We start from the raw sequence: 115,343 nt of genomic DNA, 5'->3' as shown, positions 1-115,343 counted from the left end.
CGCATCGCTCGCAGCGCACCTCTTTCAAAGGGGCGAGTGTCCCATCCGAGAGCGCGCCGCCCACGCACAACGGGCATGGCGACGGTGTCCATTGAGTGATCGCCGTCGGGTGAACGTCGTCGAGGCCGACGGCCGAGGTCGGCCAGGTCGTCGAGGCCGGCCTCGCGGGAGAGCCGGATCAGGTTTCCCTTCTCGTCGCACAGCGCGAGGCTGAGCAGGCCAGACGCGGGGCCCGGGCAGCGAGCAGGGCGAGGAGTTCCAAGACCCAGCAGCAGACGGTTGCGGCCGAGACGGCGTTGGCGCCGGCCATGAGTTGTTCTTCCACGAGGCCATCGGCACGTCCTTGGACGCTTACGGTGCGAGTGCCCCAAAAAGCGGGAGGGTGCGGCGGCGACTCCAGATCAGGGCGCGGGATCGTGACGATCGAGGTCGGCGAGACGCGCTTGCACGACTCCGAGCGTCTCGGCGTAGCGGGCCGGATCAGCGGCGTTCAGGCGTAGATAGAGCGTGAGGGATTCCCCGAGGGTTTGGCGCGCCTCCCTGGGGCGGCCAAGATGCTGAAGCTCCGCGGCGACGCCGTTGAGGACGGAGGCGAGCATCGGCTCGTGAGCCTCGGGATCTACCTCGCTCAGTTCTTCCAGAATCTGGGCGGCGCGCTCACGGGCCTCCAACGACTGTGCGTGATCCCCGAGATTGCTGTGCCGCTTGCCCAGGTTGATCAGGGCTCGGGCGAGGGACACGGCGAAGGCGTTCGGGTTGGCCGCGCTCAACCGCTCGAAGATCTGCACGGCCTCTTTGGTGACCGCGAGGGCTTCCTTGGGGCGACTCTCGTTGGAGAGCCTGTTGCCCAGGCTTCTGAGGGCCTCCGCCAGGTCGGGATCATGAGCGGCAGGCTTGGCCGAGGCGAGGCGACGGTAGACCGTCACGGCCTCCGTCGCGGCCTCAAGAGCGCCCGTGTGGCGTCGGAGCCCACTCAGGATCACCGCGGCGTTCCGCCAGCACGTGCCCAGTTCCACCTCGTACTTGCCCGGCCTGGCTGCACTCAGCCGCTGATAGACCTCGGTAGCCTGCCGGGCCGGCGGCAACGCCTCTTCGTACCGTCTCAGCCCCAGCAGGGTCCCGGCCAGATTGCTCAGTTGGGCGGCGTGGTCGTCCTCCCACGCGGCGGGATCCGCGGCGGCCAGGCCTTGGAAGATCTTCACGGACTCACGCACCGCCACGCAGGCTTCCTCGTGCCTGCCCAGGTTCCACAGATCGATGCCGGCGTTGCCCAGCGAGTAGCCGAGCGAGGGTTGATGCGTTCCGGGACTGTCGGCCGCCAGCAGGCGGCGGGTCTTGATGGCGTCGACGCTGGCGGCCAGCGCTTCCTCGAACAGGCCGGCGTTGCTCATCCTCTCCGCCAGGGTGTCCTGGAGGTCCGCGCGTGCGGCGGCGTCCGGTTCCGAGGCCAGGGCGAAGTCGGTGAGGCGGCGGGTGAAGGCCGCGATCCCGCCGTCGAGGTCGACGTTCCTGCCGTCCGGAAGAGCTGCCGACAGGGCCTGCAGGACCTCGACGTCCGCATATCCGGCCAACGTGACCAGGGTGGCTCCGTCCGTCTCGAGAGCGAGACGGGGACTGCGCCGCAGCAGCGGAAAGACGTGGTCACGCCGTACGTGCTCCGATCGCCGTCCCGTCTCCACCAGGACGGTCAGCACAGCGGAGGCATGCGACGCCGGTTCCGGATCGTCGCCGGCGGGTGCGAGCAGCTTTCCGGGGAGATCGGCGGCCCACGCGTCGCCGTGACGTTCGGCGGCCTCGTGCAGGTCTGGCAGCAGATCGGCCAGGAAGTCCTCCCCCAGTCGGTCGGGGAGGAGTGGCTCGAGTACTGTGCCTGCCGCAGTGGGCGGATAGCAGACCGCGTGATCGTCCAGCAGGTGCTGAGCCTCGACCGGGTTCGCGGCGAGCCCGACCGAGATGAGCGTCTGGACGGCCGAGGCGGTGGGCAGCGCCCGCGTCAGCGTGGCGACCGCGGTGAGCCGCCCCATCGTGGCCGTCGACACGGAGATCCGGCCGATGTCCTTCAAAGTCTGCCAGTGGTCGTATTCACGTTCGAGCAGATAGCCGGAGAGTCCGCCCGGATCGCTGGGCGGCGCTGTTCCGCGCACATGCGCGTCGACGGCGACCAGGGCGGCCATGTGCAGGGTAAGGACCAGATCGTAGGCGTCGTCGGCCAGAGATCCTGGCGGGCGCAGCCCTGAGAAGGCTGTGGCTTCGAGCAGTTCGGCGAAGCGGTCCCGGGCTCCATCGAAGACCACCTTGCGCTGCGCCGGAGTCTCGGCCAGGGCGCCCAACGGCATCCTCTCGGCGACGGCGCCGAGTTTCCGCAGCGGGTTGGCCAGCGTCTTCCACCAGTAGCCCGCTGGTCTGGCCAGAAGCAACAGGCGTGTCGGTACGTCCTGTTGCATCAGACGGTCCTGCAGGAGCCGCTCCAGATCGAGGCGCGGCCAGCGTTCGGCGTAGTCGACCACCACGAGCAGTCCGCGCGGTCGGCCGACGGCCGACCGCGCGGAAGTGGAGGAGGAGGACGGGCGGGGGTCCGTGAAATGCCGGGCCTGGGCGACGGCCCAGCCCGCCGAGGCGCTCTCTTCGGCGAACCGCGCTGCCAGCCGTGTCTTGCCCGCTCCACCGGCGGCGTGCACCAGCATGACGGCCAATCGGCCTGGCCGATCCCGCCACTGCGAGAGTGCCGAGAGTTCCGTGACGCGTCCGACGAACGGAACCACCCGGCTCCCCGCCGCCAGGAGTTCGCTGGGCCCCTGTCCCAGCAGGGTTCTCACATCGGGGGTCCGCAGCGGAAAGGCTTCGGTCAGGAAGCGTGGTGTCTTCGTGACCAGGTCGATGCCCTTCTCGGGCGCTGGCGCCGGAGGGAGGGATGTTACGGCGGAGTCCGCCGCCGAACCGTCCGACGGGACCGGGGGCGGGGGAGCCGCACGCGCCGTCCGGCGCTGATACCTGCGGAGTTCAGCCAGCTTCTCCGCATGCACACGAGCCGTGCCGAGTGTGTCGGCCGATGCGCGCAGAGCCGAGGCGATGCGCTCCGCGGCGTCCGGGCTCGGAGCCTTGAGACCGCGTAACACCTCACTGACGTAACCGGCGGACAGGCCGGCCGCCTTCGCGATGGCGGCATTGCTCATCCGGGAGCGCGCGGGCAGAGCGCGGTACAGGTCGACGAGATCACGCGCCGGGCCGGGCGGCAGTTCCGGCTCACCGCGCTGGCTACCCACGGTGCCTCCAACCGCCTGCGGCGCACCTCGCCGGCCGTCCGAAGAGCGTTTCGTTCTTCGCCGTAATTCGCCCGGAACAGCTCCAGCACAGGGCATTCGAGCACTTCAGGGGCGCTGCAGAAAAATCCGTTCGCTGCGCTTCGCTGAGCGAGAGCGACCGCGGAATCCGGCATTTGGATAGATCTCGTGGCCGACGAGAAGACGGCCTACTGCCCGAACGGCGCCCCCACGTGACATCAGTGCACAGGCGCCGTGGGCAGGGAGAGGAGGTGGTACGCCCAGTATGGAGCCTCATGGGTGTTCGCTCGGTTCGCTGATCCCGCGGCGCATCGCATTCGCTCTGTGAGTCATGCTGGTGAACGACTTCCTGGTGACAACGGGAGCATGTCCAGTCGCTCGGCCGGTGAGCTCCCGTCGCACCAGTACCGCACCAGTGAAGCGGTGCCGGAACCAGCTTAGCGAGTCCTGACCGACTCGGTAGGTGATGCGTTCCGGCTACCGCCATGTCCTCGGCGCGAAGTGACGAGGGCCGCTCATCGCCGGGCTGTCGTCCGGTATCGCCGTCACGGCTGCCACTGGATGCCGTGCCCCAGATAGCGCGCCGGTCGGCGAAACCGCAGATGTACCTCGCCGGCCTCGTCGAGGTCGAGGGTGTCGACGGGGGACCGTACGGCGTCGAATGTGCGCACCGTCTCGTCGCGCACGGAACGCACCCACCGGGGTGGGCGGTCGGTGTCGAAACGCACCCTCAGGTCGAAGGCGTCGCACCGGCACTCCGGGGTGAAGATGTAGTGCGGCCGGAACGGCTGGTCCGCCGGCACTCGTAACACCATTGCGTACTCGTGAGCCTCTCCCGCGGCGAGGGCGGCGGGCAGTCGGACCATGAACTGGAATCGCCCGGGTGACGGTTGCTCTCGCCGGACCAGACGGCCGCCATAGAGAACTTCACCCGACAGGGCCGCTCGGCCCCCTGGCACCGCGCTGGGGACGTCGAGCCAGGCCATGACTTCTCTGAGGCCGTCCCGGACCGCGACGATGCGCCGGTGCTCGAGGGCCTCCATGCCCGGGACGTCAACCCGGACTACGGTGCGCAGTTCTTCCAGGTACCAGTCGCCGGCCTCCGCGGTCGCCCGACCGCGCCGCCGTGCGAGCTCTCGGGCGATCTCCTCGGCCAGCAGGCGTTCAGCGGTGTCCACGCGGCGCAACGCGGTTCGGTACTCCCTGTTCAACCACGTCGCCAGCCAGGCGATCCGGTCGCCGAAGTAGGGCATCTGCTTGGTCTCGGCGGACAGCCCTAGACTCGCCGCGACCGCGATGCGGAGGTCCGCCGTCAGGCCGGTGGCGCAACTGCCGAGCTGTGCCACCAGGGCATGCCGGTCGACTGTGTCCGTCGCGGGTGAGGTCACCGCCAGTTCCCGCAGGTGCGGCCCCAGTCGGTGCGCGAGGTCGGCGGCGTTGACGCCACGTCCCTTGCGCAAGGAACGGATCTCACCAGCAATAGCCTCGGCGTCTGCTGCCATTCCAGCCCCCATCACCGTCATCTGGCTGGCATGTCCGGCAGAACATGCCATCTCCCTGCCAAGAGTGTCCCGACAGTGGGGCTCCGTGGCCCGAGGAACGCCCAGACCATGGACGAAGCCGCAGCCCCGAGTGACCTGGTGTGTTCGGGCGCGCTTCGGTGAACCGGCCCTTCAGCCCCGTGACCTGGGCGTCCTCGGGCCGCTTCGGAGTGCTTCGGAATCCGGTCACCGTCGTGACCGGCGTCGTGAAGCTGAGATCGCCTACTGGTCCTGGAGGACGTCATGGGTAACATTGTCAGTTTGCGGAGCGCGGTCGTCATGGGCGCCGCCGTCGTGGGCGGTTCAGCGGCGGGAACCGTCGCCGAGGCGCTGGGCAACCTCGCCGTGGAGCCGGTGCCCGGGCTGGGAACGGTGGTCACCAGCGCCGTCTCACTTTGGTTCGCCGAGAAACTGGACCGGCTCATCGCCGACGACAGCGACGCGGGCTGAGAACTGAACCGAGAGCGGCCCGGTGGAGCGGCGCACACGGATGGTTCCGCGACATTGACCAGCCCCAGGCGGCAGCGACAGATCCGACGTTCACCTCGCACCTCACGAAGGGGGACCGGTCGGGCGGCAGGCGTGGTCCGAGCCCAGGCTCGGCGCACCGTGTCTGTGGGCGGCTTCATGCGCGGCCAGCGCCCCGCACGATCTCGTCGCAGCCGTCGCAGCCGTCGCAGCCGTCGCAGCCGTCGCAGCCGTCCTCAGCCCGACCGCGCCGCTTGGCATCGCATCGCAGTCCGGCACCCTCCCACTCGGAGGGTGCCGGACATTCCTGCTTCTCCGGCGAAGTGGTCGTTCAGTCGTATCGGTGGCTGGCATGGGTTGCCACGCTGTGACGCAACAACGCAGGATCTGGCAAGGCACCCCAGCAGCACCGACGTTCCGGACAGGGGCAGCTCCTTCAGGTCACGCGGGTCTACGGGCACGGACGCCGTTGCCGGGTCACTCGTGCGAAGGCGGCCATCCGCCTCGCGTATCCGTCCGGGGGGCCGAAGTGCACCGCGAGGTGCTCGGCTCCAGCGGCCTGGAAGGCCTCGGCGGTGCGGGCGGCGTCTCCGACGGTGCGGTCCGGGCCGTGCCAGTCCATTCGGGTGCCGGGGGACACGGTACGGCCGTCGGTACGGGCTCGCAGGAACGCCAGCCGTTCGCCGAACGCCGTCGGGTCCAGACCCACGCCCTGCCAGACGTCGGCGTACCGGGCTGCCCGGCGCAGGGCGGCATCGGTGACACCACCGGTCATCAGCGGCACCTCTCTGTCGGGGCGCGGTTCGAAGACGCCCGTTTCGAAGCCGTACCAGTGGCCCTCGAAGGGGCCCCGGCCGACCCGGAACAGGTGTCGGAGCAGTGCGATCGCCTCATCCGTGCGGGCTGCTCGGTTCTTGAATTCGGCGCCGACGGCGGCGAATTCGCGTTGTTCCCAGCCGATCCCCACGCCCAGGGTGATCCGTCCGCCGGACAGTTCGTGGAGGGACGCGACTTGTTTGGCCACCACGAACGGACTTCGCAAAGGCAGGACGAGCACGGAGGTGCCGAATCGGATCCGGCTGGTCGTGGCCGCCAGCCAGCCCATGGTCACCAGCGGTTCGAGGACTCCTCCGTAGACCGGGCCGTACTCGTCGGGCGGCAGGATGTGGTCGGGGAGCCATGCCGTGTCGTAGCCGAGGGCCTCGGCTTGCACTGCCAGGTCGGCGAGTCGTCGCGGGTCGGAGCCGGCGACCTCGTTCGGGAGGACGACCTGCAGCTTCACTCCTCTGCACCGTCCTTCTCATCCGAAAGCGGAAGGGAGTGAAGAAAGTCGAGGACAGGCGTCAGCCACTCCTTCGGCCTTTCGACCATGACCACGTGGTCGCTGTCGATCTCCGTGTAGCTCGCGCCCGGTATCCCGGCTGCCAGGACACGGGAGCCCTCGGGCGGGACCACGCTGTCAGTGGTTGTCGCGACGACCAGCGTGGGGACGGTGACCTCGGACAGATCGCCGGTGGTGTCGACGGAGGGGATCAGGTCGATGTGAGGGCGGAGTGCGGGAGGCGCCTCGGCCCGCCAGCCGGGGAGGAGTCCGAGTATGTGGTCGTCGGGCCGGGCGAACCCGGCAGTCAGTACGAGCGCGGTCACCCGCTCGGGATGGCGTACGGCAGCGCGCACCGCCACCAGCGTGCCGAGCGAGAAACCGAGCACCGCGAACCGTCCCACGCCGCGCCGTACGGCGGAGTCGACGACCGAGTCCGCGAGCGTGTCGAGGTCCAGTGGCGCGCCGGCGACCGGGGTCCGACCCGAGCCGGGGTAGTCCGGGGCGATGACCGTGTGGGTAGCGGCAAGAGCGGGCAGGACCGGCGCGAAGTTGCCTTCGATGCTGCCGGTGGCGCCATGGGCGAGCAGCAACGCCGGGCCGGTTCCGGTGACGGTGGTGGCAAGGGGCGGGAATGAATCGTGCATGCCCCGTACGTTGACCCATCACATCGGTGTGAAGGTCAAGTCGGTAACGTGGTGAGGAGTGTCGGTGCTGATAGGGGAGCTGTCACGGCGGACCGGAGTCGCGGCTCGGCTGCTGCGGTACTACGAAGAGCAGGGCCTGTTGTGCCCCGACCGCGACAGCAGCGGATACCGCGTGTACGCACCTGATGCCCCGTTCGTCGTGGCACGCATCCGGGGCATGCTGGCCGCCGGGCTGACCACCGACGCCATCCGCGAGATGCTGCCGTGCGCCACCGACGCCGGGCCGGGGATCGATCCGTGCCCAGAGGTTCTGCGAACGATGGCCACGCACCTGGAACGGATGGACACGGACATCGCGGATCTGCGCCGCCGCCGGGCCGCGCTGGCGGCGTTCCGCGACGCGACCGACGCCCGGCAGGAGCGGAGACGCGCTCACTGAAGAACGTTGGCTTGCTTTCCTCTGCTCCAGAGAACGTTCTGGTCTCCCCAGGGCCCTTGTCCTCCGTGACTGTCCTCCGCGACGGGCTGAGGAGGTCGCGCTCGTGTAGCCGCTCGTGAAAGCAGACCACGCCTCCGACGGAAAGGGCGGCCGACCGGCTGAACAGGCTGACAGATCGTTGGCATGCCCGTCCGGTCATGTCAGCGACCTGCTCTTCTGGCCGCCTGGAGCGGTATCTTTCGGTTCTCGTTCTGCCGGACAGAGCATCGAGGTCCCCGTCCGCTACTACGCCCCCGGAGGGCGCCTGGCTGGTGTTTCACCAGCTCAGGCGCCCTTTTTCGGTGCCTAGAAGAAGCCCAGCTTCTTCGGCGAATACGACACCAACAGGTTCTTGGTCTGCTGGTAGTGGTCCAGCATCATCTTGTGGGTCTCGCGGCCGATGCCGGAACCCTTGTAGCCGCCGAACGCGGCGTGTGCCGGGTAGGCGTGGTAGCAGTTCGTCCAGACGCGGCCCGCCTGGATGGAACGGCCCGCGCGATACGCGGTGTTGGTGTCGCGCGTCCAGAGGCCCGCGCCCAGACCGTACAACGTGTCGTTGGCGATCTTGATCGCGTCGTCGAAGTCGTTGAACGAGGTCACGGAGACGACCGGACCGAAGATCTCCTCCTGGAAGATCCGCATGCGGTTGTCACCCTCGAAGATCGTCGGCTGGACGTAGTAACCGCCCTTCAGCTCGCCGTCGTGCTCGATGCGTTCCCCACCGGTCAGGACCTTCGCGCCCTCCTGCCGACCGATGTCCAGATAGGAGAGGATCTTCTCCAACTGGTCGTTGGATGCCTGGGCGCCGATCATGGTGTCGGTGTCCAGCGGATGCCCGGTCTTGATCTGCTCGGTGCGGGCGACGGCCGCCTCCATGAACTCGGCGTAGTTGCCGCGCTGCACCAGCGCCCGCGACGGACACGTGCACACCTCACCCTGGTTGAGCGCGAACATCGTGAAACCTTCGAGGGCCTTGTCACGGAAGTCGTCGTTCGCCGACCAGACGTCGTCGAAGAAGATGTTCGGCGACTTCCCACCGAGTTCGAGAGTCACCGGCGTGATGTTCTCGGAGGCGTACTGCATGATCAGACGTCCCGTCGTCGTCTCGCCCGTGAACGCCACCTTCGCCACTCGCGGACTCGACGCCAGCGGTTTGCCCGCCTCCACCCCGAACCCGTTCACGATGTTCACCACGCCGGGCGGCAGCAGATCCGCCACGAGGCTCATCCAGACATGGATGGACGCCGGGGTCTGCTCGGCCGGCTTGAGCACGACCGCGTTGCCCGCCGCCAGCGCCGGCGCCAGCTTCCAGGTCGCCATGAGGATCGGGAAGTTCCACGGGATGATCTGGGCGACCACACCCAGCGGCTCGTGGAAGTGGTACGCCACCGTGTCCTTGTCGAGTTCCGCCAGCGAACCCTCCTGCGCGCGGATCGCCCCCGCGAAGTACCGGAAGTGGTCGATGGCGAGCGGGATGTCCGCGGCCAGCGTCTCCCTCACCGGCTTGCCGTTCTCCCAGCTCTCCGCCACCGCCAACTGCTCCAGATTCGCCTCCATCCGGTCGGCGATCCTCCGCAGCACGTCCGAACGCTCGGTGACGGACGTGCGCCCCCACCCGGGCGCGGCGGCGTGCGCCGCGTCCAACGCCCGCTCCACGTCCTCGCTCGTCCCGCGCGCGATCTCCGTGAACGGCAGCCCGTTCACCGGACTCGGGTTCTCGAAGTACTGCCCGCGCGCCGGCGCCACGTACTCACCGCCGATGAAATGGTCGTAACGCGCCTCGAAGGAGACGACCGCGCCTTCCGTACCGGGCGCTGCGAAACGGGTCATGAATACCTGCCTCCCGAGAAGCGCCACCCGCCGTTGGGCGGCTCTCGCGAAGAGGCTAGGAATCGCGATGTTGCAACGACGTTGCGTTCGAGGAGCGACGCCGCATTGGAACGACCGTCCGCCGCCCTCGAACGAGCGAATCACCCCCACCGAACCGCCTTCCTCGAACGACCGAACCGCCGCCCTCGAACGACCGAATCACACCCACCGAACCGCCACCCTGGAACGACCGAACCGCCCCTGCACCGCAGTCCTACGTTCGCCGAGCTTGACGGTCTCCCCAGCCCGGTGGTGCCGACAGTTCCGACTCCAGCTCGCGCAGCCGGGACCGTACGGTCGGAGCGGGTCGTACGGCCGCCAGTGCCCGCCACACCTCCAGATCGTCCTCGCCCCAGGGGGCGTGCGCCCAGTCCGCCAGCAGGTCGGGGTCGTGCCCGGCTATCAGCGCCGTGCGCAGACCGTCGGCGAGTCTGCGCCTCAGCCGTACCACGGCCGGCGCCTGCGAGCCCGGCAGCAGCGGCCCCGTGTACGCCGACGCCGCCGCCGTCACCGCGCCCGTCTCCAACCGCCGTTCCACCACCGACACATCGGACTCGACGGGCGCCGTCAGCCGATACGGCCGTGACCCCAGCACCTCCGGCCCCAGGAGACGGCGCAGCCGCGCCAGTTCGGCCCGCAGCGTCACCGGCGTCACCGACTCGTCCTCGTACAGCGCGCAGAGCAGCTCGTCGCCGGACAGCCCCTCCGGGTGGCGGGCGAGCAGCACCAGGATCTCGCTGTGGCGACGGCTGAGCCTGATCTTCCGTCCCCGGACGAGGAGTTGGGCGTCGTCACGGCCCAGAGCAGTCAGTTCGAGCGTGTCCGCCGCAGCGCCGGGTGGCGCGAGCAGGGCGAGCTGGGACTCGGCGGCCCGGGCGACCGCCTGGACGAAGCCGAGGCTGTGCGGATGCGCCAGACCGTCGCCGCCGGTGATGTCGACCGCGCCGAGTACCCGCCCGGTGCGTGGATCGTGTACCGGAGCCGCCGCGCACGTCCACGGCTGCACCTGCCATATGAAGTGCTCGGCTGCGAAAACCTGCACGGGCCGGTCCACGGCGACCGCGGTGCCCGGAGCGTTCGTCCCGACCGCGGACTCCGCCCATCGCGCACCCGGTACGAAGTTCATCCGGTCGGCCCGCCGTCTGGTCGCCGCGTCTCCCTCCACCCACAGCAGCCTGCCCTGCGCGTCGCACACGGCCAGCAGATGCTCGCCGTCGGACGCGAACGTGCCCAGCAACTCGCGGACCAACGGCATCACCCTGGCCAGCGGATGTTCCGCGCGGTAGGAACCGAGGTCGCCGTCCGTCAGCTCCACCGGAGCGGTGCCCTCCGGTCCGACCCCCGCCTTCGCCGACCGCCGCCACGAGTCCGCGACGACGGAACGCACCGGTCGTGCCACCGTGCCCCGCTGTGTGAACACCTCGTGCGCGTGTCGCAGCACTCGCACCCGCTCGACGGGGTCGGCTCCCGGCTCCAGAGCCACCCATGGATCGGTCAACTCGGCCTCCCGGACATGCGCTCGTGGCTGGAACCCATCGTCACCGCCGGACCCGCACCCCGACAAGCCGCGCGCCACGGCGACGTCAGGCGGAGCCGACCAGACGTATGTAGCGGTCCCAGTCCCAGTACGGCCCCGGATCGGTGTGGTCGGTGCCCGGCACCTCGTGGTGGCCGATGATGTGGGCACGGTCCTTCGGAATGCCGTGCCTGTCGCAGATCTCCGCGGTGAGCGCCGCGGACTGCTCGTACATGGCGGCGGTGAAGTACTCGGGCCGGTCGATCCAGCCCTCGTGCTCGATGCCTATGCTCCGCGCGTTGTATTCCCAGTTGCCTGCGTGCCAGGCGATGTCGCGTTCTCTGACGCACTGGGCGACCAGTCCGTCGGCCGACCGGAGCAGATAGTGCGCGGAGACCTGCTTCGCCGGGTTCCAGAAGACTGGCAGGGTGTTCTTGTAGGTGGTCTGCGTGACGTGGATGATCACCAGGTCGATGGGTTGTCCGGCCGGCCGGTCGGCGGCGGTGTAGTTGGCCGTGCTCGCGGGCTCCCACCGGGCGGGGGTGTGGTCGAGGGGCGGAGACTCGGCGTCGGCCCGGGGGCTCGGGAGCAACGCGTAGGGGATCGCGGCGAGGGCGGTGCCCTGCAGCAGCAGCCGCCTGCTCGGCAGCGGCCTGGCTCGCTCCATGTGACTCTGCCTTTCCTGCCGAAGGGTGGGTGGATGGTCCTGTGCTGGTCGGCGCATCCGTGAGCGAAGACGCCTCAGTACTCGAAGACGCATCAGTACTCGAAGGCGCATCAGTACTCGAAGACGCAGCCGCAGGTCGAATGGCTGCGCCTCACGTGGATCACGGTACGGCGATCGAGGACGGGCCGCCCGAGCGTGTGGATAACGGTGGAAAACCGGCGAGTTGTGGAAAACTTCGTCACCCGGCAGAGGGAACGGGCACCCACGGAGGCCGGTCGAGGACTGTGCCGACGCCCAGGCCGGGCACAGCCCTCGCCCGCTTCTCCCCAGCGCTACTGCCGCACCCCGGCCGTCGCCGGATCGTCCAGCACCCCACGCACCACCGAGTGCGCCGCGCCCAGCAGGGGCCCGTCGGAACCCAGCCGCGACACGGTCACGGAGCACGCCGGACCGGCCGTCCGCCGCGCCAACTCCCGCTCCAGCGAGGGCAACAGCCAGGGCGCGAGGGCGGCCAGAGCGCCGCCCAGCACCACGGTCCGCGGGTCCAGCAGATTCACCGCGCCGGTCAGCGCCACCCCGAGCGCGGTGCCGGCGCCCCGCAGGGCCCGGTGCACATGCTTGTCGCCGGCGGCGGCCCGCTCGGCGAGGAACTCGACCCGGTGTTCGCCCGGTTCCAGTCCGGCCGCCCGGAGCACGGCCTCCTCACCGGCGTACTGCTCCAGGCAGCCGCGGCCACCGCACGCGCAGTCGGGGCCTTCGGGCCGCACCGGAACATGCCCCAACTCGCCCGCGAAGCCGCGTGTCCCACGGAGCAGCCGACCGTCCACGACGACCGCGCCACCGATGCCGATCTCCGCGGAGACGTGCAGGAAGTCGGACGGTGTGCCGTCCCCGAGCCAGAGTTCCGCGAGCCCGCCGAAGTTGGCCTCGTTGTCCACGGTCACCGGCAGATCGTCGGGCAACAGGGCGCCCACGTCCGTGTCGTGCCAGTCGAGGTTCGGGGCGCGGACCACCGTACGGGTGTCGCTCGCCACCAGCCCGGGCACGGCGACCGCGAGCCCTGCCGGCCACAGTCCCTCGCCCTCCGCCTCGGCGACCACCTCTCGCACGAGCTCGGTCAGTTCCTCGATGACCGGCTCCGGTGCCCGGCCGCGGTTGGTGCCGTGCCGCTCCGCCCGAGCCCGCACCTCGCCCCGCAGGTCCACGGCGCAGACCGCGAGATGATCGACGCCGATCTCCGCGCCGATACCGGCGGGGCCGCGCCCGCTGAGAGCGAGCGCCGAGCCGGGCCGTCCGACCCGGCCGGGACGCTCGGGGCCCAGCTCCTCCAGGAGCCCGGAACGGATCAGCTCGTCCACCAGGGTCGACACGGCGGCCCGGGTCAGGCCGATGTGCGAGGCGACGCCGGCCCGGGACAGCGGCCCCTCGGCGTTGACGGTGTGCATGACCCGGGAGAGGTTGCGGCGCCGCATGCCCTGCTGGTTGTCGGGCAGACGGCGGCCGGAGCCGCCGGCGCGGGTCTCGTGCAGTGGTGCGCTCATGCCTCCCTCGGCTCCCGTCGATGCGTCCCGGTGGGTGTCCCCGCCGAGGTTTCCGTGGGTGTCCCTGTGCGTTTTCCTGTCCGTGCCCTGTAGATCATGCCGGAATCGGATTTTCCCACTCGGGAGACCCCCTCGCCGCTTCGGGACGGCCCTCGCTGTATCGGGACAGCCCCTCGCCGGTCAGTCCCTGACCGGCCAGTCCCTGTCCGGTCAGTCCCTGTCCGGTCGGTCTCTGATCGATCGGTGGCAGTCCGGTCGACCGTTGCCCGGTCGGAGGCAGTCCGGTCAGTCGCTGTCCGGTCCGCGTTCCAGCAGCGGTGCCGCGTCGGACAGCACCCGGGAGATCCTGGCGAGCGTCTCCTCGTCCCGCTCCACGGCCTCCAGCACCGGCCCCTTTGTGGTGTCCCAGCGGCGGGCCACCGCGGCAGGGTCCTCGCCGGTGAGCAGCCCGGCGGCCTGCGCGGCGGCGCCCAGCGCGACCAGTTCCTTGGCCTCGGGGACCTGCACGGCCCGTCCCGAAAGGCGGCGCACGGTCTGCTGCCAGGCGGTGCCCCGCGCGCCCCCGCCGATGAGCAGCAGCGGTGCGGAGGTGTCCGCGTCGGAGTCGAGCACCAGGTCCAGGGCGCCGAGCAGCGAGTGCACGGCGCCGTCGTACGCTGCCTGCAGCAGCTGTCCGCCCGTCGTGTCGTGGCGCAGCCCGTGCAGCAGGCCCGAGGCGTGCGGCAGGGCCGGGGTGCGCTCGCCGTCCAGGTAGGGGAGGAGGGTGACGTCCGTGCCGGGCTCCACGGACTCGCGGTCGAGGCCCAGCAGGGCGGCGACCCGGTCGACGGCCTGGGTGCAGTTCAGGGTGCAGGCCAGCGGCAGCCAGTCGCCGTGCGCGTCGGCGAAGCCCGCCACCGTCCCCGTCGGATCCGCCGGGCGGTGCCTGGAGACGGCGTACACCGTGCCGGAGGTGCCCAGGCTCAGCACCGGGGTGCCGGGGCGCAGCCCGAGCCCCAGCGCCGCGGCCGCGTTGTCACCCGTGCCGGCGGCCACCAGGGTCCCCTTGGCGAACGGCAGTTCGTGGGCGTCCCGTACGGTCCCGGCGACCTCGCCCGGCCGGACCACCCGGGGCAGCAGCGCCGGGTCCAGCCCCACATGGGCGAGCACCTCGGCGTCGTACGCCTCCGTCGCCGACGCCCACCAGCCCGTGCCGGAGGCGTCGCCGCGATCGGTCGTGCCCTGGCCGGTGAGGCGCTCGGTGAGGTAGTCGTGCGGCAGACGCACGGCGGCGGTCGCCCGCACCGCGTCGGGCTCGTGCTCCGCCAGCCAGGCCCACTTCGTCACGGTGAAGGACGGCCCCGGCACGCTGCCGGCGCGCTCCGCCCAGGCTTTCGCGCCGCCCAGTTCCTCGACCAGGCGGGCCGCCTGCGGCGCCGAGCGCACGTCGTTCCACAGCAGCGCCGGCCGCACCGGCTCGCCCCGGGAGTCGAGGGTGACGAGGCCGTGCTGCTGGCCGCCGATCGACACCGCAGCGGCCTCGCGTGCCGCCTCCCCGCACTGGTGCAGCGCCTCGCACAGCGCGTCCCACCACTGCCGGGGGTCACTCTCCCGGCCGGCCCCGGAGGACACGGTGTGCGGTGCCTGCCCGCTCGCCACGACCCGGCCGGTCGACGCGTCGACGACCAGGGCCTTGGTGGACTGTGTGGACGAGTCCACACCGACGACGAGCGGACCCTCGGCAGCTGACATCGGGCTCTCCTTCTCACGCGGCTCGCGACGGCCGCTGACGCGGCTGACGTCTCCGTCCGGCGACATCTTGTCTTCCCAGAGACGCGTCCGCATACTAATTTGTAAATCGCCATGACGAAATAGTCGGAGCGCAAGGAGCCGCGGCATGAACTACCAACCCACCCCCGACGACAGGTTCACCTTCGGCCTGTGGACCGTCGGCTGGCAGGGAAGGGACCCGTTCGGCGACGCCACCCGGCGCGCCCTCGACCCGGTCGAGACGGTGCAGCGTCTGGCGGAGCTCGGCGCCTACGGTGTGACCTTCCACGACGACGACCTGATCCCCTTCGGGTCCTCGGACAGCGAGCGCGAGGAGCACATCAAGCGCTTCCGCGCCGCCCTGGACACGACCGGCATGACCGTGCCCATGGCCACCACCAACCTCTTCACGCACCCCGTCTTCAAGGACGGCGCGTTCACCGCCAACGACCGCGACGTCCGCCGCTACGCGCTGCGCAAGACGATCCGCAACATCGACCTGGCGGTCGAGCTCGGCGCCAAGATCTACGTCGCCTGGGGAGGCCGTGAGGGCGCCGAGTCCGGCGCCGCCAAGGACGTCCGGGACGCGCTCGACCGCATGAAGGAGGCCTTCGACCTCCTCGGCGAGTACGTCACCTCCCAGGGCTACGACCTGAAGTTCGCGATCGAGCCCAAGCCGAACGAGCCGCGTGGCGACATCCTGCTCCCCACCGTCGGTCACGCCCTGGCCTTCATCGAGCGCCTGGAGCGCCCGGAGCTCTACGGCGTGAACCCCGAGGTCGGTCACGAGCAGATGGCCGGGCTGAACTTCCCGCACGGCATCGCGCAGGCCCTCTGGGCGGGCAAGCTCTTCCACATCGACCTCAACGGCCAGTCCGGCATCAAGTACGACCAGGACCTCCGCTTCGGCGCGGGCGACCTGCGCTCCGCCTTCTGGCTGGTCGACCTGCTGGAGAGCGCCGGTTACGCGGGGCCGAAGCACTTCGACTTCAAGCCGCCGCGCACCGAGGACCTCGACGGTGTGTGGGCGTCGGCCGCGGGCTGCATGCGCAACTACCTCATCCTCAAGGAGCGCGCGGCCGCCTTCCGCGCGGACCCGGCGGTCCAGGAGGCGCTGCGCGCCGCGCGGCTCGACCAGCTGGCCCAGCCCACGGCCGTCGACGGACTGCAGGCGCTGCTCGCGGACCGGACGGCGTTCGAGGAGTTCGACGCCGAGGCCGCCGCCGCTCGCGGCATGGCCTTCGAGCAGCTCGACCAGCTGGCGATGGACCACCTGCTGGGTGCGCGCGGCTGATCACGCGCGCGTGGGGCCCCTTTCGGTCGTTCTCTGCGCGGGAATTCTCCGGAATCATGCGATCCACGGCATGAGTCCTGTCAACTCCCGCGCAGGGCTCGCGTCCTGGCCTTTCCGCGGCGACTCTGGACGGTATGGGCATGCCGCCGCCACCGTCCCAGCCGCCCCGACCGCCGGACGGCACACCGCCGTCGCCCGGCGGCGGTTTCGGGCCCCCTTCAGGGAGCTTCGGTCCGCCGCCGGGCGATCCGACCGGGGGAGGTGGTGGTCGGCAGCCCCCGGGTCAGGGCGGGGGCCGGCAGCCACCCGATCCGCCCGGTGGGCCCCCTCCCTACGGGCGTCGCAGGCTGGTGCTCATCGCGCTGGCCGTGGTCCTCACCCTCGGTGCCGTCCTCGCCGTGGTGCTGGTGGCCTCCGGGGGTGAAGGATCGCCGGACGACAGGCCGTCGGGCGGGCCCGGTGGGGGCGCGAGTTCTTCGCCGACCCCGTCGCTGAGCCTCCCGTCCGGGCTGCCCAGCGACCTTCCGACGCTGCCCTCGGGTTTTCCCAGTGATCTGCCCAGTGGGTTCCCGAGCGATCTGCCCACCGGATTCCCGACCGTGTTGCCCAGCGACCTGGACTCACTCTTCCCGGACCCGGTCGGCCGCACCGGTGACGGGCGCGCTCTCGGGTGACGTCAGCTGTCAGGCTCAGCGGCGACCGAGGCCAGCGCCGTCGCCGGATCATGGGCCGCCGGGCCCGCCGGCACCCAGCGGCCCCGCTCCTTGCGGTACGGCCACCAGCGGCCGTCCCGTCCGAGGCGCAGCTGCGCCGACCCACCCACGACGGTCCAACGATTGTGCGCGGCCCTCAGCGAAGGCCGCTCGGCCTCGTCCCACGCAGCCTCCAGAGCGACACGCGCGCGTGCGAGCGACTCCGCCGGTACATGCCACTCCTCGTCCAGTACGGCGAGACCGGCCGCCCCGCCGTACCGCCAGGCACGGACGGCGAGCGCCAGCCCCTCCCGGCCGCGTCCCGACCCCTCTGCCAGTCGCGCCTCGATGCCCGTCCCCGGGGCACCGGAGGCCAGCCGCACCACGTCCTGGTGGAACGGCGCCTCGTCGTCGAGCGGCAGCTGCTCGTGACCGGGGCGGAGAGCCTCGGCCAGCAGCCGGTGTGCCTCCCGGGCCGTCTGCGCCGCCAGGAACTCGAGCGCCGCCGGGTCGAGCCCCTGCGCCGGCCCGGTCTCGGTGTCCAGGGAGGGCGGCAGGCCGGGCTCCGTGGGCAGCGCGGGCGGCTCGGGGAGCGGCGGCAGGAGATCTTCCGCCGCGAACGCCTCCGCGGCGTCCACACCGCCGCGGTGGTCGTCCCCGAGGCTCGTCCCGAGACCGCTGGGCGCATCCTCGGCACCCGCCGCGGACGCGGTTCCCCGCACGTGGAGGTCGTCCAGCAGAGCGCGCTCGGCACGGCCGCGCATCAGCATCAGGACGAACGGGTCCTGATCCAGCAGACGGGCCACCTGGTAGCAGAGCGCCGCAGTGTGTCCGCAGTGGTCCCAGGCACCGCAGTCGCACTCCGCCTCCAGATCACCGAGACCGGGCAGCAGTTCGACCCCGGCCGTCGCGGCGTCCTCGACCAGATGCGGCGGCATCTCACGGTCGAGCAGGGCGGCGACGTGCCCGGCCCGCTCGACCGCCATGTCCAGAAAACGGTCCCACTGATCCCCGGACAGCTCCTGGAGCAGGACGTCGGCACGGTGGCCGGTGCCGTCGAGGTCCTGGACGACCGCGGTGACACGCCCGGGGCGCACCGACACCGCGCCCACGGCTCCCGCACGCGCCAGCCTGCGCCCCGCCTTCACCTGCTGCCCGTCCAGCGCCGCGTCCTCGAGCGCCTGCAACCAGGCCCGGCCCCACCACGTCCGTGCGAAGGCCCCGCCGTGCACGGGGGCCAGTGCGGCGAACGTGCGCTCCTCGTCATGTCCCGTGCGTTCCGTCATCCCGCGCCCCCTCGCAGCTCCACCAGATCGGCCAGCTCGGCGTCGGACAGCTCGGTCAGTGCCGTGTCGCCCGCGCCGAGCACCGCGTCGGCCAACTCCCGCTTGCGCAGCAGCATGTCCGCGATGCGGTCCTCGATCGTGCCCTCCGTGATCAACCGGTGCACCTGCACCGGCCGTGTCTGTCCGATGCGGTACGCCCGGTCCGTGGCCTGCGCCTCGACGGCCGGGTTCCACCAGCGGTCGTAGTGCACGACATGCTCGGCCCGTGTCAGATTCAGACCCGTGCCGGCCGCCTTCAGCGACAGCAGGAAGACGGGCACCTCGCCCGCCTGGAAGCCGTCCACCATCGCCTCGCGCTCGGGCACCGGTGTCCCCCCGTGCAGGAAGCGCGTGGTCACCCCGCGCGCCGCCAGATGACGTTCCAACAGCCGAGCCATCCGGACGTACTGCGTGAAGACCAGCACGCTCGCGCCCTCGGACAGGATGGTGTCCAACAGTTCGTCCAGCAGCTCCAACTTCCCCGATCTGCCCGGGATCCGCGGCTTGTCCTCCTTGAGGAACTGAGCGGGGTGGTTGCAGATCTGTTTGAGCCCGGTCAGCAGCTTCACGATCAGTCCCCGCCGCTCCATGCCGTCGGCCGCGGCGATCTCCGCCATGGTCTCGCGCACCAACGCCTCGTACAGCCCCACCTGTTCCCTGGTGAGCGACACTGCGCGGTCGGTCTCGGTCTTCGGCGGGAGCTCCGGCGCGATCCCCGGGTCCGACTTGCGGCGGCGCAGCAGGAACGGCCGTACGAGCCGGGAGAGCCGCTCCGCAGCGGCGGGATCCCGGCCGCTCTCCACGGCCTGCGCGTACCGGGTGCGGAAGGTGCCGAGGCGGCCGAGGAGACCCGGGGTGGTCCAGTCGAGGATCGCCCACAGTTCCGACAGGTTGTTCTCCACCGGGGTGCCGGTGAGCGCCACGCGCGCGCGTGCGCCGATGGTGCGCAGTTCCCGCGCCGTGGCCGAGTAGGGGTTCTTCACGTGCTGCGCCTCGTCCGCCACGACCAGGCCCCAGGGCACGTGGGCGAGCCGGGGTGCGTCGAGCCGCATCGTGCCGTACGTGGTGAGGACGAACTCCGCGTCGGCGAGCCCGTCCAGACCGCGTCCGGATCCGTGGAAGCGGCGCACCGGCACGCCCGGTGCGAATTTCTCGATCTCCCGCTGCCAGTTGCCCATCAGGGAGGCCGGACAGACGACGAGGGTGGGGCCCGCGGTCGGGGTGTCCGACTGCCGGTGCAGATGCAGGGCGATGAGGGTGATCGTCTTGCCGAGCCCCATGTCGTCGGCGAGGCAGCCGCCGAGTCCCAGGGAGGTCATCCGGGCCAGCCAGTCGAGTCCGCGCAGCTGGTAGTCGCGCAGCGTCGCGGCGAGCGCGGGAGGCTGCCCGACGGGTTCCTGCCCTTCGGGGTCCGACAGCCGTTCCCGCAGCGTCGCCAGCCATCCGGTGGGCAGCACGTCGACCACCCTGCCGTCCACCTCCGTCGTACCCGTCAGAGCGGCGCTGAGCGCGTCGACGGGCGACACCTTGCGGTCCTGCTGCGCACGGGCGTGGCGGATCTCCTCCGGATCCACCAGGACCCACTTGTCGCGCAGTCGCACCAGGGGGCGGTTCGCCTCCGCGAGCAGGTCGAGCTCCTGCCGGGTGAGCCGCTGATCGCCCAACGCGAACCGCCAGTCGAAGGCGAGCAGCGCGTCGGCCGACAGGTACGACGGGGTGCCCGACGTGTTTCCGTCAGGGCCCTGCTCGTCGTCGTCCGGGGGACCGACGACCGCGCGGGCGGTCAGCCCACGGGCCGGCTCCTTGGGCCAGTGCACGTCTACACCGGCTGTCGCGAGCAGCCGGGCACCCTCGCCCAGCAGTTCGGTGACCTCCTCGTCGGCGAGTTCCACGGCGTCCGGCACGGCTGCCGACAGCAGCGGGCCGAGCGGGGCCCAGACGCGTGCGGCGCGGCGCAGCGCCAGCAGGGCGTCCGTCCGCGCGCGCGGGCCGAAGGCGGCCGCGTCGGCCCACACCGCGGAGGCGTCCGCGACGAGCGCGGGGTCGCTCACACTGTGCAACTGGGGAACTACACGGAACATGGGCTTCGTCCCGGCCGGGTCGTCGGCGGGCAGCGAGGCGAGCCCGGGAATCTCGACGCGCAGGGAGACGCGGACCCCGGCGTCGTGTCCGGCGGCCACGTCCGCGGCCCAGGAGCGCTGTTCCGGAACGGCCTGCGGATCGCGGGCGGCGAAGGCCGGGCCGCCCGCCGCGACGCTCGCGGCGGGGGAGCGGGGCAGTGAGTCCACGACGGCGTCGAGGAACGCGCGCAGCAGCCGCTCCGGTTCGGGCAGCCGCGGCGGCTCACCGTCGTCCACGGGCAGCGCGTGCGCCTCGGGCGGCATCGCTGCGGCCAGCTCCCTGACCCGGTCCAGGTCCTCCGCCCGCAGCGGTCCCGCCCGCCAGGCGTCCTGTCCGCCCGCGGTGACGCCGGGCAGCAGAAGACCGCGCGCGGCGAACCGAAGGGCCAGCAGGGCCGCGGCGCCCCAGAAAGCCGTCGAGCGGTGGGCGCCGGTGCCGGCACGCGCGCGCGTGAGCACCGGAAGCGCGGCGTGGACCGGGAGCGACACGACGGGGACCGTGGACCGTCGGACGCCGCCGTCGCCGGACCCGACGAGTGTCAGCTCCCCGTCGCAGCCGTGGGCGACCGGGGGCGGTGCCGAGCCGTCCGGTCGCCAGAAAGCGACGTGTCCGGTGCGCGCGGGGTCCGCGGCCACGAAGACGGCGTGGCAGCGGGCCAGTTCGAGGACTTCGGGGAAGGTGGCCACGGGATTCGTCGGCACAGGGATACCGGACTCCTCAAATTTGACTACTTCAGTCGGAATCGCCGAGGCTACCTCACCTCAAATCTCCACCCGGTGTGTTGTCGAGTGACGTGGGTCACTTTTCCCGCCCGGCGGTGAGGGCATCTCAGGGTTGTACGGGGGTTCGACTCAGGGGCGCGTCAGGGTCGTGGTCCGGAACCGTGGGGAGTCCGATCCCGTTTTCAGGACAGAGAGCGGCAGTGGCCGCGAAGGAGGCGACGGAGATGTCGAAGAGTACGAAGATCGTCGCAGGGGGTGCGGCAATCGGGATCGTCCTGCTGATCCTGCTGCCCTTCCCCTTCTGGGCCAATCTCCTGATAGTCCTGGGGATCCCCACGGCCGCGTACCTGGCGCTGGACCCCTCGCAGCGGCGCCGGCTGCGCCGCACGGGGCGCAAGGAGCTCGGCCGCTGAGGTGGTACCGGCCCGCGTCGGCGGGCCGGTGCGGCACACAGGATCAGTTCGGGCGTACGGCGATCTTGTCGAGGGACTCCAGGAGACCGGGCAGTTCCGGGCCCCTGCCCACCGGCAGCACCTCGCCGGGTTCCTCGTCGAGAAGGACGAAGGCGATGTCGTCGGTTCTGGCCACCATCGACCAGCCGGGACCGTCGGCACGGAGCGTCCGGGCGTCACCCGGCGCGAACGAGGAGCGGACCCGCCCGAGAGGGGGAGGGGACTCCACGTAGGCCCGCGCCTCCGCGAGCACACGGCGGATGCCCGTGCGGGGAGTGCCGTCGTCCTGGCCCGCACCCGGCCCGGCTTCCGCCGTGTCGCCGGTCGCCGGCCAGCCCGAGCCGTCCTGCCCGGCGAACGCGGAGTCGTCGATCTGCTCCCGCCACATGGCCCACTGCAGAGCGATCTCGTCGGCGCCCAGACGCCGCTGGGCGGGACCCCAGACGCCGGTGTCCGGCGGACTCAGCGGAGGCCGGTCCGACACCTCGGGATCGGGGTCGTGCGGAGCGGGCACCCCCGGGGCAGCCACGGCGACCGCCAGGGGCCAGCCCGGCAGGGCCGCCACGACGGAGTCCTCGTCGGGCGACAGGTCGTACTCCATGCCGCAGTCCCACGACGCGATGGCCACGGCGACCAGCGACACGTCGTCGACCGCCACCGTCCACCTCGCCCCCTCGCCGTCCTGGCCCAGGACGATCCCGTAGCCGTCCGCGAGCGGCGCGAGGCCCAGGGCCGCGCAGGCCTCCGGGTAGTCGTCCCCCAGCACACTGGGGAAGTTCGCGGGCGTGAGCAGTACCGCCGTCAGCACATACAGCGCGTCGTCGTCCCCGGCGGTGACGGCGTCCTCGTCCGTCCCGGCCATGCCGGCCTCCCATCGCTCTCGCTCGTCCGTCGGCGCACCCTAATGCGCCCGGCGGGCCCTTGTCACGAGCGGGAACCCCGTGCGGAGCTGCGGAAATCCGGGGCGAGCTGCAGGTATCCGGGTGGACAGGGGCGAAACGACCGGAGACCCTCACTCGTTCAGGCGGCCGGCAGCCCCAGAAGTGACCTCGCGACCGTCTGCGGCGACTCGTCGCGCTCCCGCGCGAGGGCGATCACCGCCCGGCACGCCAGCTCGCTCACCCCGAACGACAGGGCCTCGGGCGACACCCAGGTCGCGGCCTCGTCGATCTGGTCCTGGTCGTCCTCGGCGCACGCCGCGATGTAGACGGCCGCCGCCTCGAACAGGTTGTGCGTGCGCTTCGTCTCCTGCGCGGTGGTCTCCGCGCGCAGCGAGTCGAGGAATCTGCCGAAGGACTTGCGCATGCTGCCGAACATATGGGCTACCTACCCCCCGCGTCGGTATCACAGCTCGTCCTACTCAACGTAGAGACGGACCCGCGACCACAGAAGGGGGAAGGCGGGGTGAAGCGCGGCGAACGGCGCATTCGGGACCCTGCGCGGCGCGATACCCCGGGCGAGGGCGGGGCTCAGCCCACACGCGCGGCCAGCGCCAGGAATCGGTCGTCCTCGTCGGCGTAGGACGTCATGCGCCAGCCCGAACCCGCCAGCAGCGGCCTCAGGTTCGCCTCGGCACGCAGGTCCTCCGGGGTGAGGTGCCGCCCCTGGCGCGCGGCGAGCGCCGCCCGGCCGATGGGGTGGAAGAGCGCCAGAGTGCCGCCCGGTCTGACCACCCGGGCCAACTCCCACAGAGCCTCCGCCGGGCTCGGAAGGTGTGCGACGAGCCCTGCGGCGAACACCGCGTCCAGCGACGCCGTACGCAGCGGCAGGCGGCCGGCGTCGGCGAGCACCAACCACCCGTCACGGTCCCGCCCGGCCCGTACGGCGGCCGCCAGCATGGCGGGCGTCAGATCGGCCCCGAGCACCACTCCCGAGGTCCCCACGGCGGCGCGCAGCGGCGGCAGCGCCCGTCCCGTGCCGCACCCCGCGTCGAGCACCCGGTCGCCCTCGCGCAGACGGAGTTCGGCGACCGCTGCGGCATAGGCGGGCCCGTCGTCGGGGAAGCGGGCGTCCCAGTGGGCCGCCCGTGCCGTGAAGAACTCCTGGACGTGTGTGTGGTCGTCGCTCATGTTCCGCATGATCCCTCACCGGAACGGCGGACGAGATGACGCGCATGTTCGGACGGGACGCGATCGCTCCCGTGCATATATGCGCCACATTCCAGCAGCTTTCGAAATGCGCCCCCTCCGTGCTCCCGTGCCCCCACTAGCGTCCCGGGGCCATGGGACACCTGGACCACGCCACCTTCGGCTGGCTGACCCCCGCGCTGTCGTACGCCATGGCCTGCATCGGCGCCGCCCTCGGACTGCGCTGCACGGTCCGCGCGCTCGCCACCACCGGCAGGTCCCGCCGCAACTGGCTCGTCACCGCGGCGTCGGCCATCGGCACCGGCATCTGGACCATGCACTTCGTGGCGATGCTCGGCTTCGGCGTCGGCGGCACCGAGATCCGCTACGACGTGCCACTGACCGTCCTGAGCCTCCTGGTCGCCATGCTCGTGGTCTGCGCCGGTGTCTTCGCCGTCGGCTACGGCCGCGATCGAACCCGGGCGCTCCTGCTCGGCGGGCTCACCACCGGCCTCGGCGTCGCGAGCATGCACTACCTGGGCATGGCGGCCGTACGGCTGCACGGCGACGTCACCTACGATCCGGCGCTCGTCGCCCTCTCCGTCGTGATCGCCGTGGTCGCGGCGACCGCCGCCCTCTGGGCGGCACTCCACATCAGGTCGCCCGTCGCGGTCACCGTCGCCTCCCTCGTCATGGGCGGAGCGGTGAGCAGCATGCACTACACCGCGATGTGGGCGGTGAGCGTGGAGGTCACCCCGTCCGCGGCGGTCCTGCCCGGGGCCACGGCGATGCAGTTCATCTTCCCCCTCGCCGTCGGCCTCGGGTCCTACCTCTTCCTCACCTCGGCGTTCGTCGCACTGTCGCCGACGGCCGGGGAGCGCGAGGCATCGGCGTCGGCCCAGCGGCCGGTCGAGAACGCCACCGCCCACTAGCCGCGCCACGGCCTTCGAAGCCCGCCGCCGAACCCTGATCGAGGAGGCCATGCGTACACCCCGCAGAACCCCGACAGCCGCTGCCGAGGCGCCGGCCCAGCCCGCGATACGCGGACGTCGCGCCCACGCCGGGCCACCGGCCGACGAGCCGCTCGCACCCGACGGGACCGGCGCCCCGGTGACCGGCCCACCCACCTCAGCGGGACGCCGGAACCTGCGCCCCCGCACCGTCCGGGCCAAGATCGTCTGTCTGCTGATGGTGCCTGTCGTCTCCCTGCTCGCACTGTGGGCGTACGCCACCGTCACCACCGCCCAGGACGTCGCCCGCTACCGCCAGCTGCAACGCGTCGACGCCTCCGTACGCGGCCCCGTCGCCGACGCCGTCGCCGCGCTCCAGGCCGAACGCGCGGCCGCCGTCCGGTACGCCACCGGACCCTCCACGGAGCGCGAGAACACGCTGCGCGGACTCACGCGGCGCACCGACCGGGCGGTGGAAGCCCTGCGCCTGGGGGACCGCCACACCGTCGCCGACGGCACCGACCTGCCCGCAGGGGTGGCCGAACGCCTCGCCGGCTTCGTGACCGGCGCCGAGGATCTGCGCACTCTGCGGACCTCGGTCCTCGACCGCCGCAGCGGCTGGGCCGAGTCCTATGAGCGGTACACCGCGACCATCGCCACGGCCTTCGGCGTGGGCGGCGCGCTCACCGGCATCCAGGACGCCGACCTCGGCTCCGACGCGCGCGTGCTGCTCGAGTTCTCCCGCGCGGGCGAGGCGCTGGCGCGGGAGGACGCGCTCCTGTCCGGCGCCCACATCGCCAAGACCCTCGACCGTGAGCGGTTGCGGCTGTTCACCGGCGCCGTCGACACACGCCGCACCCTGACCGAAGCCGCCGGCGTGGACCTGCGCGGCACGGAACGCGCCGCCTGGCAGGAGCTCGCCGGAGGACACGCCTACGCCGACCTGCGCGCCCTCGAGGACGAAGTGCTCGCGAGCCACGCCGGGTCCCAGGTGCTCCAGGCCGTCCCCGAAGCGGCCTGGACGTCCGCCCACGCGCGCGTACAGAAGGACATGCGCGCCATCGAAGTGGACGCCGGCCACGAAGTCGCCGACCGGGCCGACCCGTTCACCCGCGCACTGCTCACCCCGGCCGGGGCCGCCGTGCTCCTCGGCCTCGCCGCGGTCGCCGCCTCCCTCGTCATCTCCGTACGCATCGGACGCGGTCTGGTCGTGGAGCTGGTGAGCCTGCGCAACGGCGCCTTGGAGATCGCCCGCCGCAAACTGCCCCACGCCATGCGCAGACTGCGCGCCGGCGAGGAGATCGACGTCGACACCGAGGCCCCGCCCGGGCCACCCGCGGAGGACGAGACCGGTCAGGTCGCCGAGGCCCTCGGCACCGTGCATCGAGCGGCCCTCCGCGCGGCGGTCGAGCGCGCCGAACTCGCCAGCGGCATCTCCGGAGTCTTCGTGAACCTCGCCCGCCGCAGCCAGATCCTCGTGCACCGCCAACTCGGTCTGCTCGACAGCATGGAACGCCGCTCCGACGATCCCGACGAACTCAGCGACCTCTTCCGTCTCGACCACCTCACCACCCGCATGCGACGCCACGCGGAGAGCTTGATCATCCTCTCCGGGGCCGCGCCGGGGCGCGCCTGGCGCATGCCCGTCTCCCTGACGAACGTGGTCCGGGCGGCGGTCTCCGAGATCGAGGACTACGCGCGCGTGGAGCTGCGGCAACTCCCCGAAGCGAAGATCGCCGGTGCCGGGGTCGCCGACCTCACCCACCTCCTCGCGGAACTCGTGGAGAACGCCGCCCAGTTCTCCCCGCCCCACACGCGCGTGCGGGTCACCGGCGAACCGGTCGGCAACGGTTACGCCCTGGAGGTCGAGGACCGGGGCCTCGGCATGGGCAAGGAGACGCTCGCCGAGGCCAACCGCCGCATCGCACAGTCCGAGGCCCTCGACCTGTTCGACAGCGACCGGCTCGGCCTGTTCGTCGTCAGCCGCCTCGCCGCCCGCCACGGCATCAAGGTCCATCTGAGGCCCTCCCCGTACGGCGGCACCACGGCCGTGGTCCTCCTCCCCACCAGCCTGCTCCACAGCGGCGTGCCGGAACGTTCTCCCGAAGCCCGCGCCGAAGCACCTGCGCAGCCCGAGGAACGCGAGTACGCGCGCGTGACCGCGGCCCCGCACCAGGACCCCGTCGAACAGTCCGCGGACCGGCGCGCCCTGACGGCACCCGTCGCCTCCGTCGGCCGCGGAACCGGGGACGATCCGCCCGAACCGCCGCCCGGCGTCACCACCCTGCGGCCGCACCGCCGCCCGCAGGAACCGGAGGACACGGGCGAACTGCCACGCCGTGTACGCCAATCGCATCTCGCGCCCCAACTGCGCGAACGGCCCGCCGTTCAGCCCGCGTACGCCGCGCCGCCCGGAGCGGACGACGAGCGCACCCCGGAACTCGTCAGGGACCGCATGGCGGCCTACCGCGACGGCTGGACACGAGGTGGTGGCACGGCACCCGGCCGAGCAGCAGGCCACGGCCCCACCACGGGCAGCGACAGCAGCGAAGGAGACCCCGCATGATCCAGGACCCGAGCACCAGGGCCACCGAGCGCTCCGGTGAACTCGACTGGCTGCTGGACGACTTGGTACTGCGCGTGCACGAGGTGCGGCACGCCGTCGTCCTGTCCAACGACGGCCTCGCGGTCGGCGCCTCCAGCGACCTCAGGCGCGAGGACGCCGAGCACCTCGCCGCGGTCGCCTCCGGCTTCCACAGTCTCGCCAAAGGCGCGGGCCGCCACTTCGGCGCCGGGGGCGTACGCCAGACGATGGTGGAGATGGACGACGGTTTCCTCTTCGTGGCAGCCGCCGGGGACGGTTCCTGTCTCGCCCTCCTCACCGCCGTCACCGCCGACATCGGACTGGTGGCGTACGAGATGGCGCGGCTGGTGAAACGCGTCGGAGAGCACCTCCGCACACCCACCCGCGCCGGCGCACGCCCGCCCACGGCCGGATGAGCCAGGGACGGGCCGTGCTCATGACCGAAGGCAGTGACACCGGCGTCCCGCACGAACCGCCGGGCGGCCGTTGGTACGACAACGAGGCCGGGCCGCTCGTCCGCCCCTACGCCATGACGGGCGGCCGCACCAGGCCCGGCCCCGGCGGGACCGGCTTCGACCTGATCGCCCTGGTCTCGCTCGACACCGGCGCACCCACGGGCGACGACACCCTGCTCGGTCCGGAACACCGGGCGCTCCTGGAACTGTGCCGGACCGAGACCCAGTCGGTCGCCGAACTCGCCGCGGGTGCCGACCTGCCCGTCGGAGTCGTACGCGTGCTCCTCGGGGACCTCCTGGAGTCCGGCCGAGTCATCGTCAGCCGCCCCGTGCCGCCCGCGCAACTGCCGGACGAACGGATCCTGCGCGAGGTGATCGAGGGACTGAGGGCGCTGTAGATGAACACGCACCTGGTTCCGGCCCGTACCGACTTGCGCATCCAACCCGGCACCGAACGGGCACAAGCGGTCGGTGACATGAAATACCGGTCCAACGCCCCACGGACGAGTGGCACTTGCCAAGATGCTGACTCCTCACAGCCGTAACGATGTCGACCACGGCCGACACTCCCGAGAGAAGTGATCGATGGTCTCCGAGCACTCCGATGAGACAGACGGCGACACGGGCGCCCTGGCCTTGAAGATCCTCGTCGCCGGCGGCTTCGGCGTCGGCAAGACCACGCTGGTCGGCGCGGTCAGCGAGATCAAGCCGCTGCGCACCGAGGAACTCCTGAGCGAGGTGGGCCAGTCGGTGGACGACACCGACGGAGTGGACCAGAAGGTCACCACCACCGTCGCCATGGACTTCGGCCGCATCACCATCCGGTCGGGGCTCTCGCTCTACCTGTTCGGCACACCCGGGCAGGACCGGTTCTGGTTCCTGTGGGACGAGTTGGCGCAAGGGGCGTTGGGCGCCGTCGTCCTCGCGGACACACGGCGACTGCAGGACTGCTTCCCGGCGGTGGACTACTTCGAGCATCGGCACATCCCCTTCGTGGTGGCCGTCAACTGCTTCTCGGAGGCCCGCGCCCACGGCGCCCAGGACGTCTCACGCGCCCTCGACCTCGACCAGGGCACCCCCGTGGTCCTCTGCGACGCCAGGGACCGCGACTCCGGCAAGGAGGTGCTGATACGGCTCGTCGAATACGCCGGCCGGATGCATACCGCCCGGCTGCTCGACTCCGTGGGCTGAACCGGCGGCAACACGCCTGGCCCTGGCCGGATAGCGTTCCTTGACACCGCTGTTTCGGGTGGGGAAGCACCCGTTGTCGCTGTTCGCGCGGAAGGACCGGCATGCCTTGTCGGTCATCTTCCCTGCCATGTTCCGATCCTGCTTGCTCCGGCCGCAGCGGTGGGGAAGGCTGAATCGTCGGATCCTCCGCGTCCGGGGGAACGACGAAACGGGGAGTGCGAACGATGTCGCAGAACGCGGGGCTCGGTTGGCTGCTGGACGACCTGACCGAGCGCGTGGAACCCATACGGCACGCCCTGGTGCTGTCCACCGACGGACTGGTCACCGCGGCCAGCACCGGCCTGCGGCGCGAGGACTCCGAACACCTGGCCGCGGTCTCGTCGGGCCTGCACAGTCTCGCCAAGGGCTCGGGGCGCCACTTCGGCGCCGGTGACGTACGGCAGACGATGATCGAGTTCGACGACGCGGTGCTCTTCGTCACCGCTGCCGGGCCTGGCAGCTGCCTGTGCGTCCTCAGCGCGGCGGAGGCGGACATCGGTCAGATCGCCTACGAGATGACGCTGCTGGTGAACCGCGTCGGCGAACACCTCCGAGTGGACGCCAGGCACCCCCAAAGCTCGGCCGCAATGGATCGCTGACCTGCGCTTCTCTCCGTTGCGGGCAGAGTTATCCACAGGCCCCACACGGCTTTCCGTGAACGGGCTACGGTTTTTCCCGAGGCGAGCGCGAGACCAGCGCGAGCACCACACCGCACGGGGGAGAACCGCCATGTCCGGCGACACCGTCACGCAGTCCGTCATGACCACCACGCCCACCACGCCCACCGAGACCGGTGTGTGCATCGACGTCGCCACGCTCAGCTCGCGGCGCGCCGCCCCGGCACCGGCCGGGGCGGCCGGCGGCACCCTGACACTGGGCCGAGCCGCCCGCGAACTGGGCCTGAAACGAAGTGAGGTCGACATCGCCGCACAACTCGGCTTCCTTCGCACGGTCGTCGACGACGCAGGCGGAGGCCGCCGCGTCACACGGGCGGAGATCGACCGGCTCCGAGCCGAGCAGGGCTTCCCGGAGGTCCTCCGGGACAGGGTCTGTGTCGTGGGATCCAAGGCAGCCGCCGAGATCCTGGGCGTGCCGCCCTCCCGGTTCATGCGTCTGGCACGCCTGGGGCTGGTCACTCCGGTCAAGTTCACGCTCAACCGCTACCGCGCCGTGATCTGGCTCTATCCGGCGGCCGAGCTACGGCAGTTCGCGGCCGACGAGAGGAACGCCCCCTGGCTGACGGGCCGTATCCCGGAGGATCTCAGGCGCCGGCTGGACGCGGGGCTGGACCTGCGCCCCCGTAACTGGCGGGGACGCCACCTCGGATTCCTGCTGCGGCAGGCCGAAGACCCCTGGAGCCGAGCGGCCGCTCCCGCCTCCCTGCTCGACCCCCTCCACGTCGCCGAGATCGTCCAGGACCCCTACGAGCGCGCCCATCTGCATTTCCACCGGCCCCCACGAGCCGACCACGGGTCGCCGGACTCGCCCGCCGCACGGATCAGCGCGCGGATCATGACCGCGGACGACCCCGACGAGATCGCCTGGCTGCGCACGGACCTCCAGCAGTGCCTCATCGAGGCCCGGGCGCACCGACTCGCACCGAGGCCCCGCCGGAAGCTGCCGCCCTCGGCGGCCCGGCACAAGACCCCCGCCGCGTCGGAGCGACCGGCACCGCGACCGCGCCGGGACCGACGGCGTCCGGTGCCGCCGGTGGCCGGCGCCGGGACGGCTCCCGAGGGGCGGCGGGGTCTGCTGGGCTGGCTCCGGCGCGGACCTCACTGAGCGAGCCGGTCAGGCGCCCGGTCTGCCCGACGGTCAGGTGCCGAGCTTGCGGAACAGCCCTTCCTGGACGACCGACACGAGCAGACGCCCCTCCAGGTCGTAGATACGGCCGCGGGCCAGTCCGCGGCCGCCGACCGCGATCGGGGACTCCTGGTCGTACAGGAACCACTCGTCCGCGCGGAACGGCCGGTGGAACCACATCGCGTGGTCCAGCGACGCCATGTCGAAACCACGGGGCCCCCACAGCGGCTCCACCGGGATACGGACGGCGTCCAGGAGCGTCATGTCGCTCGCGTACGTCAGCGCGCACGTGTGCACGAGCGGGTCGTCGCCGAGGGGACCCACCGCGCGCATCCACACCGCGCTGCGCGGCTCGGCGTGCTCGACCTCCTCGGGCGTCCACCGCAGCCGGTCGACGTACCGGATGTCGAAGGGCTGACGCCGGGCCATGCGCTCGAACTGCTCCGGCAGCGTGCCCAGATGCTCGCTGATCTCCTGCGTCACCGTCGGCAGCGACTCGGGGTCCGGCACCTTGCGGGCCGGCGGCAGCTGGTGCTCGAAGCTCCCCTCTTCAGGCTTGTGAAAGGAGGCGGTCAGATTGAAGATCGTGCGGCCCTGCTGCACGGCGGTGACCCGGCGCGTGGTGAACGACCGCCCGTCCCGCACCCGCTCGACCTGGTACACGATCGGCACCCCGGGACGGCCGGGACGAAGGAAGTACGCGTGCAGCGAATGCACCGGCCGGTCGCCCTCGGTGGTGCGTCCGGCGGCGACCAGCGCCTGGCCGGCGACCTGGCCGCCGAAGACCCGCTGCAGGGACTCCTGCGGGCTGCGCCCACGGAAGATGTTGACCTCGATCTGCTCCAGGTCGAGCAGGTCGACGAGCCGCTCGGCGGGGTTGGTCGTCATGTGCTGGCCTCTCCTGTGCTCACAGCTGACCGACGTCGGTGACCTTGACGACGGCGCGTCCCTCGGCATCGGAGGCCGCGAGGTCGATCTCCGCGCTGATGCCCCAGTCATGATCGCCGTTCGGGTCGGCGAAGGTCTGCCGGACGCGCCACAGCCCGTTCTGCGGCTCCTCCTCGATCATCAACAGCCGCGGGCCACGGGCATCGGGACCGGTGCCCAGCTCCTCGTACTCGTCCCAGTACTTGTCCATCGCCTCACCCCACCGCTCGGCGTCCCAGCCGGACTCGGCGTCCATCTCGCCCAACTCGTCCACGTGGTCGAGCGCGGCCAGTTCGACGCGGCGGAACATGGCGTTGCGGACGAGCACCCGGAAGGCTCGCGCGTTGGAGGTGACCGGCTTGACCTGGTCGGCCCTCTCCTGGGCCTCCTCGGCCGTCATCTCCTCGGGGTTGGCCAGCTGCTCCCACTCGTCGAGGAGACTGGAGTCGACCTGGCGCACCATCTCCCCGAGCCAGGCGATCAAGTCCTCCAGATCGTCCGACTTCAGATCGTCGGGGACGGTGTGGTCGAGGGCCTTGTAGGCGCCGGCCAGGTAGCGCAGCACGATCCCCTCGGTCCGCGCCAGCTCGTAGTGGGACACCAACTCCGTGAAGGACATGGCCCGTTCGTACATGTCGCGGATCACGGACTTCGGCGACAGCGGATGGTCGCCGACCCAGGGGTGGCTCTTGCGGTACGTGTTGTACGCGTGGAAGAGCAGCTCCTCCAGCGGCTTGGGGTAGCTGACGTCCTGCAGCCGCTCCATGCGCTCCTCGTACTCGACCCCGTCGGCCTTCATCGCGGCGACGGCCTCGCCGCGCGCCTTGTTCTGCTGGGCGGCGAGGATCTGCCGCGGGTCGTCCAGCGTCGACTCGACGACGGACACCATGTCGAGGGCGTACGACGGGGATTCCGGGTCGAGCAGTTCGAACGCGGCCAGCGCGAAGGTGGACAGCGGCTGGTTGAGCGCGAAGTCCTGCTGGAGATCGACCGTCAGCCGGACGATACGGCCCTCGGCGTCCGGCTCGTCGAGCTTCTCGACGATGCCGCCGTCGAGGAGCGAGCGGTAGATCGCGATCGCCCGGCGGATGTGGCGCAGCTGCTGCTTGCGCGGTTCGTGGTTGTCCTCCAGCAGATGCCGCATCGCCTCGAAGGCGTTGCCCGGCCGGGCGATCACCGACAGCAGCATCGTGTGGGTGACACGGAAGCGCGAGGTGAGCGGTTCCGGATCGGAGGCGATGAGCTTCTCGAAGGTGTTGTCGGTCCAGCCGACGAACCCTTCCGGAGCCTTCTTGCGGACCACCTTGCGACGCTTCTTCGGGTCGTCGCCGGCCTTGGCGAGGGCCTTCTCGTTCTCGATGACGTGCTCGGGTGCCTGCGCGACCACGAAGCCCGCCGTGTCGAAGCCCGCCCGTCCCGCACGGCCCGCGATCTGGTGGAACTCACGGGCCCGCAGGGTCCGCACCCGGTTGCCGTCGTACTTGGTGAGGGCGGTGAACAGCACGGTGCGGATGGGGACGTTGACGCCGACACCGAGCGTGTCCGTGCCGCAGATGACCTTCAGCAGACCGGCCTGGGCGAGCTTCTCCACCAGACGCCGGTACTTGGGCAGCATGCCGGCATGGTGGACGCCGATGCCGTGCCGCACGTAACGCGAGAGATTGCGGCCGAACTTTGTGGTGAAGCGGAAGTTGCCGATCAACTCGGCGATCTGGTCCTTCTCCTCCCGCGTGCACATGTTGATACTCATCAGCGCCTGCGCCCGCTCCACGGCCTGCGCCTGCGTGAAGTGCACGATGTACACCGGCGCCTGCTTGGTGGCGAGCAGCTCGGTGAGCGTCTCCGTCAGCGGGGTCAGGACGTACTCGTAGGACAGCGGCACCGGGCGCGTCGCCGAGCGGACCACGGAGGTCGGGCGACCGGTGCGCCGGGTGAGGTCCTTCTCGAACATGGAGACGTCGCCGAGCGTCGCCGACATCAGGATGAACTGGGCCTGCGGCAGTTCGAGGATCGGGATCTGCCAGGCCCAGCCCCGGTCGGCCTCCGCGTAGAAGTGGAACTCGTCCATCACGACCTGGCCGACATCGGCGTGCTTGCCGTCGCGCAGCGCGATCGAGGCGAGGACCTCGGCGGTGCAGCAGATGATGGGGGCGTCGGCGTTCACGGAGGCGTCGCCGGTGAGCATGCCGACGTTCTCGGTGCCGAAGATCTTGCACAGCTCGAAGAACTTCTCCGAGACGAGCGCCTTGATCGGGGCCGTGTAGAAGGTGACCTCGTCGCGGGCGAGGGCCGCGAAGTGGGCGCCCGCCGCGATCATGCTCTTGCCGGAGCCGGTGGGCGTCGACACGATCACGTTCGCGCCGGAGACCACCTCGATGAGCGCCTCCTCCTGATGCGGATAGAGGGTGAGACCGCGTTCCTGGGCCCACGCCTCGAAGGCTTCGTAGAGGGCGTCGGGGTCGGCGGTCCGCGGCAGCTGATCGATGAGGGTCACGCCCCCATCTTGCCTGCCCGCGCACCCGATGGGGGAATCGGCTGCCGGCCCGAAGATCGCGAACGCTACGCTGTGGCGCCGACACGGCGTCAGCGCACCTGGACAACTGGACAGCGGCACAAGGCGCCTGGACAGCGGCACGAACGGAATGGGACGAGGCACGGCCATGATGGGACCAGCACACTCACTGTCGGGAGCCGCGGCCTGGCTCGGCGTAGGAGCCGCGGCGGCTGCCACCGGGCACACGATGCCCTGGCCGGTGCTCCTGGTCGGTGCGCTGATCTGCGCGGGCGCCGCACTCGCTCCCGACCTGGACCACAAGGCCGCCACGATCTCCCGCTCCTTCGGGCCGCTGTCACGCTGGGTGTGCGAGATCGTCGACAAGCTGTCGTACGCCGTCTACAAGGCGACGAAGAAGCAGGGCGACCCGCGCCGCTCCGGTGGGCACCGCACGCTGACGCACACCTGGCTGTGGGCGGCGCTGCTCGGTGCCGGTGCCTCCGTCGCCGCGATCACGGGTGGCCGCTGGGCGGTGCTCGCCATTCTCTTCGTGCACCTGGTGCTGGCCATCGAGGGCCTGCTGTGGCGGGCGGCCCGGGGTTCGAGCAGCGATGTGCTGGTGTGGCTGCTGGCGGCGACCAGTGCGTGGATCCTCGCGGGTGTCCTGGACAAGTCGGGCAACGGGGCGGAGTGGCTGTTCACGCAGCCGGGCCAGGAGTACCTGTGGCTCGGACTGCCGATCGTCCTCGGCGCGCTGGTGCACGACATCGGGGACTCGCTGACCGTCTCGGGGTGCCCGATCCTGTGGCCGATACCGATCGGGCGCAAGCGCTGGTATCCCGTGGGGCCACCGAAGGTCATGCGGTTCCGGGCCGGCAGCTGGGTCGAGCTGCGCGTGCTGATGCCGGTGTTCATGGTGCTCGGGGGAGTGGGCGCGGCGGCGGCGCTGAACGTCATCTGACCGGGCGCGCACACTCCTGGCGGCGCACCGGCCGCCCGGATCCGGACGGCAGCCGCGCGTGGGCGTCAGCTCGGCCGGGAGTCCTCGTCCACGATGTGCATGGCGGCCTCCTCGGCGGAGGCGGCCGCTCCGTCGATACCCACGTCGGTGGCGATCAGCCCGCTCTCCTCGTCCTCGTGCGCGCCCTCGTCGGGGGCTACCAGACGGCCGGAGCGGAGGACTCCCACCTCGTTGTCCAGCGGCTCGCCGTCCGTGTCCTGGGAGTCGCCGATGCCGTCCCCGTCGGGGTCGGCGATGTCCGGGAGCTCTTCGGCGAGGCGCTGCTCCAGGGTCTCGCCGCGCAGCCGCTCCGCCGCCGTCACACCGGTGTGCTCCACCGCCCATGGCCGTTCCGGTGGGGACCAGCCCCGGTCGAGGGGGTCGGCCACGCCGTCGGCGACCAGGGTGTCCTCGGCGTCCAGCAGCCCCGCGTCGTCCTGGATCTCGGATCCGTCTGGCTGGTAGACGTCGTCTCCCCATCCGCCGGCTCTGTCCACGGGTACCTCCAGTGGTGGGGCGGGCCCGGTGCCACCGTTCGGCGACGGTGGGCGCGCGGACCGCTGGGCGACGGCCCGAACCCCGCGAACCGGGCGGTTCACGGGCGTCCCCCGAATCAGTGCCCACCACCAGCCTTCCACTCGCGTTCGGCACCGCGCAACGGCAGGGCGACAGCGGCTGCCGGACCCGGCCCGCACGGCCGGGGCGAAGCGGACCGCCGGGCAGATGCGGAGCGGACCACCGTCGGGGCTGGGGCGGGACCGGCGGCCGAGGCCGGTAGGGAGCCGACTGTCCAGGCAGTGCCGGGCTTCGTCGGCGAGGCTCCGCCACCCCCGATCGCCGCGCACGGGCCGGGCCGGGGTCGCCCCCTGCCCGGCGGCCGGTCGGTGGCGGCCGTTCCGCGCCGGTCGGCGGTGTCCCCGCGCCAGTCCGGGTCAGCCGTGCCAGGACCTCCACAGCGCGGCGTACGCGCCGTCCGCCGCGACGAGCTGGTCGTGGCTGCCCAGCTCGCTGATGCGGCCGTTCTCGACGACGGCGATGACGTCGGCGTCGTGGGCGGTGTGCAGACGGTGCGCGATGGCGACGACAGTGCGGCCGTCGAGGACACGGGCGAGGGAGCGTTCCAGATGGCGGGCCGCCCGCGGGTCGAGGAGCGAGGTCGCCTCGTCCAGGACCAGGGTGTGCGGGTCGGCGAGGACCAGCCGGGCCAGCGCGATCTGCTGGGCCTGCGCCGGGGTGAGCGTGAACCCGCCGGAACCGACCTCGGTGTCCAGCCCCTCGTCGAGGGCCCGCGCCCAGGCGTCGGCGTCGACCGCGCCCAGCGCCGCCCACAGCTCCGCGTCCTGAGCGCTCGTGCGTGCCAGGAGCAGGTTGTCGCGGAGGGAGCCGACGAAGACGTGGTGTTCCTGGTTGACCAGGGCGACGTGGGAGCGGACGTCCTCGGCGGGCATCCGGGACAGCTCGGCACCGCCGAGGGTGACACGGCCGTCGCGGGGAGCGTAGATCCCGGCGAGCAGTCGCCCCAGGGTCGACTTGCCCGCGCCGGACGGACCGACGAGAGCGAGCCGGGTGCCGGGCGGGACCTCCAGGGACACCTTGCGCAGGACGTCGACACCTTCGCGGTACCCGAAGCGCACCTGGTCGGCGTGGACATGGCGTCCCTCGGGGGCCACGGCCGGGTCGCCCGCGTCCGGTTCGATGTCCCGCACCCCGACCAGCCTGGCCAGCGACACCTCGGCGACCTGGAGCTCGTCGTACCAGCGGAGGATCAGGTTGACGGGGTCGACGAGCATCTGGGCGATGAGCGCGCCCGTGGTCAGCTGCCCGAGCGAGATCCAGTCCTGGAGGACACACACCCCGCCGATGATCAGGACGGATCCGAGAACCGTGGTGTGGGTGAAGTTGATGACGGGGAAGAGCACCGACCGCAGCCACATGGTGTACCGCTCCCACGCGGTCCATTCGCGGATCCGCTGGTCGGAGAGGTCGATGCGGCGGGTGCCGAGGCGGTGGGCCTCGACGGTGCGGCCGGCGTCCACCGTCTCCGCGAGGACGGCGGCGACGGCGGCGTACCCGGCGGACTCCGAGCGGTAGGCGAAGGGGGCGCGTTTGAAGTACCAGCGGCAGCCGACCACCAGCAGCGGCAGGGCCAGCAGGACGGCGAGGGCCAGCGGGGGCGCGGTCACGGCGAGGCCGCCGAGGAGCAGCGCCACCCACACCACGCCGATGGCCAGTTGGGGCACGGCCTCGCGCATCGCGTTGGCGAGCCGGTCGATGTCCGTGGTGATGCGGGAGAGCAGGTCACCCGTTCCGGCGCGTTCCAGCACACCCGGCGGCAGGCCGACCGACCGCACGAGGAAGTCCTCGCGCAGGTCGGCCAGCATCCGCTCGCCGAGCATGGCGCCGCGCAGTCGTACCTCCCGTACGAAGACGGCCTGGACGACGAGGGCGGCGACGAACACCGCCGCGGTGACCTCCAGATGGAGTTCGCGCGCGCCGGCGGAGACCCGTTCGACGAGTGCGCCGAGCAGGTAGGGGCCCGCCATCGAGGCCACGACGGCGACCGTGTTGACGGTGATGAGCAGGACGAACGCCCGGCGGTGCCGGCGGAACAGTTCGGCCACGTAGGCGCGTACGGTCGCGGGGGCGCCGACGGGCAGGGTGTTCGCCGTCGTCGGGGCGGCCGGGTCGTAGGCCGGGGGCGCCACGCCGATCATGCGGTCTCCTCGATCTCTTCCAGTTCGTCCAGCACGTCACCGAGAGCGGTCTTGCGGTCGTTCGGCCGACCGGTGAGGGCGGTCTTCCTGTCGGCTTTCCTGTCGGTCATGTCGGCCTGTCTGTCGGTCTTCCGGTCGGGGCCTGTGTCGGTCGTCTCGCCGGTCTCCTCGTCGGTCTCGCGGGTGACGACGGCCCGGTACCGGGGTTCCTTGTGCATCAGGTCGCGGTGCAGGCCGACCGCCGCCACCTCGCCGTCGTGGACGAGGACCACGCGGTCGGCGAGGTCGAGCAGGAGCGGCGAGGAGGTGAGAACGACCGTCGTGCCGCCCGCCCGCAGCGAGCGGATGCCGTCGGCGACCCGGGCCTCGGTGTGCGAGTCGACGGCGGAGGTCGGCTCGTCGAGGACCAGCACGTTCGGGTCCGTGATCAGGGAGCGGGCCAGGGCGAGCCGCTGGCGCTGGCCCCCGGACAGGGACCGTCCGCGCTCGGTGATCCGCGCGTCCAGCGGGTCACCGGCGTCCAGTGATCCCTGGACCAGGGCCTCCAGGACGTCACCGCACTGGGCGGCGGTCAGCGCCTCCTCGGCGGTGACCTGGCCCGAGGAGGGGACGTCGAGGAGGTCGCGCAGGGTGCCGGAGAGCAGCACCGGGTCCTTGTCCTGGACGAGGACGGCCGTGCGGGCGGAGTCGAGCGGCAGTTCGTCGAGCGGTACGCCGTCGAGGAGCACGGAGGTGCCCTCGTCGGGGGCGTGGCCGCCCAGCCGTTCCGCCAGTCGTCCGGCCGCGTCGGGGTCACCGCACACCACCGCCGTGAAGCGCCCGGCGGGCGCGAGCAGCCCGGTGGCCGGGTCGTACAGGTCGCCGGTGGGCACGGTGGCCTCCCGGGACCCCTCGGTGTCCGTGGCCCGTTCCAGCGACAGCACCCCGGCGGCCCGCTTGGCGGACGGACGGGAGAAGGAGTACGCCATCGCGATCTCCTCGAAGTGCCTGAGCGGGTACGTCAGGAGCATGACCGCGCTGTACACGGTGACCAGTTCGCCGATCGTGATCCGGCCCTCGCGGGCGAGACCCACGCCGTGCCAGACGACCGCGATCATCAGCAGGCCCGGCAGCAGCACCTGGATACCGGAGATGAGGGCCCACATACGGGCGCTGCGGACGGCGGCGTGCCGGACCTCCTGGGAGGCTCGGCGGTAGCGGTCCAGGAAGAGGTCCTCGCCGCCGATGCCGCGCAGCACACGCAGGCCCGCGACGGTGTCGGACGCCAGCTCGGTGGCGCGGCCCGCCTTCTCGCGCTGGAAGTCGGCGCGACGGGTCGCGCGGGGCAGCAGCGGAAGCACAGCCAGGGCGAGGACGGGGACTCCGACGGCGACGACGATGCCCAGGGCCGGCTGGTACACGACCAGGCCGACACAGACCAGCACCACGGTGAGGGCGGCGGCGGTGAAGCGGGAGACGGCCTCGACGAACCAGCCGATCTTCTCGACGTCGCCGGTGGAGACCGCGACCACCTCGCCGGCCGCGACCCGGCGGGTCAGCGCCGAGCCGAGCCGGGCCGTCTTGCGGGCCAGCAGCTGCTGGACGCGGGCGGCGGCGGTGATCCAGTTGGTGACCGCCGCCCGGTGCAGGAAGGTGTCGCCCAGCGCGATGGTGAACCCGCAGACCAACATCGCCACGCCCGCGAGGGCGAGTCGGGATCCGGAGCGGTCGACCACGGCCTGGATGGCGAAGCCGACACAGAACGGCAGTCCGGCGACGGAGGTGAAGTGCAACAGCCCCCACGCCAGCGCCTTGAACTGCCCGCCCAGCTGATTCCGGCCGAGCCACCACAGGAATCGGGGGCCCGAGCGCGCGTCCGGCACGCCGGGGTCTTCATAGGGAAGGTCTTGAATCTGCATGACGTCCCAGAGGCTCGTGTCAGGGGTGGGGGAGATGGTGGAGAAGTGGGGAGAAATAGGGCGGCGAGGTCCAGCCACCGGCCGTGAAAGGTTCCCGTCGCGGAGTGGTCGGAAGCAAACGGTTTTCCGGGGCCCGGCAAAGTTTCGGCCTGGAGCGTCCGTGGGAGGCCCGACGCGCGGGACGACGGGCGCCCGCGTCCGGTGAGCGGTGCGACGATGGACCGCATGCGAATAGGCGGTACGAGGCGGGGACGAACCGGCACGGCGAGTGATGCGGGCGCGGGTGGCACGGGCGGAGTGGACGGCGTGGGCGCGAAGAGGGGAGGCGCGAAGAGGGGAGGCGCGGCTCGTGTCGGGCTCGCCGCGGTGGTCTGCGGCGCGCTGGTGATGTCCGCCGCGGCGTGCGGCGGTTCGGGTGACACGGGCGACGGGGCGAGGGCCGACGCGAACGCCACGAAGTCCGGGGGCAAGACGGATCGTGCCGCGGCCGAGGCCGCGGACCCGACTCGTGTCCCGGGTGTCGGCGACCGTCTCCAGAAGCAGATCCCCGCGGAGTCCCGTCAGGTCGTGGCCGTCTACGGGGAGGGCCGGAACGACGCCGACGCGACGGTCGTGCTGTACACGAAGAGCGGCTCCGCCTGGAAGAAGACCCGCAGTTGGGAGGGCCACAACGGCAAGAAGGGGTGGACCACCGACCATCGGGAGGGCGACAAGCGCAGCCCGGTCGGCGTGTTCACCCTGAGCGACGCGGGAGGGGTGCTGGCCGACCCGGGGGCCAAGCTGCCGTACAGCCGGTCGGCGTCGTTCCAGGCGCCGCACTACTGGGCCGAGTCGCACTGGCACGACTTCGACTACGTCATCGCGATCGACTACAACCGGGTCAAGGGCACCTCGCCGATCGACCCGACGCGTCCCGAGGGCCAGTCGAAGGGCGGCAGCATCTGGCTGCACATGGACCACGGCAGCGGCACCTCGGCCTGCGTCAGCCTGTCCAAGTCGGGCATGGAGTACCTGCTGCGCACGCTCGACCCGGCGCTGCACCCGGTGATCGTCATGGGGGACAAGGCGGAACTGAAGGCCTGAGGCGTCCGGTACGCCTGTGCCCGCTTGTGGCCGGAGATCCCATTGCGGCGGGGTGTCGACTCCCCGTAGAACTCCGGCCATGAGAAGCCGGATCATCATGTCCATGTTCGCTGGAGGGACCCTCCTGGCGAGCACCCTCCTCGGGGCCGCCCCCGCCCGATCTGCCGACACCTCTTCCCGATCTGCCGACACCTCTTCCCGATCCGCCGACACCCCTTCCCGGTCCGTCGACGCCCTTTCCCGATCCGCCTCCACCCCCTCCCGCCCCATCGCCTCGCCCTACCGAACCGACGGATCCGTAGCCGTCCCCGCCGAGTTCGGCACGGACTGGCACGATCCGATCACCGCCGCCCCGCCCGTCTCCCGACCCGAGAACACGAGGTCGTGCGAAGTGACGGTCGCCGAGGCCCGGTTCAAGGACTTCACGCCGTACCGGGGGACCTACAGGCCACCGGCGGAGTGCGGGAGGAACTGGAGCAAGGTCGTCCTGCGGCTCGACGGCAAGGTGAAGGGCCGCCAGTTCGACCGGCTGGGCCATCTGCGGATCGGCGGCGTCGAGGTGTTCCGGACGTCCACTCCACAGCCCTCTCCCGACGGCATCGAATGGTCCGTGGAGAAGGACGTCACGCGCTACGGCGAGACCCTGCGCAGCGAGCAGCCGATCGAGATGCTCATCGGCAACGTCGTCGACGACACGTACACCGGGATCATCGACGTCAAGGTCACGCTCACCTTCTACGCCGGCCGACCCGACGCGAGAACGGCGCGAACCGTCCCCGACCGCGTCCTCACCCTCCAGGACGGCACCGGCCTCACCACGCCGCGCAACAGCGAACGCATCGTCGCCGAGGTCTACGCGACCGGGTCCGGCGGCGGTTGCGAGGAGTACTGGTACCTGACGGTGCCCGACGAGGCGCCGTACTCCTGCAAGGCCGACGACGGGCCCTACCGTGAGGTGCGGATCGAGGTGGACGGACAACTGGCCGGAATCGCCGCGCCGTTCCCGAACGTCTGGACCGGCGGCTGGTCCAACCCCTTCCTCTGGTACGTCGTCCCCGGCCCCCGCGCCTTCGACGTCCAGCCCCTCAGCTACGACCTCACCCCCTTCGCGGGGCTCCTCAACGACGGGCGCCCGCACCGGATCGAGGTGTCCGTCGCCGGCGTGCCCGAGGGGCAGAGCGGCTGGAGCACCCCGGTCAACGTCCTGGTCTGGCAGGACGAGAAGAGTGAGCACGTCACCGGCGCCCTCACGAAGGTGCGGGAGGGCGACTTCGTCAACTCGTCCACGTACACGCCGGGTGCGGAGCACCGCCTCCACACCGAGGGGAGTCATCGGCTGACCGTCGCCGGGTACGTCGACACCTCCCACGGTCGGGTCACGACCACCGTCCGCCGAAGCCTCCTCAACACCTCGACGCACACCTGGTCGGACGGCGAGAACTCCGACGCGCTCGACGCGAGGTGGAGCGACGACGAGACGGTCACCGTGAACCACCGGGCGACGCGTGTCCGGTGGTCGTACACGATGGACGGAACGACCACGCTCGGCGCGGGCGATCGGCTGCGGACCGTGCTCACGCTCGGCGACCGGGCCACGGTCACCGAGACGCACGGCGGACGGCGCACGGCGTGGACCCGGCTCGACGACACGTACACCGGTGACGCCACATACACCGCGAACGTACCGCGCGACCAGCGGCACGCCGTCGGGACGACGAGCGAGCGCTACCGGACGTACGGGTCGGACGACTGCTACGACCGTTCGCTGGTCTCCGTACAGGGAGTGCTGACGGAGGACCATATGGGCTGTTGACGCCTCATGCGTGCGATGTGACGTCTGTTCGATGATTTACCTCTGCGAAACACGGCGGTCTTCCCCGTGAGCGACGACTCCCCGATAGTGATCGACGCGGAAGCACTTTTCCGCATGACAGAAAGTCCCCTCGGAGGAGTGCCCGTGCCGCAGTCCGTACCGTCCCTGCCGCGACGCGTCGCACGCATGCTGCGTACCTCATTGTTCGCGCAAGTCGGAGTCGCGCTTGTGCTCGGAATCGTCGTCGGAAGGTTGTGGCCCGACGCGGCCACGACCTTCCAACCGCTCGGCGACGGTTTCATACGGCTCATCAAGACCGTCATCTCGCCGCTGGTCTTCTGCGTGGTCGTCGTCGGCATCGCCAAGGCCGGCAATCTGAAGGCCTTCGGGCGGATCGGGCTCAAGGCCCTGATCTGGTTCGAGATCGCCTCGACGGTCGCGCTGCTCATCGGTCTGGTCGCCGCCAACGTCTTCGGTCCCGGCTCCGGCATGAACGTCGACCCCTCGAAGCTCGACACATCGGCGGTCGACGCGAAGACCGCCGGCGGTGAGCTGCCGACGACGAGTGAGTTCATCCTCAACGCGCTGCCGCAGAGCGCGATCGGCGCGTTCGCCGAGAACGCGCTGCTCCAGGTGCTCGTGCTCGCGTGCCTCACCGGTGCCGCGCTGCTGCACCTCGGCCACACCAAGGTGCCCAAGATCCTGCCCGCCATCGAACAGGCCCAGGAGGTCATCTTCGCGATCGTCGGCTTCGTCATGAAGCTGGCCCCGCTCGCCGTGTTCGGCGCGATGGTCCACCTGGTCGGTGAGTACGGCCTCGGCGTGATGAAGACCTACGCGAAGCTGATCATCCTCTGCTACGCCGTCGCCGCCGCGTTCCTGGTGCTGCTGGGCGTCGCGCTGAAGCTGATGACCGGGCTGAGCCTGTGGAAGTTCGTCCGCTACACGCGGGCGGAGATGCTGCTCGCCCTGGGCACCGCCTCCAGCGAGTCCGTGATGCCGCGCATGATGCAGAAGCTGCGGCAGGCCGGAGCGCGTGACGACGCCGTGGGTCTGGTGCTGCCCACCGGCTACTCCTTCAACCTCGACGGCGCGTCCATCTACCTCTCCATCGGCACCCTGTTCATCGCGCAGGCCGTGGGGGTGGACCTCAGCCTCAGTCAGCAGATCACCGTCGTCCTGGTCCTCATGCTGACCAGCAAGGGCATGGCGGGCATCCCCGGTTCGGCCTTCCTCGCGCTGTCGGCGACCGCCTCCTCGCTCGGCGCCATCCCGGCCGGCGCCGTCGCCCTGCTCCTCGGCGTCGACCGCATCATGGACTCGATGCGTGTCGTCACCAACCTCCTCGGCAACTGTGTCGCCGTCTTCGCGGTGTCGAAGTGGGAGGGCGCCCTGGACACCGACCGGGCGAAGAAGATGCTCGACGGTGAGATCGAGTTCGTGGAGGAAGAGGACGAGCCCGGGAGGACCCCCGCGAAGGCGGCGGACCAGCCCGCTGACAACCCTGCGAAGGCGGCGGCGGACCAGCCCGGGGACACTCCTGCGGAGGCGGAGGTTCCGCCCCTCTCCAAGGCGGAGGTCAAGGAGACCTCGTCCGGAGTGAGTTGATCCTGCCTCCTGACGTCCTCACTCCTCCCCTCGTTCATGGGTGAAGGGCCCGGCGCGGATTACCGCGCCGGGCCCTTCACCCATGAACGAGGGCGTCGGCGCTCAGCAGCGCCGCTCCGCCGTCGGCGCCCCGTCGACCAGCGTGTCGAGCAAGCCTCCGAGCACTCCCCGCTGATCCTCCGACAGCGGCGCAAGGATCTCCTCCGCCGCCGAGCGGCGCGCGTGGTGCAGCTCCCGCAGGACCTTGCGGCCCTCGTCCGTGACCTCTATCCGGATCACCCGCCGGTTGGTGGGATCGGGCGCCCGGCGCACCCGCCCACTGTCCTCCAGCGCGTCGACCAGGGTCGTCACGGCTCGGGGTACGACCTCCAGCTGCTCCGCCAGATCCGCCATCCGCGGCGGCGTGTCGTAGTGGGCGAGGGCGCGCAGCAGTCGCGACTGCGCCGGGGTGATCTCCAACCCGCTCTGCTGGAGGTGGCGCTTCTGGATGCGGTGCACACGGCGGGTGAGCCGCAGCAGCTGCTCGGCGAGCAGTCCGTCGGCGTCGGGGTCGGTCATACCGGAACAATATCAGGACCATGTTCATTGTGAGTATAGGTAACAATGAGCTAGGCTCCGCAGGCCCCCGGAACTCCCGGCCGTCACACAGCCCAGCCCAGCACGGCCCAGCACAGCACGGCCCAGCACAGCACCGAACCGCACCGCACTCCACATCCGTCTCACCTCCCGTAGGAGCCCATGCATCCCGACCACGAACCCACCTGGGCGCCCTCCGCCGACGCGCGCGAACAGCCCCGACAGGTGCGCCGCATCCTGAAGCTCTTCCGCCCCTATCGCGGCCGGCTCGCGATCGTCGGTCTCCTCGTCGGCGCCGCGTCGCTCGCGTCGGTGGCCACGCCCTTCCTCCTCAAGGAGATCCTCGACACCGCGATCCCCGAGGGCCGCACCGGGCTGCTGAGTCTGCTGGCCCTCGGCATGATCGTCAGTGCCGTCCTGACCAGCATCTTCGGTGTTCTCCAGACGCTGATCTCCACGACCGTCGGTCAGCGTGTCATGCATGATCTGCGCACCGCCGTCTACGGCCGGCTGCAGCGGATGTCGCTCGCCTTCTTCACCCGGACCCGCACCGGCGAGGTGCAGTCCCGCATCGCCAACGACATCGGCGGCATGCAGGCGACCGTCACCTCCACAGCCACCTCCCTGGTGTCCAACACCACCAGCGTGGTCGCCACGGTCGTCGCGATGGTCGCCCTCGACTGGCGCCTCACCGTGGTCACCCTGCTCCTGCTGCCGCTCTTCGTGTGGATAAGCCGCCGGGTCGGCGCCGAGCGTAAGAAGATCACCACCCAGCGGCAGAACCAGATGGCCGCCATGGCCGCGACGGTCACCGAGTCGCTCTCCGTCAGCGGCATCCTGCTCGGGCGCACCATGGGCCGTGGCGACTCGCTCACCAAGTCCTTCGCCGAGGAGTCCGAGGGGCTCGTCGACCTGGAGGTCAGGGCCAACATGGCCGGGCGCTGGCGCATGGCCATCATCACCGTCGTCATGGCCGCCATGCCCGCCGTCATCTACTGGACCGCCGGCATCGCGTTCCAGTTCGGCGGCCCGTCCGTCTCTGTCGGCACGCTCGTCGCCTTCGTCTCGCTGCAGCAGAACCTGTTCCGGCCGACCGTGAGCCTGCTGTCCACGGGCGTGCAGATCCAGGCCTCGCTCGCCCTCTTCCAGCGCATCTTCGAGTATCTCGACCTGCCGATAGACATCACCGAGCCGGAGAACCCGGTCCACCTCGACCGGATCAAGGGCGAACTCCGCTTCGAGAACGTCGAGTTCCGCTACGACGCGACATCGCGCCCGATCCTCGACGGCATCGACCTGACCGTTCCGGCGGGCGGCAGCCTCGCCGTCGTCGGGCCGACCGGTGCCGGCAAGTCGACCCTCGGCTGCCTGGTGCCCAGGCTGTACGACGTCACGGGCGGCCGGGTCACCCTCGACGGGGTGGACGTACGCGACCTGGACTTCGACACGCTGGCCCGGGGCATCGGCGTCGTCTCGCAGGAGACGTACCTCTTCCACGCCTCCGTCGCCGACAATCTGCGCTTCGCGAAGCCGGACGCCACCGACGAGGAGCTGCACGCGGCCGCGCGGGCGGCCCAGATCCACGACCACATCGCGGCCCTGCCCGACGGCTACGACACGATCGTCGGCGAACGCGGCCACCGCTTCTCCGGCGGGGAGAAGCAGCGTCTCGCCATCGCCCGCACCATTCTGCGCGACCCCCCGGTCCTCATCCTCGACGAGGCGACCAGCGCCCTCGACACCCGTACCGAGCACGCGGTGCAGGAGGCCATCGACGCGCTCTCCGCCGACCGCACCACCGTCACCATCGCGCACCGGCTCTCCACCGTCCGCGGGGCCGACCAGATCGTCGTGCTCGACTCCGGGCGCGCCGTCGAACGCGGTACGCACGAGGAACTGCTGGAGAGCGACGGGCGGTACGCGGCGCTGGTCCGGCGGGACGCTCGGCTGAAGCCCGGCCGGGAGGTGGCCAAGGTGCCGAAACTGGAGCCGACAAGATGAAGATATGCCGGGTTTGAGGTGATATGCGGGTTACCGTGCCCGCATGCAGATGAACACTCCGCCACGGAGCACGATTCGACTGACGCGTCGGGGCCGGGCCGCCCTCATCGCGGCCGGGGCCGTCGTGGCGGCCACCGCCGTGGCGGTGCCGCTGCTGAGCGTGGGGGGCGGTGACGGCGCGGCCGAGCGCCCGGCGTCCCTGGTGATCCCGGAGGGCTGGCGCTCCGGCCAGGTCTACGAAGCCGTCGACAAGGCCCTCGCGCTGCCCGCCGGTTCCACCAGGAAGTCGCTGTCCAAGGCCAAGCTGTCGCTGCCCGAGGACGCCGAGGGCAACCCGGAGGGCTATCTCTTCCCGGCGACCTATCCGCTGCGGGAGAAGTCGACCCCCGAGTCCCTGCTGGCGGCCATGGTCGAGACCGCCAACAAGAAGTTCAACGGCGGCCAGGTCACGGCCGGGGCCCAGCGCAACGCGATGAACGTCTATCAGGCGGTCACCATCGCGAGCATCATCCAGGCCGAGGCGGCCGCCGAGGAGGACATGGGCCGGGTGGCCCGGGTCGTCTTCAACCGCCTCGAACGCGGGATGCCGCTGCAGATGGACTCCACCATCAACTACGCGCTGAACCGCTCCACGCTGAACACCACGGTCGACGACACGAAGATCGACAGCCCCTACAACTCGTACCGGCGCATGGGCCTGCCGCCGACGCCGATCGCCAACCCGGGTGAAGCGGCGATGCGCGCCGCCGTCAACCCGACGGAGGGCGACTGGCTGTACTTCGTCACGGTCAAGCCCGGCGACACCCGCTTCACGGCGAACTACCAGGAACACCTGCGCAATGTCGCCGAGTTCAACCAGAACCGCCGGAAGGCGTCACCGGAGGCCGGGGCGGGCAGCGGATCACTGCCACCGTCACCGGCGACCGGCTGAGGCATCGGCGGCTGACTGAGGCGCGATCGGCCCTGCCAGGTCCGTCGGCCTTGCCGGTCCGGCTCGGGGCGCCGGGCCGGGCTGTTGCGGGACGCGTCAGACGGTGGCCGGTTCGGTCGTCAGGAGCCGGCGGATGTCCCGTACCGCCGTGCGGCCGGCGCGGTTGGCGCCGATGGTGCTCGCCGAGGGGCCGTACCCGACCAGATGGACGCGCGGGTCGGCGACCGCGCGGGTGCCGTCGACGCGGATGCCGCCACCCGGCTCGCGCAGCCGCAAGGGGGCCAGGTGGTCGACGGCGGCGCGGAAACCGGTCGCCCAGAGGATGACATCGGCGTCGGCACGGCGACCGTCGTCCCACTCCACGCCGTCCGGGGTGATCCGGTCGAACATCGGCAGCCGGTCCAGGACGCCGTCCGCGATGCCCTGCCGGATCGCGTCGTTGAGCGGCAGCCCCGTCACCGACACGACGCTCCGCGGCGGCAGCCCCTGCCGCACCCGCTCCTCCACCAGGGCGACCGCCGCCCGCCCGGCGCCCTCGTCGAACGGTCCCTCGCGGAACACGGGCGGACGCCTCGTCACCCAGGTCGTCGCTGCGGCGTACGGCGCGATCTCCAGCAGATGCTGCGTCCCGGACGCGCCCCCGCCGACCACGATCACCCGCAGACCCGCGAACTCCTCGGGGCCCGCGTACTGGGCGGTGTGCAACTGCCGCCCCCGGAAGGTCTCCTGGCCGGGGTAGCGCGGCCAGAACGGCCGGTCCCACGTTCCCGTCGCGTTGATCAGCGCCCGCGTCGACCACGTCCCGGCCGAGGTCTCGACGAGCAGCCGCCCGCCCTCGCCCTCACGCACGGCCCGGACGTCCACGGGACGCCGTACCCGCAGGTCGAAGGTGCGTTCGTAGGTGGCGAAGTACTCGCGGACGACGTCGGCGGACGGTCGCGCCGGATCGGCCCCCGTCAGCTCCAGACCCGGGAGCGCGTGCATCCCGTGCACCTTGCCGAAGGTCAGTGACGGCCAGCGGTACTGCCAGGCGCCGCCCGGCCCGGGGGAGTGGTCCAGCACCACGAAGTCGTGCTCCGGCAGGTAACCGGTGCGGCGCAGGTGATGGGCGGCGGCCAGACCTGCCTGACCGGCGCCTATGACAACCACTTCGACCTCACGCGTGTCGTTCACGCTTCTCCCAACGGAGAGGAGACCTCGGATCTTCCCGCGTCGCCCACGGCTCCCCGCTCACGGCTCCCCGCTCACGGCTTCCCGCTCACGGCTCCCCGCTCACGGCTTCCCGGTGCGCGAGGATGGAGTCATGTCCGATGCCTTCACCACCCGAGTCCTGAACATCGCCTCCGGCTCGCGCGAGCGGGTCGTCGACCTCACCCACGACTGCGAGGCGTTCCTGCGCGAGGCGGCGGCCGGCCGGGACGGTCTGCTCAACGTCTTCGTCCCGCACGCCACGGCCGGCATCGCCATCATCGAGACGGGCGCCGGCAGCGACGACGACCTCCTCGCCGCCCTGCGCACCCTGCTGCCCGCCGACGACCGCTGGCAGCACCGCCACGGCACCCCCGGCCACGGCCGCGACCACGTCCTCCCCGCCTTCGTCCCACCCCACGCCACCCTCCCGGTCCTCGCCGGACAACTGGAGCTGGGGACCTGGCAGTCGGTGTGCCTGGTGGACACCAATAAAGACAATGTCAACCGTCAGGTTCGACTGAGCTTCCTGGGCTGAGCGACGTCGTCCTGAGAGGCGGGCGAGGCGGGGCGGGGCGACGGCGTGGTGGCCGCGGCACTCGGTGTTCCGGGGGCGGTCGCAGGTCGGGGCCCGGCCTCAGTCGGTGTGCCCGACGCCGCGATCGGGAGCGCTCATGTCGCCCGTGCCGGGGGTGCCGTCGGCGAGTCCGTAGCGCAGGTACACGGTGCCCTTGGGGCCGGCCGCCGGTGGTTCGAGCAGCGTGAGGTTCGTCGGCACCTCGCCGCCGTCGAACACCTTCTTCCCGACGCCGAGCACGATCGGGTGCACCCAGAGGTCGAGACGGTCGAAGAGCTTCTCACGCAGAAGGCTCTGCACGAGGTCCAGGCTCCCGACGACCTTCACGTGCTCGTGCCGGTCACGGATCTCGCGCACCGCGGCGGCCAGATCCGAGCCGAGCTGCGTGGACCCGGCCCATGGGAGGTCGGGTTTTCCGCGGGAGGCCACGTACTTGGGCACCCGGTTGAAGAGGTCGGCGATCGCGCCGTCCTCGCCGCCCTTCTGGTGCGGCCAGTAGGCGGCGAAGATGTCGTACGTCCGCCGACCGAGCAGGAGCGCGTCCGTGCCCTCGTACGCGGCCCCGATCTGTGCCCCCGCCACCTCGTCCAGCAGGGGCGCCTGCCAGCCGCCGAACGGGAAGCCCTCCGGGTCCTCGTCGGGGCCGCCGGGCGCCTGTCCGACGAGGTCGAGGGTCGCGAACAGTTCGATGTGGATGAGGCCCATGGCTTACTCCCGATGAGATGGTCGTCCCGGTCACAAGGTAGCCCTCCGACAGAGACAGCACCGTGCTTCGTCGGCAGCCGCGCGGAGTGTCGTCGCCCGCCGGTGGTCCGGACGGACGACCGCACCCTCGCGGGCGGGGACGGCCCCGTTCGGGCGGCGGACGCGCTCGGCTCCGGGGTCGAACGGTGTACGGGCAAGCGGACTTTCCGGGGTCCGCTCTCGCTTTGGCGCTACCTTCGGAGGGCTTCGGCGGGTTCGACGCGGGAGGCCCGCCAGGCCGGGTAGAGGCCCGCCAGGACGCCGGTGACGAGGCCGATGAGGGGGGCCGCGGCCACGGTGCCCGGGTGGATGACGGCCGTCCAGTTCCGTACGACGGCGACGGTGAGCACGGTGAGCACCCCGAGTGAGGTGCCGACCAGCCCGCCCAGCATGCCGAGCGCCCCGGACTCCGCGAGGAACTGGCCCAGGATGTGACGCCCCCGCGCCCCCAGCGAGCGGCGCAGCCCGATCTCCCCGGTGCGTTCCAGTACGGCGACGAGCGTGGTGTTGGCGATGCCCACGGCCCCGATGAACAGGCAGATCGCGCCAAGGACGAGAAACAGCTGGTCCAGGTCCGACGTGACCGACGTCCGCAGGGACTTCGGGTCGGGCGGCGGTACGGCCCTGAAGTGGCCCGGCACGTCCGGGCGCAGGGCGATCGGCGCCTCCTCGGCGATCTGGACGGCCGCGCCGACCCGGGTGGAGATCAGCATCCCGGCGCGGTTCTGGGCGGGCGGTCCCCACAGCTCGGCCGCGGTCGTCCGCGGCACCACCACGGAGAGCAGCAGATCCGCCTTGCGTTCGACGTCCGCGACGATGCCGACGACCGTGAAGGGGACCTCACCGATGAAGACGGCGGGGCGGGTGTCCAGGGTGGTGATGCCGAGCCGGGCCGCCGTACCCGTGCCGATCACGGCGACCCGCTGCCGCTCCCTGTCGTGCCAGGCGTCGAAGAGCCTGCCCTGCCCGACGGTGGCCCGTGCCGCCCTGAGCACACCGGAGGACGCGGCGAGGACCGGGATCTCGTCGCCCCGCGCCCCCTCCCCGACCGGCGCGGCTCGCACCCGGCGGGCCGCGGGGGCGTCGACGGTCCAGTAGACACCGGCGGCCTCGACCCCGCCCAGCCGCTCGATCCTGCGGTCGGCGTCGTCCGGGAAGGAGAGGGCGGGTTTCACGGACGCGTCGCCGCCGGTGTCCTCGACGGTCACCTCGGTCGCGGTCAGGGAGTTGAAGCGGGAGTCGATCTGTGCGGAGGCCGTCGCGGTCAGTCCGAGGACCGCCACGAAGGTACCCACACCGAGCACGGTTCCGAGCGCGGTGAGCGCGGAGCGCCCGGGGAGCTGCAGCACACCGGCGACGGCCTCGGAGAGGAGGTCGCGAAGGGAGAGACGGGAGCGCTCGACGACTGTCCCGGCGGGCGTCGATCTTCGGTCCGCGGCTCCGAGGGTTCTTGTGCGCCTCCTCATACGGGGCCCATGCGTGCCAGGCCACGGCTCGGGCGCGGATGGTCCTGCCCGCCGTCGCCGTCGCTGCCGTTCTCGCTGAGCACACCGTCCCGGATGGTGACGGTGCGTCGTCCCCGGGCGGCGACGGCCGGGTCGTGGGTGATCACCACGAGGGTCATGCCGTCGTGGTGCAGCGCGTCGAGGAGGCCGAGCACGGACTCGGCGGTCGCGGTGTCCAGGCTGCCGGTGGGTTCGTCGCAGAGCAGGAGCGAGGGGCGGGCGACAAGGGCGCGGGCGATGGCCACGCGCTGGCGTTCACCACCCGAGAGCCGTGTGGGCAGCGCGTCGGCACGTGGAGCGAGCCCGACCCGATCCAACGCCTCCCGCGCACGCGCCGCCCGAGCCGGTCGCCGTATCCGTCCGCCGTACATCATCGCCAGCTCGACGTTCTCGCGTGCGCTGCGGTGGGAGAGGAGATGGAAGGACTGGAAGACGAAACCGATGCGCCGGCCCCGCAACGACGTGCGCTCGGCGTCCTTCAGTGCGCCGGTGTCATGCCCGTCCAGCAGACACACGCCCGCGGTGGGGGTGTCGAGCAGCCCCGCGAGGTTGAGGAACGTCGACTTGCCCGAGCCTGAGGGCCCGACGACGGTGACGTACTCACCCCGTTCCACCCGCAGATCACAGGGCTTGAGGGCTTCCACCGGGGGTGGTCCGGGGTAGGTGAGCGCGGCACCACGGAGTTCGAGCACGGGGACGGGGGCGGGTTCGGGTGCCGACGGCAAGGCGGTCGTCACGGTGTGCATGCCCACGGGTTCCGTCATCCCGCGTTCTCCCCGGCCGTGCCGTCGTCCGTCCGCCCACCCGTGTCGTCGTCGCCCTTGTCCCCGCCCGGCGTGCCACCCGTGACACCGACGATCACGCGGTCGCCCTCGTGGAGGGAGGCTCGGCCGACCGGGCGTACGGCGACGAAGCCGTTGCCCGTGGTGCCCGTCGTCACCTCCGTGCGGCGATGACGGCCGCCGGGCCCGTACACCGTGACGACCGCCTTGCCGTCGGCGCCCGAGGAGATCGCGCTCACCGGTACGATCAGCACCTTTTCCTTGGAGGAGCCTGCGGTCACCGTGAGCCGGACGTCCTCACCCGCGAGCTTCGCGGGAAGCTTCTTCGCGGGGTCGACCAGCAACACGTGGCCGCCTCCGCTTCCCTCGCCCGAGTCGCCGTCCCCGGCGTTCTGGCTGTCGCCGGTGTCCGGGTCGGGCTGCTCGGACACGGTGGTGACGGTGCCGTCGGCCGTGGTGCCGGTGGCTTCGGAGAGGATCTCCACCTGCTGCCCGGCCCGGACGAGTGCGCGCTGCTCGGGTCCGAGTGCGCCCTGCACGACCAGGTCACCGGAGGAGACGGTGAGAAGTGCGCTGCCGGGCCCAGCCTCGGCGCCGACCCGGGTGCCCAGGTGGTCGACGCGGGCGGGGAGACTCCGCAGGAAGACCACCTCGGCGGCGGGCAGCATGGGCCCGTCGACCGCCTCCAGCGCGGCCCGTTCGGCCCTGGCCGTGGCCAGGTCCTGAGCGGCGCGGCTCTTGGCCTTGCCCTTCGGCGCGTCCTCCCAGGCGCGCTCGGCCTGGGTCACCGTGCGTCCGGCGGCGGTCAACGCCGCGCCGCCGTCGGCTGTGGCGGGCAGGGGATCGTAGCCCCGGGAGGCGTACAAGGCGGTGAGGGCCCGCTTGGTCCCGGAGCCGAACGTGCCGTTCGCGTCGGGGGCGGTGCTGTGGCCGAGGCGGGCGAGCGCCTGTTGGAGTTGGGTCACGTCCGCGCCGTGTGCGCCGGGCTTCAGGTCGCGGTACGCGGGGAGGGTGCCCTGCAGCGCGAAGAGAGGGCGGCCGGAGATCTCGATCAGGAGCGAGCCCGCCCTGACAGCGGCGCCCTCCCGGAGCGGGGTCCTGGTGACCACCGCGCGTACGGCGTCCCCGCCGCCCGCCGAGAGGGCCGTGATCTCGACGGTCTGGTCGGCCCGTACCGTGCCGCGCAGCACGACGGAGTCCTTGAGCACCCGGTACTCGACCGGGGCGGTCAGCACATCGGCCGGGGGCGGCCCCTCCGAAGCGGCCCGTTCCGCCGGGGACTTGACGAAGGTGGCGGCTCCGATGCCCGCCCCCGACAGCACCACGGCCGCCGCGACGACGGTGATCAGCAGGGTCCGTCGCCGCGCCACCGAGGCCCGTCCACCCGCCGTCCGCTCCGTCTCCTCCGCCGTGTCCTCCGCCGACTCCTCCGCCAACTCCTCCGCCAACTCCTCCGGAGTCTCCTCCGCCAACTCCTCCGGAGTCTCCTTCGCCGGGCCCTCCGCCGGCTCCTCCGGCGTTCCGTCCGGTGCGGCCTCGTGCCTCTCAGGCACCGCTGCCCGCCAGCCGTCCCGAATTGCGCAGGACCGCGTCGACCGTGTGCTTCACGTCGGCCATGTGTTCGGCGTTCTTCTCGATGTACTGCTTCTCGTACGCGGCCTGCACGGCCCACCACACGCCGACGACGTTGGTCCGCCGCTTGCAGTCGACATCCGCCTGGGCCACCTGGATCTCCGCCCCGCCCGCCGGGGGTGGCGTCTTCCAGCGGTCGTCGTCGTTGGCCTGCATCGGGTCGTCGTACTCATGACCGGCCTCGTCCATACAGGCGCTCCACTCGCCGAAGACGTCCCGTACCCGTTCGTCGGCGTCCACACGGGCGCGGATCGCCACCCGCTCATTGGGCAGCTTCATGAACGTCTCGGTGCCGTCCGCGCCGAGGGTCGCGCGGTTCGCCTCCCCCTGACAGCCGCCCTTCGGGACCCGCTCGCCCGCGACCTGCTTGCCGGCGTCGGTGCCGACGAGGACCGCGCGCTCCGCCGCCGTCGGGGTGGTGTCCTCCCCGCTGCCCTCGTCCTTCCCGCCGGAGGGAGTCCGGTCGGGCGCCCGGTACCCGGACGCCGCCGCCGAGTCCGCGTCGACGAGGAAGTAGTAGCGGGTCTTGTCGGGGCGCAGATCGGGTACCTGCTCGGCGTCGAGCACCACGTCCATGGCCCGGAAGTCGAAGCCGAACCGGGACATGCACTCCCGGATCAGCAGCCGCTGCGCCTTGAGATAGGTCTGGTACTGCTCCTTGGTGAGGACGTAGGCGTCCAGCGGCAGATCGGGGATGTCGGCGCTGCCGCGCACCCGCGGCACCTCGCCGAGTTCCGGCGCGGAGGTGCCCGACGCGTCGCCGTCCGCGGAGCAGCCCGACAGAAGAGCGGCGGCGGCCAGGGCCACGGCCGGGAGGGCGACAGGGAACCGGATCCGGTTCATGGGTGGTCCGAACCTCCGGGTGGGAGAACCTTCTGGGAGACTTCCGACCAGTGGCGCCGGCGGATTCCGGCCGTCGGCGCCACCGCTCACCGTGCGAGGATCAGAGGATCAGGAGTTCTGGGACGACGAGGTCTTGTCGTTCATGGCGTCGCCCACGTAACCGCTGTTCGTGTAGGCGCCGTAGTTGGCACCGCCGTAGTTGTCGTGCTCCCAGACCCTGGTCTCGCAGCTGGAGTAACCCAGGAAGGACGACACCATGTCGTTCCATCCGGAGGGCGAGTACGAGCCGAGCTGCCAGTCCACGTCGGGGTTGGTGTCACAGCCGTAGTCGCCGTTCAGGGTGAACGACGCACCGCCGTAGTTGCTGTGCTGGTACAGCACGACGTGTACGACCGCGAGGGCGCCCACGTCCTGGGTCGTGTCGTTGGTGGGTGCCGCCTGGGCCGGGGCCACGGCACCGAGCACCGCCGCACCGGTCAGTGCGGCGGAGGCGAGTAAGGATCTGACGCGCATGACTGTTTCCTCTCACTCAAGTGACGAGATGGAACGGAAACGTGCCGCGAACGCCTCCGGGGCCGCACAGGCGGGCCCGGAGGGTGGAGCCGCCTCACTGTGCGGCAGGCGAAAGTAGCGGGCAAGCCGCCAACTCGCGTTCCAGACAGGGGAATTGACGGCTCGGAGGGGAGTCTCGGCGTTGCCGTCGCGCCCCTTGTGGATCACCCAGGGCCGCAATACACAGGGTACTTACATATACTCGACAGAAACTTCACGCTCTGCCAAAACGGCATGCACATGAGGGAAGTTGGACCGGAAACACTCCCTCACCGGTCGTCTCGGGCGAGGGTCCAGTCGACCGTGTCGGTGTGGGTGGTGCCGTCGATGGGCGCGGTGACCCTGGATGCGTTGGAGTAGAGCTTCGGATCTGCCGGGCGCGGGTGACCAGGCCCTTCGAGCGGCCCGGACGACGGACGGACCGGTCGAACTCCCGCGGTTGCGGCGCCGTTTCCGGGCCCGTCCTCACTAGGGTGGAGACCCATGTCCACCACCACGCCCGAACAGCCGCCCCTCGTCGACCCGGCGGAGCTCGTCGCGGACCCCTACGCGGTCTACGCGAGGCTCCGGGAGGCCGGCCCCGTGCACCGGATCACCGGGACGGACGGGCTGCCGGCCTGGCTCGTCACGCGGTACGACGACGTACGCCAGGCCCTCGCCGACCCCCGGCTCTCCCTCGACAAACGCAACGCGACCCCCGGCGGCTACCACGGGCTCGCGCTGCCGCCGGCGCTGGACGCGAACCTGCTGAACATGGACCCGCCGGACCACACCCGCATCCGGCGTCTGGTGTCCCAGGCGTTCACCCCGCGCCGCGTCGCCCGGCTGCGCGACCCCATCAGACGGACCGCCGACGCACTGCTCGACGCCGTCGCGCCGCACGGACGCGCCGACCTGATCGCCTCGTACGCCGCGCCCCTGCCGATCACCGTGATCTGCGACCTGCTCGGCGTCGCCCCGCACGACCGGCACGACTTCCGCTCCTGGACCGACACCCTGATCGCCCCCGACCCGGCACGACCGGAACGCGCGAAGGAAGCCGTCCGCGACATGCTGGGCTTCTTCACGCGACTCATCGCGGGCAAGCGCGCCGAGCCGTCGGACGACCTGCTCTCCGCCCTGATCGCGGTGCGCGACGACGAGGACCGGCTGAGCGAGGACGAACTCATGTCCCTCGCCTTCCTGATCCTCTTCGCGGGGTACGAGAACACCGTCCACCTCATCGGCAACTCCACCCTGGCCCTGCTCACCCACCCCGGCCAACTGCGCGCGCTGCGCGCCGATCCCGGTCGACTCGGCGGCGCGATCGAGGAGTTGGCCCGCTACGACGGGCCCGTGCCGCTGGCCATCCGGCGCTTCCCCGTCGAGGACGTCATCCTCGGCGGGGAGGTCGTGCCGGCGGGTGAGACCGTGCTGCTGTCCCTGGCCGCCGCGCACCGGGACCCGCACCGCTTCGCCGACCCCGACCGGCTCGACGTCGGACGCGACGCGAGCGGGCATCTCGCCCTCGGCCATGGCATCCACTACTGCCTCGGCGCGCCGCTGGCCCGGATGGAGACCGAGATCGCTCTCGCCGCGCTCCTCGACCGGTTCCCCGACCTGACCCTCGACATCGCGCCGGACGAGGTGCGTTGGCGGCCGTCCATGCGGGCCCGCGGCCTGCTCGACCTGCCAGTGCGCTTCTGAGGGGGGCGCCGGCCGCTCGGCGCCTGACCGGGCGCCGACACCGACACTTCGATTCCCGGCCCCGGCCGCCCCGTAGCGCGTGGTCAGGGGTCGTCGTCGTGTGCCCCTCCCGCATCCCCGTGGTGATCGAGAAGGTCCACCCACCAAGGCGCTGACTGGCTGTCCGGTTCGACGTACGGCCGGACCCTGCCGGACGGGCTGCCCGTCGCGTGCGTGGTGGCGGTGGGACTCGTCGTCGCGGTCGCCCGGCGCATCGAGCTGGACCGCGTCCCCTTGGACGAGCACACCCCCCTCCTGCTCGGTCTGCGGGTGTCCCGGCGCGCCTCGGGTTCCTGGTGGTGGCCGTCCTGCTCAGCGCGACCGCCGTCGCCTCCGCCGGCACCATCGGCTTCGTGGGTCTCGTCGCGCCGCACGCGGCACGGGCCCTGGTGGGCCGGCGCCATGTCCGGGTGGTCCCCGTCGCCGTGCTCCGCGGGGCCACGCTCGTCTGCACGGCGGACCTCCTCGGCCGCACGGTGATCGCCCCCGCCCAGCTGGGCGCCGGCCTGAAGACCGCGGTGATCGGCACGCCGTACTTCCTCCACCTGCTGATACGGAGCCGACGGTAGTCGGCGGCGAGGCCCGCGAGGCGGTGGCGAGGTGCCGCGCGGACCTCGGCCAAATCCGCGGGCAGGCCCGTCCCGGCCGCGCATAATCGATCGCGGGAGCGGATCGCGCCGGGCACAATCGGCCGCATGCCGACCACCGCGGAGCAACTGCTGTCCGCCCTCGCACCGTTGCCGTTCCCCGCACGCCTCACCCTGACGGCACGGACCGCCCGCGGGCTCGCGGACGAGGGGACGCTCGCCCCGCTCCTGGCCGACCTCGACGGACGCGGCCCCTACGAACGCCGGCTCGCGGCACTGGCCGCGCTCGTCGGACGGGACGCGGAGTTCCTCGCGGCACGGCTGGCCGACCCGGACCCGGTGGTCGCCGGTTACGCGAGGCGCGCCGTGCGCGACCTGCCCGTACCGGACCGGGCCGTGGAGGCGGCCTACGACGACGCACCCGCCGTGCTGCGCCAGCGGCTCGCCCGTCTGCCGGCCGCCGGAGGGCGCACCGCGCTCGCCGAGCGGATGGTGGTCCGGCTGCGCGCCGAGTGGGGCGACGCCGAGGCCGCACGGCTGCTGCCGGCCTGCTCCGCCCCCTTCGTGGCACGGGAGTTGCCCGCACTCGCCCACGCCGTCGACGGCTGGACCCGGCTGGCGTCCCGGCACCCCGATCCGGTGCTCGACCATGCCGAACGCACCCTGGCCGACCGGGCGGGCGGAGAACAGCGCGACCACTGGTGGCGGCTGCACGCCACCACGGTCGCGGCGCTCGCGCCCCTGCGCCCCGAGCGGGTGCTGAGCCTGCTGGAGCGGCACGGCCCCGGCGGCCTGCCGCCCGCGCTGAGCCGCCAACTCGCCCCGCTGGCCACCGCCGACGCCGAACGCGTCATCCGTTGGCTCACCCACCCCGACCGTGAGAGTCGGCGTCAGCAGCGGGTGCCGCCTCCCGCCGCGCTGCGCGCGCTCGTCCAGGCCGAGCCCGCCTCACTGATCGCGCTGGGCCGTCACTGGCTGAAGCGCGGCCCCCACTTCGCCGCCCTGGTCAGAGCCATGGCCCCCGGCCGACGCCCCGCGTTCGTGGACGCGGTCGGCGGGAGCGCCGCGGACGCCGTCCTCGAACTGCTGCCGCGCGAGCGCCGCTGGGCGGAGGTGCGGCGCTCGGCGGCCGCGTTCGACGGCACGGACTACTGGTGGGACGATCTGGACATCCTCGCCCACGGCCCGCTCGACGAGGCACGCCCCGCACTGCTGTCCGCGATAGGGCGGTCCGACGCCGAGGACCGGGCCGCCGCCTGGCCGCTGTTCGTGGCCTGCGCCGCCCGGGACGGCGGCCGTACGGCGATCACCGAGATGCTGACGACGGCTGGACGGCGGCTGCGCAACGAGCGGGACCGCGTCCGCGCCGCCGCGCTCGGCGCGCTCGCCGAAGCGCATCCGCGCGTCTTCGCCCCCGACGACACCCCGCTGCTCGACGCGATCGCCACCGGTGTCCTGGAGGCGAGGGACACGTCGTCGGACACCTTGACGGCACTGCGCACACTGGCGGTACGGCTGCTCGTCGAACACGCCACGGGCGGTGAGACCGGTGCCGACGGGGGCGTGGGAGCCGAGGCCGGTCTGCGGGAGTGGGCCCTGCGGGTGCTGGTGCGCATCACGGAGCGGGTCGGGGTGCCCGACTTCGGGCCGCTCCGCCGTCAGCTGCGCAGAGGGCAGGAGCACCAGGTCCTCGACGCCCTGCGCCCCTGGCTCGACGCCGGGGCCGGGCGGGCCGACTTCCGGCTGCTGCTGGGACTGGCCGCCGCCCTGGGGCCGCGCGCCCGGCGCCTGCCCGAACTCCAGGACCGGCTGGCCACGGCCGTGGCACACGGCGACGACGAGACCGTCGAGGCGGCGGCCCGGCTGTGGCTGGCCGCACCGGCCACCCGCGACGAACGGGTCGCCCGCATCGTCGCCCGCGAACCGTCGGCGGCCGTCCTCCCTCCCGTACGCCAGGTGCTGTCCCGGCGGCGCACGGACCTGCTGGACGTCCTGCTGGCCGACACCCCGCCCCACGGCCGTTTCCTCACGGACGGCGCCCGGCGCCCGCTGCCGGACCTCGGCGACAGCGACCGCTGGCTGCCGCGCCAGCAGCGGGCGGCGGTCCGGCTGGCCGGAGAGGCGATCGCGGACCGTTCGCTGCCGCTCGACGAGCGGGCCGCCCTGATCCTGGCCGCCGCTCCGGTGCCCGAGTTCGGGCGGGCCCTGGCTCTCGCGCACACGGACGACCCGGACGTGGTCGTCGTCGAGGCCGCGCTCGGCGCGCTGCCCCGGACCGACCGGCCCCACGACGCACTGCCGACGCTGCTCGACCGGGCCGACGGCGACCGCGCCAGGGTCGCCGTGTACGCGGCGGCCGGCGCCGCCCGCTTCACCGCCCCGTCCCGACTCGCCCACGCCCTGGGCCCGTTGCTCACCGGGGAGCGGTCCGCGAAGGTCACCTCCCGCAAGGAGGCCGTACGGCTCGCCGCCCGCTTCCTGCCGCCCCGGCTCGCGGTCCCCCTGCTGGCACGCGCCTTCCACGCCCCCGACCGCCACCCGGACGTACGAGCCGCAGTCGTCCGCGCCCTGCCCCCACTGCTCGACGAGCCGGAGGCCCGGGCCCTGCTCGAGGACGCGGCACGCGACGACGCCGACCCCGTGCACGAAGCCCTGCTGGCCGTCACCCCCTGGGAGTTGGCCGAGACGCACCGCCGCGCGTACGCCGCCGTGGTCCTCGCGGGGTACGACAGGTCCCTCGCGCTCACCGACGGTTTCCTCGGCCTCTTCGTGCTGAGTGCCATGGGAGTGTGGTGCCGTTACTCGCCCGAACTCGCCCACCGCATCTCCCGGACCGTCAGCGACCTCGACGACCGGACACACTGGAGCTTCGCCGCGCGGACCCTGAGGGATCTGGCCGTCTCCGGACTACCGCACCCCGTGGGCGGTGCCGCGCCCGGCAGCGTGTTCCACGGCGCGGTGGCCGAGCTGCTGGCGGCGGCGCACACGCCGGAGGGCGGCGGTGAGGCGGAGGAGGGCCGGGACATCCCCGCGGTGCAGAGGCTGCGTCATCTGACGTCGTTCGCCTACGTCGCGGGCGTCCGCGAAGAGTTGCTGGAGGCGATCGCCGCGCAACTCGCGGACGAACCGCTGTTGGCCCCCGAACGTGCCGATCTGCTGGGGCAGTTGGCCGACCGCGCCATGGAACCGACCGTGCTGCTCGCGCGGCTGCGGGACCTCGCGGCGGCGCTCGAGGGCATCGGGGTGAGCGCCGCTCAACAGACCTCCGACCAGCTGCGGATGTCGTCGGCGCATCGCTCTCCACTGTGCGCCCGGACCCTGCTGACCGCCGCCGAGGACTTCGCCCGCGACGGCGGCACCGCGACCGGCCTCCTGGCCGTCGGCCTGGTGCGGGGGAGGAGCCTCTCCCTCGGCTGGACCGAGGAGTGGCGCTCCCTGCTGCGTCTGCTCCGGCGCCACGCCGACCCCGATGTGCGCCACCAGGCGTACCGGACCACGACACACGCCGAATGACGCCCCCGGACGTCGGCCGCCGCGCCGCCGCCGCCGCCGACGACGACGCCGATGACGGTGTCGGTGCCGGCTCCTGGCATCTCACCGACGATGTCGACGACTTCCTCGCCCGAGCCGGGGACTTCCTGCGCTCGCGTCCCGCCCCGCACACCGTGCAGTTGACGGTCACCGAGACACTGCGCGCGTTCGGGGCGGACGCCTACGGCGCCGAGGCCCCCGTTCTCGGCCGGCTGGAACGGGCGGGCGAGGTCCGCGCCACCTGCTTCCGCACGCCGCCCCACGAGTTGAACCTCACCCCGCTCACCCCCGAGGAGGCCGCCGCCCTCGCCGCCCGGCTGGCCTCCCTCGGCCATCGCCTCCCCGGTGTCAGCGCGGACCTCGACACCGCGTCCGTCTTCGCCCGCGCATGGCACCGGCACACCGGTGCGCTGACGACACTGTCCGCACGCCGACGTCTGTACCGCCTCGGCGCCCTCACCCCGCCACGGCCGCTCCCGCCGGGCCGGAGCCGGGTGGCCGGGCCGCGGGACCGTGGGCGACTCGTCCGCTGGTACCACGAGTTCGCCGCCGCCGTCGGACAGGAGCGCTCCGAGGCCGCCGCCGCCCGCTTCGCCGACGGCCGCGTCACCCTCTGGGAGACCTCGGACTGCGAACCCGTCTCCATGGCGGGTGTGACCCCGGTGATCGCCGGCCAGGTGCGGGTGACGACCGTGTACACACCGGCCCAGCTGCGCGGCCGTGGATACGCGGGTGCGGTGACCGCCGAGGCGAGCCGTGCCGCGTCGGCCGCCGGCGCGCGGGAGGTCCTGCTCTTCGCCGCCCTGGACAACGCCACGAGCAACGCCCTCTACGTGCGCCTCGGATACGTCCCGGTCGGCGACTTCGCCGTGTACGACTTCTCGCCGACGCGACGCTGAGTCAGGGCCGTCGCGATCGGGTGCCGGGGCCCAGCACGGCCGCCGGAGTCGTCGGGGCCGGCGTGGGCGGCTTGCGGAGGAGGAGCAGGGCCGCGTCGTCGTGGAGGCGGCCGCCCACGTGTTTCAGCAGTTCGTCGTGCAGGCCCGTGAGCGTGTGCGCGGGCTCCTCCGACAGATGGTGGGCCAGTCGCTCCGTGAGCGGATAGAACTCCCGGTCCCGGTCCCGGGCCTCCGTGACCCCGTCGGTGTAGAGCAGCAGTTGGTCACCGTCGGCGAAGGGCAGCGTCTGAAGCGCGGGGGTCTCGCCCGAGAGGGCCCGCAGCCCGAGGGGCGGCGCCGGACGGGCCGGCTCCACGGGCACCACGTCGTCGCCGTGCACCAGCAGCGGCGGCGCGTGTCCACAGTTGACCAGCTCCAGCCGATCCGGCTCGGGATGCCCGGCGACCACGGCGGTGACGAAGTCGTCGCACCGCAGGTTGCGGGCGAGGCTCCGTTCGATCCGGTCGACGACGGCGAGCAGGTCGGGCTCCTCGTACGCCGCCTCGCGGAACACCCCGACCACCAGGGCGGCGACCCCCACCGCGGGCAGCCCCTTGCCGCGCACGTCGCCCACGATCAGCCGCACCCCGTGGGGAGTGGGCACGAGCGCGTACAGATCCCCGCCGATCCGGGCCTCGGCGGCGGCCGCGCTGTAGCGGACGGCCACCTGGAACGGGCCGACGACCGCCGGCACCGGCTGAAGAAGCGCGTGCTGGGCGGCCTCGGCCACCGAGCGGACGGCCGCGAGGACCCGCTCCCGGCGCCCCCGCAACGCGCCGGCCAGGCCGCTCGCCAGGGTGACGGCCGCCAGCGCGGACAGCACGGCCGCCAGCTCGCGGCCCGGCGCCCCTTCGCGGATCCCGAGCGTCGTGCCCGCCACCCCGGCGAGCAGCCCGACACGGAGGACGCCCCCCGGCCCGCCGGTGGTGGCGGCCAGCGCCGGCCCGGCGGCGAGCAGCGGCAGCCAGGTCAGCCCGGCCCCGCCGAACAGGCCGACGACCACGACGGCGGAAACGATCAGTACGGGTAGTACAGGCGGTACGGGCGTCCCGGAGGCCAGCCGCGCGGCGATCCGGAAACGACCCGCCGTCCGCGGGGCGGCGGGTCGTTTCCGGGACGGCCGGATCGGTCCGTGGTCGCCACCGAGCTCTCGGGTGTGACTCATGTTTCGCCCGCAGTCCTCACCTGTGCGTGGAGCATCCACTCCGTGATTGTCCGTTTCGTCCAGGAAAGGCGATCGGGCCCGGGTGCCACAAGGAGGTGGTTTTCAGATAGTGAGCGACAGGCCCCTGGTCACCCGGCTCGCGGTCGGCAGCAGCCGGGCCCGGACCTCGTCGAGCCGGGAGAGCCGGTCCGCCCGCAGCGAGACGCCGAGCGAACCGAGCGTGTCCCCGCTGTACACGGGGACCGCGACACAGACCGTGCCGAGGGCGTACTCCTCCAGGTCCGTGACAGCTGGTGCGACGGGGGAGGAGTCCAGTCGGCGCAGCAGCTCCGGGGCGTCGGTGATGGTCCGAGGGGTGAGGTCGGCCAGGTGGTGCCGGGAGAGGTAGTCCTTGCGGGACTCCTCGTCCAGTTCGCGCAGGACCGACTTGCCCAGCGCGGTGGCGTGCCCGGCGTCCTCGAACCCCACCCAGAGGTCCACCCGGGGCGCCCGTGCGCTGTCCACGATCTCGGCGACCCGGATCTCACCGTCCTCGTAGAAGGTGAGGTACGCGGCGGTGGTCAGCTCGTCCCGCAGTGCGGCGAGCGTCGGCCGGACCCGGCTGAGCAGCGCCTGGCCCCTGCCGGTGGTGTGCAGCGCCGTCACCTTGTCGCCGAGGACGAATCCGCCGTCGGCCAGTTTCCGCAGGTAGCCGTCGTGGACGAGGGTCCGCAGCAGGTGGTAGGCGGTGGCCAGCGGCAGCCCGGTCTCCCGCGCGAGCTGTTTGGCCGGCGCGCCGTTCTCGTGGGCGCTCACCGCCTCCAGCAGGCGGAAGGCCCGCTGCACGGAGGTGATGAGCGTGGGGCCGGGGCCTTCGTGCGCAGCCATACGACCAGCGTGCGCCGGGCGCGCGGCCCGGGCAAGCGCCGCCGGGCCGGGACGGGGCGGTCACTTCCATCCGTACGCGTAGGCCGCGACCCAGGTGATGTCGAGCTGGGCGCTGCTGCCCGGGGCCGCGCCCGGCCCCTCCAGGGCGCTCTCGTTCTGCAGCACCCACGACAGCGGCCGGTCCGGCACGTCCCGGGTGTCGTGCCCCACCAGCCGCCCGTCCACGAAGAAACGCACATGGCCGGGCGTCCACTCCGTCGACACGGTGTGCCAGTCCGTCCAGTCGTCGCCGCTCGGGAAGTAGCCCTGCTCCCCGCCGCCGCAGGGATGGTGGAAGGCGGTGAGGCCGCCCGTCCACTCACCCTCGGGATGGTCCATCTCGCAGCCGCCGCCGTAGTGCAGCCAGGCCGACTTGTACCCCGGGGCGAGCTTCGTCACCTTGATACGGGCGCTGTACTTGCCGTACTTCATCTGCATGACCGCACGGGGTACCACCGCCGCAGCGTGCACGGGACCTCCGTCGGCGGGCCGCCACATCCGGACGTACATGCGGCCGTCGCCGTTCTCCGCAGGGCCCACGCGCACGGTGTCCTCCGGGTGGTAGACACCCACGACGTCCCGGCCCCGGTCGTTCGCCGTGTCGCGCCAGCCCGTCGGATACGCCCACCAGGTGTCGCGGTAGGCGCCACGCAGGCCACCGCAGTGCGCGGCGGAGGTGTCGACCCGGTGCTCGCAGTCGCTGAATCCGCCGAGCGGCACCCGGTCGCCGTCGAAGTCCTCCGCGAGGACCTGCCAGAACGGCCCGCAGTCGCCCCGGGGCAGCTCGGTGCCCGCGACGCGGCAGGCGTCCGCCGACACCGGCGCTCCCTCGGCACGGGGAACGCCGACGAGCGCGACCAGCAGCAGGAGGACCATGGACGGCCCCAGCGCGCGTCCACGACGTTTCGGTGCCGCGTGCGAACCCATCAAGAGCCCCCTTCGACCCACCCGGGATGCGTGGTGCGAGGGAGCATCCTCACCGCCCGACCGCTCCCGCGCCATCCCCACGAGGGGGTACCTACCGGAGGGTCGCGCTCCGCCGCCGCCGAGGTGAATCGACGGTTTCGGGTACCCGGGGCCGGGGCCGGACGCGACACGCGTCCGGGACATCGGAACCGAGGAGGACGCCATGCGGCTGCGGGAACACGTGGTGGTGGTGACGGGAGCCTCCGGCGGGATCGGCAGGGACATGGCCGGCCTTCGCGCGCAAGGGGTGCGCCGGGCCGAACAGGGTGCTCAGCACCGGCCCGGGCAACGCCGTCGCCCGTTCCACGTGCCGCTCGTCGTAGAAGAACCGCACGGCCTCCGGGCCCCACAGGGCGACGGTGTGCCGTCCTGTCAGACGGGCGCGGACCAGGGGACCGGTGGTGCGGCGCCGGCGGTCGGGCAGCCAGGTGCAGCCCTTGACCAGGGCCGCGAGAGAGCTGTCGACCAGGGGAGTGCGAGGACTCGGTTTCATGCGCGGGCGCGATCACGGCACGGAGGTGTGACACCCCACGGAACCCGGTACTCCGCACGGAGACACGAACCGGCCGACCACCCCCGGAGGCGATCATGAGCGAGGAGAACATGGCGGACGATGCCTACCAGCCCACCGGTGCCAACGAGGAGCAGGAGGACGCCACGCCCCTCGATCTGCAGGACGCGATCGACGAACGCACGTACGACGACATGCTGGACGAGGGCTATTCGCCGCCGGAGAGGCCGCTGGGCGTCACCAAGCGCGGCACCACGGCCGCCGAGCAGCACGAGGGCGAGTCCCTCGACGACAGACTGCGGCAGGAGGTGCCCGACGTGGAGGTCCCGGCCGGGGACGGTATCGGCGACCTCCCGGGCGGGGAGGGCGAACCCGTCGATCCGGAGGCCGGATCGGATCGGGCGGGCCGCCTCGTGGCACCCGACGAGGGCGTCCGGACGGACACCACCAAGGAACTCGTCGCCGAGGACGAGGGCATCGACGGCGGAGCGGCGGGCGCCGAGGAGGCCGCGATGCATGTCGTCCCCGACGACCGGCTGCCCCCGGTGGAGGACTGAATGGCCGCATCCCCGGCCCGCACCCCACGCCGGAGCCGCTGGAGCCGAGCGCTCCGCCACCGTGCCTCGCACGGCCTCGACCGACCGTGGAGCGGCCGAGCCGGGCGGGGCACACCCGCGCTGAGAGTGCCGGCCGGGCTGCGCGCGGGGGACCGGCGGCTCGCCCAGCGACTGGCGGCCTGGGACCCCGTCCGTGTGGGCAGGCCGCTGTGGGCGGTGGAGGAGGCCGCCGAGAGCGGCAAGCTGTGGTGCGCGGCGGCGCTGGTGATGGCCTGGCGGGGAGGTGGGCGCGGTCGGCGGGCGGCGGTGGCGGGCCTTGCGGCGATGACGCTGGCGCAGGTGTGCTCCAACGCGCTGGGCAAGCAGCTGATCGACCGGCGTCGGCCGCCGAAGGAGTGGTTCCCGCACGCCGAGGTCGAGGACCGCCCCGCCTCCTCGTCCTTCCCGTCCGGCCACACCGCCGCGGCGGTCGCCTTCACGGCCGCCGTCTGGCCCTCCTGGCCCGCGGCAGGTGCCGTGTGCGCGGTGCCCACCGTGCTCGTGGCCGTCGAGCGGGTGCAGAGCGGAGCCCACTTCCCGAGCGATGTCGCCGCCGGAGCCGTCCTCGGCCTCGCCGGTGCCCGGGCCGCCCGCCGCCTCCCGCGCCTGCTGTTCCCCGCGAGGCGCCGGCCGGCCTGACCCGGGCGGAGCGGAAGCCGCGCGGGAGGCCGGGGCGGCGGCGGACCTACTCGGCGATGTGGCGCTGGAGCCAGTCGGCGGCGGTCCGGCGGAAGATCCTCCGGCTGTCCGCGCGCAGGAAGTCGTGGCCCTCGTCGCGCAGCAGGAGCAGTTCGGCGCGCAGCCCGCGTTCGCGGGCCGCGCGGACGAACTGCTCGGACTCGCCGAGCGGCACATTGGTGTCGTGCTCGCCGTGGACGGTGAGGACGGGGACGCGCAGGGCGTCCACACGGGTCATCGGGGACAGCGCGTGCAGCAGTTCGCGGTCGTGTTCCGGGTGGCCGTACTTGTGCGCGGCAGACTCCGCGATCCACGGCTCGGTCCCGGCGTAGAAGGTCGCGAAGTCGGACATGCCGCAGGCCGCGACGCCGGTGCGGAAGAGGTCCGGGTGCCACACGAGGGAGGCCATCACCAGGTAGCCGCCGTAGGAGCGTCCCATGACGGCCAGCCGCCGCGGATCGGCGAGACCGGCGACGACGACATGGGCCGCGCAGGCGGCGACGTCCTCGATCGCGGCGAACCGGCCCGTACCGAGGTCGGCGTCGACGAACGACCGGCCGTGCCCCGAGGAGCCGCGCACGTCCGGAGCGAAGACGTCGAGCCCCCGGCCCAGCAGCTCGTGGTAGAGCGGGTTGAACACCGGGCGCTCCTGCTCCTCCGGCCCGCCGTGCAGATGGATCACACAGGGCGCGGGCTCCCCGGCGCCCCGCTCCGGAGCCCGGTAGTACCAGCCGCTCAGCGGCAGTCCGTCCCGCGCGACGGGCCGCAGCGGCACGGGGCGCACGGGCGGCCGTCCGGGCGGGACGGCGTCCTCGTCCCGGGACGACCACGAAGTCCGTCGGGCGGTGCCCTCGGGGAACCACCACACCCCGGGGCGGCGCTGCGAGCCGGACAGGGCCAGCACCAGCCCCGCCCGGCCGTCGACCTGCGGGATGCGCGTCACCACCTCGTGCGGCAGCGGCACCGACCGGGACGGACCCACCCTGGCCTCCCCGGCGGACGTCGGCGACACGGAGGTGACCTCCAGCTCGGTGGCGCCGCGGACGTTCCAGGCCAGGGCGGCGGTGTAGCCGTCGTGCCCGAGCGCCAGCAGCTCCAGACCGCAGTCCGCGCGCTCGGCGGCGACGGTCAGACCCAGCGACGCGCCCTCGGCGTCGAGCCGGACGGCGAGCAGCGCGGCGAACTCGCGTGCCGCGTCGCTGCGCAGCCACAGCGTCGTACCGTCCGGGGAGAAGCGGCCGATCCACGGGTCGCCGTCGGCGACGTGCAGGGCGAACGTGGTCCGCAGATCACCGGTCCGTACGACGAGGGCCTCGCGCCGGCCGCGCGGCCCCCGGCGCAGGAGTGCCAGCCGCCCGTCCCTGCTGATGTCGCACACGCGCAGCGTCGCGGCGCCGCGTTCCACCGCCAGCAGGACGGGTGCCGCCACGCCCAGGGGGTCGACGAGATAGGCGGCCAGCCCTCCGCCCGAGGTCCCCTCCCGAGCCGCTTCGCCCCTGTCGCTGTTCAGTGCGCCGGGCACGCCCGCACCGTGGGCCTCGGGGCCCTCCGTGTCGCGGTCGGCCGAGGGGCCGGCGTCGCCGTGGTGCGGGCCGCCCAGCAGCACGGCACGGCCGTCGCGGGTGGCCCAGCCCGCCGGCCGGGGCGCGGTGTAGGTGTCCGGATCGGCGAGGCCGGGCCCCGTGGGCACGGCCCCCTCCTCCCCGTCGGCGCCGACCGGCGTCAGGACCGGCTCGGCGACGGTGACGGCGACGGCCGTACCGTCGTGCTGCCAGCAGCCCAGGTGGGCCGAGCTGCCCGGTTCGGCACCGGCGAGGATGCGCCGTCCGGTGCCGTCGGGCCGTACGCACAGCACCCTGGTGTGCTCGCCGCCGCCCGGAGCGGTGGTGTAGGCGATCCAGCGGCCGTCGGGCGACCAGGCCACCTCCTTGACGGGGTGGGGATCGGAGTCCAGCAGACGGACCTCGTCCCCGCCGACCGGCCCGGTCCACAGCTGGGGCACCCCGCCCCGGTCGCAGATGAACGCGACGTACCGGCCGCTCGGATCCACCGACGGGTACCAGCAGCCGTGCGACCGCAACGGCTGGGGGGTGTCCAGCGGCGCGGCGGTGTCGGGCAGCGGGACCGGCACCGGAGCCGTGGCGGCCACGGGCGCAGGGACGACGAGCGTGCGGGCGCGGCCGCCGGTCCCCGCCGCCCCGGGGGGCGACGGGGCGGCGGGACCGTGCTCCTCCGGGCGCCACGGCACCCCGTCGACGAGGCCCTCGCCGACGGGGGAGGGGCGGGGGGAGCCCGTGCGGGGGTGCTCCCCGGTCACCTGATTCCGTGCGTTTGCAGCCATATCTCCAGCAAAGCTACCTGCCACAGCTCGTTCGCCCCACGCCTGGCGCGGTGTTCGTCCGGGGCCGCCAGCAGCCGGGCCACGTACGCGTCCTGGAAGACGCCGCGCGACCTGGCCTCCGGCGCGGACAGGGCCTCCCGGACCCGCCCCAGCACGGGGCCCGCCATGTGCTTGACGGCGGGGACCGGGAAGTACCCCTTCGGCCGGTCGACGACCGCGGCGGGCAGGACCCGGCGACCGGCGGCCTTGAGGACGCCCTTGCCGCCGTCGGCGAGCTTCAGCTCCGGCGGGCAGACGGCGGCCAGCTCCACGAGCTCGTGGTCGAGGAACGGGACCCGGGCCTCCAGACCCCAGTCCATGGTCATGTTGTCGACCCGCTTGACCGGGTCGTCGACGAGCATCACCTCGGCGTCGAGGCGCAGCGCCGCGTCGAGCGCGGTCTCGGCGCCGGGGCGCGCCATGTGCTCCCGTACGAAGCGGTCGGACACGTCGTGCTCGGGCAGCATGTGCGGTCGCAGTACGTCGGTGAGGTCGGTGTGGGACCGGTCGAAGTACGTCTCCACGTACGCCGTCGCCGCCCGCTCCCTCGGCGCGGCGGCGATGTCCGGGTACCAGTGGTAGCCGGCGAAGACCTCGTCGGCGCCCTGGCCGCTCTGCACGACCTTCACCTCCTTCGCCACCTGTTCCGCCAGCAGGTGGAAGGCCACCACGTCATGGCTGACCATCGGCTCGCTCATCGCCTCGATCGCCCCGTCCAGGGCCGTCGACACGCGGTCCGAGGGCACCATCAGCTGGTGGTGGTCGGTGCCGAAGTGCCGGGCGACCAGGTCCGAGTAGGGGAACTCGTCGCCCTCCTCGCCGCCCTCGGCCTCGAAGCCCACGCTGAACGTGGCGAGATCGCGCTGTCCCTCGTCGGCCAGCAGCGCCACGATCAGGCTGGAGTCGAGGCCGCCCGACAGCAGGACGCCCACGGGCACGTCGGCCACCATGCGCCGGCGCACGGCGGTGCGCAGCGCCTGGAGCACCGCGTCCCGCCAGTCGTCCGCGACCATCGCCGCGTCCTCGGGCCTGCGGGCGTACGACGGCTGCCAGTAGCGGATGTCGCGGTGGCTGCCGTCGGGCTCCACCACCCGCACGGTGGCCGCGGGGAGCTTGCGCACGCCCGTGAGCACGGTGTGCGGCGCGGTCACCGTGGCGTGCCAGCTGAGGTACTGGTGCAGCGCGACCGGGTCGAGCGAGGTGTCGACGCCGCCGCCCGCCAGGATCGCGGGCAGCGAGGAGGCGAACCGCAGCCGCCCCGGCGTCTGCGCCAGGTACAGCGGCTTGATGCCCAGGCGGTCGCGGGCCAGCACCAGGCGTCCGGTGGCCTGTTCGACGATGGCGAAGGCGAACATGCCGTAGAAGTGGTCGACGCAGGAGGTGCCCCACTGCTGGTAGGCCTTGAGCACCACCTCGGTGTCGGAGTCGGAGAAGAAGCGGTGGCCGAGGCCGCGCAGTTCCTCACGCAACTCCTTGTAGTTGTAGACGCAGCCGTTGAAGACACCCGCGATGCCGCCCATAGGGTCCGTCATCGGCTGGGCCCCGCACTCGGACAGGTCGATGATCTTCAGCCTGCGGTGACCCAGGGCCACGGCGTTCTGCGACCACAAACCCCTGCCGTCCGGGCCCCGGGGAGCGAGTCGGTCGGTCATGCGCTCGACGGCGGCCAGATCGGGCCGTCCGCCGTCGAAGCGGATCTCTCCGCTGAGACCGCACATCAGACCGCACCTCCTCGCAGGGGGTGTCCGTCGGCCGAACCCGGAGGCGGACCCTCCGTCGAGCACGGGCCGGTGCGTTTGGGATGCGTCTGCGTCTTGCTGGGCATGCGAGCCACTCCTTGATCACGGTGGCACCGGCACCACGGGGCGGACGACGGAAATCCGCGTCGGTGTTCTCCGCTCCGTGACGTGTCGCGGGGGGCGGGAGCCGGTGCCTGCCTCTCGCCCCGCCGCACGGGTGTCAGCCGCCGACGGACTCCACCGAGTACGCCGCCGAGGCGCCCGAGGGGCCGGAACCGCCGGCCGCGGTCACGGGGCGGCGGACGGCTCCGGGGTCGGTGCCGGGCCCGTACTCGCCCCGGGTCTCGGCGACCGCCGCCCGGACGCAGGCGAGCATGCCCTCCTGCTCGGCGACCTCGCGCAGCCGGTGGGCCGCGCTGCCCCGGGCCAGGGCCTCCTCGGTCAGCGTGTGGACGGTGTCCCAGTCGCCGTAGGCCTCCAGGGTCGGGCGCAGCCGGTGCACCATGGCGCGCACCACGTCGGGGGCGGGGGTGGCGGCGCGGGTGACCGGGTCGACGAGGGTGCCCTCCAGCCCCGACTGGGCGGCCCGCCAGACCGCGGCGCGCAGCCATTCGTGCCTGCCGTCGCAGCCCGCGCCGGGCCGTTCCAGGCCGGCCTTGGCGTCCTCGACGAGCGCGCGGAACAGGCCGGCTATGAGCACGACCGTGTCGGTGCGCGGGCAGGCGTCGCAGATGCGCAGCTCCAGGGTCCGCTGGTGCTCGCTGGGCCGCAGGTCGTAGTAGACCATCCCCGGGTCCTTGATCACGCCGGAGCGGATCAGGTCCTCGACCGCGGCGTCGTAGTCGTCGGCCCCGGCGAAACAGCCGACCGGTCCCGCGGTGGGCCAGCGCTGCCACTGCATCGTGCGCCAGCTCGCGTAGCCCGTGTCCGCGCCGAGCCAGAACGGCGAGCTGGCGGACAGGGCCAGCAGCGGGGGGAGCCACGGCGAGACACCGCACATGATCCGGACGGCCGTGTCCCGGTCGGGCACGTCGACGTGGACCTGCGCGCTGCACACGAGCTGTTCGTCGGCGACCTTCCGGTACTCGTCGACGAGGGCCCGGTAGCGGAAGTCGGGTGTGGCGTCACCGGGGGTCACGCGGGCGAACGGGACCGTCCCGGCCGCGACGACGGCCAGCCCGAGGCCGGCGGCCGCGTCGTCCAGCCGGCGCCGTGCCCCGCGCAGATCGGTGTGCAGGGAGTCGAGCGCGGAGTGCACGGGGCTGTTCCACTCCACCGCCGACCGCTGGAGCTCGGCCTTGAACTCGGGTCCGGGCAGCCGACCGAGGACCGCGCCGGCCCCGGGGACCAACCGCCCGTTCTCCGCGTCCAGAACATGAAACTCTTCCTCTACGCCTACACGAACGGTCACGGCTTCTCCCTCATCCGTACCCGAGATCGCCCGCCGGGCCTGAGCCCTTCGACGACCGCTGCGTGGTGCGAGTTCCCGACAAACGCACAAATAGTCCCATCTCTGCACTTCTGCCGCCAATGCGCGTCGTGAGAGCGGCGCCGCGCCGGTCGCGGCGACGGATGTGGCGGGCGATGTCGAAGGCGGCGGTCGCCGATCGACGTGAGAGTGAAGACAGAACGACCCGGACTTCAGGAGTACCCCACCGTGACCGTGACCGTGACTGCGGATTTGGCCATCTCCCTCGACGGCTGCGTCGCCGGCACCGGCGTCTCTCCCGACAATCCGGGGGGCCACGGCGCCGAACCGCTCTTCGACTGGATCCACGACCTGGCGAGCTGGCGGGAGCGCCAGGGCATGACCGGCGGCGAGGAGAACCGCGACTCCGAATTGATGCGCGAATGGTTCGACGCCACCGGGGCGGTGATCATGGGCCGGACGATGTTCGACACGGGCGAGGAGTTCTGGGGCGACAACCCGCCCTTCCGCACCCCCGTCTTCGTGCTGACCCATCGCCCGAGGCCCACCCTGGTCAAGGAGGGCGGCACCACCTACACCTTCGTCACCGAAGGCGTCCACAGCGCCCTCGACCGCGCCAAGGAGGCCGCGGGGGGCCGCAACGTCGACATCGCGGGCGGGGCCGACACGGTGCGCCAGTACCTCCGCGAAGGACTCCTCGACGAGGTGCAGCTGCACGTCGTGCCCGCGCTCCTCGGAGCGGGACTGCGGCTCTTCGACGACCCGCACGCCACGCGGCACGACCTCGAAACCGTCCGGGTGGTCCACACTCCGCTCGCCACCCACCTGAAGTACCGCATCCTGCGGTGACCGCGCGCCGGCGCGCCGCCGGTGCCGTCCGGCGGCCCCCGGGCCGCTGTGACGGGGATCACGCGGAAGGGAAAACCCGTCGCGCGGACCCCGCGTCTAGGGGGTGTGAGATCAGTCAGGAAGGCAGCGGACGAGCCGGACGAGGAACGCCTCGTCCGGCTCGTGGCCAGAGGCGACCGCGCGGCGTTCGACGAGCTGTACCGGCGCACCGCGCCCTGGCTGGCGGTGCGCCTGCGGCGCCGCTGCGCCGACGAGCAGATCGTCGCCGAGGTCATGCAGGAGACGTACCTGGCGGTGTGGCGCGCGGCGGGCGCGTTCGCCGGAGCAGCCGTCGGAGGGACCGCCGTCGGCTGGCTGTGGACCATCGCCGCCCGCCGTCTCGTCGACGCGTTCCGGCGCAGGGCCCACCACGCCGAACCCCCGCCCGCCGCAGCCGCGCACCCCGTGGCGCCCGCCGCCGAGGACGAGGCGCTCGCGGCGACCGTCGGCGGCGACGTCGGGGACGCGCTGCGCCGCCTCGCACCCGAACTCAGAGCGGTACTGCAGGCCATGGTGCTCGACGGACTCACCGTCCGGGAGACCTCGGTCCTGCTCGGCGTGCCCGAGGGCACGGTCAAGACCCGTGCCCGCCGGGCCCGGACCGAGATGCGGAGGGCCCTGGCATGAGCGTGGAACACGCGTCGACGCGACTCATCGACGGTTACGCCCGCGGCGACACCGGCCTCGCCGCCGACGACGTATGGGCCCTGGAGGCCCATCTGGAGGCCTGCGCGAGCTGCCGGGACCGGCTGGCGGCCGCCGTCACGGTGACCGCGCCCGCCGTCACCGCCCTGGTCGGCACCGTCTGGGCCGACATCGAACCCCGACTCGCCACCACCGCCACGATGCCCCGCCGCCGACGGCTGTCGGCCCGGCTCTCGACGTGGCTGACACCCACGACGGTCCCGTGGCTCGCCATGGTCGTCAGCGTGACCCTGCTCGCGCTGCTGTTCGACCTCGCCGACCCCGGCGCGGGACACGGCTCGGGCGAGGTGTCCCTGGTGCTGCTGCTCTCCCCGGTCCTGCCCGTGCTCGGCGTCGCCGCCTCGTGGTCACGCGGCCTGGATCCGGCGTACGAGCTGACGGCCTCCGTGCCGAGGGCCGGGCTCCCGCTGGTGCTGCGGCGCACCGTGGCCGTGCTCGTCCTGGTGGTGCCCGCGCTGTTCGCCGGCGGATGGGCGACGGGGGTGACGGCCGCCCAGTGGCTGCTGCCCTGTCTGGCGTTCACCTCGACGACCCTGGCGCTCGGCGGAGTCGTCGGCGTCACCCGCGCCGCCCTCGCGCTGGTCGGGGTCTGGGCCGCCGTGGTCGTGGCGCCGGCCCTGGCCACCGGCCGCACCCCCCTCGCCCTCCGCACGGACGGACTGCCCGTGTGGGGACTGATCCTCGTGCTCGGCATCGGTGTCGTGATCGCCCGCAGGGGCGCCTACTCCGTGCTGGGAGCCCATCGATGACCAACGGGAAGGACCCTCTCGTGATGACCGCGGTGACCGCGGCCGACCTCGCGCCGACGCCCTACGCCTGGGAGATCCGGGCCACGGGGCTGAAGGTGAGGGCCGGTCGGAAACGCATGGCCGTCGACGGGCTCGACCTGTCGCTCGGCACCGGCGTGCACGGCCTGCTCGGACCCAACGGCGCCGGCAAGACCACCCTCATCCGGGCCCTGGCCACCGTGCTGCGCCCCGCCGAGGGCACCCTGGAGCTGCTCGGCGAGTCCACCGGAGGCCTCGGCGAACACCGGGCGCTGCGCCGCCGGATCGGCTATCTGCCGCAGGAGTTCGGCTACTACAAACGGTTCACCGTGCGCGAGTTCGTCGAGTACATGGCGTGGCTGAAGGAGGTGCCGAAGGCGGACATCCCCGGTGCGGTGCAGCGGGCGATCGAGCGGGTCGGCCTCGCCGACCGCGCCGACGAGCGGATGAAGGCGCTGTCGGGCGGCATGGTGCGGCGCGTCGGCATCGCCCAGGCCATCGTCAACGACCCGGCGATCCTGCTCCTCGACGAGCCGACGGCCGGCCTGGACCCGGCCCAACGGCTGCGCTTCCGCGAGCTGTTGCAGGAGCTGGGCACGGACACCTGCGTGGTCGTCTCGACCCATCTGGTGGAGGACGTCGCCGCCGCCTGCACCGACGTGGTGCTCTTCGCCGAGGGACGGCTGGTCTTCCAGGGCACCCCGGACGAGCTGGCCGCCGCAGGCGGACCCGACCACGTGGGCGACAGCCCGCTGGAGCGCGGCTACTCGGCCCTGCTGCTCGACCCCCGCCAGGAGAGGGGCACCTGGTGAACGGCCGCGTCCTGCGCATCGAACTGAGGCGGTCCGTCGCCCCCTGGGCCGGCGCCGTGTCCCTCTGCGTCGCCCTGGGCTTCCTGTACCTGGTGAGCGGACCGTGGTGGAAGGGCGCCGCCCTGTGGACGAGCCAGTGGACGTCCATGGCCCTGTGGACCCGGTTCCTGCTGGCCGTCCTGTGGCCGCTCACCCTGGCGCTCGGCGCCCTCCAGGGGCTGCGCGACCACCGGTCCCGCATGACCGAGCTGCTGACGAGCACCCCACGGCCCGCCCGGCACCGCGCGGCCACCACCGCGGGCGCCACGGCGATCACGGTGACCTCGGCCTTCGCGCTCGTCGTGCTCCTGGGCGCGGCGCAGGTGATCGGCGCCGCCGAGTACACGCACCTCGGCTGGCTGCCGATCTCACTGGTCGGCATGCTCGCGCTCGTCGCGGGGGCGCTGCTCGGCATGGGGATCGGACGGAACCTCCCCTCCCCGCTGACCCCGCCCGCGCTGGCCGTGGCCGCTTTCGTGTTCGTCAACCTGCTGCGGATGTCGACGGAGTCGGCGGTGCCGACGGCCGGCTCGGGACCGAGCCGGGTCACGCTGCTGTCACCGGCCGTGGACGAGGTGCGCGACGTGTTCGTGACCCTCTCCACCCCCGTCCACCTGGGACAGACCGTCTGGCTGCTCGGCATGGCCGTGACCGGCTTCGCGCTGCTCGCCGCCGCGACACCGCGCGCCCGGCTGCTCGCCCTCGCACCCGTGCTCGCGGGCGCGGTGATCGCCCTGCTCGTCCTGCCCGCCGACCCGCGCCGGGTCTACGTCGTCGACGAGGCCGCCGCGGCCCAGGTGTGCGACGGACCGGTGTGCGTGGCGGCCGCGCACCAGGACCGGCTGGCCGCTCTCGCCGGACCCGGGAAGAAGGCGCTGCGCCTCATGAAGGGCGCCCTCGGCGGCGAGGCGCCGACGTCCGTCCGGGAGAGCACCGCCCGGCGGGGGATCTTCGACCCGCCGGAGCGCTCCCGTACGGCGGTGCTCGTGGACTTCGGCGACGGCGTGTTCGGCGACGCGGAGGGCGCGCAGCTGACGCGGGCCCTCCTCGGGCAGGGCATCGCGCCGAACTGCTTCGCCCGCAGCGCCGGCGAGAGCGGCACGGCCCGCGAACTCGCCGCGCAGGGCGTCGTCGCGGGCTGGGTCCTCGGGGACCTGCGGCCGTTCACCGGTACCGTCCACGCGTCGGCTGACCAACTCGCCACGGCCCGGCCGGTGTTCACCGAACTCAAGGCCCTGCCGTGGTCCGAACAGGTCGCCCGCGTCAAGGACGCGCACACCGCCGCGGTCTCCTGCTCGGGCGACCCGCTCGACATCCTGGACGGCGGTACGGCCCGATGAGATGGCTGACCCTGTACGCGCGCTCCCGGCAGGTGCCCGCGTCGCTCGCCGCGGTGGTGATCGCGGCGGCGGCGGTCTGGGCGCTGGTCGCCCGGGACGGCGGGGGCCCGGCCGATCCGAAGATGCCCGTGTTCGTCCTGGTCGCCGGGGTGACGGCCGCCTCGATCGGGCTCGGCGGGCAGGATCTCGCCCTGGACCGCACGGCCGCGATCGGCTGGCGGCCCCGCAGGGCGGCCCATGTGCTGCTCATCGGCGCGGTCGTCGGCGCCGTGCTCCTCGCGGTGGCGACGACGACGGACTCGGACCTGGCCACGACCGCCTTCGTCGTCCGTGACAGCGCCGGGCTGGCGGGGCTCGTCGCGCTCGGAGCGGTGGTGTGCGGGGGCGCGTACGCGTGGGCCCCCGCGGTCCTCTGGCTGTCGTTCTCCGTCTTCGCGCCGACCCCGACCACCCTGCCGATGGAGGTCGCGGCCTGGATGCTGCTGCCCCCCGGCACGCCGGCGGCCACCTGGACGGCCCTCGCCCTCGCGGTCACCGGCACGACGCTGTACGCCTTCGCCGGCCCGAGGCGGTAGCCGCTCCGGCCGCCGCCGGGAGCGGCGGCGGGAGCACGACGGCGGCGTCCCGGCGGCGGGTGCACGGGTGCGGGGCTCATATCCAGGTGTCGAGCCACATCCGGGCCTGCCAGTCGGGATACGGGATCGTCAGGCCCGTGTAGATCGGGAAGAAGTAGATGAAGTTCCAGGCGATGAGCAGGACGAGCGTGCCGACCGCCACCGCCCCCCGGTTGCGGCGGTAGGCACCCGCGCCCGGCGGACCGAGCAGCGCGCCCAGCGTCATGGCCACGGCCAGACACAGGTAGGGCACGAACACGACCGCGTAGAAGGCGAACGTCGTACGGTCCTGGTACAGGAACCAGGGCAGATACCCGGCGGCCACCGCGCACAGCACGGCTCCCGCGCGCCAGTCCCGGCGCAGCGCCCAGCGGAACAGCACATACCCGAGGGCGCAGCACGCCGTCCACCACAGCAGCGGCGTGCCCAGGGCGAGGATCGCCTGGGAGCAGCCGGTCAGCGCGTGGCACCCCGCCTCGCCGGGCTCGGGCGAGCGGTACGAGAAGAGCACGGGACGGCCGAGGACCAGCCAACTCCACGGATTCGACTCGTACTTGTGGTAGGCGTCCAGTCCCACGTTGAACCGGTAGACGGCGGACTCGTAGTGCCACAGGCTGCGCAGCGGGGCCGGGATCCACGACCAGACACCGCCGCGGCCGTCCGCCCAGTGCCGCCCGTAGCCGTCGTCGGTCAGGAACCAGCCGGTCCACGTCACCACATACGTCACCACGGCGACCGGGGCGAGCGAGAGCACCGACCGGCCGAGGTCCTTGCGCAGCACCGCTCGGTACGGGTGCCGTGCCCCCGACACGCGGCGGGCGCCGACGTCCCACAGCAGCGTCAGGACCATGAAGAAGACCAGGAAGTACAGGCCGTTCCACTTGGTCGAGGCGGCGAGGCCCAGACAGACCCCGGCCGTGAGCCGCCACGGACGTCGTCCCGTACCCGCCCGGTCGCCGGTGTCCCCGTCCGGGCGGACACGCCCGTCCGGGGCCACCGGCAACGCCGCCGCGAGCCGGGCGCGGGCGTGGTCCCGGTCGAGCAACAGGCAGCCGAACGCCGCCAGGACGAAGAACATGACGATCAGGTCGAGCAGCGCGGTCCGGCTCATCACGTAGTGCAGACCGTCCATCGCCATCAGCGCGCCCGCCAGACAGCCCAGGAACGTGGAACGGAACAGCCGGCGTCCGACGCGGCACAGCATCAGCACCGACAGTGTCCCGAGGAGGGCCGTCATGAAGCGCCAGCCGAACGGATCGAGACCGAACATCCACTCGCCGACGGCGATCACCCACTTGCCCGTCGGCGGGTGGGCGACGAAGGACCCGGTGTCGGAGAGCGGGATCACCTGTGGGTCGGCCAGGACCTGCGGGTCGGCGACCTTGCGGTCCGGCCAGGTGCCCTCGTAGCCGAGCCGCAGCAGCGACCACGCGTCCTTGGCGTAGTACGTCTCGTCGAAGGCCAGTTCGTGCGGCTGCCCGAGGCGCCAGAAACGGATCGATCCCGCGAGCAGGGCGACGAGCAGTGGCCCCAGCCACCCCATCGCCCGCGCGATCCGGTACGCGGGCTCCGCCCCGAGCCCCAGGCGCTCCCGGATCCGGGTCCCCGGCTCGGGGAAGGGCGGCACCAGCCGTTCACGCGGGTCGGTCCGGTCGACGGACGCCGTCGTCGGTCGGGGGCCGTGAAGCATCGCGATGACAGAGTCCTTCGAGCGTGTGCACGAACATGGCCCTGGAGATCGTAATAGGCGCACGCGTTCGATCAGCTCGGGCCGGTGCCTCGTGTCGTGTCGTGTTGTACGGCGACGGCCCCCGGCGGCCAACTGCCCGTCGCCGGACGCGAATCCCGGATGCGGGACGGCACCGTCCCGTGGTGGGATGCGGCACGTGAGCGAGACGTTGCAGACCCGTATCGAGCGGTACTACACCACCGTGCCGTCGCTGTTCGCGGATGTCGAGGAGTTCGGACCACTACGGCTGTTCGTGCGCGGGAAGCCGGGCGCTCCCTACTACGGCGGGCCCGGCCACGCCCAGCCCGCCGTGGGGAGAGCCGCCGCGATCGGTGCCGCCGACATCGCGCGGGTACGGGCCAGGCAGCGGGAACTCGGCGTCCCCGAGGCGTTCGAGTGGCTGGCCGAGTCGGCGCCGGCGCTGCGGGCCGTCGTCGAGGAGTCCGGACTGCCGGTGCTGGAACGCCCGTTGATGGCGCTGGATCCGTCCCACCGCGTCGACCCGCGCCCGGTGCCCGACGGCGTCACCGTCCGGGCGCTGACAGCCGACGATCCGGTGCTGCCCGCGGCCCTCGCCCTGCCGAGGCTGGCCTTCGCCGCCGAGGGAACCGCGGTGGGCGCCGTGGGGACCGCGCGGTTGGCGGAGGTGGCCGCGGAACTGGCCGCGGACGGCACCGTGGACACGGTCCGCCCCGCCCTCCGCGCCGGGCACAAGGTGCTGGTCGCCGCCGTCGCCCCGGACGGTACGCCGCTGGCCGTCGGCCACTACCACCCGATGGACGGCACCACCGAGATCGGCGGCATCGGCTCCCTCCCCACCGCCCGCCGCCAGGGCCTGGCGGCCGCCCTCACGGCGGCCCTGGTCGCGCACGCCCGCGACCACGGGGTGACCACCGTCTTCCTCGCCTACGCGCAGGAGACCATCGCCCGCATCTACGCCCGCCTGGGCTTCCGCCCCGCCGACTGCACCCTGCTGATCGCCGACCAGCCCGCCCGGTCGTGACCGTCGATCGGCGGTGACGACCGGGCGGCGTCGATCCCTCTCCAGGGGTTCCCGTGCGGCTCCGTACACGGGGGCGCCTGGACGGCGTCCGCAACGGCCCTCCCCAGAGCTCCCCGGGAGGGCCGCGTGGCTGGGCCGTTCGCGGGTACTCGGGCTCGCGCCGAGGGCCCGACGGGGCCCGCCGGGTACGGATGGCGCAAGCGCGACGCATCGCCCCGCGGGAGGCGGTGCACGAGGAGAGGAGCGAGCACATGGGACACGGTGGCGACGTCATCGACGAACTGACCACGGACCACGGGGAAGTGGAGGAGATGTTCGGCCGGATCGAGGCACTGCCCTCCGGGGACCCCGAGCGCAAGCAGCACATGGACCAGGTCACCATCGAGCTGGTGCGTCACTCGGTCGCCGAGGAGGCCTACCTCTACCCGGCGGTCCGCGAGCACCTCCCGGACGGCGACGCGATCGCCGACCGTGAGCTGGAGGACCACGCCGAGGCCGAGCGCACCATGAAGGCGCTGGAGCGGTGCGAGGCCGACGACCCGGACTTCGACCTGTTGGCCACCCAGCTGATGAGCGAGATCAGGTCGCACATCCAGGACGAGGAGAACAACCTCTTCCCCAGGCTGCGCGCGGCCTGCTCGGCGGACGACCTGAACCGCCTCGGCGACAAGGTCCGCACGGCGAAGAAGACGGCCCCGACCCGGCCGCACCCCTCGGCCCCCGACACCCCGCCGGCGAACAAGCTGCTCGCCCCCGGAATGGGACTGGTCGACCGTATGCGCGACGCGCTGACCGGCCGGGGCAAGGACGACTGACGAGACGGACGGGCGGACGGCGGTGGCCGCCCCGGCCACCGCCGTCCATGGTCATCCACCCCTGACGCATCGTCGTCAGTCGTCACCCCTGACGATGTGCGAGTCCGTCCCGGGGCCGACCGCCCCGGCGCGGTCCCGCTCCGGCAGGGCGGGAAGGCACAGACGCACGCCCTTCCCGCGCCGGCGCCGGGCCTCGGCCCAGCCGCTCTCGCGGACGACGAGCTTCTCGACGGTGTGCGTGCTCACGGCATCTCATCTTCTTTCCGAACCTGACGAACCGCTTCCGATGTGCGCCCACGGGTGCCCGGTGTCGGCGCGGCCAAACGGCCCTCAGGGCAGCGGGGTGCCGCCGGTGGCGTTGAGGATCTCCGCCGTGACGAAACTCGCCCGGTCGGAGGCGAGGAACACGTACGCGGGTGCCATCTCGGCGGGCTGGGCGGGCCTGCCCAGCGGAGCCTGCTTGCCGAACTCCTTGGTGTCCGGGAGCGTCGCCGGGATCAGCGGTGTCCACACCGGCCCCGGCGCCACCGCGTTCACCCGGATGCCGTCGGCGGCGACCATCTGCGCCAGGCCCTGGGTGAACGTCACGATCGCGCCCTTGGTCATGGCGTAGTCGAGCAGGTGCGGACTGGGCTTGTACGCCTGCACCGACGTGGTGTTGATGATCGAGCCACCCGCCGGGATGTGCGGCAGGGCCGCCCGGCACAGCCAGAACATGCCGTAGAGGTTGGTCCGGACGACCCGGTCGAACTGCTCGGTGGTGATGGCGCCGATGCCGTCGGACTGCGCCATCTGGTAGGCGGCGTTGTTGATCAGCACATCGATCCGGCCGAACTCGGCGACCGCCCGCTCGACCAGGCGACGGCACTGCTCCTCGTCGCGCACGTCGCAGGGCACGGCGACCGCCTTCCGCCCGGCCTCCTCGACGAGCCGGGCCGTCTCCCGGGCGTCCTCGGCCTCCTCCGGCAGATGGGTGAAGAGCACGTCCGCGCCCTCCCGGGCGTACGCCAGGGCCACCGCGCGGCCGATGCCGGAGTCCCCGCCGGTCAGGACCGTCGCCCGGTCCTGGAGCAGTCCGCTGCCTCGGTAGGAGTCCTCCCCGTGGTCGGGCGGCGGGTCCATCGGGCCGGTCCAGCCGGGGTGCTCCTGATCCTGCTGGGGCAGATCCGGCTGAGGGTAGCGCTCGACCGGGTTCCGCACGTCGTCGTCGTTCATGGGGACGGCCCTTCGTCAGGTGGGTGGGCGGGGGGCGGAGGGCGCCCCCGGGTGGCCTGTGCCGGGTACCCGCTCCCACCTGCTCGACTCCGTGCGGACCACGGGCCCCGCGCGCGACCCGGACCCGAGCGCAAGTCGTCGCGATCCCGGAGTGTGGGCGGGCGAGGCGGGGGGACTTGGTGAGGAGGCCGGGTTCGGCGGCGCTCCCCTGGGGGTCGGCTCGGCCAGGCTTCTCTGGTTCTGACTGTGTGCCGGAGGAGCCGTCCCCTCATCGGCGGCGCCGGCTGCCGTGGGCCCGGTGACGGCGTGTTCCCGCGTCAGAGGCTGCCCTGCTCGCAGATCCGGCGGGCGACCTCACGGAGCTTGATGTTGTGCTCCTGCGAGAAGCGGCGCAGCACGTCGAACGCCTCCTCCTCGCTCAGGTGGTGGCTGCCCATGAGGATGCCCATGGCCTCGCCGATCACATGGCGGGTGGCGACTGCCTGCTCCATCTGGGCGTGGGTGCGGGCGCTGGAGAAGGCGACCGCCGCGTGCGAGGCCAGCAGCCAGCCCGCCAACTCGCTGGCCTCGGTGAACGCGCCGGGCCTGCGGGAGTAGAGATTCAGGGCGCCGAGGTCCTCGTCCTCGGTGAACAGCAGGAAGCCCATCATGCTGCCCACCCCGAGACGCCGGGCCTCGGGGGCGTAGGCGGGCCAGCGCGGCTGCCGGTCGGAGACATCGGAGATACGGAAGACGCGCTCGCCCTCCGAATCGCGGGCGGCGTCGAAGCACGGCCCCTCCCGCAGTCGCTCCTGGAGCCGGTCGCTGTCGACGACCAGCTGGTCCGTGGGGGCGAGCGACTCCACCGTCGTGCCGTGCAGTACGAGGATGCCGGCCGCGTCACAGCCCTCCACCAGTTCGGTGGCCGAGGCGGTGATCCGCTCCAGCGTGGCGCCGACCGAACGCTGTGCCAGCAGGTCGCGCGCCATCGACGCCAGCTGCTGCGCGAAGCGATCCCAGTCCACACCGTCCTCCGTTCAACGCGGCCCGGAAAAGTGCTCGTGCCCAGCCTTGCACGGGGGCCCCGTGCGGAGGCGGTCACGACAGCCGCCTTCCCGAGCCGGGGCGAGATACGCCACCGTCGTCACGGCGTGCGCCGTGTCACCGAGTGCCGACGACGACGCGGCCGGACGTCGGCACGACCTCCGCCGGCCGCCCGCCGCCCCGTCCCTTCGCGGTGACATCGCGATCGGCAGGTGCGGCGCGCCGCTGACGTGGCACTTGGTGGGGCATGGAGTGGACCGACAGGGTGATGCGGGAGACGCGGCGGCGCGGCGCGGAAGCCGTGCGGACGGTGCGGTGGGCGTGGGCCGGACCGGGCCGGGAACGGGATCTGGTGGCGCAGGCCGGCAAGGCGGCGCTGGCCGCCTGGGTGGCGTGGGCGGTCGCGGGCTGGTGGCTCGCCGCCCCCATGGCCTTCGTGGCGCCCTGGGTGGCGGTCGTCCTGGTGGAGTCGACGGTGTTCCGGTCGCTCGCCCACGGGTTGCAGCAGCTCGGGGCCATTGCCGTGGGCACGGCGGTGGCCACCGGTGTGGCCTTGGCGGTGGACCACCCGATGGTCACGATGGCCCTGGTGCTGCCGGCGGTGCTCCTGCTGGGCCAGTGGCGACGGCTGGGGAGCCAGGGCGTCTACGCCGCCACCGGCGCGCTCTTCGTGCTGACCGGCGGCCAGGTCACCGTCGCCGCGTCGGCCGCCCGCATCGCCGAGGCGGTCTTCGGCGCGGCGGTGGGCGTCGCGGTCAACGCGCTGATCAGGCCCCCGGTGTATCTGCGCGACACCCGCGCCGCGTTGCGGGACGCGGCGCAGGAGGCCGAGGCGATCCTGGACGAGGTGGCGGAGGGGCTGGCCGCCGGCGAGTGGGAGGCGTACCAGGCGGGGGAGTGGCACGAGCGCGCCCTGCGGCTCGGGCGGCTGGTCGACCAGGCCCGGCAGGCCATCGGCTGGAGTCGGGAGAGCATGCGGGTCAATCCGTGGGGACGCCGCCGGCACGCTGTCACCCCGCCCGGCAAGGCCTACGCCGACGCGCTGTCCGTGCTCGACCACGTGGCCGTCCACACCTCGGGTGTGACCCGGACGGTGTGGGAGGCCGCCGAGGGCGGCGGGAAGGCCGCCAGGCCGGACGCGGCGCTCGCCCGGCCCTACGCGGACTTCCTGCACCGCACCGCCCGCGCCGTCAGCCTCTACGGGCAGAGCCGATTCGCCCCCGGCGGCCAGGACGACGCCGGCGCGGAGGAACTCCGCGAGACCGTCGCGGAACTCCACCGCAGCCTCGACGAGTTCCGGGTGCGGCTGCCGGGCGCCGTCGACGACCCCGACGCGCTCGTGACGTACGGGACGCTGCTGGCCCAGGCCCATCGCCTCGCCGATCAGCTCGTCCCGCGCTGAGGAACGGTGGTCATGACGCGATGCCCGGTAGTTATCCGGTACTTATCCGGGTAGTAAACGGTCATTGTCGATAGATACCGCTCAACTTAGGCGCTGTTGACGAGGCGTCACTACCCTTCGGATACCGAGCGTCACCGATGGGGCGTCTGTCGGTCCATGTTCAGCAGGGGGGCATTCATGGGTTCCGTCGAGCGGCCTCGCCGCGTCGTCGTTCCGCCGGGCACGTCCGTCGCGCACGGCGCCGCCCGGACCGTCGCGCCGTACACGCCGGGACCGGCCGCGACCCGGGAGTTGTACGCCACCCGGACGCCGGAACTCCTCGGCCGGCTGTGCCGGTTGGACGCCGCCGTGGACGACGCCTCGGTCCGGGACATCGCCGCCTGGCTGCACGAGGAGTACGTCGTCCGGGGAGCGCCGGTGCCGGTGGGATTCGTCGCGCCCTGCCTGCTCGGCGCCCCGTACGTGGACCACCGCCTCGGCCTCGACGGGCGCATTCTCGGGCACTGCGCGGCACACGACGTGATGCCGCCCCCGTTCGACGGCGCCCGCATGCTGGCCCGCTCGGACGCGTACGCGTTCGTCGAGGTGTACGCCGACGGACTGGTCCTGCCCGTGCTGCCCGACGGCACTGTCGTCAGGCCCTGAGACGACGCACCACGGCACAGCGAGAGACCGCACGGCACGGAACGGAGACCCGCGTGAGCGAGATCAACCTCGGCCCCATCGTCAACGGAATCAACAACCTGCAGAACCAATTGGAACAATCCGTCACCTTGCTCGGCGGTCAGATCGAGCAGGTGGACGGGGAGGTCCGCGACGTCAAGGCCGTACAGGCCCAGACGAAGGACCGGCTGGACCTGCTCTACGACAGGTTCCTGGAGTTCGTCGGGAGAACCGAACGCATCGCCGCCGCCCAGCGCGCGGAGACCCGGATCGTCCGGATCAACGACGAGATCGAGCACACCTACGGCCACCACAAGGTCGTCCGCCGCTCCGCCACCGGCATCCTCCAGGCCTTCGACACGGGGCTCGTGCAGGAGGAGACGGTCCGGCAGGTCAGCGAGGAGCTGATGATCCAGACGCCGCGCTACTGGCTGGCCCCCGCGCTGGTCGCGCTGGCCGCCTGGGCGGGCGACGACGAGGTCCTGTGCGCACGGGCGGTGGAGGAGGCGTTCAGTCGCTCGACGCCGAAGACCTCCCTCTTCTTCGCGCTGATCCTCCGCAGACAGGGGCGGCAGGACGCGTCCGTGCGCTGGCTGCGGCACTACCTGGAGGGCCAGGACCCCCGGGTGCTCGGCCGAGAGTTCCAGGTCGTCCTGGAGTGCGTCTCCCAGGGCGCCTTCGGGGCCTCGGGCCGTCACCTGCTCGGCGAGACCCTGGAGGAGTGGCGGCAGCGCCTGCTGGACGACGACGCCGTGCGCACCGCCCAGGTGGGCCGTTGGCGTCAGGAGATCGACTCCCTGCGTGCCCCCTCGGCGGCCGACGACTTCCCGCGCCTGGCCGGAGCGTGCCCCCAGTGGCCGGTGCTGGACGACCTCCTCGCCCGCGCCCGCGCGCACGAGGCGCTCCTCGCACGCTTCCGCACCCTCATGGAGAGCGAACTCCTCCCCGCCTCCCACCTGGAGGACACCGTCGACGACATCCTCGACGGCCTGGTCCGCAACTCGGACGAGGAAGAACTCCCGCTGCTGCGGCAGCTGGCGCTCAACGAGGCCATCGTGCGCCACGACGGGGACGAGGAGGCCGCGCGCCAGGAGGTGGACATGCGGTCCGAGGCGCTGGACGAGACCCGCAACTACCTGAGCGTGCAGTCGGTCGCCGCCCTCGACCCCGCGGCCGTGGGCGCCTCGCCGGCCGCGCAGCGGATGGCCGTCGCGTCGTGCCAGGAGTGGTTCGCGCAGGCGCACGCCGGCTTCAGCCGCGACTACCGCGCCGCCATGCCCCCGAAGATCGAGATCTCGCTGCGCAACACCTACGGCGTCAGCCACGGCACCCAGCGCTTCAAGCTCACCACCTGGACCAAGCCGCTCACCGACGACCTGCCCGATCTGGAGGCGTCATTGACCCGGCACTGGAGCGGCTACGTCGACCTGTACGTCAAGTCCCTCGCCTACAACTACACCTCCCAGCTCGCCCTCCTCGGCGCCACCGTCGCCGCCATCCTCGTGGTCTTCCTCGGCGTCAGCGTCGGCTTCGCCTTCCTCGCGGCGATCGCCGTCGGCGGCATCTGGGGGATCGTCCTCTACAAACGCGCCGAGGACGGGCGCACCGCCCAGGAGAACGCCCGTGAGCTGCTCAGCCGGCACATGGCGGACGCCCTCGCCCGCCTCCGCGGCGCCCACGCCGAACTCACCGACTGGCAACAGCAGTACTGGGCGGCCGACTTCGTCGAGGCCGAGGCCCGCACCTTCATCGCGTCCCTGAACACCGCCGCCCACGCGCCCTCCCCGTTCGAGGGCCGCGTCGTCGGCACGGCCGACTGAGAGGAACGACCATGAGCGACGACCCCGCCTTCTCGTCGGACGCGACACCGCCCTGGCTCAGACCGGAGATCCCGGAGCACCTGAGCCCGTTCGCCGCGCCCCCCAGGCCGGCCCAGGCCCCGACCGTCCCCCACCCGCGCGACACCGACGGCGCGGCGCCGTCCGAACCCCCGGCGCCGCCCGCCGCACCCGCCCCCTGGGCCTCGGAGCCGGCCCATGCGCCGGGGCAGCCCGCGCCGGAGCCCGTCACCAGGCGGCTGCGGCGGACCGTGACAGACCTACCGGCCTGGGAGCCCCTGCCGCCCGGCGAACAGCTCGTACGCCGCCCTTCGAGGGACCTGTGAACGCCCGGTGGGGCGGCGGCAGCGACTACCGGAGCTGGGCCCGAACCCTGGACGAGTGGGCCGACGGCACCCGCACCGGCCCCCTTCAGCTGCCCTCGCTCTCCCCGGACGACCTGCCCGCCGACACCTGGCAGCGGCTGCTGGCCCGTATCGCCTCCGCCGTCGACCGGCGCCTCCAGGCCGGACTGGACCTGATGGTGCGTGAGGTGAACGACGCGGCCGACGAGTTCTCCGTCGGCCGGGCCCTCACCCGCGGCCGCGACGTGCTGCGCTCCGTCCGCTCCGTCGTCACCCACCCGAGCCTGCCCGCCGACTTCCGCGCCCGCATGGCGACCCTCATGGACGAGCACACCCGCCTGCTGCAGGAGGAACTCGAACGGGGTGTGCAGGCGCTGCTCGCAGAGGGCGCCGATCCGCACGCCGTCGAGACCCGGCGCCGCACCCTGCGCGACAACCCCCTCACCGCCGTGCTGTCCGAACCCACCGCGGAACCCTCCGCCCCGCCCCCGGCCGGCTGGTACGAGCCGACCGGACGACGGCGCATCGTCACCCCCGACTGACGGCAACGGCACCCCGGAGACCCACCATGTCGAACTACTCCGACAGCAAGCGCGACCTGGACCACTACCTCACCGCGCGGGTGCCCGTCGTCGGGCTGCGCACCATCGAGCAGGCCCGCGCGCTGCGCATGCTCAAGGAGGTGGCGACCCAACCGCGGCGCGCCAACCAGCAGTTCTGGATCCACACCAGAGCCACCGGACTGCGGGACCTGCGGTCGGGGGCGGCCGTCCTCGACGACCGTTCGCTGACCGGCGCCATGGACTTCGCCGCCGCCCAGTTCGCCGCCCGCCCCCACGCCACCCTCGTCCTGGTCGACCCCGGCGAGCTGGAGTCCGACACCCCCTTCACCCGCAACGTCGCCGAACTGGCCAGGATCGCCGACAGCCACGCCGGATGCGTCGTCCTCATCACCGACAACCCGATCTGGAGCGGCCTGCAACGGCTCGGCATGAGCCTGCAGTTGGACCTGCCGAACGCCGACGAGATGTACGCCACCATCAGCGCGTTCCTCACCGACCACCGGGGCGTGGTCTCCATCGCCTGGACAGAGCACGACGCCCGCCGGGCCGCCGAGTTCCTCCAGGGAGTCACCGAGGGCGAGGCGGTGAACCTCATGGCCACCCTCATCGCCAAGGGTTCGGTGGAGGCCGCCGACGTGCTCACCCTCGCCAGCTCCAAGGACCGCATCTTCAACAACCTCGCCGGACTCGAACGGCTCGCCCTCAAGGACGTCGACTACTCCGTCGGCGGCCTCACCAACCTGCGCGGCTGGCTGGAACGCAAACACCGGCTCATCCACACGGACCTGCGCGGCACCCAGCTGCGCCCGCCGCGCGGCGTCCTGCTCGTCGGCGTCCCCGGCTGCGGCAAGTCCCTGTCGGCGAAGGCCATCGCCCAGCAGTGGCGACTGCCGCTCTACCGGCTGGACATGGCCAGCATCCACGGCCGCTACCTGGGCGAGTCCGAGGGACGGATGCGGGAGGCGCTGGACGCCGCCGACCGGGTCGCGCCCTGCATCCTGTGGATCGACGAGATCGAGAAGGGGCTGGCCGGCAGCCACGACAGCTCCGGCGTCCAGCAGCGCATCATCGGGCAGTTCCTGTTCTGGCTCCAGGAGTCGGACTCGCGGGTCTTCGTGGTCGCCACCGCCAACGACGTCCGCAGCCTGCCGCCCGAGCTGCTGCGCAAGGGACGTTTCGACGAACTCTTCTTCGTGGACCTGCCGGACGACCAGGACCGCAGGGAGATCATCACCCTCTACTACCGGCGCTACGTCAAGGCCGAACCCCACCCCGACCAGGTCGACCGGCTCGTCGAACTCTCCGAGGGCTTCGCGGGCTCCGACATCGAGTCCGCCCTCCACGACGTCGGCGCCGAGATCCTCCTCGGCGGCGGGGTGGAGCGGCTCGAGCCGTCGTTCGTCGAGGACACCTTCGCCAACACGGCCCCCCTCAGCCGCAGCAACCCCGAACAGATCGAGGAGATCCGCGCCTGGGGCCGGGAACGCGCGGTACCCGCAGGACGCTCCGGCCTCGCCGCCACCACCCCGGGCGCGGGCACCCCCCGCAGGGTGGTCGTCCTCGGCGACACCTGAGGGGCGACACCTGAGGGGCGACACCTGAGGGGCGACACCCGTACCGGACCGTCCGTCCCGCCTCACCGGCCGTGGTGCGTGAACGACGCCCAGATCTCCAGTTCGTCCAGCGGCCCGTGCGCGGTGTCCGCCAACAGCGCCTCGTACCGCGCGAGTTCGGGCGGCAGGACCCGGCCGGGGTCCAGCATCCACAGCTGGGCCGCCCGGAGCGCGTCCCGGGGCGGCGTGCCCCGCCTCATGTGGTGGTGGACCAGCAGCACCAGCAGCGTGGTCCGGGGGTCGTCCGCGATGGCCCAGCGGGAGCCGACGACCGCCGTGGCGCCCGCGCCCAGGAACGCCGTCGCCAGGGTCAGGGCCTCGTCGTGATCGCTCAGGGTCAGATCGCTCGTGCAGTTGGCGAGCAGGACCGTACCGCCGGGCATCCCCGGATCGCGGCCCGCGGCGCCGGTCAGCAGGTCCTGCACCGAGACCGTGTGCGTGGCGTCCAGCTTGAGGACCGAGTCGTTGGAGGTCGGGCCGGTGTCCGCGTGACAGTTGACGTGCAGTAGCGCGGTCGGCGAGGGACCCCGCCCCGGCAGGAACGGTTCGAGCGACCGGGGCTCCGGCGGCAGCGCCCCGCCGGTGCCCGCGTCCCCGCCCATGCCGCCGATCACGGTGACCTGCGGATGGAGCGAGGCGACGAGCGCCGCCTCACGGTGCATCGTGGGGGACCCGCCCGGGTCCACGACCACCGCGACGGTGCCCCGGCCGAGGACGGCCGCGGGTCGGTCGGCCACCTCGATGAGCTGACGGGCGCTGGCGCAGTACGAGATGACGGCCCGCGCGCACGCGTGGTCGGTCCCCGCGCCCGTGGGCCCGCCCGGCGTCGCGGGTGCGGACACCGGGCAGCGCGCCGCGTGCCAGGGGACGATGCCGAGCGGACCCACGGGCGCGAGGACGATCCGCGGGGCCCGGCCCGGCCACCAGGACTCGGCGGCCGCCAGGAGGGGTCCCATCGCGACCTCGCCGGCCCACGAGCACAGTCCCTCCAGCGCCGACCGCCACCTCCCCTCCAGCAGGAGCAGAGCCCTCCGGCTGCGCTCGCGCATGACCAGCGGGGCGTGCGGGCCGGGCGGCTCCCGACGGCCCTCCTCCTGAAAGGCCCGCAACGCCGCGTCGTACGCGCCGACGGGGCCGGTCGACAGCGAGGTCAGCCCGGGCAGCCGCAGCGAACGGACCGCGCCGGTCGCCGTGACGATCACCGCATGGCCGCACGCCCCGTCCTCACCGGGCACCAGATAGGCGAGCGCGTCGGTCCCCAGCCGGCGCAGCGTCCGCCCGAGCACCCCCGGAGAGGGCGCCGACAGCAGCCGTTTCTCGGCGGCGCTGCCCGCCAGCGCCTCCAGCACACGGCGCCGCAGATCGTCGGGCACCTCGCTCAGCCGGCCGCCGTCGAGGGCCGCCCCGGCTGCCCCCGCCCACTCCCCGGCCAGCTCGTCCTGACCGGCGCCGCGCAGCAGATCGGGGACGGTGACGTTCATCGTCGCCGCGTTCAGCACCAGCCCACGGCCCAGTTCGAGCGCCTCGAACGCCGCCTCCGGCAGCCCGTCGGCCAGGCTCCAGCGGACCAGTCGCAGCATGTCCGGCGCGATGGCCCGCGCGGCTTCGAGCCCGTGGTCCACGCCCGACTGCAGCAGTACGGAGCGGCCGTACGCGGTCAGGGCCGATCTGCCCGTCTCCCGCGCCTGCCGCCGGTGTTCGGTGTCCTGCGGGCCGAAGGCACGGTGGGCGAGGGCGGTCGTCCGGATCAGCGCGATGGCGAAGGGGTCGCCGGGGCTCGCGTTGAGCACCACCCGTGCCTCCCGCAGGACGGTGACCGCCTCCTCCAGCTCCTCGCGCCGGCCCGACTCCAGGTACCGGGTGAGCAGCAGGGTGCCCAGCCCGTACAGACACCGCCCGCGCGACCCGTGGAACTCGTGCGGCCCCTCCTCCGCGGCGCCCCGCAGCAGGGCGACGCCCTGACCGAGAGCGTCCAGCCGGGCGGGCGCCGCCGCGGGCCGCCCCTCGTCCACCGTCCACCGCGCCAGGGCCGCCGCCGCGCGCAGACGCAGCGCGGGGCGGTGCGGACTCGCGGCCGGGCAGGCCGTCGCCGCCGCGACGAGGGCGCCGACGGCGGCCGCGACGGCCTCGCCGTCCCCCGTCTCGCGGGCCTCGCGCAGGGCGTGCGCCGCCAGTTCGGTACGGACGGCCGGCATCCGGGGATGGTCCGGCGGCAGCATGCGGCCGGCCTCCTGCCAGGCGCGCACGGCGTCGGCGGCCGGAATCGGGAAGGGGCGCCGGCGGGAACGCGCGAGCAGCAGCCACGCCGTCCCCGCCGAGGCCAGCAGCTCACCCCGGAAGGGGGCCCGGTCCGACGGCTCGGCGGTGCGGAAGAGGTGCGGCGGGACCCGCGGATCGCCCGCCTCGGCCAGCAGGGTGTGCAGCGGCGGACGGACGACGTCCTCGGGCGTGCGGTCGAGCAGCAGGTCGTACTCGTGGACGGCGGCGTCGAGATCGGCGTGGTCGCCCAGCAGGACGTGCCGGTCGAGGAGAAGACGCGCCAGGAACTCGGCGCACCGGTCGGCGAGCGCGGTGGTGGTCGGGGCGTCGAGTGCCTGGCGGACGAGGGCGATCGCCCGGGTCAGATCCTGGCCGTCGCGTTCCCGGAGCCAGCGGCGGTGGTGCACGAGAGCCCGCGCGGCGGCCACGGCCGCGCTCGCCGGGGCGTCGTCGCCGGCCAGGATCTCGGCGACCCGGCCCGACGGAAGGGCGAACGGGTCGGGCGTTCCGTCCCCGAGCAGCACGGTCGCGGCCGGGTCGATCGTGGGCGGGGTGAGCACGTCCTCGTCGTCCTGCGGGCCCGGGGAGGCCGGAGCGTCGGGCGCGGGGCTCTGCGCGGGGACGGGACCCCTGGGCCCGGTCCTCGGGGCCCGGCCCGGTCGCCCCTGAGCCGCGGCGGTCGGGAACAGCGTGCGCAGCAGCGCCTGGAAGTCGGTCACCGCTCCGTGGCGGAGGGCGGTGTCGATCAGGCCGTGGGTCGTGGAGCCCGGCGGCAGCAGGGCGCGGGCCTGGCGGAGGGTCGCCGTGGTGGTGGCCCGGTCCGCGAGGGTCGCCTCTCCGGTCCGGTCGAGGACGAGTCCCAGGGTGCCGGCGACGGCCAGCATGATGGCCTTCATCCCCCAGGCCTCGGGCTCCAGCAGCGGGGCGGCCCGCCGTAACCGTTCCGACCACGCACGGCAGTCCGCGGCCGAGGGCGTCCCGTCCGGTGACCGCAGGAAGCCCACCATGACGGAGAGGAAGACGAAGTACGGCTCCCGCTCCGTGGCGGCCGGGTCCAACAGCCCGGCGAGCAGGTGCAGATCGTCCTCGACGGTGGGGAAGCCGCTGACGTCCGGGAGCGGTCGCTCGGGGTCCTGGGGCGCGGTGAACGGGTCCGTGTACCAGACGCGGTAGAGCATCGCGGTGCGGAAGGAGCCGAGGAGGTCCTCGTCGCGGAACTGGCTGTCCGCCGGGGCGCGTTCGAGGACCACGCGCAGGATCCGCAGAGCGTCGCGGAGGGAGTCGTGGCGGACCTCGGGCAGCGTGCAGGCGAAGTCCAGCAACAGCGCGACGCCCAGCACGCACTGGGCGCCCAGATGGAGTTCGTCCTCGTGGTGGTAGAGACCGGTCGCCGTGCGCAGCAGGTCGATGGCCTCCCGGAGGTCCGTCATCATGCGGGGCTCGGCACGGGCCGGGGAGAGGGCCGGGTCAGCGGTACCGGTGAGGAGCGCGCCGTGCGACAGGTCGTACATGTAGGGCGTGCCGCGGTCGATCGCCCGCCGGTTCAGGGTGATCGCGGTCCTGAGGACGAGTTCGGCCCGGTCGGTGTCGTCCGGCGCGATGAGGGAGGCGAGTTCCCGCGCGCGGGTGGCGAGCCGGTCGACGCCGTCGTCGGCCAGTGCTCCGTCCGACAGTTCGATCCAGAGCAGGTCGACGATCCCCGCCAGACACGCCACCCTCTCCTCGCCGGTGGCGGGGAGCCGGGTCAGCGCCTCCTCCCACAGGGCCCCCGCCTCGGCGCGGTCGACGGCCGGGGCGGGGTCCTCGGGATGCTGGGCCCTACGGTTGCGTCCGCCGACATCCCGAGCAGCAGCCGCAGTTCGTCCGGGCCGGTAGGGGAGGCGCACAGCTCCGCCAGGTTCCGCTCCACCTCGTCGAGGAGGTCCACGACGTGTCCCCGGTCCTCCTGCTCCAGGGCGTCCTCGGCCGCTTCGAGGAGCTGGACCACGAGGTCGATCCGAGCGAAACGATCGGGCATCCCGGATTCCCCGGCGTGATCTTCGATTCCGTGATTCTCGGTGTACACGAATTCCCCCTGCCCGTTTCGGGGAATGCTTCCCCGTACCGGCTCCCGAATTGCCAACCGGATCGTAGCTCACTAGCGTACGGCCGCATCCGGATTCCGGATTCCAGGAGGGGAACGAATGGACGAGTACGAGCAGCATCTCATCGCCGCGCTCGTGTCGGAACCGCAGTCGATCCGGGAAAGGCTCTCCCCGGAGGACCGTGAACAACTCGACGTCCTGCTGGACCTCGTCGCCGAGGGCGGGAGCGCGGAGCGGCTGCGGGGGATCGCCCGTGCCGTCGCCGCCCATCTGCGCGCCTCGCTGCCGGGCGAGGAGGGCCACGCGATGACCCGGCGCTACACCTCCTCGTCGCTCGTCCTGCGGCCGCCGCACGACGTCCTCCTGGAACGCTTCGCCTCGGGCGGGACAGCGGTGCCGGGCGGGAGGGGTGCGCCGGGCAGGACGGGTGTGCCGGGCGCCGGCGGAGAGCGGGGCCGGGGGGACGGCGGCGCGCAGGCGCCCGCGGTGCGCTGGGCCTCCGCGCGGGAACGGCTGCTGGCCGAGCCCGCCCTGACCCGGACCGACCTGACGGAATTCTTCGGCGTCGCGGCCGACCAGCCCGGGCTGATCAGGCTCCGCGCGTCCGGGGGCCCCGAGCAGCTGCCCGCGTTCCAGTTCGACGGCGAGGGCCGCCCCCGGCCGCTGGTGCTCGCCATCAACACGATGCTGGGCGCGGCGGCCGACCCATGGGGGGTGGCCGACTGGTGGCTGGGGCCCAATCCGTGGCTGGACGCCGTGCCGGCGACCCTGCTCGGCACGGGGCTGGACGATCAACTGCTCGCCGCCGCGAGCGTGGTGGGGGAGGACGACTGACATGGCTCGTGGAGCGAGACTGCCCGAGAAGGGCACGGCGAACGCGCGGAAGGTGGTCCGCCGGGCGGGCGAGGTCTTCTACCGGGTGCACTCCCGGCGCCGCAGGGCGCACCACTTCAACCCGGAGCCGCAGGACCACCACTTCGGCGGCGGCCGCTTCGACAGCACTCCGAACGATTCCTACGCGTATCTGTACGCGGCCCCCAAGCCCGAGACCGCGATCATCGAGCGGTTCGTGCGCACCCTGCGCTTCGACGGCCAGGGCAACCACCGGGTCCTGCCGCTGAAGGAGCTGGAGGGCCGGCTGCTCTCCCAGGTGCGGCTCACCCGGGACGTCGAACTGGTCTCCCTGTGCAGCATCGTCCACCTCAACGCCGTGTTGCAGAGCGACTGGTGGCTGGTGGAGTCGGACCCCACGGAGTACGCGTTCACCAGGCGCTGGGGGCACTGGCTGCGCGGCGAGGCGGACTGGGCGGACGGCTTCGTCTGGCGGTCCCGGCTGGACGGCCCCAACGAGTCACTGGTCCTCTTCGGTGCCGCCGCCGAGAACGACCTGCTGGCGGAGACGGGCGAGCCGTCGAGGGCCCTCGACGACGAGGACGGTCTGCGCTGGCTGGCCGAGACCCTGGAGGACTACCGGGTCGAGATCGGGACGGTCGACCCCGCGCCGGGCATCGGCTCCTGACCCCCGCCCGGCCCGCCCGCCCCTGCCCGGGTGCTTTCCGGGCGGGAACCGGTAGCTTTCCGGATTTCCCCGGGGGGCCGGCGGAAGGGGTTCCGGCACCCGCGGTGTCCGTGCATACTTCTGAGCGAAAGGCCGCAGGGGAACTCGGGGGAATCGCGGGGGAAAGTCGGGGGAATGCGGCAGGAAGAGAGCACGGTATTCGAGATTCCCGGGCGAGAGAATTCGAATACCGTGCTCCCTCACGTCGTCCGCACGGAGCGCCGGTCACGGGGACGGTGACGGATTCAGGGACGGTGGCCGACTCAGGGACGGTGGCGGATTCAGGGACGCCTGTCGCCCAGCACGTCGAACACCGCGCGGGCGCTGACCGGATTGCGGGTCACCAGATGCACCGACCAGTCGGGATCGGCCTTCAGCACCTGCTCCAGCGTTCCGACGACCGTCTCGGCGCTGGTCCGCGCGTCGAGACCGCCCCGGCCCGCCCCGAGCAGGGGCAGGGCGACGGACCGCAGGGGGACGCGCCCCGCACGGCGTTCCGCCGCCGCCAGCTCGAACACACGTCGTACAGCCGCCGCGACGGCGTCGGGCGCCGTCTCGTAGCCGTCGCCCGTCGCCGAGGGCGTGGCGACCGCCGCGTGCAGGATCCGCCGCACCCCCTGCGCCGCCAGGGCGCCCGGTGAGGTGACGGCCACCGTGCCCGCCGCCACCGGCAGGCCGGGCACCCCGAACGTCCGCATCCAGGCGGCGAGTTGCCGGGCTATCACGTCGTCCGTGATGCGGCCGACGGAGTCCTTGGTGGCGCCGGCCCGTCGCAGACTGCCGGAGACCGTGCGACGGAACGTCTTGGACATCTCGAAGTAGATGTTCTCCGAGGAGACCAGGACGTCCACGCCGGTGACGAGTTCGATGGGTGTCACGTGCACGGTGAGCAGGACGTCCCCGTGGGGGAAGGCGGTCCGCACCACATGGCGTCCCGCCCGGACGGGAACGACGGCATCCGGCGGCGGCGCCACGACGGCGCTCCGGGAGGGGACCTCCCGTGGGCCCGGTACGGGCGCGCTGCCGCCGTCCTCCCCGTTCAGGAGCGCCCGCGCGACCTGCTGGAGCATCAGTTTCTCCTGATGCTTGCGGAACCGCTCCGCCCCGACCCGGTAGACGTGCGCCGCCCGTTCCCGGCGTTCCTTGCCCGACAGGTCGCGGGTGCCGGAGGCGAAGCCGAACGAGTGGAGGGCCGCGTCGCGCAGCAGCGCCCCGTCGAGCCCCAGCACCACGGTGTGCAGCACACGCTCGACGGCCTCCGGTGCCACGTGCACGCCCGGTGCGGATGTCTCCGCACCGGGCGTCCTGGCCGCGACACAGGCGTACAGGGTCTCCAACTTCGCCTCGTGCAGCCGCAGCAGACCCAGGGCCCGGACCCGGCCCAGTTCGTCGACCAGCTTGTGCACCACCGTCGGGACGTCGGGGCCGGCCTGCTCCTGCTCATCGGTCACCGCTCAAGGATGGGCAGGGCGTCCGCACCGGGCAAGCGGTTTGGGACGATCGGGAGAAAAGGGTCCAGGTGTTCGCATCCGACTACTCGCCCGCTACTCGCCCGACGGTGCGGTCAGCGTGACGCCCAGACCGACCGGGGTGCCGAAGTTCGGGGTGCCGTCGGCGTTCCAGGTGAACTTCTGTGCCCGGGTGGACCGGTTCATGTCGCAGCCTCCGGAGGCGGAGTTGTTGGCGTGGTAGACCATCCAGTCCTCGGTCCCGTCGGGCGACTTGAAGAAGCCGTTGTGGCCGGGCCCGTACACGCCGCTCGCGTTGGACCGCTGGAAGACGGGGTCGGGGGACTTGACCCAGGATGACGAGTTCAGCGGGTCGCCGCCGTTGTAGGTGAGCATGCCCAGCTTGTAGTCGGGTGTGGAGCAGTGGCTCGCCGAGTAGACGATGAAGGTCTTTCCGCCCCGCTGCAGCACCTCGGCACCCTCGTTGACCGCGCCGCCCACCGTCTCCCAGCCGTAGGTCGGCGTGGACAGCACCCGGCGGGTGCCGCTCGCGGTCCACGGGTTGGACAACGGCCGGATGAACATGGGCTGCGAGCCGTTGTAGTAGGTCCCCAACAGGTAGAGCTTCCCGTCGAGTTGCAGGATGCCGGGGTCCAGCTCCCAGGTGTTGTCCTGGGCCGGGTCGAGCAGATCGGCCTTGAAGCTGTACGGGCCCATCGGATCCGAACCGGCGCTCTCCAGGACATGGATCCGCTGGGTGCCCAGGTCGAACGGCTCCCGGCCGGCCGTGTAGTAGAAGTACCAGCGCTTGCCGTTGGACCCGTCGAGCAGATGGAACTCCGGTGCCCACATCGTGCCCGCCCCGTTGGGCCGGGTCAGGTTGAAGATCACCTGTTCCGTCGCGCCGGCGAGCCCGGCCAGCGTGCTCGACCTGCGCATGGTGATCGTCGAGTTCCAGGTGGTGGTGGCGAGGTAGTAGAACCCGTCGTGGTACGTCAGCCAGGGGTCGGGGCCGCGCGGGACCAGCGGGTTGGTGAACGTCTTCGGGGCGCTGCCGCCGCCGGTGAAGCCGGGCAGCCGCCACACCCTGCCGCTCGCCGCGGCGCACGGCAGTTGCACCAGATCGGTGTTCGAGGCGGAGGAGCCTCCGCTCGGGGTGACGCACTTGCCCGAGCCGACGGAGACCAGATTGAAGGTCCTGTCCGTGCCGGAGACCGCCACCGGGGTGAGCCGCCACTGCTGGTTGGTCGCGCCGTGACAGGGCCACTGGATGATCGCGGCGTTGTCCGCCGTGGAGGCGCCGGACACATCGACGCACTGGCCGGACTGGGTGGTGATCGTGTACACGTCGGCCGTGCCCGCGACCGGGGCGAAGGAGAGGCTCTGGTTCGCCCCGCCGGCACAGGCGAAGGCCCGCAGCTGTGTCCCGTTGGCGGTGGAACTGCCGGGCAGGTCCAGGCAGTTGCCGCCGTTCTGGTTCACGCCCGTCGAGGTGAAGGAGACGGCGGCGGCCGCGGGCTGGGGTGCCACGAGGAAGGCGACGGCCATGGCGACGGAGGCGATGAGCGCGGACAGGGATCTGGAACGGGTCACGGTCCGTACACCTTTGCTTCGAGGAGACCGACGGAGTTGGTGCCGTTGCCGGTGAGCAGCACCCGGAGCCGGGTGGTGCTCGTGGCGTCGAAGGAGACGGTGTTGTACTGGTTCCTGGCCAGCGGATAGCCACCGGCTCCCGGCACGTCCACGTAGGCGCTGCCGTTCCAGTACTGGAGCTTCCACGAGGCGGGCATGTCGATGCCCTGGTCGTCGTCGAAGAAGTACACCTCCGCCTTGTTCAGGGTCTTCGCCGACGGCCAGGTCAGCTCGGCCCACTGCTGTCCGGTCTCCGGCCAGGCTCCCCAGCGCGGGTTCACGGTGTCGTTGGACGACGGCGGGTCGATCCCGTCGTTGACGGCGGTGACGCTCTCCCAGGGCGAGGTGTACGACGCCGTCGTCGTGGCGGAGGCCGCCTGGTTGGCCGGTGGCTGGGCCCCGCCCCGGTTGAACACCTCGACCTCGGTGAGGCCCGTCTTCGCGCCGGCGGCGTGGGTGGCCAGCACCCGGATGCGCTGGGCGCTGACCGACGGGAACCGCACCCGGTTGTAGTTGGCCCGTGGCACTGTCGGGCTCTTCGTCTGGTCGGGGACACCGACCCAGGAACTGCCGTTGTGGTACTGGATCGTGTACGCGGAGGGCGCCCTGTAGGTGGTGCTCGCCGGGCGGCTGTCCTTGAAGTACAGGCGGACCTCGTTGAGCGTGCGCGTGGTGCCGAGGTTCAGCTCGTACCAGTCCTGGCTGTTGGCCGAGCCGCCCGCACCCCAGAAGGGCTCGTTGGTCGGAAGGCCGTCGACCGCGCCGGCGACACCGCTGCCGGAGCCGGTGTGGGAGGCGGAGACGGTCGCGCCGGCGGCGAGGTCGGTGAGGTCGGCGGTGAGGTCGACGCCCGCCTTGGCGAGCATGTCGACCAGCTGCGGGCTGTCCTGCACGACCTGGTTCGGCGCCTTCAGCCCGGACTTGGCGACATGGTGGGTGACCGTGCCGCTGGTGGTGACGTCACCCGTGGCCGGGTCCCAGGTCATCGGCACCAGCGAGCCCACGGTGGCGACCCGGTCGCCGTCCACGTAGACCGAGTAGCCCTCCGGGATGCCCGGGTAGCGCACCACGCCGTCGGCCGGGTCGTCCCAGACCACGGACAGATCGGCGCCCCGGTAGCGGAGGTTGTTGACGGTGAAGTGGCTCCAGCCGATGTCGATCGGGGACAGCTCCACCTTCGCGTCGTTGCGCGGGCGCAGCCCTGCGACGTCCTCGATGACGGTCCAGTTGCTGCTGCCGAGGATGTCGTGGTGGATCCAGGAGCGGTAGGTGATCGAGCTGCCGTTCCAGTCCGCCCAGAACTCGTTGGCGTCGGGCCACTGGGTGTTGCCGCCGACGTACTGCGCCCAGGTGTTCCAGTAGAGGAGCTTCTTGTAGTCGGTCGCGCTCATCCAGGAGTTGGGGTAGTTGCGCAGCACCGAGGAGTACAGCCGGAACTGCACGGTGGAGTTGATGGTGGAGAAGTTGTTGGAGCCCGGCTCCCCGGCGTCGGCCGCCGCCTTCTTGTCGACCTGGTTGGCCGTGTAGAAGGGGAAGACCGGGTACTGGGCGGGGTCGTCGTAGAGCCGCAGCGCCTGCCGGTACGTCGCGGTGTTCGGGACGGCGCCGACGGAGAACGGGTAGTAGTTGTTGATCTCCTTCCAGGGCACCCACTCGTCGGTCGACTTCAGCCGGTGCTCGAACAGCTGCCGGTTCGGGTTCCACAGCACGTTCACGATCGCGTCCTTGATCTGGTTCGCGAGCGTGCGCATCTCGGTGGCCTTGGCCGTGTTGCCGGTGGCGTCGTACGCCTGCGCGGCGGCCAGCGCGCCGCTGTACTGGTAGGCGGACTCGGCGCGGTCCATGTTGCCGGGCTTCCAGTGGAAGGAGACGGCGTCGGCGTCGTTGCCGGTCAGCGCGCCCCAGTCGTACTCGATCAGCTTGTTGTTGTCATGGTCGTAGTGCGCGAGCTGACCCTTGACGTCGCCCTCGGCGTACCGGGCGAGGCTGCCGGCGATGGCGGGCTGGCCGCCATGGATCTGGTAGCTCCTCCACGCGGCCTCGGCGATGTACTGCGTGTAGCTGTTGGACCAGTTCTCCGGGTCGCCGGGATTGTCGAGGAAGCGGCCGCCCTTCGACGTCTGGCCCACGCTCAGCCAGTCCCCGTACGCGTAGGCCGGGTTGCGCAGGTACTTGAGGTCGTCGATGTGCATCGGCTGGGTGAGCGCGATGGCGTTGTTGTAGCCGAGGACGCCCTCGGTCGAGGTCGGGAACTGGAAGGTCTGCCCGGGGATGTCCGCGTCGAGGCTGTTGAAGCGCATCAGCCACCAGCGGTAGTAGATGTTCTTCTTGATCGCCGGCTCGGGCACGTCGATGTAGGGCACGTTCTGCGCCCACCACAGGTTGTAGGCCTTGACGTGGGTGGCGAACGCGGTGGCGGGCGAGTACCCGGCGTAGGCGTTGTACTCGGTCAGCGACTGCGGTATCTCGTCGGTGACGAAGCCCATCACCACCTTGGCCGTCACCGTGGCCCCGGCGGCGACGGTCACCGACCGGTTCAGGCCGCCGGCTGCGACCCCGAAGCCGTCGCCGGTCAGGCGCGGGCGGAGGGTGGTCAGTTTGTTGTACGCGTCGACCTGGCCGGTCAGCTCGCTGCCGCTGCCGGAGGTGGCGTACGGCGACGTCGCCCGCAGCTGGAGCGTCGTGGCCGCGGAACCGCTGTTCCTGATGGACAGGTTGGTCACGGCGACGTTGTTGTCGGTGATGAACTTCGTCTGGTCGACCGTGATCGAGCCGCTGGTGTGGACGCTCTTCCAGTGGCTGGGGGTCTGCCGCCGCTGGGCGACCTGCTCCGTGAAGGTGCCCGGGGTGATCGCCACGGTGTAGGCGCTGTTGTCGTCGATGCTCTCCCAGTAGGCGGACCTGCCGCCGAAACCGAGCTGGGCCGGGTTGTGCTCCTTCATGAACAGGGCCCGGCCGCGGCTCATCAGCCAGGACCCGGCCGGGTCGTTGCCGGTGCGGGCGAGCAGGCGGTCCATCCAGAAGTCCGTGCCCGAACTCTCCGCGTCGTAGATGGCCTTCATCATGTCGCCGGAGGTGTGGGCGACCGGTGGTGCCGGGATCGCGGGCCCGCCGAAGGTGGGGAAACCGATGGTCTGCGCCGCCGCGGCCGGGGGAGCGGCGACGACGGAGCAGGTGCTGAGGGCCAGGGCGACGAGGAGGCACCTCGTGCGCCGGCGTCGTACCAGGAGGACGTGCGGTCTTCTCATCGGGAGGCTCCCTGTCCCGTTGACGACACGTGCGGGCGAACCGGGGAGTGCGGAAAAGCAACCTGAAAGGTTTTCGCAACGTAGGAGCGGGCTGTTGAAGTGTCAAGGGAGGTGGAAGGGAGGAGAGTTCAGGGGGAGCGCGGTTCAGGACAGGCGGCTGTCGCCTTGGTGCCCGCCCTCGTCGCGGAAACCCTTTTCGGTCCCGGTTCAGTGGCGGGGTGACCGGCGGACCGTCAGGACGGCCACGTCGTCGTGCCGGCCGCCGCTGCCCGCGTACGCGCGGGCGTCCTCGTACAGCGCCCGGGGCAGGGCGGTGGGGGAGAGGTCGAGATGCTCGGCGAGGCGTTCGTCGACCGGGTAGAACGTGCCGTCGGCGGCCCGGGTCTCGGTGAGGCCGTCGGTGCTCAGCAGCAGCGTCGCGCCCTCCGGGAACGCGAACCAGCCCACGATCGTGGGTTCCACGGCCAGTTCGGCGAGGCCGAGCGGGACCCCGGAGTCCAGCGCGGCCGTCGTCACCGTGCCCTCGTGCAGCACGTGCGGCGGGACGTGCCCGCAGTTGACGGCCTGCACCTCCTCGCCGTGCGCGTCGATGCCGATCACCAGGGCGGTGACGAAACGCTCGTCGTCGCCGGTGTTCTCGGCGTAGGAGTTGTGCCGGACGACCGCCGCGTCCAGGGCGTCCACGAGGGCGGTGAGCGTGGGCTCGCGATGGGCGGCCTCGCGGAAGGTGCCGATGACGGCGAACGCGGTGCCCACGGCGGCCAGTCCCTTGCCCTGGACGTCTCCGATCAGCACCCGGGTCCCCCAGGGGGAGGACACGACGTCGTAGATGTCCCCGCCGACCAGCCGGTCCTCCTGGAGGGGCTCGTAGACGCCGTTGACCAGGACGTCCTCGGTCAGCAGCGGCAGGGGGTGCAGGATGTGCCGCTGCATGGCCGCCGCCGTGGAACGCAGCCGGAACATCTCGTGCTCGCGCCGGATCCGCCGATGGCAGGCGTACACCGACGCCACGCCCAGGGCGAGGGTGAGCAGCACCAGCAGGAGCCGGTCGAGCCACCGGTCGCCGTCGACGTCGCGCACCACCGCCGTGGTGGTGACGACGAGCGTGGTCCACCCGGCGACGAACGCCGTCTGCCGGACCGTGCACAGCGCCGACGCCGTGCCCGGCAGGAACACCAGCAGCCCGAGCAGCCACACCTCGGACCGGGACAGCACCCCGAGCGCCTCCACCAGAGCGGTGACCGCCAGCACGCCGAGGACCAGTGCGGCGTCGCGGGGCGGCTCGATGGCCCCGAAGGCGTCGTCGGCCTCGACAGGTCTCTTCCGGCGGCTACCGGCCATGCGGACTCCCGGGCAGATCGTGATCTCCCCGTACGGTAAGCCGGGCCCTGTCACGTGCGGGAACCGCCCCGCCGTAGCGGCCGGAGCCGGGGATCGACATGCACCTTCGGCCCGGCCCCGGCCCCGGGCGGGCGCTCACCGGCGAGCACCGGACCGACCTCGTCGAGGGACACCGTGGCGGCGACGAGCGGGCGGGGGTCGATCGTGCCGTCGGCGTAGGCGCGGACGGTGGCGGAGAGCCCGGGGGAGGCGGAGAGGACGCCGACGGCCGTGACGTCCTTGAGGACGAGCGCGCGGGTGTCGATCCGGCTGGGCCCGGCGGCCAGCCCGATGTAGACGACGCGGCCGCCCGGTTCCACCGACTCCAGCGCGCGGTCCGGGAGATGGGCGGCGTTCGTGGCGTCGACGACGGCGTCGAAGGGGAGGTCCGGGACGGCGTCCTCCGTCCAGGCGCGGTCGAAGCCCAGAGTGCGGGCGAAGGAGAGCGAGGCGGCGTCCCGGCCCATGAGGTGGACCTCCGTGCCGGCGGCCCGCAGGAACAGCGCGACCAGCAGGCCGATCGTCCCCGGGCCCAGGACCAGGGCCCGGTCGCCCGGCCGGGTAGCGGCCGCCTCCGCCGCGCGCAGGGCGTTGCCGCCCGGCTCCACCAGCGCGCCGAGCACCGCGTCCACGGAGTCCGGCAGGGCGTGCAGGGAGGTGGCGGGTACGGCGAGCCGCTCCGCCAGGGCCCCCGCCAGACCCCCGCGTATACCGACCTCCAGACGCCGCTCGCAGACGTGCTGGTCGCCCCGCAGACAGCGGCGGCAGTCGCCGCAGCCCAGCATGGTGTCGCCCATGACACGCCGGCCGACCCAGCCCGGGTCCACGCCGTCCCCGACCGTCGACACCCGCCCGGCCCACTCGTGACCGAGCCGCATCGGATAGGCCGCGTGCCCCTGGTGGAGGTAGGCCATCGTGCCGGTGAAGAACTCCATGTCGGTCCCGCACACCCCGACCCGTTCCACGTCCACGACGACCTCCCCGGGCCCGGCCACCGGCGCCGGCAGCTCCTGGACCTCGTACGAGCCGGGGGCGGTGAGGACGAACGCGCGCATGAGGTTCACGGGGCTCTCTCCAGGGACGGTCGGATGCGATGCGGCCGTGGGCCGGGTGGGGAAGTGCTCTTCAGCGGGGCGACGGGCGGGGCGACGGGCGGGGCGACGGGCGGGGTGCCGGGCCGGCCCTCATCGGTGCGGCTCGCCGAGGGGCCCGAGGAGCGCGCGGATCTCGTCGACCGCGCCGACCAGGGTGGCGAGGGGCGTCCGGTACGCGAGCGCGCTGACGCTCACCGCACCGGACGGGGCCGTCGGCGAGGTCAGGAACACCGGCAGCGCGAGGCAGTTGACCCCCGTCTCGGTCTCCTGGTCGTCGACGCCGTGTCCCCGGGCGCGGGTGGCCGCCAGCTCACGGTGCAGCGCGGCCGCCGTGCCCGGCGACCGGGGCGTACGACGCACCGGGGGAGAGCCGCCGATCCACGCCTCCACCTCCGCCAGGGTGCCCAGCCGCCCGGCCAGCAGCAGCTTTCCGACGGCGGTGGTGTGGGCGGGGTTGCGTCCGCCGACCGTCGACGTCAGCCGCACGGCACCGTCGGGCGGGTCGACCTTCGCCCGGTACACGACCTCCCGGCCGTCCAGCACCGCGTAGTGCGCGGTCTCGCCGAACCGGTGCGCCAGCGCTTCGAGCACCGGGCGGACGCGGACGTGCTCCGGCCGCGCCTCGTGGTGCGCGAACGCCATCCGCAGGAACTCGTCGCCGAGCCCGTAACGGCCCCGCGCGTCCTGGTCGGCGAGTCCGGCCCGGCGCAGCGCGCCCAGCGCCCGGTGCACCGTCGGCTTCGGGCTGCCGACCACCCGGGTCAACTCCTCCAGCCCCACCCCGCCGGGATACCTGGCCAGCTCCTTCAGGACGGCCAGCACCCGGTCCGCCCCCACGAGGCGGCCGCCCCCGGCACCCGCCGGGCCCTCCTCCGCGGGGTCTGTCGCGCTCCCGTACGCCTGCGTATGCTTCATCGCGTTCCAGACTGTAGATCGCCGTACCGATAGTCGGAAGGGGCTCCGGGTGACGCTCCGCAGTGCGCAGTGGTACGGGGGACAGGACCGCAACGCCTACATCCACCGGGCGTGGATGCGGCGGGGCGTGCCGGGCGACGCCTTCACCGGACGGCCCCAGATCGCCATCGCCAACACCGCCTCGGACCTGACCCCCTGCAACGCGCATCTGGACGAGGTCGCGGCCTCGGTGCGCAACGGCGTCTACGAGGCGGGCGGCATCCCGCTGGACCTGCCGGTGGTGTCGCTCGGCGAGACCAACGTGCGGCCCACCGCGATGCTGTGGCGGAACATGGCGGCGATGGCCACGGAGGAGATGTTGCGGGCCAACCCCGTCGACGGTGTGGTGCTCCTCGGCGGCTGCGACAAGACGATCCCCTCGCTGCTGATGGCCGCCGCCTCGGTGGATCTCCCCGCGGTCGTGGTGCCGGGCGGGCCGATGCTCAACGGCACCTTCCGCGGCGGCCTGTTGGGCTGCGGCACCGGGGTGTGGCAGCTGTCGGAGGAGGTCCGGGCGGGCACGCTCTCCCAGGAGCAGTTCACCCGCTCCGAGTCGTCGATGATCCGCAGCCGGGGGCACTGCAACACGATGGGGACCGCGTCGACGATGGCGCTGGTCGCCGAGGCGCTGGGCACGGTGATCCCCGGCGTGGCGGGAACCCCCGCACCCGACAGCCGCCTGCTGGAGGCCGCGCACCACACCGGCCGGCTGGCGGTGGACCTGGTGGGTGCAGACCGGCGGCCGGGCACCTTCCTGACGAAGGCGTCCTTCCACAACGCGATCGTCGCGCTGGCCGCCGTCGGCGGCTCCACCAACGCCGTCGTCCACCTGCTGGCCATCGCCGGCCGCCTGGGCGTCGACCTGTCGCTCGACGACTTCGACCGCATCGGCTCCCGGGTGCCGGTCCTGGTCGACCTCCAGCCGGCCGGCCGCTTCCTCATGGAGGACCTCCACCGCGCCGGAGGACTCCTCGCCGTGCTGCGCGAGGTCCGCGACCTGCTCGACCCCGACGCGCTGACCGTCACGGGCCGGCCGCTGGTCGACCACCTCGACGACGCCGAGGTCTGGGACGCCGAGGTCATCCGCCCGCGCACCGCCCCGCTGGTCGCCGAGGGCGGCATCGCCGTGCTGCGCGGCAACCTCGCCCCCGACGGCGCGCTCGTCAAACCGGCCGCCGCGACCCCGCGGCTCATGCGCCACCGGGGCCGGGCGGTCGTCTTCGACTCCGTCGAGGACCTCCACGCCCGGATCGACGACCCCGACCTCGATGTCGACGCCGACTCCGTCCTCGTGCTGCGCGGCTGCGGCCCCAAGGGCTACCCGGGCATGCCCGAGGTCGCCAACATGCCGCTGCCGAAAAAACTCCTCGAACAGGGCGTCCGTGACATGGTCCGCGTCTGCGACGGCCGGATGAGCGGCACGGCGTACGGCACGGTGGTCCTGCACGTGGCGCCGGAGGCCGCGGCCGGCGGCCCCCTCGCCCTCGTCCGGACCGGCGACTTCGTCACCCTCGACGTGGCGGCCCGCCGTATCGACGTCGACGTCCCCGCCGACGAACTCGCGCGCCGGAAGCCGGACCCGGCCACGGTCGCCGGCTTCGCAGCACCCCGGCGCGGCTGGGAACGGCTCTACGTCGACCACGTCCTCCAGGCCGACACCGGCGCCGATCTCGACTTCCTGCTCGGCTCCAGCGGATCCGGGGTCAGCCGCGAGTCGCACTGACCCCGGACCCGTTCAGTCGCCCTGGCGCAGGACCCGCGACAGGCCGAGGGCCGCCGTGCGGACCGCCGGGGCCGGCTGGGCGGGGCTGAAGCGGGCGCGCGGAACGGCGACCGAGAGAGGGCGGCGACCGCGTACGCCGTCCAGCAGCTGAAGGTACGGCGCGGCCAGGGGGCCGGCCGCCGTGTCGTCGGCCGCAAGGTCGGCCTGACCTCCGCCGCCGTGCAGCGCCAACTCGGCGTTAACCGGACCGACTTCGGCGCCCTCTTCGCCGACATGGCCGTGCCGGACGGCGGTGAGGTGCCCACCGGGCGGCTCCTCCAGCCCGAGGTGGAGGCCGAGGTCGCGCTCGTTCTCGGCCGAGATCTGCCGCACCGCGAGTGCGCCGTCGTCGGCGGTCGGCGGTCAGGACGAGGACGACGGCGGCGCGGTCGTCGCGGACGCGCCAGAGCGGGTCCTGGCCCCGGCGCGCCGCGCGGGCGGCCTCGGCGGCGGAGTCGGCGGCCGGATCGGGCATCGGCAGGGTGGTGAAGAACGGAAGCGGCCCGGGTGGCCGGCGGCCAGGGGCGCGCCCCGCCCGGCCGCGGCACGCCCCCGGCGGCGGCGCTCGCCCGGGCGGCGCGCGGGCATCGGGAAACGCTGGGATGCTGAACGAGGAGCGCTGCCCGAGCTCCGCCGACCGAGGGTGGTGAAAGCCATGGTGAGGTCCGGGGAGAGAGGTTCGGGGCCGGCCGTCCCCCGCGCCGATCCCCAGGGCGACCCGTTCCTGCCCACCCGGTTCGCCGTGCCGGCCCGGCCCGCCACGTTCCTGCGGCGCGAGCGTCTGGTCGGCCACCTCGACCAGGCCCTCAGGACGCCACTGACCGTGGTCAACGGGGCCGCGGGCGCCGGCAAGACCCTGCTGGTCGCCGACTGGGCGGCCCGGCGGGACCGGCCGGTCGCCTGGCTGACCGCCGAGGCCGGCGACCAGGGCCCCGGCATGTTCTGGGCGTACCTCCTCCAGGCCCTGCGCGACGCCGGTGTGCCCCTGCCGGCCGGCATCGGCTGCCCGGCCGACGCAGGCCGCGTGGACCGCACCCTGCTCACGCGGCTCGCCGCCGAACTGGGCGCCCTGGACCCGCCCGTGATCGTGGTGCTCGACGAGTACGACCGGGTGACCGCTCCAGAGATCGCGGACCAGCTGGAGTTCGTCCTGCACCACGCCGCGTCCGGCGTCCGTCTGATCCTCGTCACCCGCACCGAACCGCTGCTGCCGCTGCACCGCCACCGGACGGCGGGCGACATCACGGAGATCAGGAACGCCGAACTCGCCTTCACCCCCGAGGAGGCGGCCGTCCTGCTGGACCTGCACGGCCTGCGGCTCCCGGTACCCGTCGCGGAGGCGCTCGTGGAGCGCACCCGGGGGTGGGCGGCCGGTCTGCGGCTGTGCGCGCTGGCCGCGCGCGAGACCCCGGACCCCGAGACCTACCTCAAACGGTTCGAGGCGGAACGCACGGCGGTCGCCGACTTCCTCCTCGCGGAGGTGCTCGAACGGCAGAGCCCCGAGACCCAGGATCTCCTCCTGCGGGTCAGCGTCCTGGAACGGTTCCGCCCCGAGCTGGCCGACGCGCTCACCGGACGCGCCGACGCCGCGGCCATCCTGACCGCGCTGCACCGGGGGAACGCGTTCGTCGAGGACCTCGGGCACGCCTGGTACCGCCTGCACCCCCTCTTCGCCGAGATCCTCCGCGCCCATCTGCGGATGCGCGACCCCGGCCTGGAACCCGGGCTCCACCGCCGCGCCGCACAGTGGCTGCGCCGTTCGGGAATGCTCGCGGAGGCGCTCGGCCACGGCGCCGCCGCGGGCGACTGGGAGTTCACCGCGGGCGCACTCGTCGACGACCTCGCCCTCGGCCAGCTCTTCACCGGCCTGCGCTCCGACGACCTCACCGACCTGTTCTCCCGGATGGACCCCGCGACCACGAGCCCCGCCACGGACCTCGTACGGGCGGCCCGTGAGCTCTCCCGCTGCGAACTCGACCGGGGCCTGACCCATCTGCGGCACGCCGAACGGAGCCTGGCGGGGGAGGAGGACCGGGCGCGGGAGCGGGACGAACCGGGTCCGACGGCCGCCCGGCTCAGCTGTCTGCTGCTGGAGACGCTGGCGGCCCGGCTCACCGGCTCACCGGGCCGGGCGGAACAGGCCGCCGACACCGCCGAGCGGCTGCGCGAACAGGTCCCCGCCCACCTCCTCGACCGGCACCCCGAACTGACCGCCCTGCTCCTCGCCCATCTGGGCTCCACCCGCCTGTGGGCCGGACACCTGGAGGAGGCGCGTGCCGCCCTCTCCCTGGTCGCCGAGGGCTCCGACGGTGTGTCGACCGCGCTGCCCCGCGAGGACTCCCTCGGCCGGCTGGCCCTCATCGACTATCTGAACGGCTGGCTCGGCCGGGCGGAACGCAAGGCCATGGCGGCGCTGACCGTCTCCGAGCGGTACAGCCTGCCGCAGCCGTCCGGCTTCGGCGTCGCACGGCTCGTCCTCGCGGCCGTCGCCGTCGACCGCGGCGAGCTGCGGCTGGCCCGCGCCCACCTCGACGCGGCGGCGGACGCCCGGCCCGCGATGCGGGACCCCGTGACCGAGGCCGGCCGCGCCCTCGCCACCGCCCGACTGCTGCTGGCCCGCGGCGACACCCGGGCCGCCCTGGCGGCGGCCGAACCGGCCGTGGCCGCCGACGTCGCCTCGCCCTGGGCAGAGGGGAACACGGCCCTGGTCGCCTCCGCCGCCCATCTGGCGCGGGGCCGACCCGAGGCCGCCGCCGAACTGCTGCACGCCGTGCCGGGCCACCAGCCGGTGTGCGCGGTGGGCGAGGCCCGCGCCCGCCTGGCCGCGGGCACACCCCTCGTGGCGATCGAACTGCTGGACGGACTGCACCCGGAGAGCCCCACCGGCCCCGCGGTGACCGTACGGGCCCTGCTCGTCCGCGCCGAGGCCGCCCATGCCATGGGCGACCCGGCCGCCGTGCGCAGGCTCGTCGCCCAGGCCCTCCACGAGGCCCGGCGCGAGCGGCTGCGCCGCCCCTTCGCCGAGGCCGGCGCATGGCTCCGGCCGCTCCTCGACACCCCGCCGCTGCGGGGCCTCGCGGCCGGCTGGCTCACCCCCGGACCCGCCGGGACGCCGTCGTCCGCCGGGCCGCCCCGGCCCGAGGACCGGCCGCCCGTGGTGGAGGAGCTGAGCGGCCGCGAACGGGATGTGCTGCGGGGCCTGGACCGGATGATGTCCACCGAGGAGATCGCCGCCGATCTGTGCCTCTCCGTCAACACCGTCAAGACCCACCTCAAGAGCGTCTTCCGCAAGCTCGCGGTCAACCGCCGCAACGACGCCGTACGCCGTGCCCGCGAGCTGCGTCTGCTCTGACTCCTGGGTCAGCCGCTCGTCGAGGCGAGGTTCCTGGCGGTGTCCCGGACGGTCGGGTGGCGGTACAGCTCGCGCAGCCGCAGCGACGGCAGGCCGTGCGCGCGCAGGGCCGCGCCGATGCGGACCGCGAACAGGGAGTTGCCGCCCATCTCGAAGAAGTCGTCGTCCAGGCCGACGGGCCGGCCGAGGACCTCGCTCCAGATCTCCCGCAGCCGACCGGTGAGTTCGTCCTCCGTGTCGCCCTTGTCGTCCCCGCCGGGCCCGGTGTCCCGCACGGCCGCGACGGCGGCCACGGGCGCGGGGAGCCGTGCCGTGTCGAGCTTGCCGTTGGCCGTCAGCGGCAGCGCGTCCAGGGCCGTGACCGTGGCGGGCAGCATGTAGTCGGGCAGGACGCCCGCCGCCCGGTCGCGGACCGAGGACGGGCTGCCGCCGCTGAGGACCACATAGGCGTCGATCCCGGCGGTGGCGGCATCGGCCGGGTCGTCCCGGCGCACCACCACGGCCGCGGCCCGAACGTCCGGGTTCTCCAGCAGGACCGAGCGGATCTCGTCGAGTTCGATCCGGAAACCGCGGATCTTGACCTGGCTGTCGATGCGGCCCAGGTGTTCGAGCCGCCCGTCCGGGCGCAGCCGCCCGAGGTCCCCGCTGCGGTACATGGTCCCGCCGGTCACGGGGTCCGGCACGAAGCGCCGGGCGGTCAGCTCCTCCTGGCCCAGATAGCCGAGGGCGACACCGGCGCCGCCGACGCAGATCTCACCGGCCACACCCGGCGGCAGCAGGCGTCCCGCCTCGTCGGTCACGTACAGGTGCCAGCCGGGCAGCGCGCGTCCCACGGACCGGGTGCCGGCGAGGGCCAGCCGCCGGGTGAGGGTCTGCTGGGTGACATGGACCGTCGTCTCGGTGATGCCGAACATGTTCACCACGCGGCAGACCGACTCGGGGTGCCGGTCGAACCAGGGCAGCAGCACGCGCGCGTCGAGCGGCTCACCGCCGAACACCACCAGCCGGACCCCGACCCGGGTGTGGTCCACGTCCAGCAACTGGGCGAACGCCGACGGGGTCTGGCTCAGTACGGTGACCCGCTCGGACACCAGCAGGTCGCGGAAGCTGTCCGGTTCCCGGGAGACGAAGTACGGCACCACGACGAGCCGTCCCCCGGTCAGCAGGCAGCCCCAGATCTCCCACACCGAGAAGTCGAAGGCGCTGGAGTGGAACCAGGTCCACACGTCGTCGGACCCGAACCCGTACTCCTCGCGGGTCGCGTCGATCAGGGCGAGCACGTTCCGGTGCGGCACCTCGACGCCCTTGGGGCGGCCGGTGGAACCGGAGGTGTAGATGACATAGGCGGTGGCGTCGGGAGCCACGGCGGGCAGGGGGGTCGTGTCCCCGGCCCCGGTCGCCGCGGCGCGCAGGTCGTCCGGTGTCACGGCCGTGCAGCCCGGCACGTCCGGGAACCCGGGCAGACGGCTGATCACCACGCCCAGGCCCGCGTCCCGCGCGGTGTGGGCGATGCGGTCCGCCGGGTAGGCGGGGTCGACGGGCACATAGGCGGCGCCGGTCCTCAGCACGGCGAGCACGGCGACCACGAGCTCGGCGGTGCGTTCCAGACAGACGCCCACCCGGTCCCCGGCGGTGACGCCCCGCGCGCGCAGGCCGTGTGCCAGGACGGCGGACCGTTCGTCGAGTTCGCGATAGGTCAGGTCCGTGCCGGCGTCGGTCACCGCGACGCGGTCGGGCGTCGCCGCCGCGATCCGCGCGAGCGCCTCGGGCACGGCGATCGGCGTGGTGACCGAAGGGGTGGACGGAGCGGTGAACGGCGCGGCGGCCGGGGGGTGAGGCGGTCGGCCGAGCGCCGCGACCCGGTCGCGGTCGGCGTCGTCCAGCAGGTCGAAATCGCCGGCTCCGGTCCCCGGCGCGTCCCGGAGACGCCGGTGCACGCGTACGAGGTGCCGGGTGAACTGCGTGGCCATGTCCATGGAGACGTGCGTGCCGAGATGGTCGCAGCGGAGCCGCCAGCCGTCGGCGTCCCGGAAGACCGACAGGGTGAGCGGGAACGGCGGTGCCAGACAGGGCACGTACGCGCCGGGCACCTCCACCTCGTCGAAGAGCAGACCGACGAGGGCGGGTCCGGGCGCGGGGGACGGCTTCAGCTCACCGAGCGTGGACGCGTCCTCCACGGTGAAGGTGCCGTGGTCCGTGCCGACGACGGGCGTGCTCTCGGGGTCGTAGCGCCGCAGGGTCACGGCGAGCGCGGCGAGCCAGCTCGCCTCGTCGCCCCCGTCGCCCCCGTTGCCCAGGGCGAAGTGGTGGGGGGTGGTGGGGCCGCCGTCCGCCAGTCCCCAGGCGGGCACGGGAGCGGTCGCCCGCGTGGTCGTCGGTGCGGGTGCGGGTGCGGGTGCGGGTGCGGGTGTGGTGGCGGGGACGGGGACGGGGACGGGTGTGGTGGCGGGGACGGTGGGCGCGGTGCGGGCGGTTCGCGGTTCGGCCGGGTCGCCGGCCGCCAGTCGGGCGAGGGCCGTGCGGTCCCAGGCGTCGCGCGGGGCCACGGCGATCAGATCGCAGGGGCCGTCGGCGTAGCGCAGCAGGACCCTGCGCGGCGCGTCGGCCGGGCGGGCGAGTTCGGCCTGCCGGAGGCGCTCGGCGAGCGGGTCGGCCGCCGGCACGGGCACGTCCTCGATCCACACCCCGGGCAGTGCCGCGAGGTCGGGGGAGCGGTCCGAGCGGACGCGCACCGCGTGGCAGCGGGCCGCGGAGGGGAGGGAGCCTGACACGGGTGGGTACTCCTTGTCGTTCGGGGAGGGCGGACGGCGTGCGGGCGGTCAGCGGGCGCTGAAGCCGCCGTCCACGGTCAGGACGGAGCCGGTGATCTGCCGGGACTCGTCCGAGGCGAGGAACAGCACCGCCGAGGCGACGTCCTCGGGCTCGATCAGCGCGTTCATCGGCTGTGCCTCGACGAAGGTCTTCTCGTGCTCGTCCACCGGCACGGCGAGCGCCCTCGCGATCTCGCCGAGCATGCGGCCCTCGGCGTTCGCGTCGTCGCGGACCGACCCCGGGCAGACCGCGTTCACCCGTACCTTCGACGGCGCGTAGTCGAGCGCCGCGGCCTTGGTGAGCCCGACGACGGCGTGCTTGGCGGCGACGTACCCGGCGAAGTGCCGGTAGCCGACGAGCCCGGCCGTGGAGGCGACGTTGACGATGCTGCCGGCCCGGCGGGCGCTCATCGCCTTGCCGACCTCGCGGATCACCCGCCAGGCTCCGGAGAGGTCCACGTCGATCATCAGGGACCATTCCTCCTCGTCGATCTCGTGCACCGGCTTGCCCGAGGGCGCCGCGATGCCCGCGTTGTTGACGACGACGTCGATCCGCCCGAAGCGGTCCTCGGCCCGGGTCACCGCCTCCCGCACGGCCCGCAGGTCACGGATGTCGGTCTCGGCGGTGAGGACGGCGGCGCCCGCCTCCCGGCACAGCGCGGCGGTGTGCTCCAACTGCCCCGGTGTGCCCAGGGGATAGGGCACACCGGGCAGATCGGCGCAGATGTCCAGCAGGGTGAGGTCGGCACCCTCGGCGGCACAGGCGAGGGCGGTCGCCCTGCCGAGTCCGCGGGCGGCGCCGGTGACGAGGACGGACTTGCCGTGCAGACGCATCGGGAACTCCTAGAGCGATCAGGCTTATCGGGCGGGGGAGGAGGACGCGTGGCGGTTACAGCACCGTCGAGACGATCAGCCGGACCAGCGCGGGAGCGGCGTCGGTGAGGTACATGTGGCCCCCGGGGACCTCGACGTGCTCGAAGTCGCGGCCGGCGACCTTGCTCCAGGACTCGGCGTCGTCGTAGCCGACCAGGTCGTCGTCCTCGCCCCGGACGACCGTGAGGGGCGCCTGTAGCGGAAGGGCGGTGGAGGGCGTGTAGTTCTCGTGCATCTCGACGTCCGCGCGCAGCGCGGGCAGGATCATCTCGCGCATCTCCGGGTCGTCCAGCGCGGGATGGTGGTAGCCGGCGAAGTCGCCGACCTGGGCGAGGAACTCCTCGTCGGACAGGCCGGTGGCCCGCCGCTCGCGTCCTCGGGCCGGTTCCGGCGAGCCGCTGACGAAGACGTGGAGCAGCTCGACACCCGGCTCGTCGACGAGCCGGTGGGCCAGTTCGTAGGCGAGCACGGCGCCGAGGCTGTGCCCGAAGACGGCGACCCGGTGTCCACCGCCGTCGCCGAGCTGTTCCCTCAGCTGGGCCAGGAGCCCGTCGACGGCCCGGTGCGCGTCCCGGTGGGGCTCCTCGTCGATCAGCCGCTCACGGCCGGGCAGTTGCAGGGGCACGATCTCCAGCGCGTCCCCGGCGAGGGCCTTCCAGGGGCGGTAGAACGAGGCGCCCGCCCCGGCGTACGGCAGGCAGATCAGCTTGGTCGTGTCATGCGTG

At 72.6% G+C, this 115,343-nt stretch carries 92 protein-coding genes and 3 pseudogenes (2 of these 95 cut by a window edge); 44 read left to right on the top strand and 51 right to left on the bottom strand.

The annotated features are described in order from the left end of the window. Positions 1–401 precede the first annotated feature (401 nt). Both ACZ52C_RS36575 and ACZ52C_RS36570 read right to left on the bottom strand, forming a co-directional pair. Complete coding sequence (locus tag ACZ52C_RS36575; protein WP_469078834.1) at positions 402–3,263, bottom strand: tetratricopeptide repeat protein; 2,862 nt, start codon at positions 3,261–3,263, stop codon at positions 402–404. 563 nt (positions 3,264–3,826) lie between these two features. After that, complete coding sequence (locus ACZ52C_RS36570; protein WP_469078833.1) at positions 3,827–4,783, bottom strand: hypothetical protein; 957 nt, start codon at positions 4,781–4,783, stop codon at positions 3,827–3,829. A gap of 282 nt (positions 4,784–5,065) precedes the next feature. On the opposite strand from ACZ52C_RS36570, the gene ACZ52C_RS36565 reads away from it, so the two are divergent. Then, a complete protein-coding gene (locus ACZ52C_RS36565; protein WP_469078832.1) occupies positions 5,066–5,272 on the top strand; it encodes a hypothetical protein in 207 nt (68 codons plus the stop codon). 469 nt (positions 5,273–5,741) lie between these two features. Here ACZ52C_RS36565 and ACZ52C_RS36560 read toward each other — a convergent pair whose 3' ends face one another. Both ACZ52C_RS36560 and ACZ52C_RS36555 read right to left on the bottom strand, forming a co-directional pair. Beyond that, a complete protein-coding gene (locus tag ACZ52C_RS36560; protein ID WP_469078831.1) occupies positions 5,742–6,572 on the bottom strand; it encodes a TIGR03619 family F420-dependent LLM class oxidoreductase in 831 nt (276 codons plus the stop codon). Further along, complete coding sequence (locus tag ACZ52C_RS36555) at positions 6,569–7,258, bottom strand: alpha/beta fold hydrolase (RefSeq protein WP_469078830.1); 690 nt, start codon at positions 7,256–7,258, stop codon at positions 6,569–6,571. The genes ACZ52C_RS36560 and ACZ52C_RS36555 overlap by 4 nt, the downstream gene beginning before the upstream one ends. 58 nt (positions 7,259–7,316) lie before the next feature. On the opposite strand from ACZ52C_RS36555, the gene ACZ52C_RS36550 reads away from it, so the two are divergent. Further along, the gene (locus tag ACZ52C_RS36550; RefSeq protein WP_469078829.1) at positions 7,317–7,697 is read left to right on the top strand and encodes a MerR family transcriptional regulator; all 381 of its coding nucleotides are present in this window, start codon (positions 7,317–7,319) and stop codon (positions 7,695–7,697) included. A gap of 345 nt (positions 7,698–8,042) precedes the next feature. On the opposite strand, the gene exaC is transcribed toward ACZ52C_RS36550, so the two are convergent. From exaC to xylB, 5 genes are all read right to left on the bottom strand, one after another. Beyond that, positions 8,043–9,566: an acetaldehyde dehydrogenase ExaC gene (gene exaC, locus ACZ52C_RS36545; RefSeq protein WP_469078828.1), complete on the bottom strand. Its 1,524-nt coding sequence runs from the start codon at positions 9,564–9,566 to the stop codon at positions 8,043–8,045. A gap of 253 nt (positions 9,567–9,819) precedes the next feature. After that, the gene (locus tag ACZ52C_RS36540; protein WP_469078827.1) at positions 9,820–11,103 is read right to left on the bottom strand and encodes a GAF domain-containing protein; all 1,284 of its coding nucleotides are present in this window, start codon (positions 11,101–11,103) and stop codon (positions 9,820–9,822) included. A gap of 85 nt (positions 11,104–11,188) precedes the next feature. Then, positions 11,189–11,788 (bottom strand): N-acetylmuramoyl-L-alanine amidase, encoded by a 600-nt coding sequence (locus ACZ52C_RS36535; protein ID WP_469078826.1) that lies wholly within the window; start codon positions 11,786–11,788, stop codon positions 11,189–11,191. A 332-nt stretch (positions 11,789–12,120) separates the two neighbouring features. Continuing rightward, a complete protein-coding gene (locus ACZ52C_RS36530; RefSeq protein ID WP_469078825.1) occupies positions 12,121–13,329 on the bottom strand; it encodes an ROK family protein in 1,209 nt (402 codons plus the stop codon). Positions 13,330–13,614: 285 nt separating this feature from the next. Beyond that, positions 13,615–15,060: a xylulokinase gene (gene xylB / locus ACZ52C_RS36525; RefSeq protein WP_469078824.1), complete on the bottom strand. Its 1,446-nt coding sequence runs from the start codon at positions 15,058–15,060 to the stop codon at positions 13,615–13,617. Positions 15,061–15,205: 145 nt separating this feature from the next. Between xylB and xylA the strand changes: the two genes are divergently transcribed. Continuing rightward, complete coding sequence (gene xylA / locus ACZ52C_RS36520; protein ID WP_045560299.1) at positions 15,206–16,372, top strand: xylose isomerase; 1,167 nt, start codon at positions 15,206–15,208, stop codon at positions 16,370–16,372. A gap of 350 nt (positions 16,373–16,722) precedes the next feature. Then, positions 16,723–17,046, top strand: a complete 324-nt coding sequence (locus tag ACZ52C_RS36515; RefSeq protein WP_469078823.1) for a hypothetical protein — start codon at positions 16,723–16,725, stop codon at positions 17,044–17,046. Positions 17,047–17,048: 2 nt separating this feature from the next. On the opposite strand, the gene ACZ52C_RS36510 is transcribed toward ACZ52C_RS36515, so the two are convergent. After that, positions 17,049–18,350 carry an SWF or SNF family helicase gene (locus tag ACZ52C_RS36510; protein ID WP_469078822.1) on the bottom strand — a complete coding sequence of 434 codons (1,302 nt, stop codon included), beginning with the start codon at positions 18,348–18,350 and terminating at the stop codon, positions 17,049–17,051. Further along, on the bottom strand, positions 18,347–21,211 hold the full coding sequence (locus ACZ52C_RS36505; protein WP_469078821.1) for a DEAD/DEAH box helicase: 2,865 nt from the start codon (positions 21,209–21,211) through the stop codon (positions 18,347–18,349). The genes ACZ52C_RS36510 and ACZ52C_RS36505 overlap by 4 nt, the downstream gene beginning before the upstream one ends. A 221-nt stretch (positions 21,212–21,432) precedes the next feature. On the opposite strand from ACZ52C_RS36505, the gene ACZ52C_RS36500 reads away from it, so the two are divergent. Next, positions 21,433–21,645: a hypothetical protein gene (locus ACZ52C_RS36500; protein ID WP_078853702.1), complete on the top strand. Its 213-nt coding sequence runs from the start codon at positions 21,433–21,435 to the stop codon at positions 21,643–21,645. Positions 21,646–21,688: 43 nt separating this feature from the next. Here ACZ52C_RS36500 and ACZ52C_RS36495 read toward each other — a convergent pair whose 3' ends face one another. The 3 genes from ACZ52C_RS36495 to ACZ52C_RS36485 all read right to left on the bottom strand — a co-directional run bounded on the left by ACZ52C_RS36495 (position 21,689) and on the right by ACZ52C_RS36485 (position 23,753). Continuing rightward, entirely contained in the window at positions 21,689–22,546 is an 858-nt protein-coding gene (locus ACZ52C_RS36495; RefSeq protein WP_469078820.1) for a hypothetical protein, read from the bottom strand. A 158-nt stretch (positions 22,547–22,704) separates the two neighbouring features. Further along, positions 22,705–23,001, bottom strand: coding sequence for a hypothetical protein (locus tag ACZ52C_RS36490; protein ID WP_469078819.1), 297 nt, complete (start codon positions 22,999–23,001; stop codon positions 22,705–22,707). Between the two features lie 152 nt (positions 23,002–23,153). Next, positions 23,154–23,753: a class I SAM-dependent methyltransferase gene (locus tag ACZ52C_RS36485; protein WP_469078818.1), complete on the bottom strand. Its 600-nt coding sequence runs from the start codon at positions 23,751–23,753 to the stop codon at positions 23,154–23,156. 152 nt (positions 23,754–23,905) lie between these two features. On the opposite strand from ACZ52C_RS36485, the gene ACZ52C_RS36480 reads away from it, so the two are divergent. From ACZ52C_RS36480 to ACZ52C_RS36450, 7 genes are all read left to right on the top strand, one after another. After that, the gene (locus tag ACZ52C_RS36480) at positions 23,906–24,682 is read left to right on the top strand and encodes an MHYT domain-containing protein (protein WP_469078817.1); all 777 of its coding nucleotides are present in this window, start codon (positions 23,906–23,908) and stop codon (positions 24,680–24,682) included. Between the two features lie 49 nt (positions 24,683–24,731). After that, complete coding sequence (locus tag ACZ52C_RS36475; RefSeq protein WP_469078816.1) at positions 24,732–27,266, top strand: sensor histidine kinase; 2,535 nt, start codon at positions 24,732–24,734, stop codon at positions 27,264–27,266. After that, entirely contained in the window at positions 27,263–27,700 is a 438-nt protein-coding gene (locus ACZ52C_RS36470) for a roadblock/LC7 domain-containing protein (protein ID WP_045560308.1), read from the top strand. Before ACZ52C_RS36475 ends, ACZ52C_RS36470 begins: the two co-directional genes overlap by 4 nt. A 20-nt stretch (positions 27,701–27,720) precedes the next feature. After that, positions 27,721–28,137 carry a DUF742 domain-containing protein gene (locus tag ACZ52C_RS36465; RefSeq protein ID WP_469078815.1) on the top strand — a complete coding sequence of 139 codons (417 nt, stop codon included), beginning with the start codon at positions 27,721–27,723 and terminating at the stop codon, positions 28,135–28,137. Between the two features lie 187 nt (positions 28,138–28,324). Next, a complete protein-coding gene (locus ACZ52C_RS36460; RefSeq protein WP_184897215.1) occupies positions 28,325–28,930 on the top strand; it encodes a GTP-binding protein in 606 nt (201 codons plus the stop codon). Between the two features lie 224 nt (positions 28,931–29,154). After that, positions 29,155–29,568, top strand: coding sequence for a roadblock/LC7 domain-containing protein (locus tag ACZ52C_RS36455; RefSeq protein ID WP_469078814.1), 414 nt, complete (start codon positions 29,155–29,157; stop codon positions 29,566–29,568). Between the two features lie 130 nt (positions 29,569–29,698). After that, positions 29,699–30,751 (top strand): DUF6397 family protein, encoded by a 1,053-nt coding sequence (locus ACZ52C_RS36450; RefSeq protein ID WP_469078813.1) that lies wholly within the window; start codon positions 29,699–29,701, stop codon positions 30,749–30,751. 33 nt (positions 30,752–30,784) lie between these two features. On the opposite strand, the gene ACZ52C_RS36445 is transcribed toward ACZ52C_RS36450, so the two are convergent. Together ACZ52C_RS36445 and ACZ52C_RS36440 are read right to left on the bottom strand one after the other, a co-directional pair. Beyond that, positions 30,785–31,660: an acyl-CoA thioesterase gene (locus tag ACZ52C_RS36445; protein ID WP_045560312.1), complete on the bottom strand. Its 876-nt coding sequence runs from the start codon at positions 31,658–31,660 to the stop codon at positions 30,785–30,787. Positions 31,661–31,679: 19 nt separating this feature from the next. Continuing rightward, positions 31,680–34,193 (bottom strand): DEAD/DEAH box helicase, encoded by a 2,514-nt coding sequence (locus ACZ52C_RS36440; RefSeq protein ID WP_469078812.1) that lies wholly within the window; start codon positions 34,191–34,193, stop codon positions 31,680–31,682. A 166-nt stretch (positions 34,194–34,359) separates the two neighbouring features. On the opposite strand from ACZ52C_RS36440, the gene ACZ52C_RS36435 reads away from it, so the two are divergent. Further along, positions 34,360–35,154 carry a metal-dependent hydrolase gene (locus ACZ52C_RS36435; protein WP_329897365.1) on the top strand — a complete coding sequence of 265 codons (795 nt, stop codon included), beginning with the start codon at positions 34,360–34,362 and terminating at the stop codon, positions 35,152–35,154. A gap of 65 nt (positions 35,155–35,219) precedes the next feature. Here ACZ52C_RS36435 and ACZ52C_RS36430 read toward each other — a convergent pair whose 3' ends face one another. From ACZ52C_RS36430 to ACZ52C_RS36420, 3 genes are all read right to left on the bottom strand, one after another. Beyond that, positions 35,220–35,690: a DUF5709 domain-containing protein gene (locus tag ACZ52C_RS36430; RefSeq protein ID WP_469078811.1), complete on the bottom strand. Its 471-nt coding sequence runs from the start codon at positions 35,688–35,690 to the stop codon at positions 35,220–35,222. 435 nt (positions 35,691–36,125) lie between these two features. Continuing rightward, positions 36,126–37,907, bottom strand: a complete 1,782-nt coding sequence (locus ACZ52C_RS36425) for an ABC transporter ATP-binding protein (RefSeq protein ID WP_469078810.1) — start codon at positions 37,905–37,907, stop codon at positions 36,126–36,128. Further along, the gene (locus ACZ52C_RS36420; protein WP_469078809.1) at positions 37,904–39,805 is read right to left on the bottom strand and encodes an ABC transporter transmembrane domain-containing protein; all 1,902 of its coding nucleotides are present in this window, start codon (positions 39,803–39,805) and stop codon (positions 37,904–37,906) included. The genes ACZ52C_RS36425 and ACZ52C_RS36420 overlap by 4 nt, the downstream gene beginning before the upstream one ends. A gap of 387 nt (positions 39,806–40,192) precedes the next feature. Between ACZ52C_RS36420 and ACZ52C_RS36415 the strand changes: the two genes are divergently transcribed. From ACZ52C_RS36415 to ACZ52C_RS36405, 3 genes are all read left to right on the top strand, one after another. Continuing rightward, positions 40,193–40,888 carry a hypothetical protein gene (locus tag ACZ52C_RS36415; RefSeq protein ID WP_469078851.1) on the top strand — a complete coding sequence of 232 codons (696 nt, stop codon included), beginning with the start codon at positions 40,193–40,195 and terminating at the stop codon, positions 40,886–40,888. Between the two features lie 268 nt (positions 40,889–41,156). Beyond that, positions 41,157–42,701: a peptide-N4-asparagine amidase gene (locus tag ACZ52C_RS36410; protein WP_469078850.1), complete on the top strand. Its 1,545-nt coding sequence runs from the start codon at positions 41,157–41,159 to the stop codon at positions 42,699–42,701. A gap of 144 nt (positions 42,702–42,845) precedes the next feature. Further along, complete coding sequence (locus ACZ52C_RS36405; protein WP_469078808.1) at positions 42,846–44,309, top strand: cation:dicarboxylate symporter family transporter; 1,464 nt, start codon at positions 42,846–42,848, stop codon at positions 44,307–44,309. Positions 44,310–44,411: 102 nt separating this feature from the next. On the opposite strand, the gene ACZ52C_RS36400 is transcribed toward ACZ52C_RS36405, so the two are convergent. Then, positions 44,412–44,867 carry a MarR family winged helix-turn-helix transcriptional regulator gene (locus ACZ52C_RS36400; RefSeq protein WP_469078807.1) on the bottom strand — a complete coding sequence of 152 codons (456 nt, stop codon included), beginning with the start codon at positions 44,865–44,867 and terminating at the stop codon, positions 44,412–44,414. 180 nt (positions 44,868–45,047) lie between these two features. Here ACZ52C_RS36400 and ACZ52C_RS36395 point away from each other — a divergent pair, with 180 nt between their 5' ends. Together ACZ52C_RS36395 and mltG are read left to right on the top strand one after the other, a co-directional pair. Next, a complete protein-coding gene (locus ACZ52C_RS36395) occupies positions 45,048–46,886 on the top strand; it encodes an ABC transporter ATP-binding protein (RefSeq protein WP_469078806.1) in 1,839 nt (612 codons plus the stop codon). Positions 46,887–46,929: 43 nt separating this feature from the next. Next, the gene (gene mltG / locus ACZ52C_RS36390; RefSeq protein ID WP_469078805.1) at positions 46,930–47,817 is read left to right on the top strand and encodes an endolytic transglycosylase MltG; all 888 of its coding nucleotides are present in this window, start codon (positions 46,930–46,932) and stop codon (positions 47,815–47,817) included. A gap of 96 nt (positions 47,818–47,913) precedes the next feature. On the opposite strand, the gene ACZ52C_RS36385 is transcribed toward mltG, so the two are convergent. Further along, positions 47,914–48,990 (bottom strand): NAD(P)-binding domain-containing protein, encoded by a 1,077-nt coding sequence (locus ACZ52C_RS36385; protein ID WP_469078804.1) that lies wholly within the window; start codon positions 48,988–48,990, stop codon positions 47,914–47,916. Between the two features lie 130 nt (positions 48,991–49,120). Here ACZ52C_RS36385 and ACZ52C_RS36380 point away from each other — a divergent pair, with 130 nt between their 5' ends. After that, entirely contained in the window at positions 49,121–49,543 is a 423-nt protein-coding gene (locus ACZ52C_RS36380; RefSeq protein ID WP_045560323.1) for a YjbQ family protein, read from the top strand. Between the two features lie 99 nt (positions 49,544–49,642). Here the strand turns inward: ACZ52C_RS36380 and ACZ52C_RS36375 are convergent, their stop codons facing one another. The 6 genes from ACZ52C_RS36375 to ACZ52C_RS36350 form a co-directional block, all read right to left on the bottom strand. Beyond that, entirely contained in the window at positions 49,643–50,287 is a 645-nt protein-coding gene (locus ACZ52C_RS36375; RefSeq protein WP_469078803.1) for a dihydrofolate reductase family protein, read from the bottom strand. 230 nt (positions 50,288–50,517) lie between these two features. Next, complete coding sequence (locus tag ACZ52C_RS36370) at positions 50,518–51,792, bottom strand: ABC transporter permease (protein ID WP_469078802.1); 1,275 nt, start codon at positions 51,790–51,792, stop codon at positions 50,518–50,520. Continuing rightward, a complete protein-coding gene (locus ACZ52C_RS36365; protein WP_469078801.1) occupies positions 51,789–52,595 on the bottom strand; it encodes an ABC transporter ATP-binding protein in 807 nt (268 codons plus the stop codon). The genes ACZ52C_RS36370 and ACZ52C_RS36365 overlap by 4 nt, the downstream gene beginning before the upstream one ends. Further along, positions 52,592–54,166: a peptidoglycan-binding protein gene (locus tag ACZ52C_RS36360; RefSeq protein WP_469078800.1), complete on the bottom strand. Its 1,575-nt coding sequence runs from the start codon at positions 54,164–54,166 to the stop codon at positions 52,592–52,594. Before ACZ52C_RS36360 ends, ACZ52C_RS36365 begins: the two co-directional genes overlap by 4 nt. Continuing rightward, positions 54,159–55,088 carry a hypothetical protein gene (locus ACZ52C_RS36355; RefSeq protein WP_469078799.1) on the bottom strand — a complete coding sequence of 310 codons (930 nt, stop codon included), beginning with the start codon at positions 55,086–55,088 and terminating at the stop codon, positions 54,159–54,161. Before ACZ52C_RS36355 ends, ACZ52C_RS36360 begins: the two co-directional genes overlap by 8 nt. Before the next feature lie 108 nt (positions 55,089–55,196). After that, positions 55,197–55,601 carry a hypothetical protein gene (locus ACZ52C_RS36350; protein ID WP_469078798.1) on the bottom strand — a complete coding sequence of 135 codons (405 nt, stop codon included), beginning with the start codon at positions 55,599–55,601 and terminating at the stop codon, positions 55,197–55,199. 522 nt (positions 55,602–56,123) lie between these two features. On the opposite strand from ACZ52C_RS36350, the gene ACZ52C_RS36345 reads away from it, so the two are divergent. The 4 genes and pseudogenes from ACZ52C_RS36345 to ACZ52C_RS36330 all read left to right on the top strand — a co-directional run bounded on the left by ACZ52C_RS36345 (position 56,124) and on the right by ACZ52C_RS36330 (position 62,382). Further along, on the top strand, positions 56,124–57,326 hold the full coding sequence (locus ACZ52C_RS36345) for a cytochrome P450 family protein (RefSeq protein ID WP_469078797.1): 1,203 nt from the start codon (positions 56,124–56,126) through the stop codon (positions 57,324–57,326). Between the two features lie 156 nt (positions 57,327–57,482). After that, positions 57,483–57,934 (top strand): annotated as a pseudogene (locus ACZ52C_RS36340) (iron chelate uptake ABC transporter family permease subunit); the annotation flags it as partial. A gap of 126 nt (positions 57,935–58,060) precedes the next feature. After that, a complete protein-coding gene (locus ACZ52C_RS36335; protein ID WP_469078796.1) occupies positions 58,061–61,465 on the top strand; it encodes a hypothetical protein in 3,405 nt (1,134 codons plus the stop codon). After that, complete coding sequence (locus tag ACZ52C_RS36330) at positions 61,462–62,382, top strand: GNAT family N-acetyltransferase (RefSeq protein ID WP_469078795.1); 921 nt, start codon at positions 61,462–61,464, stop codon at positions 62,380–62,382. Before ACZ52C_RS36335 ends, ACZ52C_RS36330 begins: the two co-directional genes overlap by 4 nt. A gap of 1 nt (position 62,383) precedes the next feature. Here ACZ52C_RS36330 and ACZ52C_RS36325 read toward each other — a convergent pair whose 3' ends face one another. From ACZ52C_RS36325 to ACZ52C_RS36310, 4 genes are all read right to left on the bottom strand, one after another. Then, entirely contained in the window at positions 62,384–63,586 is a 1,203-nt protein-coding gene (locus ACZ52C_RS36325) for a PP2C family protein-serine/threonine phosphatase (RefSeq protein ID WP_469078794.1), read from the bottom strand. Positions 63,587–63,688: 102 nt separating this feature from the next. Next, positions 63,689–64,453, bottom strand: coding sequence for an IclR family transcriptional regulator (locus ACZ52C_RS36320; protein WP_365667862.1), 765 nt, complete (start codon positions 64,451–64,453; stop codon positions 63,689–63,691). A gap of 60 nt (positions 64,454–64,513) precedes the next feature. Continuing rightward, on the bottom strand, positions 64,514–65,368 hold the full coding sequence (locus tag ACZ52C_RS36315; protein ID WP_469078793.1) for a glycoside hydrolase family 16 protein: 855 nt from the start codon (positions 65,366–65,368) through the stop codon (positions 64,514–64,516). 142 nt (positions 65,369–65,510) lie between these two features. Then, positions 65,511–65,951 carry a hypothetical protein gene (locus ACZ52C_RS36310; protein ID WP_469078792.1) on the bottom strand — a complete coding sequence of 147 codons (441 nt, stop codon included), beginning with the start codon at positions 65,949–65,951 and terminating at the stop codon, positions 65,511–65,513. Positions 65,952–66,046: 95 nt separating this feature from the next. On the opposite strand from ACZ52C_RS36310, the gene ACZ52C_RS36305 reads away from it, so the two are divergent. Both ACZ52C_RS36305 and ACZ52C_RS36300 read left to right on the top strand, forming a co-directional pair. Continuing rightward, positions 66,047–66,526: a DUF5709 domain-containing protein gene (locus ACZ52C_RS36305; protein ID WP_469078791.1), complete on the top strand. Its 480-nt coding sequence runs from the start codon at positions 66,047–66,049 to the stop codon at positions 66,524–66,526. Beyond that, the gene (locus tag ACZ52C_RS36300; protein ID WP_469078790.1) at positions 66,527–67,204 is read left to right on the top strand and encodes a phosphatase PAP2 family protein; all 678 of its coding nucleotides are present in this window, start codon (positions 66,527–66,529) and stop codon (positions 67,202–67,204) included. It begins immediately after the preceding gene. 46 nt (positions 67,205–67,250) lie between these two features. Here the strand turns inward: ACZ52C_RS36300 and ACZ52C_RS36295 are convergent, their stop codons facing one another. The 3 genes from ACZ52C_RS36295 to ACZ52C_RS36285 all read right to left on the bottom strand — a co-directional run bounded on the left by ACZ52C_RS36295 (position 67,251) and on the right by ACZ52C_RS36285 (position 72,773). Next, positions 67,251–69,584, bottom strand: coding sequence for a S9 family peptidase (locus ACZ52C_RS36295; protein ID WP_469078789.1), 2,334 nt, complete (start codon positions 69,582–69,584; stop codon positions 67,251–67,253). Then, a complete protein-coding gene (locus ACZ52C_RS36290; protein WP_469078788.1) occupies positions 69,557–71,341 on the bottom strand; it encodes an N-acetylglutaminylglutamine amidotransferase in 1,785 nt (594 codons plus the stop codon). Before ACZ52C_RS36290 ends, ACZ52C_RS36295 begins: the two co-directional genes overlap by 28 nt. A 241-nt stretch (positions 71,342–71,582) precedes the next feature. Continuing rightward, on the bottom strand, positions 71,583–72,773 hold the full coding sequence (locus ACZ52C_RS36285; RefSeq protein WP_469078787.1) for a carboxylate-amine ligase: 1,191 nt from the start codon (positions 72,771–72,773) through the stop codon (positions 71,583–71,585). A gap of 252 nt (positions 72,774–73,025) precedes the next feature. On the opposite strand from ACZ52C_RS36285, the gene ACZ52C_RS36280 reads away from it, so the two are divergent. From ACZ52C_RS36280 to ACZ52C_RS36255, 6 genes are all read left to right on the top strand, one after another. Then, entirely contained in the window at positions 73,026–73,640 is a 615-nt protein-coding gene (locus tag ACZ52C_RS36280; RefSeq protein ID WP_469078849.1) for a dihydrofolate reductase family protein, read from the top strand. 105 nt (positions 73,641–73,745) lie between these two features. Further along, on the top strand, positions 73,746–74,306 hold the full coding sequence (locus ACZ52C_RS36275; RefSeq protein ID WP_045560382.1) for an RNA polymerase sigma factor: 561 nt from the start codon (positions 73,746–73,748) through the stop codon (positions 74,304–74,306). Then, entirely contained in the window at positions 74,303–75,133 is an 831-nt protein-coding gene (locus ACZ52C_RS36270; protein WP_469078786.1) for a zf-HC2 domain-containing protein, read from the top strand. The genes ACZ52C_RS36275 and ACZ52C_RS36270 overlap by 4 nt, the downstream gene beginning before the upstream one ends. A gap of 23 nt (positions 75,134–75,156) precedes the next feature. Then, positions 75,157–75,963: an ABC transporter ATP-binding protein gene (locus ACZ52C_RS36265; RefSeq protein WP_469078848.1), complete on the top strand. Its 807-nt coding sequence runs from the start codon at positions 75,157–75,159 to the stop codon at positions 75,961–75,963. Next, the gene (locus tag ACZ52C_RS36260) at positions 75,960–77,342 is read left to right on the top strand and encodes a hypothetical protein (protein ID WP_469078785.1); all 1,383 of its coding nucleotides are present in this window, start codon (positions 75,960–75,962) and stop codon (positions 77,340–77,342) included. The genes ACZ52C_RS36265 and ACZ52C_RS36260 overlap by 4 nt, the downstream gene beginning before the upstream one ends. Beyond that, entirely contained in the window at positions 77,339–77,917 is a 579-nt protein-coding gene (locus ACZ52C_RS36255) for a hypothetical protein (RefSeq protein ID WP_469078784.1), read from the top strand. Before ACZ52C_RS36260 ends, ACZ52C_RS36255 begins: the two co-directional genes overlap by 4 nt. Before the next feature lie 76 nt (positions 77,918–77,993). Here the strand turns inward: ACZ52C_RS36255 and ACZ52C_RS36250 are convergent, their stop codons facing one another. Continuing rightward, positions 77,994–79,646 (bottom strand): dolichyl-phosphate-mannose--protein mannosyltransferase, encoded by a 1,653-nt coding sequence (locus ACZ52C_RS36250; RefSeq protein ID WP_469078783.1) that lies wholly within the window; start codon positions 79,644–79,646, stop codon positions 77,994–77,996. Between the two features lie 187 nt (positions 79,647–79,833). Here ACZ52C_RS36250 and ACZ52C_RS36245 point away from each other — a divergent pair, with 187 nt between their 5' ends. Further along, a complete protein-coding gene (locus ACZ52C_RS36245; RefSeq protein ID WP_469078782.1) occupies positions 79,834–80,688 on the top strand; it encodes a GNAT family N-acetyltransferase in 855 nt (284 codons plus the stop codon). Between the two features lie 251 nt (positions 80,689–80,939). Continuing rightward, positions 80,940–81,503 (top strand): hemerythrin domain-containing protein, encoded by a 564-nt coding sequence (locus ACZ52C_RS36240; RefSeq protein ID WP_469078781.1) that lies wholly within the window; start codon positions 80,940–80,942, stop codon positions 81,501–81,503. 75 nt (positions 81,504–81,578) lie between these two features. On the opposite strand, the gene ACZ52C_RS36235 is transcribed toward ACZ52C_RS36240, so the two are convergent. The 3 genes from ACZ52C_RS36235 to ACZ52C_RS36225 form a co-directional block, all read right to left on the bottom strand. After that, positions 81,579–81,749, bottom strand: a complete 171-nt coding sequence (locus tag ACZ52C_RS36235) for a hypothetical protein (protein ID WP_177261872.1) — start codon at positions 81,747–81,749, stop codon at positions 81,579–81,581. An 84-nt stretch (positions 81,750–81,833) separates the two neighbouring features. After that, positions 81,834–82,718: an SDR family oxidoreductase gene (locus tag ACZ52C_RS36230; RefSeq protein ID WP_469078780.1), complete on the bottom strand. Its 885-nt coding sequence runs from the start codon at positions 82,716–82,718 to the stop codon at positions 81,834–81,836. Positions 82,719–83,035: 317 nt separating this feature from the next. After that, complete coding sequence (locus tag ACZ52C_RS36225; RefSeq protein WP_469078779.1) at positions 83,036–83,722, bottom strand: GAF and ANTAR domain-containing protein; 687 nt, start codon at positions 83,720–83,722, stop codon at positions 83,036–83,038. A 266-nt stretch (positions 83,723–83,988) separates the two neighbouring features. Here ACZ52C_RS36225 and ACZ52C_RS36220 point away from each other — a divergent pair, with 266 nt between their 5' ends. The 6 genes from ACZ52C_RS36220 (at position 83,989) to ACZ52C_RS36195 (ending at position 90,125) form a co-directional block, all read left to right on the top strand. Beyond that, positions 83,989–85,143: an aromatic acid exporter family protein gene (locus tag ACZ52C_RS36220; protein ID WP_469078778.1), complete on the top strand. Its 1,155-nt coding sequence runs from the start codon at positions 83,989–83,991 to the stop codon at positions 85,141–85,143. 177 nt (positions 85,144–85,320) lie between these two features. Further along, positions 85,321–85,788, top strand: coding sequence for a hypothetical protein (locus tag ACZ52C_RS36215; RefSeq protein ID WP_469078777.1), 468 nt, complete (start codon positions 85,321–85,323; stop codon positions 85,786–85,788). Between the two features lie 53 nt (positions 85,789–85,841). Further along, the gene (locus ACZ52C_RS36210; RefSeq protein WP_469078776.1) at positions 85,842–87,626 is read left to right on the top strand and encodes a hypothetical protein; all 1,785 of its coding nucleotides are present in this window, start codon (positions 85,842–85,844) and stop codon (positions 87,624–87,626) included. 11 nt (positions 87,627–87,637) lie between these two features. Next, complete coding sequence (locus ACZ52C_RS36205; RefSeq protein WP_469078775.1) at positions 87,638–87,970, top strand: hypothetical protein; 333 nt, start codon at positions 87,638–87,640, stop codon at positions 87,968–87,970. Then, positions 87,967–88,530: a hypothetical protein gene (locus ACZ52C_RS36200; protein ID WP_469078774.1), complete on the top strand. Its 564-nt coding sequence runs from the start codon at positions 87,967–87,969 to the stop codon at positions 88,528–88,530. The genes ACZ52C_RS36205 and ACZ52C_RS36200 overlap by 4 nt, the downstream gene beginning before the upstream one ends. Before the next feature lie 26 nt (positions 88,531–88,556). After that, entirely contained in the window at positions 88,557–90,125 is a 1,569-nt protein-coding gene (locus ACZ52C_RS36195) for an AAA family ATPase (RefSeq protein WP_469078773.1), read from the top strand. A 62-nt stretch (positions 90,126–90,187) separates the two neighbouring features. On the opposite strand, the gene ACZ52C_RS36190 is transcribed toward ACZ52C_RS36195, so the two are convergent. Continuing rightward, the gene (locus tag ACZ52C_RS36190; protein WP_469078772.1) at positions 90,188–94,138 is read right to left on the bottom strand and encodes a CHAT domain-containing protein; all 3,951 of its coding nucleotides are present in this window, start codon (positions 94,136–94,138) and stop codon (positions 90,188–90,190) included. Positions 94,139–94,167: 29 nt separating this feature from the next. Next, on the bottom strand, positions 94,168–94,440 hold the full coding sequence (locus ACZ52C_RS36185) for a hypothetical protein (protein ID WP_469078771.1): 273 nt from the start codon (positions 94,438–94,440) through the stop codon (positions 94,168–94,170). 166 nt (positions 94,441–94,606) lie between these two features. Between ACZ52C_RS36185 and ACZ52C_RS36180 the strand changes: the two genes are divergently transcribed. Together ACZ52C_RS36180 and ACZ52C_RS36175 are read left to right on the top strand one after the other, a co-directional pair. Continuing rightward, positions 94,607–95,341 (top strand): DUF3168 domain-containing protein, encoded by a 735-nt coding sequence (locus ACZ52C_RS36180; protein WP_469078770.1) that lies wholly within the window; start codon positions 94,607–94,609, stop codon positions 95,339–95,341. Between the two features lies 1 nt (position 95,342). After that, positions 95,343–96,026 carry an RES family NAD+ phosphorylase gene (locus tag ACZ52C_RS36175; protein ID WP_469078769.1) on the top strand — a complete coding sequence of 228 codons (684 nt, stop codon included), beginning with the start codon at positions 95,343–95,345 and terminating at the stop codon, positions 96,024–96,026. Between the two features lie 320 nt (positions 96,027–96,346). Here the strand turns inward: ACZ52C_RS36175 and ACZ52C_RS36170 are convergent, their stop codons facing one another. From ACZ52C_RS36170 to ACZ52C_RS36145, 6 genes are all read right to left on the bottom strand, one after another. Further along, positions 96,347–97,516, bottom strand: coding sequence for a macro domain-containing protein (locus tag ACZ52C_RS36170; RefSeq protein WP_469078768.1), 1,170 nt, complete (start codon positions 97,514–97,516; stop codon positions 96,347–96,349). A 93-nt stretch (positions 97,517–97,609) separates the two neighbouring features. Further along, positions 97,610–99,106, bottom strand: coding sequence for a family 43 glycosylhydrolase (locus ACZ52C_RS36165; RefSeq protein WP_469078767.1), 1,497 nt, complete (start codon positions 99,104–99,106; stop codon positions 97,610–97,612). Continuing rightward, on the bottom strand, positions 99,103–102,393 hold the full coding sequence (locus tag ACZ52C_RS36160; protein WP_469078766.1) for a discoidin domain-containing protein: 3,291 nt from the start codon (positions 102,391–102,393) through the stop codon (positions 99,103–99,105). The genes ACZ52C_RS36165 and ACZ52C_RS36160 overlap by 4 nt, the downstream gene beginning before the upstream one ends. Before the next feature lie 207 nt (positions 102,394–102,600). Continuing rightward, positions 102,601–103,734 (bottom strand): PP2C family protein-serine/threonine phosphatase, encoded by a 1,134-nt coding sequence (locus tag ACZ52C_RS36155; RefSeq protein ID WP_469078765.1) that lies wholly within the window; start codon positions 103,732–103,734, stop codon positions 102,601–102,603. A gap of 50 nt (positions 103,735–103,784) precedes the next feature. After that, positions 103,785–104,828 carry a zinc-dependent alcohol dehydrogenase gene (locus ACZ52C_RS36150; RefSeq protein WP_469078847.1) on the bottom strand — a complete coding sequence of 348 codons (1,044 nt, stop codon included), beginning with the start codon at positions 104,826–104,828 and terminating at the stop codon, positions 103,785–103,787. 129 nt (positions 104,829–104,957) lie between these two features. Beyond that, positions 104,958–105,782 (bottom strand): IclR family transcriptional regulator, encoded by an 825-nt coding sequence (locus ACZ52C_RS36145; protein ID WP_469078764.1) that lies wholly within the window; start codon positions 105,780–105,782, stop codon positions 104,958–104,960. 49 nt (positions 105,783–105,831) lie between these two features. On the opposite strand from ACZ52C_RS36145, the gene ACZ52C_RS36140 reads away from it, so the two are divergent. Then, positions 105,832–107,544: an IlvD/Edd family dehydratase gene (locus tag ACZ52C_RS36140; RefSeq protein WP_469078763.1), complete on the top strand. Its 1,713-nt coding sequence runs from the start codon at positions 105,832–105,834 to the stop codon at positions 107,542–107,544. A 12-nt stretch (positions 107,545–107,556) separates the two neighbouring features. On the opposite strand, the pseudogene ACZ52C_RS36135 reads toward ACZ52C_RS36140, so the two are convergent. Continuing rightward, positions 107,557–107,664, bottom strand: a pseudogene (locus ACZ52C_RS36135) (IclR family transcriptional regulator); the annotation flags it as partial. On the opposite strand from ACZ52C_RS36135, the pseudogene ACZ52C_RS36130 reads away from it, so the two are divergent. After that, a pseudogene (locus ACZ52C_RS36130) lies at positions 107,620–107,931 on the top strand (hypothetical protein); the annotation flags it as partial. The pseudogenes ACZ52C_RS36135 and ACZ52C_RS36130 overlap by 45 nt on opposite strands. A gap of 307 nt (positions 107,932–108,238) precedes the next feature. Beyond that, positions 108,239–110,935, top strand: coding sequence for a winged helix-turn-helix domain-containing protein (locus ACZ52C_RS36125; protein WP_469078762.1), 2,697 nt, complete (start codon positions 108,239–108,241; stop codon positions 110,933–110,935). 8 nt (positions 110,936–110,943) lie between these two features. Here ACZ52C_RS36125 and ACZ52C_RS36120 read toward each other — a convergent pair whose 3' ends face one another. Beyond that, the gene (locus ACZ52C_RS36120) at positions 110,944–113,706 is read right to left on the bottom strand and encodes a non-ribosomal peptide synthetase (RefSeq protein WP_469078761.1); all 2,763 of its coding nucleotides are present in this window, start codon (positions 113,704–113,706) and stop codon (positions 110,944–110,946) included. Positions 113,707–113,754: 48 nt separating this feature from the next. Continuing rightward, entirely contained in the window at positions 113,755–114,579 is an 825-nt protein-coding gene (locus ACZ52C_RS36115; protein WP_469078760.1) for an SDR family oxidoreductase, read from the bottom strand. Positions 114,580–114,634: 55 nt separating this feature from the next. After that, positions 114,635–115,343: the 3' portion of a thioesterase II family protein gene (locus ACZ52C_RS36110; protein WP_469078759.1), read on the bottom strand. The gene runs 5 nt beyond the window's last position; only the last 709 of its 714 coding nucleotides appear in the window; the start codon falls outside the window, past its right edge — the gene reads right to left on this strand; its stop codon occupies positions 114,635–114,637. Continuing rightward, positions 115,335–115,343, bottom strand: partial view of an LLM class F420-dependent oxidoreductase gene (locus tag ACZ52C_RS36105; protein WP_469078846.1) — the 3' end only. The gene runs 1,164 nt beyond the window's last position; the window shows 9 of its 1,173 coding nt (coding positions 1,165–1,173); its start codon lies beyond the right edge, outside the window — the gene reads right to left on this strand; its stop codon occupies positions 115,335–115,337. Before ACZ52C_RS36105 ends, ACZ52C_RS36110 begins: the two co-directional genes overlap by 14 nt.

The sequence above is a fragment of the Streptomyces sp. NPDC034049 genome (assembly GCF_055575575.1).
The sequence above is the reverse complement of the archived record's forward strand: the minus strand, read 5'-3'. Positions and strand labels throughout refer to the sequence as shown.

What these genes read in the sequence shown, in the direction of transcription:
- ACZ52C_RS36570 (WP_469078833.1), bottom strand. Translation starts at nt 4,783, where the DNA reads ATGGCAGCAGACGCCGAGGCTATTGCTGGTGAGATCCGTTCCTTGCGC.
- ACZ52C_RS36565 (WP_469078832.1), top strand. Translation starts at nt 5,066, where the DNA reads ATGGGTAACATTGTCAGTTTGCGGAGCGCGGTCGTCATGGGCGCCGCC.
- ACZ52C_RS36555 (WP_469078830.1), bottom strand. Translation starts at nt 7,258, where the DNA reads ATGCACGATTCATTCCCGCCCCTTGCCACCACCGTCACCGGAACCGGC.
- exaC (WP_469078828.1), bottom strand. Translation starts at nt 9,566, where the DNA reads ATGACCCGTTTCGCAGCGCCCGGTACGGAAGGCGCGGTCGTCTCCTTC.
- ACZ52C_RS36535 (WP_469078826.1), bottom strand. Translation starts at nt 11,788, where the DNA reads ATGGAGCGAGCCAGGCCGCTGCCGAGCAGGCGGCTGCTGCTGCAGGGC.
- ACZ52C_RS36530 (WP_469078825.1), bottom strand. Translation starts at nt 13,329, where the DNA reads ATGAGCGCACCACTGCACGAGACCCGCGCCGGCGGCTCCGGCCGCCGT.
- xylB (WP_469078824.1), bottom strand. Translation starts at nt 15,060, where the DNA reads ATGTCAGCTGCCGAGGGTCCGCTCGTCGTCGGTGTGGACTCGTCCACA.
- xylA (WP_045560299.1), top strand. Translation starts at nt 15,206, where the DNA reads ATGAACTACCAACCCACCCCCGACGACAGGTTCACCTTCGGCCTGTGG.
- ACZ52C_RS36510 (WP_469078822.1), bottom strand. Translation starts at nt 18,350, where the DNA reads ATGACGGAACGCACGGGACATGACGAGGAGCGCACGTTCGCCGCACTG.
- ACZ52C_RS36495 (WP_469078820.1), bottom strand. Translation starts at nt 22,546, where the DNA reads ATGGCCGGGACGGACGAGGACGCCGTCACCGCCGGGGACGACGACGCG.
- ACZ52C_RS36490 (WP_469078819.1), bottom strand. Translation starts at nt 23,001, where the DNA reads ATGTTCGGCAGCATGCGCAAGTCCTTCGGCAGATTCCTCGACTCGCTG.
- ACZ52C_RS36485 (WP_469078818.1), bottom strand. Translation starts at nt 23,753, where the DNA reads ATGAGCGACGACCACACACACGTCCAGGAGTTCTTCACGGCACGGGCG.
- ACZ52C_RS36480 (WP_469078817.1), top strand. Translation starts at nt 23,906, where the DNA reads ATGGGACACCTGGACCACGCCACCTTCGGCTGGCTGACCCCCGCGCTG.
- ACZ52C_RS36475 (WP_469078816.1), top strand. Translation starts at nt 24,732, where the DNA reads ATGCGTACACCCCGCAGAACCCCGACAGCCGCTGCCGAGGCGCCGGCC.
- ACZ52C_RS36470 (WP_045560308.1), top strand. Translation starts at nt 27,263, where the DNA reads ATGATCCAGGACCCGAGCACCAGGGCCACCGAGCGCTCCGGTGAACTC.
- ACZ52C_RS36465 (WP_469078815.1), top strand. Translation starts at nt 27,721, where the DNA reads ATGACCGAAGGCAGTGACACCGGCGTCCCGCACGAACCGCCGGGCGGC.
- ACZ52C_RS36460 (WP_184897215.1), top strand. Translation starts at nt 28,325, where the DNA reads ATGGTCTCCGAGCACTCCGATGAGACAGACGGCGACACGGGCGCCCTG.
- ACZ52C_RS36455 (WP_469078814.1), top strand. Translation starts at nt 29,155, where the DNA reads ATGTCGCAGAACGCGGGGCTCGGTTGGCTGCTGGACGACCTGACCGAG.
- ACZ52C_RS36450 (WP_469078813.1), top strand. Translation starts at nt 29,699, where the DNA reads ATGTCCGGCGACACCGTCACGCAGTCCGTCATGACCACCACGCCCACC.
- ACZ52C_RS36445 (WP_045560312.1), bottom strand. Translation starts at nt 31,660, where the DNA reads ATGACGACCAACCCCGCCGAGCGGCTCGTCGACCTGCTCGACCTGGAG.
- ACZ52C_RS36435 (WP_329897365.1), top strand. Translation starts at nt 34,360, where the DNA reads ATGATGGGACCAGCACACTCACTGTCGGGAGCCGCGGCCTGGCTCGGC.
- ACZ52C_RS36425 (WP_469078810.1), bottom strand. Translation starts at nt 37,907, where the DNA reads ATGATCGGCGTGGCGCCCCCGGCCTACGACCCGGCCGCCCCGACGACG.
- ACZ52C_RS36420 (WP_469078809.1), bottom strand. Translation starts at nt 39,805, where the DNA reads ATGCAGATTCAAGACCTTCCCTATGAAGACCCCGGCGTGCCGGACGCG.
- ACZ52C_RS36415 (WP_469078851.1), top strand. Translation starts at nt 40,193, where the DNA reads ATGTCCGCCGCGGCGTGCGGCGGTTCGGGTGACACGGGCGACGGGGCG.
- ACZ52C_RS36400 (WP_469078807.1), bottom strand. Translation starts at nt 44,867, where the DNA reads ATGACCGACCCCGACGCCGACGGACTGCTCGCCGAGCAGCTGCTGCGG.
- ACZ52C_RS36395 (WP_469078806.1), top strand. Translation starts at nt 45,048, where the DNA reads ATGCATCCCGACCACGAACCCACCTGGGCGCCCTCCGCCGACGCGCGC.
- mltG (WP_469078805.1), top strand. Translation starts at nt 46,930, where the DNA reads ATGCAGATGAACACTCCGCCACGGAGCACGATTCGACTGACGCGTCGG.
- ACZ52C_RS36380 (WP_045560323.1), top strand. Translation starts at nt 49,121, where the DNA reads ATGTCCGATGCCTTCACCACCCGAGTCCTGAACATCGCCTCCGGCTCG.
- ACZ52C_RS36375 (WP_469078803.1), bottom strand. Translation starts at nt 50,287, where the DNA reads ATGGGCCTCATCCACATCGAACTGTTCGCGACCCTCGACCTCGTCGGA.
- ACZ52C_RS36370 (WP_469078802.1), bottom strand. Translation starts at nt 51,792, where the DNA reads ATGAGGAGGCGCACAAGAACCCTCGGAGCCGCGGACCGAAGATCGACG.
- ACZ52C_RS36365 (WP_469078801.1), bottom strand. Translation starts at nt 52,595, where the DNA reads ATGACGGAACCCGTGGGCATGCACACCGTGACGACCGCCTTGCCGTCG.
- ACZ52C_RS36355 (WP_469078799.1), bottom strand. Translation starts at nt 55,088, where the DNA reads ATGAACCGGATCCGGTTCCCTGTCGCCCTCCCGGCCGTGGCCCTGGCC.
- ACZ52C_RS36350 (WP_469078798.1), bottom strand. Translation starts at nt 55,601, where the DNA reads ATGCGCGTCAGATCCTTACTCGCCTCCGCCGCACTGACCGGTGCGGCG.
- ACZ52C_RS36345 (WP_469078797.1), top strand. Translation starts at nt 56,124, where the DNA reads ATGTCCACCACCACGCCCGAACAGCCGCCCCTCGTCGACCCGGCGGAG.
- ACZ52C_RS36335 (WP_469078796.1), top strand. Translation starts at nt 58,061, where the DNA reads ATGCCGACCACCGCGGAGCAACTGCTGTCCGCCCTCGCACCGTTGCCG.
- ACZ52C_RS36330 (WP_469078795.1), top strand. Translation starts at nt 61,462, where the DNA reads ATGACGCCCCCGGACGTCGGCCGCCGCGCCGCCGCCGCCGCCGACGAC.
- ACZ52C_RS36325 (WP_469078794.1), bottom strand. Translation starts at nt 63,586, where the DNA reads ATGAGTCACACCCGAGAGCTCGGTGGCGACCACGGACCGATCCGGCCG.
- ACZ52C_RS36320 (WP_365667862.1), bottom strand. Translation starts at nt 64,453, where the DNA reads ATGGCTGCGCACGAAGGCCCCGGCCCCACGCTCATCACCTCCGTGCAG.
- ACZ52C_RS36315 (WP_469078793.1), bottom strand. Translation starts at nt 65,368, where the DNA reads ATGGTCCTCCTGCTGCTGGTCGCGCTCGTCGGCGTTCCCCGTGCCGAG.
- ACZ52C_RS36310 (WP_469078792.1), bottom strand. Translation starts at nt 65,951, where the DNA reads ATGAAACCGAGTCCTCGCACTCCCCTGGTCGACAGCTCTCTCGCGGCC.
- ACZ52C_RS36305 (WP_469078791.1), top strand. Translation starts at nt 66,047, where the DNA reads ATGAGCGAGGAGAACATGGCGGACGATGCCTACCAGCCCACCGGTGCC.
- ACZ52C_RS36300 (WP_469078790.1), top strand. Translation starts at nt 66,527, where the DNA reads ATGGCCGCATCCCCGGCCCGCACCCCACGCCGGAGCCGCTGGAGCCGA.
- ACZ52C_RS36295 (WP_469078789.1), bottom strand. Translation starts at nt 69,584, where the DNA reads ATGGCTGCAAACGCACGGAATCAGGTGACCGGGGAGCACCCCCGCACG.
- ACZ52C_RS36290 (WP_469078788.1), bottom strand. Translation starts at nt 71,341, where the DNA reads ATGTGCGGTCTCAGCGGAGAGATCCGCTTCGACGGCGGACGGCCCGAT.
- ACZ52C_RS36270 (WP_469078786.1), top strand. Translation starts at nt 74,303, where the DNA reads ATGAGCGTGGAACACGCGTCGACGCGACTCATCGACGGTTACGCCCGC.
- ACZ52C_RS36265 (WP_469078848.1), top strand. Translation starts at nt 75,157, where the DNA reads ATGACCGCGGTGACCGCGGCCGACCTCGCGCCGACGCCCTACGCCTGG.
- ACZ52C_RS36255 (WP_469078784.1), top strand. Translation starts at nt 77,339, where the DNA reads ATGAGATGGCTGACCCTGTACGCGCGCTCCCGGCAGGTGCCCGCGTCG.
- ACZ52C_RS36250 (WP_469078783.1), bottom strand. Translation starts at nt 79,646, where the DNA reads ATGCTTCACGGCCCCCGACCGACGACGGCGTCCGTCGACCGGACCGAC.
- ACZ52C_RS36245 (WP_469078782.1), top strand. Translation starts at nt 79,834, where the DNA reads ATGCGGCACGTGAGCGAGACGTTGCAGACCCGTATCGAGCGGTACTAC.
- ACZ52C_RS36240 (WP_469078781.1), top strand. Translation starts at nt 80,940, where the DNA reads ATGGGACACGGTGGCGACGTCATCGACGAACTGACCACGGACCACGGG.
- ACZ52C_RS36230 (WP_469078780.1), bottom strand. Translation starts at nt 82,718, where the DNA reads ATGAACGACGACGACGTGCGGAACCCGGTCGAGCGCTACCCTCAGCCG.
- ACZ52C_RS36220 (WP_469078778.1), top strand. Translation starts at nt 83,989, where the DNA reads ATGGAGTGGACCGACAGGGTGATGCGGGAGACGCGGCGGCGCGGCGCG.
- ACZ52C_RS36215 (WP_469078777.1), top strand. Translation starts at nt 85,321, where the DNA reads ATGGGTTCCGTCGAGCGGCCTCGCCGCGTCGTCGTTCCGCCGGGCACG.
- ACZ52C_RS36205 (WP_469078775.1), top strand. Translation starts at nt 87,638, where the DNA reads ATGAGCGACGACCCCGCCTTCTCGTCGGACGCGACACCGCCCTGGCTC.
- ACZ52C_RS36195 (WP_469078773.1), top strand. Translation starts at nt 88,557, where the DNA reads ATGTCGAACTACTCCGACAGCAAGCGCGACCTGGACCACTACCTCACC.
- ACZ52C_RS36185 (WP_469078771.1), bottom strand. Translation starts at nt 94,440, where the DNA reads ATGCCCGATCGTTTCGCTCGGATCGACCTCGTGGTCCAGCTCCTCGAA.
- ACZ52C_RS36180 (WP_469078770.1), top strand. Translation starts at nt 94,607, where the DNA reads ATGGACGAGTACGAGCAGCATCTCATCGCCGCGCTCGTGTCGGAACCG.
- ACZ52C_RS36175 (WP_469078769.1), top strand. Translation starts at nt 95,343, where the DNA reads ATGGCTCGTGGAGCGAGACTGCCCGAGAAGGGCACGGCGAACGCGCGG.
- ACZ52C_RS36160 (WP_469078766.1), bottom strand. Translation starts at nt 102,393, where the DNA reads ATGAGAAGACCGCACGTCCTCCTGGTACGACGCCGGCGCACGAGGTGC.
- ACZ52C_RS36155 (WP_469078765.1), bottom strand. Translation starts at nt 103,734, where the DNA reads ATGGCCGGTAGCCGCCGGAAGAGACCTGTCGAGGCCGACGACGCCTTC.
- ACZ52C_RS36150 (WP_469078847.1), bottom strand. Translation starts at nt 104,828, where the DNA reads ATGCGCGCGTTCGTCCTCACCGCCCCCGGCTCGTACGAGGTCCAGGAG.
- ACZ52C_RS36145 (WP_469078764.1), bottom strand. Translation starts at nt 105,782, where the DNA reads ATGAAGCATACGCAGGCGTACGGGAGCGCGACAGACCCCGCGGAGGAG.
- ACZ52C_RS36125 (WP_469078762.1), top strand. Translation starts at nt 108,239, where the DNA reads ATGGTGAGGTCCGGGGAGAGAGGTTCGGGGCCGGCCGTCCCCCGCGCC.
- ACZ52C_RS36115 (WP_469078760.1), bottom strand. Translation starts at nt 114,579, where the DNA reads ATGCGTCTGCACGGCAAGTCCGTCCTCGTCACCGGCGCCGCCCGCGGA.